Raw genomic sequence first — 99,919 nt, 5'->3', positions numbered from 1 at the left:
GGTCTTCGCCAGCTTCGCCGCCCTGCACCTGATCGAGATGAAGCAGATCGGCTTCAGCCTCGCGGTCGCGGTCCTCCTGGACGCCTTCGTGATCCGTATGCTGGTTCTGCCGTCCCTGATGCTCCTGCTGAGCGAGGCCAACTGGTGGCCCTCCCGCGGAGTACGCCGTGCCCGCCGCAGCACCGAACAGGCCCCCCGCTCTCTGGAATCGGTAGGCTGATCGGCTCGACCGTCGGCCCCTCAACTCCCGTACGAACGAGGTGAATCACCGGGACTCAGTGGCAGCAGCAGCCAGGCGACCGGCTCACCCCGGACCGTACCGGCAGCTCCAGCCCGGCCTCGACGACCTTCTCCAGCGCGATGTTGATGAGATCGGCCGGGCGGTTCTTCGACACCGCCTCGCTCCGCATCACCGCCTCGGCGATCTTCCGGGCTTTCGCCTTGTCGTACGACAAGCCCGTCCGCTGCCGTACGGCGGTACGCTGCCGTTCCGCCGTACGGTTCGCGGCCCTCGGCATTGTGCCCTCCGGCAGGTCCACCGCGCGGCGGTCGAAGTCGACCACCGTCTCCGGGATCTCATCCAGCTTCGGCAAGCACGCCATCCGCTGGTACGACTTCAGCGTGAGCAACTGGGCCAGGAGGTGCTCGTCGCAGTCGGTCCGGGCGGCAGCCCACTCGACCTCGTCACGGCTCGTCAGGGATGGGCGGACGGCCTCGACGGCCTCGCCCGCACCTCCGGAGTCGACGTCGAAGGGGCATGACCCAGATACGCCAGAAACCCGCCGCGGGATGATCTTGCGTTGTTGAGGGCCTTGCCCCGTCACCCGTACGGACCAGTGTCGTTGGTGGTGATGTTGGATTCCGTCAGGGGCGGGGTGGGTTGTGACCTCGATCGAGAGGACCGCGCATCCGCGGTTCAAGCGGCTGATCACCGCGCTTGAGCTGCATCTGTTCTTCGCGGCCGAGGGCCCGTAGCGCCATGCGAGTATGCCGTCGGCGGTGTGCCGATACAGCTCGGTGATGACCATGGCTCGGATATCCGGGTCGGTGGAAGGCTGGAAACCCGTCCTCGGCAACAGGCCATGGGGATGTGCGCCCAATACATCAATCCGGTACATGGACTACTCTTGGTACATGTCCATGAAGCGCACCAACGTCTACGCCGACCCCGAGGACCTGGCCATCATCAAGGAGGCTGCCAAGCGCCGAGGCATAAGCGAGGCCGAGATCATCCGCCAGGGCATCCACCTTGCGGCCATGGCGAACAGGGTCTGGGACGAGCCGCTGTTCTCGCGCACCTTCGAGGGGCCGGGGCGCACGCTGTCCAAGTCGGAGGTCCGCGACACGGTCGCCGAGGCCGCCCGGCGTGAGACCGGCTCGGGCTCCGGATCCGCCGCGTGATCATTGTCATTGCCGATACGTCCGGCCTTCTGGCAGCCCTGGACTCGGCTCATCCGGAACACCGGGCGGCGAACGAAGCGATCATGGCGGCGGGCCTGCTGGTCATGTCCCCGCTCCTGCTGGCCGAACTGGATCACGTGGCGACGCGTGAGCTCGGCAGGGAGGCTGCCCTCAGCGCGGTCGACGACCTGCGGCGCTGGATGAGCCGGGGTCGTGTCGTCATGCCGGAGATCAACGAGGACCACCTGGGCGCCGCCCAGTCCGTCCGTGTCCGCTACCGCGCGCTCGACCTCGACCTCGACCTCGCCGACGCGGTGAACGTGGCGCTTGCCGCCGACTACGACACGGACGCGATTCTCACCCTCGACCGACGAGACTTCCGGGCCGTACGTCCAATGGGCCGCTACAAGGCGTTCCGGGTACTCCCCGATGATCTCCCGCTCTGACGCAGGTCCCTCAGCGGTCAAGTGCCCACTCCCGCAAGCGGCTTGCGCACCGCCCATGACGAGTCACGTGCAGGAACACGGACGGTTCGGTTCCCTTCGGCCTCGGGACGGTGAGTCCAGCAGCCTACGAGGCTCGGGAGGTCAGTCGTCGGAGGGCAGCTCGGGCGTCTCATCGGAACTTAGGGCGCACCAAGGGCACGCCACACCCGAATTGGACTAGACAACAAACAACCCCCGGGTCAATGACCTGGGGGTTCGAAATGGAGCGGGTGACGAGAATCGAACTCGCGCTCTCAGCTTGGGAAGCTGATGTTCTACCATTAAACTACACCCGCGTAAGACGCCTTGTGGAGCTGGCGTCGTGATGCTCGCTCACTGTACCCCATGTCGGACCCCCGGTGTCGAAGCCGTCGGGTCCGGTGTTGTTTCGGGGGTGGATCGGCCTGCGGGGGGCCGGAGTTGGGGCGTACGGTGGGGGTTCGGCAGAGGGGTCGTGCGGGGTCGGAGTGCCCCCTGGAGACTCGTCCCTTTGTTCCCGTAATGTGGCTTTCATCGTCCGTCACGCCAGTGGGACGAAAGCTCTTGGGGAAGGGACTCTGAGGACTTGATGGAGCGCACCGTCGTCCGTTGTGCCGAGGGGCACGTGTTCACTACCGCTTCGTTCCCGATGCAGCAGGCCGGCCGTCTCGGGCCCGGTCGGCTCGTCCGGTGTCCGCGCTGTGCCCGGCTCCGCAGTGCGGTGCCGGTGACGCTGGAGAAGCAGTAGCGACATAGCGGTGCGGGCGCGCGGAGTCGTCACGATTGTGGTGGCTCCGCGCGCCTTGCGTATTCTCGGGGGGTGCTTCTCTCAGACAAGGACATCCGGACCGAGATCGACAAGGGGCGGGTCCGGATCGACCCGTTCGATCCGACCATGGTGCAGCCCTCGAGCATCGACGTGCGGCTCGACCGCTACTTCCGGGTGTTCGAGAACCACAAGTACCCCCACATCGACCCCTCCATCGAGCAGGCCGACCTCACGCGGCTCGTCGAGCCGGAGGGCGACGAGCCCTTCATCCTCCACCCCGGGGAGTTCGTCCTCGCCAGTACGTACGAGGTCATCACCCTGCCCGACGACCTCGCGTCGCGGCTGGAGGGGAAGAGTTCCCTCGGGCGGCTCGGGCTCGTCACGCACTCCACCGCCGGGTTCATCGACCCCGGCTTCTCCGGACACGTGACGCTCGAACTGTCCAATCTCGCGACCCTCCCCATCAAGCTCTGGCCGGGCATGAAGATCGGGCAGCTCTGCATGTTCCGGCTCAGCTCGCCGGCCGAGTACCCGTACGGCAGTGAGCGGTACGGTTCGCGCTACCAGGGGCAGCGTGGACCCACACCCTCCCGCTCCTTCCTCAACTTCCATCGGACCCAGGTGTGAGCGAGATCATGACGAACGACATACGAGAGAACCTCAGCTACGAGACGTTCGGGCGCGCCGTCCGCGAGCTGGCCCAGACCATCGCCGACGACGGCTTCGAGCCCGACATCGTGCTCAGCATCGCGCGTGGCGGAGTGTTCGTCGCGGGCGGTCTGGCGTACGCGCTGGACTGCAAGAACATCCACCTGGTGAACGTCGAGTTCTACACGGGTGTGGGCACCACGTTGGAGATGCCCGTCATGCTCGCGCCCGTCCCGAACGCGATCGACTTCACCGACAAGAAGGTGCTGATCGCCGACGACGTCGCGGACACCGGCAAGACGCTGAAGCTGGTGCACGACTTCTGCCTGGAGACCGTCGCCGAGGTCCGCTCCGCGGTGATCTACGAGAAGTCCCACTCGCTCGTGAAGTGCGAGTACGTCTGGAAGCGTACGGACGACTGGATCAACTTCCCCTGGAGCGTGGACGAGCCGGTCGTGAAGCGGGCCGGGCAGGTGCTCGACGCGTAGGTCCGCGAGCCGGGCCCAGCCGTCGTCGGTACGCGGGTCGGAGCGTCGAGGAGCGTGTGGCCGGGGCTGAGGCCCCGGCCCTGTCACGTTCCCGACGCCCTCTAGGGCCTGTCGTCACATTCCCGTCTGCCCCGCGGCGCCCGGCACGCACTCTCGCCGCACCGGACGAAAGCCCACGTACGTCCAGTACGAGGGCTTCCGCCCGGCACGCCGAGAGCACGCACCAGACGCCGCGGGGCCGCTCTGCGGGCGACGACGGGAATGTGACGACAGGCCCTAGAACGTGCCCAGCTTGATGATCGACAGGATCGCGATCAACTGGATCGCCGATGCGCCCAACGCCTTGGGCCACGGCAGATCATGGGACTTGGAGACCATCAGGGTCAGCAGCGCGCCGGCCGCCACCCACGTCGCCCAGCCCAGGAGTTGGACGAAGGCCGCGTCGCCGCCGAAGAACATCGCGACGAACAGGCGGGGCGCGTCCGTGAGGGACATGATCAGCATCGAGAGGCCGACCGTGGGCTGCCAGGCGCCGTCGCCGCCGAGCTGACGGGCCAGGGTGTGGGTCACCACGCCCAGGATGAACGAGCTGAGCGACATCGCCACGGCCGTCGTCAGCACGATGGGTATCGCGTTCGCCAGGGTGGCGTTGATCGCGTCCTCACGGGCGTTGTCGAAGCCGAAGACCGCGAGCAGGCCGTACAGGAACGTCACGATCAGGGCCGGGCCCCACATCGTGTAGTCCCGCATCTGCAGGAACGTGCGGTTCGGGGACGTCACGACGCCCGGCAGCAGCTCCTTCCAGTGCAGGCGCGGCCCGATCGGCGGAGCGGCGGCCTGGCCCGCGCGGTAGGTCTCGCCGTCGCTGTACGGGTCCTCGCCCAGGGCGAACGCCTGCGTGTGGCCAGGGTTGTTGGCCGCGTACGGGTCCGCGGGGTGTTGGTAGCCCGGATCGGCGTTGCCGAAGTACTCCGGCTCGCCGTGCCCCTGCGGCTCCTGCCACTGCGGCTGACCGCCGTAGGGCTGTGGTCCGCCGTTCTGCTGCTGCGGCGCGGCGGGGTAGCCGTACGAGGGGCCCTGAGGGGCCTGCTGTCCGTACGGAGGATGTTGCGGTCGCCCTTGAGGAGCACGGTCCGGCCGGCCGTGCCCGTTCCTGAATCCAGCCACGCCTTCGAACGTACCTGGTTCCGGAGGGTGACGTACCGGCCCGGGGCCGGGGGAGCGGCATTGCGGCCGAGCTGTGACATCCCCTAAGGGGCCCGAGGCCGAGAATCAGGGGGCGCTCGTGGCCTCTTGGGGTTTGGGGGCGGTGAGCGCGCGTACGGTCGCGTACGGGGCGGATCCGCCCCCTCCCGCTTGTGCCGTACGCGGCGGAGGCCGGAGTCGCGTGGTGCGACTCCGGCCTCCGGACTCTGTTCCGCTGTGCTGCGGGAACGTCGGCTACTTCACCGGCTCGGGCTCCGGCTCGCTCGACGTCTGCTCGTCGTCGCTCGGGTCGGCAGGCGTCCTGACGGAGTCGAGGAGCAACTGGGCGACGTCCACGACCTGGATGGACTCCTTGGCCTTGCCGTCGTTCTTCTTGCCATTGACCGAGTCGGTCAGCATGACGAGGCAGAACGGGCAGGCCGTCGAGACGATGTCGGGGTTGAGGGAGAGGGCCTCGTCGACGCGCTCGTCGTTGATGCGCTTGCCGATCCGCTCTTCCATCCACATCCGGGCGCCACCGGCGCCACAGCAGAAGCCGCGCTCCTTGTGGCGGTGCATCTCCTCGTTGCGCAGGCCCGGGACCTTGCCGATGATCTCGCGCGGGGGCGTGTAGATCTTGTTGTGGCGGCCCAGGTAGCACGGGTCGTGGTAGGTGATGATGCCCTCGACCGGCGTGACGGGGAGCAGCTTGCCCTCGTCCACGAGGTGCTGGAGCAACTGCGTGTGGTGGATGACCTCGTAGTCGCCGCCGAGCTGCGGGTACTCGTTGCCCAGGGTGTTGAGGCAGTGCGGGCAGGTCGCGACGATCTTCTTGGCCGACTTCGGCTTCTTCGTCGCCGGGTCGTCGTCGTCCTCGCCGAACGCCATGTTCAGCGCGGCGACGTTCTCCATGCCGAGCTCCTGGAACAGGGGCTCGTTGCCCAGGCGGCGGGCGGAGTCACCGGTGCACTTCTCGTCGCCGCCCATGATCGCGAACTTCACGCCCGCGATGTGCAGGAGTTCGGCGAACGCCTTCGTCGTCTTCTTGGCGCGGTCCTCCAGGGCACCGGCGCAGCCGACCCAGTACAGGTACTCGACCTCGGACAGGTCCTCGATGTCCTTGCCGACGACCGGGACGTCGAAGTCGACCTCCTTGGTCCACTCCAGGCGCTGCTTCTTGGCCAGGCCCCAGGGGTTGCCCTTCTTCTCCAGGTTCTTGAGCATCGTGCCCGCCTCGGACGGGAACGCGGACTCGATCATCACCTGGTAGCGGCGCATGTCGACGATGTGGTCGATGTGCTCGATGTCGACCGGGCACTGCTCGACACAGGCGCCGCAGGTGGTGCAGGACCACAGGACGTCCGGGTCGATGACGCCGTTCTCCTCGGCCGTGCCGATCAGCGGGCGCTCGGCCTCCGCGAGCGCGGCGGCGGGGACGTCGGCGAGGGCCTCGGCCGAGGCCTTCTCCTCGCCCTCCATGGTCTTGCCGCCACCGGCCAGCAGATACGGGGCCTTGGCGTGCGCGTGGTCGCGCAGCGACATGATCAGCAGCTTCGGGGAGAGCGGCTTGCCGGTGTTCCACGCCGGGCACTGCGACTGGCAGCGACCGCACTCCGTGCAGGTGGAGAAGTCCAGCAGGCCCTTCCAGGAGAAGTGCTCGATCTGGGAGACACCGAAGACGTCGTCCTCGCCGGGGTCGGTGAAGTCGATCGTCTTGCCGCCGGAGGTCATCGGCGGCAGGGCACCGAGGGCCGTACCGCCGTCGGCCTCGCGCTTGAACCAGATGTTGGGGAAGGCGAGGAAGCGGTGCCAGGCGACGCCCATGTCGGTCTTCAGGGCGACCGTGATCATCCAGATGAAGGAGGTCGCGATCTTCAGGCCGGCGAAGAAGTACGTGAGGTTCTGGAGCGTGGAGAGGTCCATGCCCTCGAGCCAGGAGACCACTGGGTACGAGAGGAAGAACGAGGCCTCGTAGCCGTCCACGTGGTGCTGGGCGCCTTCGAGGGCGTGCAGCATGAAGATGCAGACGCCGACGATGAGGATGACGCACTCGACGAAGTACGCCTGGCCGAAGTTGGAGCCGGCGAAGCGGGACTTGCGGCCCGGCTTGTTCGGCTTGCTGAGCTGGCGGATCACGATCAGGGCGAGGATGCCGATGATCGTCATCGTGCCGATGAACTCGACGTAGACGTTGTACGGGGCCCACTCACCGAGGATCGGCAGGATCCAGTCGGCCTGGAAGAGCTGGCCGATCGCGTTGACGATGGTCAGCAGGAGGGTGAAGAAGCCCACCGCCACGAACCAGTGCGCGACGCCGACGACGCCCCAGCGGTTCATCCGGGTGTGGCCGAGGAACTCCTTGACCACGGTGAGGGTGCGCTGCTTCGGATCGTCGGTGCGGGTCCCGGCGGGCACGGGCTGGCCGAGCCGCATATGGGCGACGATCTGTAGGACGGCGCGGCCGAACAGTGCCACGCCGACCACGATCAGTACCAGCGACACGATGATCGCGGCGAGTTGCATTGGGGCTCCTCGGGCCTGCGAGGGGGTTTCCTCCCTCCGATGTACGTCCTGTGTACCTCGAAGGGCAATTACTAAGCGGTAACTTATGCAGTCCGTCTGAGACTACCCATATCTCTGGCGCACTGTAATGCCGTGAGCGGTGATCTGCGTCGCTGTGGGAACCCTTGCCTCCCGGTCCGCCGGTCCGAGCCGCCCCTCCCGTCCGACCGAAACGAACGCGCCACGGGACGTCCCGGTTCGGAGCCTGCCCGTCGAGGCGGAACTCGTCCGTTCCGGCGTCCGTTGCTGTTGCTGTGTGGCGTCGAACATAAGTTGAGTCGGGCTGACTCAGGTCTGTTGACGCCGGGCCGGGGTGTCGTGCATCCTTGAGCCTGTTCCACTCAAGTCAGTTGGAGGAATCGAAATGGCACGTGCGGTCGGCATCGACCTGGGCACGACTAACTCCGTCGTCAGCGTTCTGGAAGGCGGCGAGCCCACCGTCATCACCAACGCCGAGGGCGCCAGGACCACGCCGTCCGTCGTCGCCTTCGCGAAGAACGGCGAGGTGCTCGTCGGCGAGGTGGCCAAGCGTCAGGCGGTCACCAACGTCGACCGGACCATCCGGTCCGTGAAGCGCCACATGGGCACCGACTGGAAGATCGAGCTGGACGGGAAGACCTTCAACCCGCAGCAGATGTCGGCCTTCATCCTCCAGAAGCTGAAGCGCGACGCCGAGGCCTACCTGGGCGAGAAGGTGACCGACGCGGTCATCACCGTCCCGGCCTACTTCAACGACTCCGAGCGTCAGGCGACGAAGGAGGCCGGCGAGATCGCGGGCCTGAACGTCCTGCGCATCGTCAACGAGCCGACCGCGGCGGCGCTGGCCTACGGCCTCGACAAGGACGAGCAGATCATCCTCGTCTTCGACCTCGGCGGCGGCACCTTCGACGTGTCCCTGCTGGAGATCGGCGACGGTGTCGTCGAGGTGAAGGCCACCAACGGTGACAACCACCTCGGTGGTGACGACTGGGACCAGCGCGTCGTCGACTACCTGGTGAAGCAGTTCCACTCCGGCCACGGCGTGGACCTCTCCAAGGACAAGATGGCCCTCCAGCGCCTGCGTGAGGCCGCGGAGAAGGCCAAGATCGAGCTGTCCTCGTCCACCGAGACCTCGATCAACCTGCCCTACATCACGGCCTCCGCCGAGGGCCCGCTGCACCTGGACGAGAAGCTCACCCGGGCGCAGTTCCAGCAGCTCACGGCGGACCTCCTGGAGCGCTGCAAGACGCCGTTCCACAACGTCATCAAGGACGCCGGCATCTCCCTCGGCGAGATCGACCACGTCGTCCTCGTCGGTGGCTCGACCCGTATGCCCGCCGTCGCCGAGCTCGTCAAGGAGCTGACCGGTGGCAAGGAGGCCAACAAGGGTGTGAACCCGGACGAGGTCGTCGCCATCGGCGCCTCGCTCCAGGCCGGTGTCCTCAAGGGTGAGGTCAAGGACGTCCTGCTCCTCGACGTGACCCCGCTGTCCCTCGGTATCGAGACCAAGGGCGGCATCATGACCAAGCTGATCGAGCGCAACACCACGATCCCGACCAAGCGGTCCGAGATCTTCACCACGGCCGAGGACAACCAGCCGTCCGTGCAGATCCAGGTCTACCAGGGCGAGCGCGAGATCGCGGCGTACAACAAGAAGCTCGGGATGTTCGAGCTGACCGGTCTGCCGCCGGCCCCGCGCGGTGTCCCGCAGATCGAGGTGTCCTTCGACATCGACGCCAACGGCATCATGCACGTCACGGCGAAGGACCTCGGCACGGGCAAGGAGCAGAAGATGACCGTCACCGGCGGCTCCTCGCTGCCGAAGGACGAGGTCGACCGGATGCGCCAGGAGGCCGAGCAGTACGCGGAGGAGGACCACCGTCGCCGCGAGGCCGCCGAGGTCCGCAACCAGGGCGAGCAGCTCGTCTACCAGACGGAGAAGTTCCTCAAGGACAACGAGGACAAGGTCCCGGCCGAGGTCAAGACCGAGGTGGAGACCGCCGTCGCCGAGCTGAAGGAGAAGCTCAAGGGCGAGGACACCGCCGAGATCCGCACGGCCACGGAGAAGGTCGCGGCCGTCTCGCAGAAGCTCGGCCAGGCCATGTACGCCGACGCCCAGGCCCAGCAGGCCGCGGGCGGTGCCGCCGCCGGTGGTGCCGGGGCCAAGGCGGACGACGACGTGGTCGACGCCGAGATCGTGGACGACGAGCGCAAGGACGGTGCCGCGTGACGGAGGAGACCCCGGGCTTCGAGGAGAAGCCCGACGTCCCCTCCGGCGCCACCCCTGAGGACGCCGAGCCGAAGGCCGCCTCCCCCTCTTCGGAGGAGGCGGCGGCCCCGGCGGGGGACGCACAGTCCGCCGGACTGGTCGCCGAGCTGGACCAGGCCCGTACCGCGCTGAACGAGCGCACCGCGGACCTCCAGCGGCTCCAGGCCGAGTACCAGAACTACCGGCGCCGCGTCGAGCGCGACCGGGCCGCGGTCAAGGAAATCGCCGTCGCGAATCTCCTGAACGAGCTGCTGCCCGTGCTCGACGACATCGGCCGCGCACGGGACCACAGCGAGCTGGTCGGCGGGTTCAAGTCCGTCGCCGAGTCGCTGGAGACCGTCGTGGCGAAGATGGGTCTCCAGCAGTTCGGCAAGGAGGGCGAGCCCTTCGACCCGACGATCCACGAGGCCCTGATGCACTCGTACGCGCCGGACGTGACGGAGACGACCTGCGTCGCGATCCTCCAGCCCGGGTACCGCTTCGGCGAGCGCACCATCCGCCCCGCGCGGGTGGCCGTCGCCGAGCCGCAGCCGGGGGCGCAGACGGTCAAGGCCGAGGAGACGGGCGAGGCGGCCGACGACAAGGAGAACGGTGGCCCGGACGAGGGCTGACGTAGTCACGCGGATCCACGGGGAGATCCCTTCGGAGCTCCACGCGGAAAGGAAGGAGGGGCGTCGGGGATGAGCACCAAGGACTTCATCGAGAAGGACTTCTACAAGGTCCTCGGCGTCCCCAAGGACGCCACCGAGGCCGAGATCAAGAAGGCGTACCGGAAGCTCGCCCGTGAGTTCCACCCGGACGCCAACAAGGGCAACGCCAAGGCGGAGGAACGTTTCAAGGAGATCTCCGAGGCGAACGACGTCCTCGCCGATCCCAAGAAGCGCAAGGAGTACGACGAGGCCCGCGCCCTCTTCGGCAACGGTGGCTTCCGCCCCGGACCCGGAGCGGGTGGTGGCTCGTTCAACTTCGACCTCGGCGATCTCTTCGGTGGTCAGGGCGGCGGCGCCGGAGGCAACTTCGGCGGCGGTATCGGCGACGTCTTCGGCGGCCTGTTCAACCGCGGCGGCGGCGCGGGCACGCGCACGCAGCCGCGGCGCGGCCAGGACGTGGAGTCCGAGGTCACGCTGAGCTTCATGGAGGCGGCGGACGGCGCGACGGTACCGCTGCGCATGTCCTCGCAGTCCCCGTGCAAGGCCTGTTCGGGCACCGGCGACAAGAACGGCACCCCCCGGGTGTGCCCGACCTGTGTCGGCACCGGACAGGTGGCGCGCGGCTCGGGCGGCGGCTTCTCGCTGACCGACCCGTGCCCGGACTGCAAGGGCCGCGGTCTGATCGCGGAGAACCCCTGCGACGTCTGCAAGGGCAGCGGCCGGGCGAAGTCGTCCCGGACGATGCAGGTCCGCATCCCGGCCGGGGTGTCCGACGGGCAGCGCATCCGCCTGCGCGGCAAGGGCGCACCCGGCGAGCGGGGCGGTCCGGCCGGTGACCTGTACGTCGTCGTCCATGTGAACGCGCACCCGGTCTTCGGTCGCAAGGGCGACAACCTCACGGTGACCGTGCCGGTGACGTTCGCGGAGGCGGCGCTCGGCGCCGAGATCCAGGTGCCCACCCTCGGTGGGCCCCCGGTGCGGCTGAAGCTGCCCGAGGGCACACCCAACGGGCGCACGATGCGCGCCCGCGGCAAGGGCGCGGCCCGTACGGACGGCACCCGCGGTGATCTGCTGGTCACCGTCGAGGTGAGTGTCCCGAAGGATCTGTCGGGGAAGGCTCGTGAGGCGCTGGAGGCGTATCGCGAGGCGACCGCGGGAGAGGATCCGCGCTCGGAGCTGTTCCAGGCCGCGAAGGGAGCATAAGGAGATGGACGGCCGTCGACGCAACCCGTACGAACTGACCGAGGAGACCCCGGTCTACGTCATTTCGGTGGCGGCCCAGCTCTCCGGTCTGCACCCGCAGACCCTGCGCCAGTACGACCGTCTGGGCCTGGTGTCCCCGGACCGTACGGCCGGCCGGGGCCGGCGCTACTCGGCCCGCGACATCGCCCTGCTGCGCCAGGTGCAGCAGTTGTCGCAGGACGAGGGCATCAACCTGGCCGGTATCAAGCGCATCATCGAACTGGAGAACCAGGTCACCGCACTTCAGTCCCGCGTCGCGGAGCTGGAGTCGGCGCTGGACGGCGCGGCGGCGACGATGCGGCAGCGCGAGGCCGCCGTCCACGCCTCCTACCGCCGCGACCTGGTGCCGTACCAGGAGGTGCAGCAGACCAGCGCGCTGGTGGTGTGGCGGCCCAAGCGGCAGCAGCATCCGTCGGAATGACGCGCTGAGACAGTCCGTACGAACGCCCGGCCGGGGATTCCCGGCCGGGCGTTCGGCGTCGGGAACGACGGTGCCGACGGCGAGTGTGACAGGAGTCATATCCCCCTCTCGGGAGGGGCGGCGGCCGTGAGCGGGCCGCGCGGAGCCGTCGGGCGCGCGCGTGCATGTGTGCCGGTGCGAATCCGCGACGCCGGGCGTGTGGCGTGAGACGTGCTGAACGACGTTGCGCCGTAAGGCAGTTGACGAGGTGCTGCGCGACGCGTCGGCCCAGGTCGGAGTGAAGTGCCCGGTGCGCGGGGGGAGGTGAAGGCCTCTCACGTGAAACTCCCTTGAATTTCACACTGCTTCCACGCCGTCCCTGTTGCCATCTCGTTAACCGGTACTCCTTGACGGTGCCCACCGTCGCCGCGTTGGCTTTCAGCCACCTGGGTCGCAATGCTGCTCCCCCGCCCGGAAGGCACCTGATGTGAACGCTCGTACCACTCGTAGGACCGCTGTGCGCCGTATCTGTACTGTCCTGGCAGCCTCCACGGCGGCCTTCTCCCTCACCGCGTGCGGTGTCTTCGGCGGCGGGGACGGCGACTCCGTGACGAAGAAGGGCAACGACATCACGGTGGGCCTCCTTCTGCCGGAGAAGGAGAACAAGCGCTACGAGAAGTTCGACTACCCGATCATCAAGAAGCAGGTCGCCTCGCTCACCGCGAACCAGGGCCGGGTCAGCTACGCCAACGCCGAGGCGGACGCGGCCAAGCAGAGCAGGCAGCTCGACCAGATGATCACCGACAAGGTGGACGTGGTGCTGCTGGACGCCGTGGACGCCCAGGCCATCGCGCCGAAGGTGAAGAAGGCCAAGGACGCGGGGATCCCGGTCATCGCCTACGACCGGCTCGCGCAGGGCCCGATCGACGCGTACATCTCCTTCGACAACGAACTCGTCGGCGAGGTGCAGGCCCGCGCGATCCTCGAGGCGCTCGGCGACAAGGTGGCGGGCAGCAAGGTCGTCATGATGAACGGCGCGGACACCGACCCCAACGCGGCGCAGTTCAAGAAGGGCGCGCTCAGCGAACTCCAGGGCAAGGTGAACATCGTCAAGTCCTACGACACCAAGGACTGGAAGCCGGAGAACGCCAAGGCGAACATGGTGCAGGCGATCCAGTCCGTGGGCGTCGGCGACATCGCCGCCGTCTACTCGGCGAACGACGGCATGGCGGGCGGTGTCATCGACGCGCTGAAGGCGGCGGGCGCGAGCAAGATGCCGCCGGTGACGGGGCAGGACGCCGACCTGGACGCGGTGCAGCGGATCGTCGCGGGCAGCCAGTACATGAGCGTGTACAAGTCGTACCGCGAGGAGGCGAACACCGCCGCGGAGATGGCGGTGGCCAAGGTCCAGGGCCGCTCCATCGAGTTCGACGCGCTGACCCGCGACAAGGTCGACAGCCCGACGCAGAAGCGGATCCCGGCGATGCTCGTGCCCGTCGTCGCCCTCAAGAAGGACACCATCAAGGAGACGGTCCTCCAGGACGGCGTCTACACCGTCGAGGACATCTGCACCGCTCCCTACCGTTCGGCCTGCGCGGCGATCGGTCTGAAGTAGCCTCCGGGCCTGTGCCGCCCGGTCGGCCCGCCGCAGCGTGACGGAAGGTTCTGCGGCGGGAAGATTCCCGGATGTTCCGTGCGGATTCCGGGCGTTGACGGGGCGGAGCCGTGTTGCGGAGGCGGGCGGGGCCGCGCATAGTTGCGCTGCGAAGGCGTGCGGGGCGCGACGGGAGCGCCGTACGGGTGCGTGTCAGGGACGGCACCGGCACGTCGCGTCGCGCAGACGCCGAAGCCAGGAACGGAGCCAGGGGTGGAAGATGGCCGGGCACGGGTCGGACACGCATCCGCACGGTGCTGACCGGCTCTGCGAGGCCGGACACGCCCTGTACTCCCGGGCGGTGAGCCGCGGCCGGGTGCCCCGCGCCGACGCCGCGGCGGTGCCCTGCCTGCTGGAGCTGGGGCTGCTGCACCCCGACCCCGACGACATGGACCGGCTGGTGCCGACCTCCCCGCAGGAGGTCATGACCCGGCTGCTGCGCGGCGTGCACAAGGAGGTGCGCGCGAGCCAAGCGCGGGTCGGGACGGCGGTCGCCGCGGTCGAGTGGTACGCCGGGCTCGGCGGCCGGGAGCAGGGTCCGGCGAAGGGCATGGCGATCCGCGTCCTGGACGGGCTGGCGCGGATCCGGGCCTCGATGGACGAGGCGACCGAGCGCTGCACGAGCGAGGTGCTGGCGGTGCAGCCGGGCGGGATCCGCCGCGAGGACGAACTCACCGAAGGGCTCCACCGGGCCCTGGAGATGCGCCGCCGGGGCGTGCGGATGCGCGACCTGTACACCCATGTGGCCCGGCACGGCCAGGGACTGCGCACCTATATGGAGCTGATGGGCGACGCGGCCCAGGCGCGCACCCTGGACGAGGTGCCCGAGCGGCTGATCCTCTTCGACCGCACGGTCGCCTTCATCCCGGCCAACACGGACCGTACGGTCGCCCTCGAACTGCGCCACCCGGCGCTGATCAACTACTTGGTGACGGTCTTCGAGCGGCTGTGGCAACTGGCGATCCCGCTGACGTCCCCGCTGCCGGAGACGGGGATCGACGGCATCAGCCTGCGGGAGCGCTCGATCGCGGCGCTGCTCGCGGAGGGCCACCAGGACGCGGTGATCGCCGAACGCCTGGGGATCAGTGTGCGGACCTGCCGCGCGCACATCGCCCGTCTCTCGGAGACGTTGGGCGCGGCGAGTCGTACGCAGTTGGGCGTCCGTATCGCCCAGGCGGGCCTGGACGGACCCCCGCGCCCGCGGCCCGTCCCGGCCCCTGGTGTTCCGGAGGGCCCGGCCGGTCTGTGAGCGCGCTCAGGAGTCCGGGTTCAGGATCCCCGACCGGGCGATGAGGAAGCCGAGTTGGGCGCGGCTGCCGCTGCCGAGGGCCGTGGCCAGCTTGGCGATATGGGCGCGGCAGGTGCGGACGTTCATGCCCAGGCGCCGCGCGATGGCCTCGTCCACATGGCCCTCCACCAGGAGTTTGGCGATGGAGTGCTGGATGTCGGTGATGCCGTCGGGGGCGGTCTTGTAGGGGGCGCCCGCGGTCAGCGGGACCGCGCGGTTCCACATGAACTCGAAGACCTTGATGAGGTAGCGGACGAGCCCGGGGTGGCGCAGCTCCAGTGCGACCTGCTGGTCGTCGCGGGTGGGGATGAAGGCGACGGTCTCGTCGCAGATGATGAGGCGCTCCACGAGTTCGTCGATGGTGCGGTACTCCACCTTGCCGTTGGTCAGCCGGGAGACATAGGCGAGTTGCCCGAAGTTGAACCGGACCGTGTGCTGATACAGCGTCTGGATGCGCACATCACGTTCGACCAGGGCCTTGTCGCGGTCGAGCCCCTGGAGGACGGTGCGTTCGGAGAAGCGGTTGCTCGGCTGGACGGTGAGCACCTTGCTCTGGCACTGCGTCGTGGCGAGGTCGAGCGCGGCGTTGATGCGGTCGCTGCCCTCCAGCACCGAGATCGAGTGGGTGTTGGCCGTGGTCTGGGCGCTGAGTGCCATGAACGGCTCGAAAGCTTCGGAGAGTTGGACGGACCGTCGCCGGTTCTCCGCTATCTCGCGCTCGATGGGGTTGAGGCGCTGCGCCAGGGCGACGGCCGGCGGGACGGGGCGCAGCCAGTCCGGGTCGTCGGGGTCGGGGTAGAGCAGGGCGAACTCGATGAGGCAGGGCGCCGGTTCCACGTCGCGGCGGGCGATGCGTCCTGAGCGCAGGGCGTCCGCATAAAGTCGGCCACCTGTGTCGCACAGTTCGGTTGCCGTATGGGGATGTGTCGCATTGGTCTGATTCGCTGGCAAATCTCCACCCCCCAGGGTCCTGAACATGCAGGAACATGATGCACCGATCGTGTGGCCATGACGTGCCCGAATGAGCCATCGTCGTATCGGACGGGGGAAAGGGGACTCTCAAGTGAGGACGAAGCTGACAATGGGAAAGAAAACGCTTCGCTCGGTACTTGTCGCCGCCTTCTCCGCCGCTGTGGCCTTTGGAGCACTTGGTGGCCTCTCTGCCGCGAAGAGTCATCTTCCGGCGGATACGAAGTGGCCGGTTTCGGCAGACAGCAAGTCGCCGGTTTCGCCCGTGGACACGAAGTGGCCTGGTGACACCAAGTGGCCAGTGGTGCAGGCGGACACCAAGTGGCCCGGTGACACGAAGTGGCCGGTGGTGCAGGCGGACACGAAGTGGCCCGGTGACACGAAGTGGCCTGTTTCGCCCGCCGGTGACACCAAGTGGCCGGTCGTGCCCGCGGACACGAAGTGGCCGGGAGACACCAAGTGGCCGGTGGCGCAGGCGGACACCAAGTGGCCGGTTTCGCCCACGGACACCAAGTGGCCGGTGATCCAGGCGGACACCAAGTGGCCCGGTGACACCAAGTGGCCCGTATCGCCCGCGGACACCAAGTGGCCTGTGTCGCCCGCCGGTGACACGAAGTGGCCGGTCGTGCAGGTGGACACGAAGTGGCCCGGTGACACCAAGTGGCCCGTGTCGCCCGCGGACACCAAGTGGCCGGTGAACGCATCCACGGCATCGGCAGACCAAGCCTGGAGCTGACGTGACCACCCCTCCCGACGATCGCTCGTTCCGGCGCGAGATGGCCACCGCCTACCGCTCCGGCTGGCACTTCATCGACCTGGCCACCGCGATACCTCACAGCGGTGACTCGTTGATGGTGACTGTGTTCGGGGAGCCGGTGGTGGTCACCCGCGACGAGGACGACGACGTACGGGCGTACCGGCTCATGCGGCGGCCTCGGGGGGCGCCGCGTCCCGTCCGGTGTGCCATACGGTACGGAATGATCTTTGTGAACCTCGACCAGCGCGACCATCGGCTGGCACAGTCCGAGACCCCGGACGTACGCACTCTCTCAGCTACCCCCCGCAGCGCCTGACGCGATCCCCCGTCGCAAAAATCGCTCAGGTGCTTCCCCCCGCAGCGGCGTCACCGTGACCTGAACACGGTGACGCCGCTGTCGTTTCCCCGCGTACACGACCCCGCGGTCACCCGCCCCGCCTCGCCGCTCGTACGGCAGCGGGGCGTTCGCCTGCCCGGGTCGGATCGGAACTCGAACCGATCCCCCTCCCTCCCCCCACCTTGAGTGGAATAGACTCAACTTTGTGCACGTTGCTCAAGTCATCGTGCGAGTGGAGACGGCTGAGCGCTGCCGGACGCAAGGAGGAGAACGCGAACGTGGACGCCGAGCTGACCAACAGGAGCCGGGACGCGATCAACGCGGCAACCAACCGTGCCGTGGCAGAGGGGCACCCGGACCTCACCCCCGCCCACCTGCTCCTCGCGCTGCTCGAGGGGCAGGACAACGAGAACATCATCGATCTGCTGGCCGCCGTGGACGCCGACCAGGCGTCCGTACGCGGCGGCGTCGAGCGCGTGCTGGCCGCGCTGCCGAGCGTGACCGGCTCGACCGTCGCGCCGCCCCAGCCGAACCGCGAGCTGCTCGCCGTGATCGCCGACGCGAGCAAGCGCGCCAAGGACCTCGGTGACGAGTACCTCTCCACCGAGCATCTGCTCATCGGGATCGCCGCGAAGGGCGGCGCCGCGGGCGACGTACTCTCCCAGCACGGCGCCGACGCGAGGAAGCTGTCGGACGCGTTCCAGAAGAGCAGGGGAGGACGCCGGGTGACGACCCCGGACCCGGAGGGCCAGTACAAGGCGCTCGAGAAGTTCGGCACCGACTTCACCGCCGCCGCGCGCGAGGGCAAGCTGGACCCGGTCATCGGCCGGGACCACGAGATCCGTCGCGTCGTCCAGGTGCTGTCCCGCCGCACGAAGAACAACCCGGTCCTCATCGGTGAGCCCGGCGTCGGCAAGACCGCCGTGGTCGAGGGGCTCGCCCAGCGGATCGTGAAGGGCGACGTGCCCGAATCCCTCAAGAACAAGCGGCTGGTCGCGCTCGACCTGGGCGCCATGGTCGCGGGCGCGAAGTACCGCGGTGAGTTCGAGGAGCGCCTGAAGACCGTCCTCGCCGAGATCAAGGACTCCGAGGGCCAGATCATCACCTTCATCGACGAGCTGCACACGGTCGTGGGCGCCGGTGCCGGAGGCGACTCCGCCATGGACGCCGGCAACATGCTCAAGCCGATGCTGGCCCGCGGTGAGCTGCGCATGGTCGGCGCCACGACCCTGGACGAGTACCGCGAGCGGATCGAGAAGGACCCGGCCCTGGAGCGGCGCTTCCAGCAGGTGCTGGTCGCCGAGCCGACCGTCGAGGACACCATCGCGATCCTGCGCGGGCTCAAGGGCCGCTACGAGGCCCACCACAAGGTCCAGATCGCGGACAGCGCGCTGGTGGCCGCGGCCACCCTCTCCGACCGCTACATCACCTCCCGCTTCCTGCCCGACAAGGCGATCGACCTGGTGGACGAGTCGGCGTCGCGGCTGCGGATGGAGATCGACTCCTCCCCGGTCGAGATCGACGAACTCCAGCGCTCTGTCGACCGGTTGAAGATGGAGGAGCTGGCGCTGAGCAAGGAGACCGACCAGGCCTCCAGGGAGCGCTTGGACAAGCTGCGCCGCGATCTCGCGGACAAGGAGGAGGAGCTGCGCGGCCTGACCGCCCGCTGGGAGAAGGAGAAGCAGTCCCTCAACCGCGTCGGTGAGCTGAAGGAGCGCCTGGACGATCTGCGCGGCCAGGCCGAACGCGCCCAGCGCGACGGTGACTTCGACAGTGCCTCCAAGCTGCTGTACGGCGAGATCCCCACCGTCGAGAAGGAGTTGGAGGCCGCCTCGCAGGCCGAGGAGGAGGCCGCCAAGGACACGATGGTCAAGGACGAGGTCGGCGCCGACGACATCGCCGACGTCGTCGCCTCCTGGACCGGCATCCCCGCCGGACGCCTCCTGGAGGGCGAGACACAGAAACTGCTGAGGATGGAGGAGGAGATCGGCAGGCGGCTCATCGGCCAGAGCGAGGCCGTCCGCGCGGTCTCGGACGCCGTACGCCGCAGCCGTGCCGGTATCGCCGACCCGGACCGCCCGACCGGCTCGTTCCTCTTCCTCGGCCCGACCGGTGTCGGCAAGACCGAACTGGCCAAGGCGCTCGCCGACTTCCTCTTCGACGACGAGCGGGCGATGGTCCGCATCGACATGTCGGAGTACAGCGAGAAGCACAGCGTCGCCCGGCTGGTCGGCGCCCCGCCCGGATACGTCGGCTACGAGGAGGGCGGCCAGCTCACCGAGGCGGTGCGCCGGCGCCCGTACAGCGTGGTCCTGCTGGACGAGGTGGAGAAGGCGCACCCCGAGGTCTTCGACATCCTGCTCCAGGTGCTGGACGACGGGCGGCTGACGGACGGCCAGGGGCGGACGGTCGACTTCCGCAACACCATCCTGATCCTCACCTCGAACCTGGGCAGCCAGTTCCTCGTCGACCCGCTCACGAGCGCCGCGGAGAAGAAGGAGCAGGTGCTGGAGGTCGTCCGGGTGTCCTTCAAGCCGGAGTTCCTCAACCGGCTGGACGACCTGGTGGTCTTCTCGGCCCTGGAGAAGGACGAACTCCAGCGGATCGCCCGGCTCCAGATCGACCGGCTCGCGGCGCGGCTGGCCGAGCGGCGGCTGACCCTGGAGATCACGCCCGAGGCGCTGGCCTGGCTCGCGGACGAGGGCAACGACCCGGCGTACGGCGCCCGCCCGCTGCGCCGCCTCGTCCAGACCGCCATCGGTGACCGTCTCGCCAGGGAAATCCTGAGCGGCGAGATCAAGGACGGCGACACGGTCCGGGTGGCCGCCTCCGGCGACGGCCTGACCGTGGGCCCGGCGACCGGGAAGACGCTGTAGGACCGCGGCGCGGGGGTACCCGCGCCTTGGCGGCCGGGTCGTGTCAGCCCTTGGCTGACACGACCCGGTCAGGTCTTGCCACCCCCCGCCCCGGATGAGGGAGGATGGCGGAATCCGTACGAAGGGAAGAACACGGTGAGCATCGACCCGTCCTCGATTCCGAATTTCGGGGGCCAGCCCGAACCGCAGCCGCAAGGACCGGCGGGCCCCGTCGTTCCGGATCAGGACCTTGTGAAGCAGCTCCTGGACCAGATGGAGCTCAAGCACGTTGTCGACGAAGAGGGTGACCTCGTCGCGCCGTGGGAGGAGTTCCGCACGTACTTCATGTTCCGCGGCGAGGGGGAGCAGCAGGTCTTCTCGGTGCGGACGTTCTACGACCGGCCGCACAAGATCGACGAGAAGCCGCAGTTGCTGGAGTCTCTCGACGACTGGAACCGGCGCACCCTGTGGCCCAAGGTCTACACCCACACGCATGACGACGGCACCGTCCGTCTCATCGGTGAGGCGCAGATGCTGATCGGCACGGGTGTCAGCCTGGAGCACTTCGTCTCCTCGACCGTGAGCTGGGTGCGGGCCGCCATCGAGTTCGACCGGTGGCTCGTGGAGCAGCTCGGCCTCGCCGAGGACGTCGACGGCACGAACGGCACGGACAGCCCCGAGGCCGACGAAGAGTAGGGGTCCCGAGGACCCCGGAGGAGAGCCCGGCCGGAGCGCGCGTCACCACGACGGCGTGCCCCGGCCGGGCTCTCGTCGTCCGCGTCCGCGCCGGGCGCCCGCGGCGGGCGCGAGGTTACCCACAGGCTGTGGACAGACCTCGCGCCCGGCAACCCCGTCAGTCCGCCGCCCGTCAGTCCGCCGGCGCCGTGAGCCGCTGGACCGCCTCCTCCAGGACCTCCGTGCGCTTGCAGAAGGCGAAGCGGACGAAGGGGGCGCCCGCCTCGCGGTGGTCGTAGAAGACCGCGTTCGGGATGGCGACGACCCCCGCGCGCTTCGGCAGGGCGCGGCAGAAGGCGAAGCCGTCGCTCTCGCCGAGGGGGCGGATGTCGGTGGTGACGAAGTACGTGCCCGCGGGCCGGAACACCGAGAAGCCGGCTCGGGCGAGCCCCGAGGCCAGCAGGTCCCGCTTGGCGCGCAGCTCCGCCCTGAGCGCCTCGTAGTAGCTGTCCGGGAGCGCGAGCGCCTCGGCGACGGCGTACTGGAACGGCCCGGACGACACGTACGTCAGGAACTGCTTGGCCGAGCGGACCGCGTTGACCAGCGCGGGCGCGCCCGTCACCCAGCCGACCTTCCAGCCGGTGAACGAGAAGCTCTTGCCGCCGGAGGAGAGGGTCACGGTGCGCTCGCGCATCCCGGGGAAGGACGCGAGGGGCAGGTGCTCGCCGTCGAAGACCAGATGCTCGTAGACCTCGTCGGTGACGACGAGCAGATCGCGCTCGACGGCGAGGTCCGCGATCGCCTGCAGCTCGTCCCGCGTGAGCACGGTGCCGGTGGGGTTGTGCGGGGTGTTGATCAGCAGCAGCCGGGTGCGGTCGGTGACAGCGTCCCGCAGTTCGTCGAGATCCAGCCGGAAGACGGCGTCCGGTCCGCCGTGCGGGCGCAGGGTGACCGGCACGCGCCGCCCGCCCGCCATCGCGATGCAGGCGGCGTACGAGTCGTAGTACGGCTCCAGGGCGATCACCTCGTCGCCGGGTTCGACCAGCGCCAGCAGGGTCGCGGCGATCGCCTCGGTCGCGCCCGCGGTGACCAGCACCTCGGTGTCGGGGTCGTAGGTGAGTCCGTACCACCGCTGCTGGTGCGCGGCGACGGCCGTCCGCAGTTCGGGGACGCCGGGGCCCGGCGGGTACTGGTTGCCGCGCCCGTCGCGCAGCGCCCGCACGGCGGCCTCACGGATCTCTTCCGGTCCGTCCGTGTCGGGGAATCCCTGTCCGAGGTTGATCGCCCCGGTGCTCAGGGCGAGGGCCGACATCTCGGCGAAGATCGTCGTCCCGAACTCGGCGAGCCGACGGTTGAGGAGGGGGCGCGCGCTGGAGGTCATGGGCGCCATCCTGCGCCCAAGCTCTGGAGTTCCTCAACTCTGCTTCGGCGGGTGGGACATGGGGCATTCCCTGGTCACGAAGGGATCCGCGACGGGTCGCTTCGGGGAAGCGAAGGCCGGGGGAGACGAAAGGGGGGACGGCGTCATGATCGTCCGTATCGGACTGGCGGTCGTCGGCATCGTGGTGGTGTTCCTGGTGGTCAGGAGCCGTAGGACCAAGCGGGTTCCGCAGCGGCCGGTGGGGCGCGGGACGTCCGCGCGCGGGTCGGTGCGCGGGTCGGCAGGGTCGGCGCGGGGCGGGAAGCGGCTGCGCGGCGGCAGCGGCAGCAGCGGCAGCAGCGGCGGCAGCGGCAGCAGTGGTGGCACCGGCGGCGACAGCGGGAGCTGGTGGGCGGGGTCCGACAACGATTCGTCGTCGGGCGGACATTCGGGTGGCCACTCGGGCGGACATTCGGGCGGCCACCACTCCTGCGGTGGCGGCGGCCACTCCTGCGGTGGAGGGTCCTCGTGCGGCGGGGGCGGAGGGTGCGGCGGCGGGAGCTGACACCGCCGGGAGCCGGACGCGTCACTCGTCCGGCCGGGCGCGGGAGCGCACGTCAGCGGTGTCACACACAGGGCGTGCGCCCGGCAGCGCGCGGGATCGGGGCGTACGCCACCCCGTCCCGCGCTTCGGGCGTACGCCTTGGCCGAGCGGGTGCGCTGGGGAGCCCTCAGTGAGATGAAAACCGTACGGACTTGGGTAAAAACGCTGTTGCGGCGGCGCAGTTCGTGGTTCGCTCTCACTCATCAACGCAGCCCCCGGAGGCCCTGCGGACCCCATGACCGCAGCGCTGCTCCGGACCGGGCCCACCCGGACGTTCCGCCCGGTCGGCAGAGTCAGAGTCGGCCGATCCCCGGTGCCCGACCGGGTGCGCTGGAACCCCTCCCCCTGTGTGTCCTAGCGGAGCCGATCCATGCTCACGACCCTGAACACCTCCTACACCGATACCCGCGCGGCCGACCTCGCCTGGGCCCTGGGCCGGGAGCCGCTGCCCGCGCTGGCCACGCTCGAACTCGAACTCTCCGGTGCGCAGCTCCAGTTGAGACTGCTCGGCGCGTCCCACCAGGTGCTCCTCAAGGAGGCGCGGGGCACCTGCTCGGAGACCGTGGCCTGCATCCCCGGCTCCAGCACGCCGCTGCCGCTGGGGGTCGCCGAGCGGGTCGGCGACTGGGAGTACGAATTCGCGGCCCGGGTCGAGGTCCTGTCCCCGCCCTCCTTCGAGGGCCGGGCCCAGGAACTGCTGGCCCTGGTCTCAGACCATCCCCACGGCCTGGCGGGTGTCTTCCCCGGCAGTCCGCACGCGTTCACGGCCATGGTGGCCCAGCGCCGCGAGGGCCAGGTCCAGTGGCGCACGTGGCACGCGTACCCGCAGGACAGCCAGTTGGTGGCGACGCGAACGCGGGTGGACGTTGAGGGGCGGGCGGAAGTCCACACCTGTGGGTGACAAGGTGCCTCACAAGTCCGACGTAGCGTTCCGAACGTGATCGAACCGCACGCGCCCGCACCACCCGGCGCCCCGGCCCCCTGGGGGGAGGGCGCCCTCGGTCAGGCGCGGCTGCCCGTACGCCCCGGCACCGGACGGTTCCTCGTCCTCGTCGGCGTGTTCGTCTGCGCGGCCTGCGGCCTGGTGTACGAACTCGAACTCGTCGCCCTCGCCTCGTACTTGATCGGCGACTCGGTCACGCAGGCCTCCATCGTGCTGTCCGTGATGGTCTTCGCGATGGGCATCGGCTCGCTGGCCGCGAAGCGGCTGCGCTGCCGGGCCGCGGCCGGGTTCGGCGCCCTGGAGGCGGCGCTGGCGCTCGTCGGCGGGTGCAGCGCGATGGCCCTGTACGCGGTCTTCGCCTGGGGCGGTGGCGGGCCGGGCGGCCCGCGCTGTCTGCTGGTCGTCTTCTCGCTCGCCATCGGGCTGCTCATCGGCGCCGAGGTGCCACTGCTGATGGAGCTGATCCAGCGCATCCGCCGCCAGGACGCGGGCGGCGCGGTCGCGGACCTGTTCGCGGCGGACTACGTGGGCGCGCTGGTCGGCGGTCTCGCGTTCCCCTTCCTGCTGCTGCCGTGGTTCGGCCAGTTGACGGGCGCCCTGCTCACGGGCGCGGTCAACGCGGTCGCGGGCGGCGCCCTCGCGCTCGGCCTGTTCCGGCGGGACCTGTCCCGCCGCGGCAGACGGCTGCTGCTGGTCACCAACGTCCTCGTGCTGGCCCTGCTCGCAGCGGCGGCCCTCCTGGTCGACGACTTCGAGCGGGCGGCCCGTCAGGCGATGTACGGCGGGCAGGTGCGGGTCGCGTTGCAGACCGGTGCCCAGGAGGTGGTGCTCACCGGCGGCGTCCGAGGCCGCCCCCTCGCTCTCTTCCTCGACGGCCGGTTGCGGGCGAGCAGCCGCGACGAGCGCCGCTACCACGAGGCGCTCGTGCTGCCCGCGCTGAGCGGCGGCCCCCACGCGCGCGTGCTCGTCCTCGGCGGCGGTGACGGCCTCGCGGCGCGCGAGGCGCTGCGGCATCCCGGCGTGCGCCGTGTCGACGTGGTCGAACCGGACCCGGCGCTGGTCCGGCTGGCCCGCAGCGACCGGGCCCTGGCCGCGCTCAACGGCCGCGCCTTCGCCGACCCGCGCGTCCGGGTGCGGACGGCGGACGCGTTCGGCTGGCTGAGGCAGACCCGGCGGACGTACGACGTGGTGATCGCGGACCTCCCGGAGCCCGGCGACACCTCCAGCACCAAGCTGTACGCACAGGAGTTCTACGGCCTGGCCCGGCGGGTCCTCGCCCCCGACGGCCGGCTGGTGGTGCACGCGGGCCCGGTGGCCTCGGCCCCGCGCGCCTACTGGACGGTCGAGACGACGATCCGCGCCGCGGGCCTGCGTACGGCCCCGTACCGCGTCGCCGGGCGCGCCCCGGAGCCCGAGCACGCACACGCGACGGGAGGCGACTGGGGTTTCGTCCTCGCCGCCCGAAGACGCCCGGCGCTCACCCTGGACCCGGGCGGGCCGCGCCCGCGCACGCTGACCCGGGCCGCCCTCGGGGAGGACGCGCGCGCGGTGGAGCGGACCCGGCTGCGCGGGCTGCCGGTGTCGACGCTGGTGCATCCGCGGTACGGCGGCTGAGCCGGGCGCCCCGTGGCGGGCGGATGCGCGGGCGGCGCTCGCGAATCCTGTGCTGCATGGGTGCGTGCCGGGCCAGGCTGGGTAGGCTCGGCTGACATGGAGCATGAGGTGTTCGTACCGGTTCCTGTCGAGCGGCTCGGCGAGGCGCTGGCCGACCCCGCCCGGGTGGCCCGCGCGATCCCCGGGTTCCAGCAGGACGCGGGCAAGGAGCCCGTCGCCGGACGGCTGAAGGTACGGATCGGGGGCCACACGATCACCTATCGCGGCGCCCTGCGGGTCACGGGCGACGGCGACGGCCCGTACACGCTGGAGGGCGAGGCGACGGAGGCGCGCGGCACCGGCACGGTGAAGCTGTCGCTGTCCGTACGCCTGCTCGCGGCCCCGGACGGCACGACGGTCGCCTTCACGGCCGCGGCCACGGCTGACGGCAGGATCGCGGAACTGCCCGGTGACACGGTGACCTCGGCGGCGGCGCGGCTGCTCGGGCGGTTCGCGCAGCGCCTCGGGGAGGGGGAGGCCACGGCGGCGTCCCCGAAGTCCGCCGAGCAGCGGGCGGAGCCTCCGGCGCCGTCGGTCTTCGAGACCGAGGTGCCCCCGTCCTCCCTCGATCCCTTCGCCGACGAGGACGACTCCGAGCGTCGGTCCGACCGCCGTTCCGCGCGGGGCTTCGCCGACGAGGACGAACCTCCCGCCGAGGCGGCGCACGCCCGGCGCACGATGATCGGCCGCAGCGCCGAGGAGGTCGATCACGCGCCCCCGCGCGGCCGTTACGCCCCCGTCCCCGCCCCGGAGACCGTCGCGTCCACCGCGACGCTGCGCTGGGCGGCCCCGGCGGCGGCCCTGCTCGTGGCCTCGGCGATCGTGGCGGGACGACTGCTGCGCCGGCGCCGCTGACGGGCCGCCACAGGTGCGCCGACGGGTCCCCGTAGGGCGCACCCATGCCCGTCGGCGCCCGCCCGTCGACGGGTCCCAGTAGGGTCGCCTCGTGAGCAACGACGAGATCACGTTGGCCGCGGGAGACGCGGAAGTGGTGCTGGCGCCGGGCAACGGCGGGCGCGTGACGAGCCTGCGCATCGGCGGTACGGAACTGCTGCGCCAGGGTGAGCGGTTCGGGTGCTTCCCGATGGTGCCCTGGTGCGGGCGGATCCGGGACGGCAGGTTCCGCGACGGCGGCGCGGTCCATCAGATGCCCCTCAACGCCCCGCCGCACGCCATCCACGGCACGGCGCGGGACGCCGCCTGGCGGGTGGCCCGCGCGGACCGGACGGAGGCCGTCCTCACCTGTGACCTGGCCGCCCCCTGGCCCCACACCGGCCATGTCACCCAGGTCGTGTCCCTCGGCGAGGACGCCCTCACGCTCACCATGTCCGTGGAGACGTTCGCGTCCTCGTTCCCGGCCCAGCTCGGCTGGCACCCCTGGTTCAACCGCAGCATCGGCGGCGCGGACGTACGCCTCGACTTCACCCCGGCCTGGCAGGAGGAGCGCGGCGAGGACCAGTTGCCCACCGGGCACCGCGTCGATCCGAAGCCGGGCCCCTGGGACGACTGCTTCGGCATGCCCGACGGCGTCGACGTCACGCTGACCTGGCCGGGGAAGCTGGAGCTGAACATCACCAGCCGCGAGGAGTGGGTGGTGGTGTACGACGAGCAGCCGGAGGCGGTGTGCGTGGAGCCGCAGACCGGGCCGCCCGACGGGCTCAACACCCTTCCCCGCCTGGTCACGCCCATCGAGCCGTTGGAGGCCTCGACGACCTGGCGCTGGCGCCGTCTGTGAGGTGCGGGGCGTCACGGGGTCCGGCGGCGCCCGTAAGCTGGCCCGTATGAGTGACGTTCGTGGCGCCCTTCTGCGGCAGATCAAGGACAAGGCCGTAGTGCACGGCAAGGTGACCCTCTCCTCGGGCCTGGAGGCCGATTACTACATCGACCTGCGCCGCATCACCCTCGACGGCGAGTCCGCGCCGCTGGTCGGCCAGGTGCTGCTGGACCTGACCGAGGAGCTGGAGTTCGACGCGGTCGGCGGCCTGACCATGGGCGCGGACCCGGTCGCGGCGGCCATGCTGCACGCGGCGGCGGCGCGCGGCCGCAAGCTGGACGCCTTCGTCGTCCGCAAGGCGGCCAAGGCGCACGGCCTGCAGCGGCGCGTGGAGGGCCCGGAGATCAAGGGTCGCCGGGTCCTAGTCGTCGAGGACACCTCCACCACGGGCGGCTCCCCGCTCACCGCCGTGGAGGCGGTACGGGAGGCGGGTGCCGAGGTCGTCGCCGTCGCGACGATCGTCGACCGGGCCACGGGCGCGGCCGAGAAGATCCAGGAAGGCGCCGGGGTGCCGTACCTCTTCGCGTACGGCAAGGACGAGCTGGGCCTGGACTGACGGCCGCAGGGCTGTCCACGGGCAGCCGCAGGGTTGTCCACAGGCCGGGACGTCCGGGCCTGGCAACGGGGCAAGTCTGGAAAGATGGGGACGGACGATGATGTCGCCCCCTAGGTCAGGGCCGTAAGAGCAGTACGCACCCCGCACATACAAGGAGCGGACAGATGCCCATCGCAACCCCCGAGGTCTACAACGAGATGCTCGACCGGGCGAAGGCAGGCAAGTTCGCCTACCCGGCCATCAACGTGACCTCCTCCCAGACCCTGCACGCTGCGCTGCGCGGCTTCGCGGAGGCCGAGAGCGACGGCATCGTCCAGATCTCCACGGGTGGCGCCGAGTTCCTGGGCGGCCAGTACAGCAAGGACATGGTCACCGGCGCCGTGGCGCTGGCCGAGTTCGCGCACATCGTCGCCGAGAAGTACCCGGTCAACATCGCGCTGCACACGGACCACTGCCCGAAGGACAAGCTCGACGGGTACGTCCGCCCGCTGCTGGCGCTCTCCGAGAAGCGCGTCGCCCGCGGTGAGAACCCGCTGTTCCAGTCCCACATGTGGGACGGCTCGGCGGAGACCCTCGCCGACAACCTCAAGATCGCCCAGGAGCTGCTGGAGCGCGCCCGCGCCGCGAAGATCATCCTGGAGGTAGAGATCACGCCGACCGGCGGTGAGGAGGACGGCGTCTCCCACGAGATCAACGACTCCCTCTACACCACGGTCGACGACGCGCTCCGCACCGCTGAGGCGCTGGGCCTGGGCGACAAGGGCCGCTATCTGCTGGCCGCCTCGTTCGGCAATGTGCACGGCGTGTACAAGCCGGGCAACGTGGTCCTGCGCCCCGATCTGCTGAAGGAGCTGAACGAGGGCGTCGCCGCCCGGTACGGGCAGCCCGCCGGCAGCCAGCCGTTCGACTTCGTCTTCCACGGCGGCTCCGGCTCCAGCGAGCAGGAGATCCTGACGGCGCTGGAGAACGGCGTGGTCAAGATGAACATCGACACCGACACGCAGTACGCCTTCACGCGTCCGGTCGCCGACCACATGTTCAAGAACTACGACGGCGTCCTGAAGGTCGACGGCGAGGTCGGCTCCAAGAAGACCTACGACCCGCGCACGTGGGGCAAGGCGGCCGAGGCGTCGATGGCCAAGCGCGTCGTCGAGGCCTGCGGCCACCTCCGCTCGGCCGGTACGCACGCGAAGTAACCCGCTCGACTCGACGAACGGTCGGCGGCCGGTGAGCGGCCGTCACGAGGAGCCCGGTGCCATCGCGGCGCCGGGCTTCTCGCCCTCTGGCCCCGCGCTCCTCGCCGCGGGATGATCGCGGCATGGCTGACGTCGCGCGGCAGGCCCCCGCCGTCAGGTTCGGCTCCCCGCAGGGGAGGTGGATCCTGCTGACGACCGTGCTCGGCTCCAGCATGGTGCTGCTGGACTCCACCGTCGTCAACGTCGCCCTGCCGCACATCGGCCGCGACCTCGACGCGAGCCTCGCCGCCCTGCAGTGGACCGTCAACGCCTATCTGGTCACCCTCGCCGGTCTGCTGCTCCTCGGCGGCGCCCTCGGCGACCGGTTCGGCCGCCGCCGGATCTTCGTCCTCGGGGTCGTCTGGTTCGCCGCCGCCTCGCTGCTGTGCGGCTTCGCCCCCGGCACCGGCATCCTCATCGCCGCCCGCACGCTCCAGGGCGTCGGCGGCGCCCTGCTCACGCCCGGCTCGCTCGCGCTCATCCAGGCCTCCTTCCACCCCGACGACCGCGCACGGGCGGTGGGCCTGTGGTCCGGGTTCGGCGGCATCGGCGCGGCCATCGGCCCGTTCCTCGGCGGCTGGCTGGTGGACGGCCCCGGCTGGCGCTGGGTGTTCCTGCTCAACATCCCGCTGGCGCTGGTCTGCGCGCCCATCGCCCTGCGGCATGTCCCCGAGTCCTCCGGCACCCGCACCCGCGGCCGGTTCGACGTCCTCGGCGCCGCCCTGGGCGCCCTGTCCCTCGCCCTGGTGACGTACGCGCTCATCGAGGCCCGCGGCGGCTCCCTGCCCGTGGCCGTCACGGCGCTCGCGGGGATCGCCGCGGGCGCCGCCTTCGTGTACGTCGAGAGGCACCGCGACGACCCGATGATGCCGCCCGCCGTCTTCGCCTCCCGCCAGTTCACCGCGGTCAACCTGGTGACCCTCTGCGTCTACGCGGCATTCGGCGGCTTCTTCTTCCTCACCGCGCTCCAGCTCCAGGTGGTGGCGGGCTACTCGGCTCTGGGGGCCGGTACGGCGCTGCTGCCCACGACCGTCCTCATGCTGCTCTTCTCGTCCCGCTCGGGCGCCCTCGCCGAACGCATCGGGCCGCGGGTCCCGCTCACCGTCGGCCCGCTGCTGTGCGCGGCCGGGCTGCTGCTGATGCTGCGCGTCGGCAAGGGCGCCGGGTACGTCGTGGACGTCCTGCCCGCGCTGCTGGTCATGGGCGCGGGCATGGTCACCCTGGTCGCGCCCCTGACGGCCACCGTGCTCGCCTCGGTGGACACCGGCCAGGCCGGTCTGGCCAGCGGCATCAACAACGCGGCGGCCCGCGCGGCCGGTCTGGTCGCGGTGGCCGCGCTGCCGCTGCTCGCCGGGATGGGCCCGGAGGCGTACCGCTCGGCGGACGCCTTCGACGCCGCGTTCCGGCGCGCGATGCCGATCTGCGCGGGGGTCCTGGTGGCCGGGGCGGTACTCGCCTTCGCGACGATCCGCCGTCCGGCACCGGACGGCCGCCGCCCCGAGTGCCGCGTCCACGGCTGCGTGACGACCCCGCCGCTGGAGCCACGCCGAGGACCGGGCGCGCCCGGCACGAAGCACTAGCCGGGGACCGAGAAGACCCGGCACGAGCACCAGCCGATGCGTGAATACGCCCGGCACGAAGCACTAGCCAGTGCCGACACCGTCGGTCACGGTCCCGGGAGGGTGCTCCACACTGGTCCCATGACTCTTCACGAGAACCTCCTCGGGGGCCCGCCCCCGACCCGTCTCCCCGACGACCCGGAACCGCGCGAGCTGCTCGCCAACGGGACCGCGCCCGCCGAGGTCGCCGCCCGCTACCCCGCCTCCTCGCTGGCCTGGGCGCAGTTGGCCGACGACGCCTTCGAGCGCGGCGCGGTCGTCGAGTCGTACGCCTACGCCCGAACGGGCTACCACCGCGGCCTGGACTCCCTGCGGCGGGGCGGCTGGAAGGGCCACGGCCCCGTGCCGTGGGAGCACGAGCCCAACCGCGGCTTCCTGCGCGCCCTGCACGCCCTCGCCCGCGCCGCGCAGGGCATCGGCGAGCAGGAGGAGTACGAACGCTGCACGCGGTTCCTCAAGGACTCCTCGCCGATGGCCGCCCAGACGCTGGGCTAGCCGGGCCGGCCCCGGATCGGGCCCGCCCGCTGCCGGGCGGGCCTTGCGGTACGCGGGTGTGTTGCGCAGGATGCCAGGTGGGGACCGGGGCCCCCGTGTCGGCATCGGCAGGGGCGGACCGCTACCCGAGCACACCCACAGGAGACAGCGATGTCCCAACCGGCTCACCAGTCCCACGCGGCTCAGGAAGCCGAGACCCCGCAGCTCGACTTCCGGGGTACGACGCCGTACGAGGACTATGTGAAGGCGGACGTCCTCACCCACCTCCAGCACACCCTCTCCGACGATCCCGGAGAGATGGTCTTCCTGGTCACCACCCAGGTCATGGAGCTGTGGTTCACCGTCCTCGTCCATGAGTGGGAGACCGCCGCGCGGGCCCTGAGCGAGGACCGGGTACCGGCGGCGATCGACGCGCTGAAGAGATCCGCGCGCGAGCTGGAGGCGCTGAACGCGTCCTGGCGGCCCCTGGCCCAGCTCACGCCCGCCCAGTTCAATGCCTACCGCTCGGCCCTCGGCGAGGGCTCCGGCTTCCAGTCCGCGATGTACCGCCGCCTGGAGTTCCTGCTCGGCGAGAAGTCCGCGTCCATGCTCGTCCCGCACCGGGGCGCGCCGCGTGCCCACGCCGACCTGGAGAAGTCGCTGCACGAGCCGTGCCTGTACGACGAGGTGCTGCGGCTGCTCGCGCGCCGCGGCCACGCGATCCCGGACGCCCTGCTCACCCGCGACGTCTCCCAGCGCTACGAGCCCTCGGAGCAGGTCGAGGCGGTCTGGGCCGAGATCTACCGCGGTGATCCGGAGGGCGAACTCGCCCGGCTCGGCGAGGCGTTGACCGACGTCGCCGAACTGGTGTGGCGCTGGCGCAACGACCATCTGCTGGCCACCCGGCGCGCGATGGGCGCCAAGCCCGGCACGGGCGGCTCCGCCGGGGTGGCGTGGCTGGAGAAGCGGGCGCAGAAGAGCGTGTTCCCCGAGCTGTGGACGGCGCGGTCCTATGTCTGAACTGACGGCGAAGGCACAGGAGTTGGACGCGGCCGACGAACTGGCCGGGCTGCGCGCGCAGTTTGTGCTCGACGACGCGGTCTACCTCGACGGGAACTCGCTGGGCGCGCTGCCCGCGGCCGTCCCCGGCAGGCTGGAGGACGTCGTCCGCAGACAGTGGGGATCGCTGCGGATCCGCTCCTGGGAGGAGAGCGGCTGGTGGACGGCGCCGGAACGCATCGGCGACCGGATCGCCCCGCTGGTCGGGGCGGCACCCGGGCAGATCGTGGTCGGCGACTCGACCAGCGTCAACGTCTTCAAGGCCCTGGTGGCGGCCGTCCGCATGGCCGCCGAGGACGGGGACGGGCGGGACGAGATCCTCGTCGACGCGACGACGTTCCCGACGGACGGCTACATCGCCGCCTCGGCGGCCCGGATGACGGGGTGCACGCTGCGCCCGGTGACCCCGGCGCAGGTGCCCGAGGCGCTGTCCGGGCGGACGGCGGCGGTCCTGCTGAACCACGTCGACTACCGCACCGGCCGGTTGCACGATCTGCCGTCCCTGACGGCCGCCGTGCACGCGGCGGGCGCGTACGCGGTCTGGGACCTGTGCCACAGCGCGGGCGCGCTGCCGGTGGGGCTGGACGAGCACGGGGTCGATCTGGCGGTCGGCTGCACCTACAAGTACCTGAACGGCGGGCCGGGTTCACCGGCGTACCTGTATGTGCGCCGGGAGGCGCAGGACCGCTTCGACTCCCCGCTGCCGGGCTGGAACTCGCACACGGACCCGTTCGGGATGAGCACCGACTACGCACCGGCGGCGGGCGCGCCGCGCGGCCGGGTCGGCACCCCGGACATCCTGTCGATGCTCGCGCTGGAGGCGGCGCTCGAGGTGTGGGACGACGTCTCGATCGAGGCCGTGCGCGCCAAGTCCCTCGCGCTCACGGACTTCTTCCTGGAGTGCGTGAGCGCGTACGTCCCCGAGGGCGCGGTCGAGTCGCTGACGCCCTCCGCGCACGCGGAGCGGGGCAGCCAGGTGGCGCTGCGCTGCGCCGACGCGGGCGAGGTGATGAAGCGGCTGATCGAGGGCGGTGTGGTCGGTGACTTCCGGCCGCCGGACGTGCTGCGGTTCGGCTTCACGCCGCTGTACGTGGGCTTCGCGGACGTGGAGCGGGCGGCCCGGATCCTGGCGAAGACGCTGCGCTGAGGCGCCTCGGCGGTGGTGGGCGGGGCGGCGAGAACGTCGTGCCCACCACCGCGGAACGTCGTGCCCGCCACCGCGGAACGTCGTGCCGCCACGGCTTCACCGTGCGTGAACGACCCCGTGGGAGCGCAGGTCATCGGCCTGGTACGGTCCCCGCGGGCGGCCGGTCGGATTCCGGCCACCGCGTACCGAATCCCGTTCCGTCGCTGAGAGGTTGGAGCATGCCGGACGCCGCCGCGCGCCATGATTCCGTAAGCCCGGACGGCGCGTTCGCCGATGCCGCCGCCGCGGAAGAGGCGTCCCTCTTCGCGCACCCGCCGGTGGAGCCCGACGCCACCGCCGCCTACGGCGACCACCCGGACCAGGTGATCGACTTCTATGCCCCGCGGCAGGGGGAGGAGGCCGGTGGGCCCGCCCCTCTCGTGGTCGTGCTGCACGGCGGCGCGTGGCGTGCGCCCTACGACCGTCGGCACATCAGCCCGTTCGCCGACTTCCTGGCCCGCCGCGGCTTCGCCGTGGCGAACGTCGAGTACCGCAGGGGCGGCCCCGCCGAGAGCGAGGGACCCGGAACGCCGCCGGTCGCGGGCCGCTGGCCGGAGACCTTCGACGACGTCGCGGCGGCGTTCGACGCGCTGCCGGACCTGGTCGGCGCGGCGCTGCCACAGGCCGATGCGCGCCGTACGGTGATCACCGGCCACTCGGCGGGCGGCCACCTCGCGCTGTGGGCCGCGGCCCGCCATGTCCTGCCACCGGACGCCCCCTGGCGTACGGACCGTCCGGCCCCGCTGCGCGGTGTCGTGGCGCTCGCTCCGATCGCGGACTTCCGCAGAGCCGAGGAGCTGGGCGTGTGCGGCGGTGCGGCGGGCCAACTGCTCGGCGGACAGGCCTCGTTCGCGCAGCGGCAGCCGTACGCGGACCCGGCCCTGCTGCTGCCCACCGGTATCGCCACGACCCTCGTCCAGGGCCGTACCGACAGCGTGGTCCCGCAGGCGGTCGCCGAGTCGTACGCGGACGCGGCGGCGCAGGCGGGCGAGGTCGTCGGCCTCACCCTCCTGGAGGACGTGGGCCACTTCCCCCTGATCGACCCGGCCGCGGACGCGTGCGCGGTGGTGGCGGAGGAGATCGCGCAGCTCGCGTGGTAGCCAGGCCGATCGCCAACACCCGTAAGGGCAGGGCGAGATGGGGTAGCCGACGGGCTGTTCCGTCATACCTGTCATACCTGAGAGCTACCCCTGAGATGAGTTCTCCGGCGTGATGCCGGTGACGCGTCGCGCTTCGTAACTTCCCGTCCTGGACAGGCCGTTGAGGCGGCCCGGCGGAAGGGGAGGGCGGCATGGGGCTGCGGGGGAGCGGATCGGCGGGGGCCGAGCACGGGAGGGCGACGCGCGGCTTCGGACGCCGGAAGGGCGCACGCCCCGGCCGCCTGGGGCGCGCGCTGCTCGCCGCCCTGGTCGTGGGCGCTGTCGTCGTACCCCTCTCCGCCGCCGGGCGCCCTCGGGTCCCGGCCCCGCCCCCGGCGACGCTTCCCCCGCTGTCGGCGGCCACGCTCCCCACGATCTACGCGGCCAACCGCGCGGACGCCGCCGAGGCCGCGCGGATGGCCACGGCCCACGGCGACCGCCGTCGCGCCACGGCGGACCGCGCCCTGGCCTCCACGTCCCGGAAGCTGCTGGCCTTCGACGGCCGGGGCACGGGACGCGCGACGGAGGTCTTCGGCGACCTGACCCGGGCGGAGCACATCGCGGTGCTGGTCCCCGGCTCCGACACGACCCTGGAGACCTACGGGCGCCTCCGCGCGGGCGCGCTCGCCCTGCACCACCGCACGGGCCCCCGTACCGCCGTCATCGCCTGGCTCGGCTACGACACGCCCCGCATGCTCAGCACCGACGCCCTCACGACGGGCCGGGCCGAGCAGGCGGCCCCCGGACTGACGCGCTTCCTGCGTCAACTGCGCGGCCTGGTGGGCCCGTCGGCCCGTATCTCGCTTCTCTGCCACTCCTACGGCACCGTCGTCTGCGCCCGCACCGCGCCCGCCGCCGAGGTGCGGGACATCGTCCTCGTCGGCAGCCCCGGGACCGGCGTGGACTCCGCCGCCGACCTGCACACCCGCGCCCGTGTCTGGGCGGCCCGCGGTGCCCGCGACTGGATCGCCGATGTGCCCCACACCCGGGTGACGGCGTTCGGCACGACCGTCGGCTTCGGCACCGACCCGGTGTCCGCGGCGTACGGCGCCCGGGTCTTCGACGCGGGCGACGGCGGCCACAGCGACTACTTCGCACCGGGCTCGGTCAGCGTGGCCAACCTCGCGCGGATCGTGCTCGGCCGGACACCGGAGGCGGACCATGCGTGACCGAGCGAACCACCACCGGCCGGTCCTCACCGCGAGGATCGCAACGGACCGCGCTCCCCTGGCCGTTGAGGCTCCCCGGCCGCTGCGCCCCGTAAGCATCCTCCGTACCGCGGCCCGTCGCGTGGACGCCGCCACCCCCGTGGAGCGGGACCGCGCGGTCGACGCCCTGCGGGCCTTCGCGATCCTCGGTGTCGTCCTGGGCCACTGGCTGGTGACCGCCCTGGTCGCCGACGGCGCCACCCTGCACACCGCGAGCCCGCTGCACTTCATGCCCTGGCTCACCCCGATCTCCTGGGTGTTCCAGACGCTCGCCGTGTTCTTCCTGGTGGGCGGCCAGGTGGCCACCAAGGGGTACGCGAGGGCACGCGCGCGCGGCGTCTCGTACGGGGCGTGGCTGCGCACCCGTACGGCCCGGCTGTTCCGGCCCGTCGCCGCGGTCCTGACGCTGTGGACGGTCGCGACGGTCTGTCTGCTGGTGTCCGGCGCGGACGGCGACACCGTCCACACCCTGGTGAAGCTCGCCCTGTCGCCGCTGTGGTTCCTGCTGGTCTTCGCCGCGCTGACGGCCGCGACACCGCTGCTGACCCGGCTGAGCCCGCTGTGGCCCCTGGCCGTCGTCCTCCACGTCGACCTGATCCGCTTCGCGCTCGGCGGGCCGTCCTGGCTCGGCTGGGCGAACCTCGCGGCGGGCTGGCTCGTGCCGTACACGCTGGGCGCGAGCTGGACGCGCGGCGAGCTGACCGGCCGCCGCGCGGGCTGGGTGCTGCTGTCGTGCGGCACGGCGGCCACCGCGGCGCTGGTGCTGTTCGCCGGTTACCCGGCGTCGATGGTCGGCGTCCCGGGCGACGCCGTCTCGAACCTCGACCCGCCGACCCTGGCCGCGATCACCTTCGGCCTCGCCCAGTGCGGACTGGCCCTGCTGCTGCGGGAACCGCTGCGCCGGGCGATGCGCCGGCCCCTGGCCTGGGCGGCGGTGGCGCTGGTGAACCTCTCCGCGATGACGATCTTCCTCTGGCATCAGACGGCCCTGATGGCGACCACCGCCACCGGCCTGCTCGTCGGGCGACTGCCGGGCCTGCACACCGCCCCCGACGGTCTGGGCTGGGTGGCCGCCCGGCTGGCCTGGCTGCCGGTGTTCGCCCTGGTCCTCGCCCTGTGCTGGTACACGTTCGGCATCCATGAACAGGGGCCGCGCCGGGCCCGACGCTCCCGCGTGGTGGCCGCCCGCCGGGCCGGGCGGCCGTAGTCAGGGGGATCGACAGCGCTAGGGTGGTTCGGATGGGGGAAGCGTTGGCGCGGCGAGAACCGGTGTCCCGGCCCGAGCAGGTGCCCAGGTCCGAGAAGCCGCGCCGTCTGCGGAGGCTGGCGCGGGTCATGCGGGACGATCTGGGGACGTTCGCCGCCGCCCCGTTGCCGCCGCTGTCGCGTCCGCGCGGCCTCGGCCTCGCGCCGCATGTCCTGGTCGGCCTGATCGCGCTGCTCCTGACGGTCTCCGCGCCGAAGGAACTGACCAGCGGCTACGGCCTGCCCGGCGGACTCGCCACGGCGATCGCGCTCGTCCAGGGCGGCGCCGTCGTGTTCGCCCTGTGGCGTCCGCTGCCCGCCTGGTGGCTGTCGCTGGCGGCGATGGTCGTGGCCAACCAGTTCGCCCGGCTGACCACCCCGTCCGTCCGGCCGCCCGAGTCCACCACGGTGCCCGCGCTCGTCGTACCGCGTCCGCTCCCCGGCGCCGCGCACCTGCCGCCGTGGCCCTGGACGGCGCAGTCCGTCCTCGCGTGTGCCGTCGTCCTGCTCCTGCTCGCTCTGCGGGCCCGTACCCGCGTCTGCGCCGAGGTCCTCGCGGTGACCGCCGCGGTGACCCTTCTCTCCGTGCCCGCCCCCGTGAGAACCATGCAGACCGCGCCGGCGGCGCTGGTCGTCTTCCTCCTCGTCGTCCTCGTCGGCGGCGTGCTGCGCGGCCGACGCGAGGCCCGCACGCAACTCGTCGAACTCAGCACCGTCACCGCCGAGGAGCGCGCCCGCCGCACCCTCCTGGAGGAGCGCAACCGCATCGCGCGCGAACTGCACGACGTCGTCGCCCATCACATGTCGGTCATTTCCATCCAGGCCCAGGTCGCCCCGCACCTGGTGAAGGACCCGCCCGACGAACTGCGGGAGAACCTGGACGGCATCCGCGCGAACGCACTGGAGGCCCTGACCGAACTGCGCCGCGTCCTCGGCGTCCTGCGCGCGGAGAACCCCGAGGACCCGTACGGCATCGGCAGTGGCACCGGCACGGCCCCCGACTCCCCGCAGCCCACCCTCGACCGGCTCGACGCCCTGGTGGAGAACACCCGTGCCGCGGGCCTGGAGGTCGAGGCCGAGACCACCGGCGAAGTGCGCCCGCTGCCCTCCGGCGTGGAACTCTCGGCCTACCGGATCGTCCAGGAAGCCCTCAGCAACGCCCTGCGACACGCGCCCGGTTCCACCGTCCGTGTCGAACTCGGCTACGTTCCACGGGGTGTGCGGGTGCAGGTCGTCAACTCCCGCCCCACGCACTCGGCTTCGCCGTCCCCGGGCGCGGGTCACGGTCTGCTCGGCATGCGGGAGCGTGCCGCGATGCTCGGGGGCACCCTCGTCGCGTCCGAGACGGCGAGCGGCGGATTCGCCGTGGACTGCTTCCTCCCCGGCCCGGCGGGCCCTCCACCGGGTGACGATCCCGAAGACGAGCAGGACTACGAGCCGAACTACGAGCCGGACGGCCCGACAGGAGAGATGAACCGATGACGAGCCCCGCCATCCGCGTCCTGATAGCCGACGACCAGATGATGGTCCGGCAGGGCTTCACGGTGCTGCTCGACGTGCAGCCCGACATCGAGGTCGTCGGGCAGGCCGTCGACGGCCGCGACGCGATCGAGCGGGCCGCCGAACTCGCCCCGGACGTCGTCCTGATGGACATCCGCATGCCCGAACTCAGCGGCATCGAGGCGACCCGCCGCATCACCGGGAAGACCCCGCACCCCAAGGTCCTGGTGCTCACCACCTTCGACCTCGACGAGTACGTGTACGACGCCCTGCGCGCCGGGGCCTCCGGCTTCCTGCTCAAGGACGCCTCCGCCGACCAACTGGCCGAAGCCGTACGGGTGGTGGCGGCGGGCGACGCCCTGCTGGCCCCCGGGATCACCCGGCGTCTGATCGCCGAGTTCTCCCGCCTCGACAGCACCCCCCGGGCCCCGCTCAAGGCACGGGTCGGAGATCTCACCGAGCGGGAGACGGAGGTCCTCGCCCTCATCGCGCAGGGCCTGTCGAACGCGGAGATCGCCGGGCGGCTCGTCGTGGCCGAGCAGACGGTGAAGACGCATGTGGGCCGCATCCTGGTGAAGTCGGGCCTGCGCGACCGTACCCAGGCCGCGGTGTTCGCTTACGAGTCGGGGCTGGTACGGCCGTCGGGTTACCGGGACTCTTGCTGAAAGCCCCGGCGTTCACGCCGGGGATGGGTGCATCTCAAGACTGTTCTGACGTATGCCTTGGAGCGGACGTTTTTGCTGCTCGATGTACTGGCGGACGATCGCCGGCGGTGCTCCGCCGCACGATGCGGAGAAGTACGAGGGCGACCATAGGTGTCCGTGCGGGATGGCGTGGTTGATCCGCCCGGTGAACTCCTGCCGTATCCGGCGAGCGGAGACGCCCTTGAGGCTGTTGACCAGCTTCGAGACGGCGACCTTGGGCGGGTGGTGCACCAGGAGGCGGACGTGATCGCGTTCGCCGTTGAACTCCTTCAACTCCGCCTGGAAGTTGTCACAGACCTTGCGCATGATCTCTTCGCAGCGTGTCGGCATCTCGTCGTTGAAGACTCCACGCCGGTCTTCGTCACGAAGACCATGTGCACATGCATCGCCGAACCAACGTGCCTGTCCCCGCCTGTAGTCGTTCTTCTCATCTCATGAGGCCAATTGTCGTAATGTCTTGGTCATGCGGCTCCGCTACAACTACCGGGCCTACCCGGATGCCACCCAGCGCCGTGCGCTGGCCCAGGCGTTCGGGTGCGCCCGCGTGGTGTGGAACGATTGCCTGCGCGACCGGAAACAAGCGCACGCGGCGGGACTGCCGTACGTGAAGTCGGCCGAGCTGTCCCGGCTTCGCATCACGCAGGCCAAGCGCACCGAAGAACGCGCCTGGCTCGCCGACGTGTCAGCGGTCGGCCTGCAACAGTCCCTGCGGGACCTGGATGCCGCCTACAAGAGTTTCTTCGACTCGATCAAGGGCAAACGGCAGGGGCGGAGGGTCGGGCCGCCTCGCTACAAGTCGAAGAAGGACACCCGGCAGTCGATCCGCCTCAACACCAACGCCTTCACTCTCCAGGACGACGGCACCGTGTACGTGGCCAAGGTCGGCGACCTCAAGGTCAAGTGGTCCCGCCGCCTTCCGGCGGCCCCGACGTCCCTGACCGTCACCAAGGACAGTGCGGGCCGGTACTTCCTCAGCTTCGTCGTGGACACCGACCCGGACATCCTCCCGGAGGTGGAGACCGACGCCGGTATCGACCTCGGCCTGTCCGCGTTCGCGGTCCTGTCCGACGGGACGAAGATCGACAGCCCGCGTTTCCTCCGCCGGGCGGAGAAGAAGCTCAAGCGTCTTCAGCGGGAGTTGTCCCGCAAGGTCAAGGGTTCAAAGAACCGGGCCAAGGCCCGCATCAAGGTCACGCGTCAGCACGCCAAGGTGGCCGACAGGCGCAGGGACTGGCACCACAAGACTTCCACACAGATCATTCGCGACAACCAAGCGGTGTATGTGGAAGACCTCGCGGTGTCCGGCCTCGGGCGCACCCGGCTCGCCAAGTCGGTGCACGACGCGGGATGGTCCGCGTTCGTCGGCATGCTGGAGTACAAGGCGGCTCTGCACGGCCGCACCTTCGCCAAGGTCGACCGCGCCTTCCCGTCCTCTCAGGTCTGCTCGGCCTGCGGCTTCCGGGACGGACCCAAGCCCCTGCACGTCCGCGCGTGGACGTGCGGCGAGTGCGGGACCGTGCACGACCGCGACCACAACGCAGCACGCAACGTCCTGTTCGAAGGACGCCGCATCGTCGCCGCCGGACGGGCGGAGACGCCAAACGCCTGTGGAGCGCCGGTCAGACGGGCACACGTGCCCGCACAGCGCGGTGAAGCAGGAAGCCCCCGGAAGGGTCAGACGACCCAGGCCGGAATCCCTGGACTTCAGGCCAGGGAGCACGTCAAGACACCCCGCTCCAGCTCTTCGAACGCTGGGTGCTGGACGAGATCGAGATCGACGGCACGGTGATCCCACGCGGCGCGGAGATCGCGATGCTCTTCGGCTCGGCGAACCACGACCCCGCGGTGTTCGACACCCCGGACCGCCTGGACCTGACCCGCGAGGACAACCCGCACATCTCCTTCAGCGCGGGCATCCACTACTGCATCGGCGCCCCCTTGGCCCGCATCGAACTGGCGGCGTCGATGCGGGCGTTGCTGAAGAGGGCCCCGACGCTGCGTCTCACGGCTCCCCCGGAGCGCAGGCCGAACTTCGTGATGAGGGGCCTGAAGGGGCTGAGCGTGGAGATCGGCTGATCACCCGTTCGGATGATCATGTTGGGAGCCGGGATGTCGGCCGTCAGCGGTTCGGCATGCTGGTGCATGCCTGCGAAGGGAGGCACCATGACGGTTATGGCAGAGCACGCGTCGTCTCAGATGTCAGTGGACACGTTCGAGCTGATCGCCGAATACGCCGCCCAGGTGGACGAGACCGTCAGGCTGGAGTTCATCGGCGGACGGATCGAGGTCAAGAAGGTGACGGACGGCAACCATGGTGAGATCGCGATGTGGTTGGCCTTCCGATGCAAGCAAGCACGGCCTGAGCTCACTCTCAACACGACGGCTCAAGGGCTGAAGGTCGAGGCCTACCGCAAGGGCCGGGTTCGGCCTGACGCCTTGCTCGCACCGGTCGGTCACTTCAGCGGCCAAGGCGACTGGGCCGAGCCCGCTGGTGTCCTGATGGCGGTCGAGATCACCTCGTACGACTCGGACACCCACAGCCGGGACCGCGTGGAGAAGCCCAAGGCCTATGCCGAGGCGGGCATCCCCGTCTACTTGCTGATCGACCGGGACAACTTCTCGGTCGTCGTGCACTGTGACCCCGTTCCGGAGGGCAAGTACCGGGATGTCCATGCGGTGGCGATCGGCAGCAAGGTCAGCCTCCCGGCCCCCGTCAACATCGATCTCGACACTGAGGAACTGAGGAAGTACGTCGACTGAAGGTCTCAGCCCGTCACATCCCGCCTCCGCACCCCCACCAGCCCCCCAGCCACCAGCGCCGCAGCGAGCACCGTCAGCGCGAGCACCGGTGTCCACTGCATTTCCCCGCCTGGCAGCTTCGGCAGGTGGCCGAAGGGTGACAGGTCCAGGACGAGTTGCGGGACGTTCAGCGCGGGGCCCACCCAGCCGATCAGCAGCGTCACCCCGGCCACCGCCCAGGCCGCCATCGCGCCTCGGGGCAGTACCCCGTAGAGCAGGACCGCGATTCCGCCGATCACCCATACCGCGGGGAGCTGGACCAGGCAGGCGCCCAGGATCGGGCCGGGCTTCCCGCCGAAGCCCACCATGAAGCCCAGGCTCGCCACCAGCATGATCAGGGTCGCGCCGCCGAACGCGATCACGAGATGACCGGCGGCCCAGCGCAGTCGGCCCACCGCGTTCGCCAGAACCGGTTCCGCGCGTCCCGAGGTCTCCTCGCCCGCGAGGCGCAGGACGGCCGACACGATGTACAGGGCCGCGACCAGGCCCATCATCCCCACCATCGCCGCGAGGAACGCGTCCGTGAGCGCGGCGTGGCCGCCCATGCGCTGGAAGATCTCGCGCGCCTTGGCGTTGTCGCCGACGAGGTCGGTCGCCCCGTCCGCCAGCCCGCCGTAGACGACGCCCGCGACGAAGAAGCCGATGCTCCAGCCCAGTACGCTCCCGCGCTGCAACCGCCAGGCGAGCGCGCCCGTCGAGCCCAGGCGTCCGGCGGCGGGGCCCGGCCGCGTGGGCAGGAAGCTCATGCCGACGTCACGGCGGCCCGCCAGGACGTAGGCCACCGCGCCCTGGGCCGCCGTCGCCGCCACGAACAGCAGCAGCACCCACCAGCGTTCGTCCGCGTACGGCCGTACGTTCTCCAGCCAGCCGAGTGGCGAGAGCCAGGTCAGCGCGGACGAGCCGTCGTCGGTCGACGCGTCGCCCGCCGCGCGCAGGACGAAGGCCGCGCCGAGCACCGCGCTCGTCAGCCCGCGTGCCAGCCGTGCGCTCTCGGTCAGTTGGACGACGATCGCCGTCATCGTGGCGAACACCATGCCCACCCCGGCGATCCCCAGCCCCGTCGCCAGCGCCCCGGCGCCGCCCTGGCCCGCGAGGCCCCCGGCGATCAGCAGCGCGAGTACGCCGTTCGCGACCGCCGCGGCCAGCAGCGCCGCCGTCAGCGGGGCGCGTCGTCCCACCCGCGCCGACGAGATCAGCTCCTGCCGTCCGCTCTCCTCCTCGTCCCGGGTGTGCCGTACGACGACGAGCAGGCTCGTCACCGCGGCGAGCAGCCCGGCGTAGACACCGGCGCGCCAGGCGGTGAGCGCGCCGATCGAGTCGCCGAAGAGCGGTCCGACCATGGCGCGCAGCGACGGGTTGGTGGCCAACTGGCCGACCAGGTCGGCGCGTGCGGCCGGGGTGTCGTACAGGCCCTTGAGGGTGCCCGGCATCGACAGGACCATCAGCGTGTTCACCGCGACCCAGACCGGGATCAGCACCCGGTCCCGGCGCAACGCGAACCTCAACAGCGTGCGGGTGCCGGTCAGTTGACCGGAGTGTGCGGCGCGTGCCGCGACCGCCGGTGCTGCGACGCTCATGACCGCACCGCCGCTGCCCGGACGTTCTCCTGGAGGTCCTCCTGGTAGTGGCGCAGGAACAGCTCCTCCAGCGTGGGCGGCGTCGAGGTCAGCGACCGTACGCCCGACTCGCTCAGTGACCGCAGGACCGCGTCCAGCTTGTCCGTGTCGACCTGGAGCCGGATGCGGAGCCCCTGGATGTCGAGGTCATGGACGCCGGGTAGCTGCGCGAGTCCGTTCGGCGGTCCGGCGAGTTCGGCGGTGACGCTCGTACGGGTCAGATGGCGCAGATCGGCGAGCGATCCGCTCTCGACCGTCCGGCCCTTGCGGATGATGCTCACCCGGTCGCAGAGTTCCTCGACCTCGCTCAGGATGTGGCTCGACAGCAGGACCGTCCGGCCGCGGTCGCGCTCCTCTTCCACGCAGCGCTGGAAGACCTCTTCCATCAGCGGGTCGAGGCCCGACGTCGGCTCGTCCAGGATCAGCAGATCGACGTCCGAGGCGAAGGCCGCGACGAGGGCGACCTTCTGGCGGTTGCCCTTGGAGTACGTCCGCCCCTTCTTCGTCGGGTCCAGTTCGAACCGCTCGATCAGCTCCGCCCGGCGCCGCTGGTCGAGTCCTCCGCGCAGCCGGCCGAACAGGTCGATGACCTCTCCGCCCGAGAGGTTGCGCCACAGGGTGACGTCGCCGGGGACGTACGCGACCCGGCGGTGGAGGTCCACGGCGTCCTTCCACGGGTCCTTGCCGAGCACTTGGGTCGCGCCGGAGTCGGCGCGCAGCAGGCCCAGCAGGACCCGGATGGTGGTGGACTTCCCGGCGCCGTTCGGGCCGAGGAAGCCGTGCACTTCGCCCGTCTCGACGGTCAGATCGAGCCCGTCCAGCGCGTGAGTCGTCCCGAATGCCTTGTGCAGTCCGGAGACGGTGATGGCCTTCGTCATGGTTCAGAACGTACGCTTCTTTCAGAAATTTGTGAAGTTAAGGAAGCGTATAAATCGAGCGGGATACACTGGGACATGGCGGCCGGACGGGGAGCGGGAGGATCAGAGATGGCGGAGTCGAGCGCGGTGGAGCGGGACCCGAAGGCGGTGTCGTCCTTCGTGGAGGGCTTCGCGGCGCAGCTCGTCGAGGCCGGGATGGCGCGGATGCCGTCGCGGGTCTTCGCGGCGCTGCTGTCCTCCGACTCCGGCGCGATGACCTCCGCCGAGCTGGGGGAGCTGCTCCAGGTCAGCCCGGCCGCCGTCTCCGGTGCGGTGCGCTATCTGGCTCAGCAGCACATGGTCCGGCGTGAGCGCGAGCCCGGCTCGCGGCGCGAGCGCTACCGGGTGCACAGCGACCAGTGGTACGAGGCGCTCACCAGCCGCGACGCGGTGCTCAAGCGCTGGGAACACGCGCTGCGCGAGGGCGTCGACAGCCTCGGGGCGGAGACCCCGGCGGGGCAGCGCATGGCGGAGACGGTCGCCTTCTTCGAGTTCATGGAGGGCGAGCTGGCACAGGTCATGGAACGCTGGCGAGCCCACCGCGAGGAACTCTTCGGCCAGGACTGACACCCCGGGCCAGGGGCCGCAGTGCCCCGGCACCAGGCCCCGCAAGGTCTCAGACCCCCTCGGCCCCCGCAAACCCGGCGGCAGGCAGGGTGAGCCCCCACGCCGCCTCTCTCACCACCCACGTCCGTGTCCGTACCGGTCCCGCGACCGCCGCGTCCGCTCGGTAGCGGAAGTCCGTTCCCGACACCGTCACCCTGCGGCCACTCATCCGCAGCGGCGTCCCCACCGGAGTCGGGCGGACCTCGACCTCGGCCAGGCCCGGACCTCCCGGTGTCACGGTCACGCCCTCCAGCGGCTGGTCCAGGTCGATCAGCATCACCCCGTCGACCTCGACCCGCAGCCGCGACGGCCCGGGAGAGGCCGTGCTTCGGGGCGGGCGCGGTGTCAGCGTGCGTACGAGGGACGTACGCATCCGCAGCCACGGCCGTACGGGCGCGGCGTCCCGGGCCGTCGGCACGGCACCGGGCCCGGCGGCGACGCCCGGTGCGGACGGGATCCGCAGGCCCCCGAGGACCACCCCGTCGCTGTCGTCCACCAGCAGGTCGAGGCGTCGCTCCACCCCGTCCAGCACGGCCCGCGCCGCCGCCACCGCCCCCGTCGGCACCCCCAGCGACCGCGCCAGCGACAGGCCCGTCCCGACCGGCACCAGGGACAGGCCCGTCGTGGCCAGCTCCCGCCTGCGGTGCAGCACGCCCACCGCGCGCAGCAGCGCACCGTCGTCGCCCACGACCACCGGCCGCCTGGACCCCCTGCGCGCCAGCGCGCGGGCGAATTCCTCCGGACTGTCCGGCAGGCACACCTTGGTCGTCGCACCCCCGCTGAGCACGTCTTTCGCGATTCGTACCGCCTCACCGTCACTGCGACGGGCGACCGGGTCGATGACCACGAGAAGCTGGTCGGAAGTCGCCACCTCGGTCCTGCCTCGCTTCCTCGGGTAGCATCTTTGTGCAAGAGCCCCTTGCGCTATTGCGCCAGGGGCTTCGTCTATTCCGGGGCATCCGGTCCGACGGTTGCGGCCAACGACGGTCGCGGTGCACGCGGCGGTGGACCCTCCGCGTACGCCCCCTGACCCTGGACATGCCCCGCCCGGAAGGGGTGTACGCGCGTGCCCGCACTTGTGCTGCTCGGTGCTCAGTGGGGTGACGAAGGCAAGGGAAAGGCCACCGACCTGCTCGGTGGGTCAGTGGACTATGTGGTGCGCTACCAGGGCGGCAACAACGCCGGCCACACGGTGGTCGTAGGTGACCAGAAGTATGCGCTCCACCTCCTCCCTTCCGGCATTCTGTCGCCCGGTTGTACGCCCGTCATCGGCAACGGCGTTGTCGTCGACCCGTCGGTCCTGCTCTCCGAGCTGAGCGGTCTGAACGAGCGTGGCGTCGACACGTCCAAGCTCCTGATCAGCGGAAACGCGCACATCATCACGTCGTACAACGTCACCGTCGACAAGGTGACGGAACGCTTCCTCGGAAAGCGCAAGATCGGTACGACGGGGCGCGGCATCGGCCCGACCTACGCGGACAAGATCAACCGCGTCGGTATCCGTGTGCAGGACCTCTACGACGAGTCCATCCTCACCCAGAAGGTGGAGGCGGCCCTCGACGTCAAGAACCAGCTCCTCACCAAGCTCTACAACCGGCGCGCCATCGCGGTCGGCCAGGTGGTCGAGGAGCTGCTGGGCTACGCGGAGCAGATCAAGCCGTACGTCGCCGACACGGTCCTGGTCCTCAACCAGGCGCTCGACGACGACAAGGTGGTCCTCTTCGAGGGCGGCCAGGGCACGCTGCTGGACATCGACCACGGCACGTATCCGTTCGTGACGTCGTCCAACCCGACGGCGGGCGGCGCCTGCACGGGTGCGGGCGTCGGCCCGACGAAGATCAGCCGCGTCATCGGCATCCTGAAGGCGTACACCACGCGCGTCGGCTCGGGTCCCTTCCCGACCGAGCTGCTCGACAAGGACGGCGAGGCGCTGCGCACCATCGGCGGCGAGCGCGGTGTCACCACCGGCCGGGACCGCCGCTGCGGCTGGTTCGACGCGGTGATCGCCCGGTACGCGACCCGCGTGAACGGTCTCACCGACTTCTTCCTGACCAAGCTCGACGTGCTCACGGGCTGGGAGCAGATCCCGGTCTGTGTCGCCTACGAGATCGACGGCCGCCGGGTCGAGGAACTGCCCTACTCCCAGACCGACTTCCACCACGCGAAGCCCGTCTACGAGTACCTGCCCGGCTGGCAGGAGGACATCACGAAGGCCAAGACGTTCTCCGACCTCCCGAAGAACGCCCAGGCCTACGTCAAGGCCCTGGAGGAGATGTCCGGCGCCCCGATCTCCGCGATCGGCGTGGGTCCGGGCCGGGACGAGACGATCGAGATCAACTCGTTCCTCTGACGGGTCGCTCCACGGGGAGCTTCGACACGACGGCCGGTGCGGTCCGCTGCACCGGCCGTCGCGGCTTCTCCGGCGGTGGCACGAGCACGGCTCGGTAGGATCCCGACGATCGACCGACGACTCAACTCGGTCCGTACGGGGGGACTTTCATGCGTCGCTTGCACACGCGCGTCCTTACAGCGGTGACTCTGGCCGCACTCACGGTCGGCGGGCTGTCCGCGTGCTCGGCCATCGGTCAGAAGACCTTCGAGGACGACGCCGAGGTGTCCCGGAAGGTCACCTCGATCCGGCTCGACAACGAGCACGGAGGTGTGAAGGTGGACGCTTCGGCCGACGTCTCCACGATCTCCGTGCATCGCAAGGTCGACTACCGCGGTGACAAGCCGAGCGGCACGTCCTTCCACGTCGACGACGGCGTCCTGACGCTCTCCGGCTGCGGCAAGGACTGCGGGATCGACTACACCGTCAAGGTGCCCGCCGGTCTTCCGGTGACGGGAGGCACCTCCGACGGGGGCCTCACGCTGACCGGCACCGGCGCGGTCGACGTGCACACGAGCAACGGCGAGATCGCGGTGACCGACGCGACGGGCCCCGTGAGGCTGCGCACGTCCAACGGCGGCGTCAGCGTCAAGGGCGGCAAGGGCGGCGACATCGACACACAGACGTCGAACGGCCGGGTGACGATCCGGACGGCCGTCCCGGAGAACATCAAGGCCCGCACGTCCAACGGCAGCCTCACGGTCACGGCCCCGCCCGCCGAGTACCGGATCTCGGCGGACACCTCCCACGGCGACAGGAACGTGGCCTTCGACAACGACCCGGCGGGCAAGTACCACCTCGACCTGTCGACGACGAACGGCGACCTGACGGTGAAGTCGACTTCGTAGTCCGGGCGGGCGCCCGGTGAGTTCAGCCGAAGACGATCATCGAGCCCTGCGCCAGGCTGCGTGTCGCCGCCGCGTGGAGGCCCAGCCAGACGTGCCGTTCGCGGGCGAAGGGGCTCGGGTCGTAGAGAGTTGTGGCGGCCGGTTCCTCCAACTCCGTGGGGGCGAGCGGGGGTTCGGGTGCGGCGGGTGGGTTGGCCGGGTCGATGCCGATCGCCGGGGCCACGAACTCCAGCTCCCGCAGCAGCGCCTGGCTGGATCCCAACGGGCCGCCGGACTCCAGGAGTTCGTCGTTGGAGAGCGGATGGGCGAAGTCGATCGGGAGATACGCGCCCGCGTGGTCGTAGTGCCACACCAGATGCGACTGCTGGGCCGTCGCCTCGAACATCTCCAGCAACTGCTCGTAGTCGCCGCCCAGTTGGTCGACCGGGGTGACGGCGAGGCCGGAGAGCTGGAGGAGATAGGCGCGGCGCAGGAAGTGCAGCGCCTCGTAGTCGAAGCCCGCGACCGGTGCCACCTCGCCGTTCAGTCCCGGCATGTACTGGTAGATCGGCACCGGAGGCAGTCCGACCTCCACCAGCGCCCGGTCGTAGAGGGCGAGTTCCTCGGCGAACGGGTTGTCGGGGGTGTGGCACAACACGTCGACAAGCGGGACCAGCCACAGGTCACAGGCCAACGGTAAGCTCCTCGGTTTATCGGTGTGGTGCAGGCAGCGTAGTCGGCGTGAGAGCCGCGGCTGTGCCAGGTCTCCTACCCACAGCGGGCCGACTCCGTCGCCGGGGCGCTCATTCGGCCGGTTGCCCGAGCAGTCCGAGGGAGTGCGCGTGGTAGTCCGTGACCACGGCGTGCGCCGCGACAGGGTCGTGGTGCACGAGGGCGTCCACGAGGCGGGGGTGTCCGGACCACAGCCGGTCCCCGAGGCCGGTCGACCCGCGTAGATGCTGGACCGCGCACACCCAGGACCGCACCCGCAACCGATGCAGGAAGTCGGCGAGGTAGGGGTTGCCGACCAGGGCGCTCACCTCGCGCCAGAAGCGCAGGTCGTAGCCGATGAGGATGTTCAGATCACCGGCGGTCGCGGCGCGGGCGGCCTCCTCGCCGCGGCGGCGTATCGGGCCGAGCGCGAGGCTGTGCCGGGGGGCCTCGCCGACGGCCTTGCCCTCGGCGTCGATGAGGCGGCGGAAGAGGCCGTCGGTGATGAGACCGCGGGCCTCGATCATGGCACGGTAGTCGCTCAGCGAGTAGGCGTGGACCTCGAAGCCGCGGTGCTGCACGGCGTCCAGCAGGCCCTGCGCCGACAGGTCGACCAGGGCCTCGCGGACGGGGGTGGCGGAGACGCCGTACTGCTCGGCTATCTCCTTCACCGTGAACTCCTGGCCCGGTTGGAGCCGGCCGGCCAGCACCTCGTCGCGCAGCGCGTCCGCGATCTGCTGCCGCAGGGTGCTTCGGGTAACGGCGCCAATGCCGGCCATGGTGGTCTGGGTCCCCCATCCGCGTACGAATACGTGTTCCTGTCGTGATGCTCGGAGCACGTCACCTTACGCGCTGGGGGGTCGGGGGACCGCCGTTCACTGCTCCGCGTACTTGTCGGCCACCGACAGCGCCGCGTCCAGGGCGGCGAGGCCTTCCTTGGCCTCCGCCTCGGTGATGGTGCAGGGCGGAACGACGTGCGTACGGTTCATGTTGACGAAGGGCCACAAGCCGTTCGCCTTCGCGGTGGCGGCGAAGGCGGCCATCGGCGCGTTGGCCTCACCGGCCGCGTTGTAGGGCACGAGCGGCTCGCGCGTCTCGCGGTTCTTCACCAACTCCAGGGCCCAGAACATGCCGACGCCGCGCACCTCGCCCACCGAGGCGTGCCGTGCGGCCAGTTCGCGCAGGCCCGGCTCGATGACCTGTGCGCCGACGACGGCGGCGTTCGCGACGACGCCCTCCTCGGCCATCACGTTGATCGTGGCGACGGCCGCGGCGCAGGCCAGGGGGTGCCCGGAGTAGGTCAGACCGCCCGGGTAGGGCCGCTTGGCGAAGGTCTCCGCGATCTTCCCGGAGATGGCGACGCCGCCGAGCGGCACATAGCCGGAGTTCACGCCCTTGGCGAAGGTCATCAGGTCGGGGGTCACCTCGAAGAGGTCCGCCGCGAACCACTCGCCGGTACGGCCGAACCCGGCCATCACCTCGTCGAGGACGAAGACGATCCCGTACTTGTCGCACAGGTCGCGCACGCCCGCGAGGTAGCCGCGCGGCGGGACCATGATCCCGGCGGTGCCCGGAATCGTCTCCAGGATCAGCGCGGCGATGGTGCCCGGCCCCTCGAAGGCGATGGTCGTCTCCAGGTGCTCCAGCGCCCGCTCGCACTCCTGCTGCTCGGTCTCGGCGTAGAAGCGCGAGCGGTACAGGTACGGCGCCCAGAAGTGGACGACGCCCGCCGTGCCGCTGTCGGAGGGCCAACGGCGCGGGTCCCCGGTGATGTTCACGGCCTGCTGGGTGCCGCCGTGGTACGAGCGGTATGCGGAGAGCACCTTGGAGCGGCCGGTGTGCAGCCGGGCCATGCGCACGGCGTGCTCGACCGCGTCGGCGCCGCCGTTGGTGAAGAAGATCTTGTCGAGGTCGCCGGGGGTGCGCTCGGCGATCAGCCGGGCCGCCTCCGACCGGGCCTCGATGGCGAAGGCGGGCGCGAACGTGGCCAGCTTGCCGGCCTGTTCCTGGAGCGCGGCGACGACCTTCGGGTGCTGGTAGCCGATGTTGGTGTAGACGAGCCCGCTGGCGAAGTCGAGGTAGCGGTTGCCGTCGTAGTCCCAGAAGTACGACCCTTCCGCCCCGGCGACGGCGAGCGGGTCGATGAGGTCCTGAGCTGACCAGGAGTGGAAGACATGCGCACGGTCCGCGGCCTTGACGGCGGCGCCGGCCTGGGGATCGGTCTGAGGCGTCATGGGCCCGAGGGTAGGTGGGCCGGCCGAGGACGTGACATGGGCGTCCTGTCTGCGGACGATGGGTTTCCGCGACAGGTTGTCGCGTGCCGACAGCCGCGGACGGGGCAGTCGACGGACACGGACAGGGCAGTCGACAGCCACGGACGGGGCAGTCGACGGACACGGACGGGGGAGTGGCGGGCCGTCACGGAACCGCGGGCGCCGCCCCGACCGACTCCTTCTACGACGGACAGCACGGTCCACCTACGACGGACAGCGTGGTCCACGGAGGGCACGGTCCGCGGGCAGCACTATCCTCTGGCTGTCGCCCACACAGGGGGGAAGGTGACGCGGCGATGGAGAAGCTTGCGGCGGGGGATCCACAGCGGATCGGGGCGTACCGGCTGCTCGCGCGGCTCGGTGCCGGAGGCATGGGGAGCGTGTATCTGGCCCGCTCCGACCGGGGCCGTACCGTCGCCGTCAAGCTCGTACGGCAGGAGCTGGCCGAGCAGGAGGAGTTCCGGGCCCGCTTCCGGCAGGAGGTGCGGGCCGCGCGGCGGGTCGGCGGCCACTGGACCGCGCCCGTCCTCGACGCGGACACCGAGGCCGCGATCCCCTGGGTCGCCACCGGATACGTGGCCGGACCCACCCTGCAGGCCGTGATCTCGCGCGACCACGGCCCCCTGCCGGAGCGCTCGGTGCGCATCCTGGCCGCCGGGCTCGCCCATGCCCTCCAGGACATCCACGCGGCCGGGCTCATCCACCGCGACCTCAAGCCGTCCAACGTCCTGGTGACCATCGACGGGCCGCGGGTCATCGACTTCGGCATCGCCCGCGCCCTGGAGCCCCTGACCGACGACGGGCTCACCCGGACCGGCGCGCTCGTCGGGTCACCCGGGTTCATGGCGCCCGAGCAGGTGCGCGGCGACCGCATCACGCCCGCGTGCGACGTCTTCTGCCTGGGGTCCGTCCTCGCGTACGCGGCCACGGGCGCCCTCCCCTTCGGCGCCGCGGGCAGCGGGGCGCACGCGCTGATGTTCCGTATCGCGCAGGAGGAGCCCGACCTCACGGACCTGCCCGAGGAACTCGCCGATCTCGTACGGGACTGTCTGCGCAAGAACCCGGCGGCACGGCCCACCCCGGCGCAGATCCTGGAGCGTACGGGCGCCGAGGACACGGTCTCCGGCGGGCGGAGCCGGGACCCCTGGCTGCCGGGCGCGCTGGTCGCCCAGCTCGGCCGCCAGGCGGTGCGGCTGCTGGACACGGAGGACCCGGAGGAGAACGCGGGGGCGAGCGGGGATGCCCCGGCCGTCCCGGCCTCCCCGGCCGTCCCGGCCTCCCCGGCCGTCCCGGCCTCCCCGGCTTCCCCTGTCGAGCTGGTCAAGCGGCCGGAGACGGCCCCGGCGGGCGGCGCGCCCGAGGCCTCCCCGGAGCACGCGCCCGCGGCCGACACCCCGAACGGCGCGGTCCCGCCGCTGCCCGGTCGGCCCGTCGACCTGGACCGGCTGCCCACCCAGGTCGTCGGCTCCGGCCACCCGGCCCCGCCGGGCGTCCCGCCCGTCGTACAACCGCCCGCCGCGCACCCGGCCTACGGCTTCCCGCAGCAGCACCCCCGGCCCCCGACGCCCGCGTACGGGCCCCCGCAGGGCGGCGGTTGGGGCGGCGCCCCGGCGCCGGGCTACGGGCCCGCCCTCGGCTCGACACCGCCCTACGGCCCGCCGCCGTACGGGGGGCACCCCTACGGCGACCCGAGACAAGGTGATCCGAGACAGACGGAGCCCCGACGCAGAAACAGCCGCTCCACCGTGGCGCTGCTCATCGCCGCCGTGGTGGTCGCGATCGGCGCGGGCGGCTCGGTGTACGCGCTGATGCGCGGCGACGGGAGCACCCGGGGCGGCGGCAGCCCGGCGGCCGGCCCCACGGTGGCCACGAGCCCCGGCCCGGCCACCTCCGAGGCCCCGACCCGGGGCACGACGCCGACCTCGACGCCGACCTCACGGACGCCCGAGGCGGGCCTCGTCCCCACGGCCTACCTCGGCACCTGGCAGACCTCGATCGACAACGCCAACGGGCACCACACCCGGCGGCTGGTCATCCAGCAGGGCGAGGTCGGGGACACCGTGCTCTCCCTGTCGGCGGACGGGCCCGCCGACAACGGCGCCCCGTACCACTGCCTCTTCCTGGCGAACCTGACCGAGCGCCCCAGCGGCGACGGCCCGGTGGAGATCGGTCCGTCCAGGGTCTCGGTCGGCCCGGCGTCGAACTGCACCCCGGGCGAACCGACGGAGCTGACCCTCCTGCCGGACGGCCGCCTCGAGCGCGTGAACACGACCACCGGGGCGACCCTGACGTTCACCAAGGCCGACTGACCCGGGACGGCAGGGCAACCCTCAGCGCGCTTCCGGGGGCCGCTGTCGCGGCATGTTCGGGCGGGCCCCTGTCGGCGGGACGAACCGGCCGGGCGCCGTGCCCTCCGGCCGGGGCGCGGACGCCCCCGCGCTCTGGATGCTCAGCGGTGCCGACCCCGTCCGGAACTCCGTCATCCAGTCCGCGGTCTCCGCCCGTACCAGCTCCACCATGTCCTCCGAGAACCGCCGCAGCACCACGAGGCAGCGCTCCGCCGCCTCTCCCGCGGTCCCCTCCGCCGGTCCGAGCACCTCGCGCACGCTCTCCGCCGCCCAGTCGAACTGGAGCGCCTGGAGCCGCCGTTGCACCGCCTGCGCGGTCGCCACGTCCCGCATCCAGCCGGACGTCACCCCGAAGAACCGGTCCGCGGCCACGCACGCCACCCCGAGCAGCAGCGACAGATACGCCCAGGGCGCGACGCCGGTCATCACCCCGCTCAGATCGAGCAGCGGCAGCGCGGCCCCGCAGACCGCGCCGAGCGCGGCGCCCCCGCGCAGCAGCAGCGCCCACCGCCGCTTCGCCACCCGGTCCGCGAGATACCAGGTGACCGTCTCCAGCGCCCGGTCCTCCACCCATCGGTACAGCTCGTCCAGGCGCGGCGCGGGCTCCCCCCAGTCGCCCTGCGGGAACGGCCGCCCCAGGAGGTCGCCCGGCCGCAGCCCCGCCGCACCATCGCCCCGCCCCCTCCGGGGCGGCCCCTCGGGCTGCATCTCCGGCTGACTCACCCGGCACTCCCTACGTACGGCTCCAACGTTCCGCGACGCACGCTCCGCGCGTTCCTGGTGACGCATGGTGCTGAAGCGCCGCATCCTTCCTACCTTCCACCGCGTGGTGAGGCTCCCGGTTTCACCGCATTTCCGCCCGGAAGTGGGGCTTGGGCAGGTATGAGGCCGCTCTCAAACTCACTCGAAAGAGTGCCGTGGCGGGGGCGGGGCAAGTCCGGACGGACTACCGCAGCGCGCGTTCCGGTGACCACGTAGGCTCGTGCCAGGCGGCACACTCCGCCCTGACAGCCGTGCGAAACCCTGACAGTCGTACCGTTCGAAACCAGGAGCTTCATCGTGATTCCCGGTGGTGGCCAGCCCAATATGCAGCAGTTGCTGCAGCAGGCCCAGAAGATGCAGCAGGACCTCGCCCAGGCCCAGGAGGAGCTGGCGCGGACCGAGGTCGACGGCCAGGCGGGCGGTGGCCTGGTGAAGGCCACGGTCACCGGCTCCGGCGAGCTGCGCGGCCTGGTGATCGACCCCAAGGCGGTGGACCCGGAGGACACCGAGACCCTCGCCGACCTGATCGTCGCGGCCGTCAAGGCGGCCAACGACAACGCGCAGGCGCTCCAGCAGCAGAAGCTCGGCCCGCTGGCCCAGGGCCTGGGCGGCGGCGGCATCCCCGGCCTGCCGTTCTGAGTCCACCGGCCCGTGCCCTTGTCCGGAGGCACGGGCCACCTCCCCGCGAACCGGGGAACGAGCCCGGCTACGTTGGTACCGAAGCTCTTTCGCGAAAGGCAGTCCGTTGTACGAAGGCGTGGTTCAGGACCTCATCGACGAACTGGGGCGACTGCCCGGCGTCGGTCCCAAGAGCGCGCAGCGGATCGCCTTCCACGTCCTGCAGGCCGAGCCGACCGACGTCCGTCGACTCGCCCAGGCGCTCCTCGAGGTCAAGGCGAAGGTCCGCTTCTGCGCGACCTGCGGCAATGTCGCGCAGGAGGAGCTGTGCGGCATCTGCCGTGACGCGCGCCGCGACCCGTCGGTGATCTGTGTGGTGGAGGAGCCGAAGGACGTCGTCGCGATCGAGCGCACCCGTGAGTTCCGCGGCCGGTACCACGTGCTGGGCGGCGCGATCAGCCCGATCGAGGGCGTGGGCCCGGACGACCTGCGGATCCGGGAACTGCTCGCGCGGCTGGCCGACGGCACGGTGACCGAGCTGATCCTGGCCACGGACCCGAATCTGGAAGGCGAGGCCACGGCCACGTACCTCGCCCGCATGATCAAGCCCATGGGCCTCAAGGTCACCCGGCTGGCCAGCGGCCTCCCGGTGGGCGGCGATCTGGAATACGCGGACGAGGTCACCCTCGGTCGCGCCTTCGAGGGGAGACGACTCCTAGATGTCTGACGCCACGCTGCACTCCACGACGCAGGACCCGGACGACTTCGCGGTGCAGATCGCCGACCAGATCGAGAGCTTCCTGGTCGCCGTCACGGAGGTCGCCAAGGGGGACGAGCCCGAATCGACGATCTCCTTCCTCCTGCTGGAGGTCTCGCAGTTGCTGCTGGCGGGCGGTCGTCTCGGCGCGCACGCGGACATCGTGCCCGAGGAGCGCTACGAGCCGGACCCCGGCCCGGAGCCCGACGCGGACGACCTGCGCGAGCACCTCGCCGCCATGCTGGAGCCGGTCGACGTCTACTCGGAGGTCTTCGACCCGTACGAGCCGCGCAAGGCCCCGGTCCCGGCCCGGATCTCCGACGACCTCGCGGACGTCATCACGGACCTGCGCCACGGCATGGTCCACTACCGCGCCGGCCGCACCACGGAGGCGCTGTGGTGGTGGCAGTTCTCGTACTTCTCCAACTGGGGCTCGACCGCGTCCGCGGCGCTGCGCGCCCTCCAGTCCGTGGTCGCGCATGTGCGGCTGAACCAGCCGCTGGAGGAGCTGGACGGCCTCGACACCGATCAGGGCCTCGGTGACGAGATCCTCGCGGAGGAGGCGGGCCGGGTCATGGCCCGGGAGATCGCCGGACCGCTCGGGCTGCGCTCGGTCACCTGACCTCGCCCGGGAACCCGACGGGCGTCAGTCGGCGGACTCCGCCAGGTTGTCGCCCTCGGGGACGCCTTCGGGGACCATCAGACGGAACCCGACGTCCCGTACGGACTCGATCGTGACCGCGCCCGCCAGCTTGTGGCGCAGCCGTGCCGCGCACACGTCCAACTCGCGCGCCGGGCCGTGCCAGTCCGTGCGCCAGACCTCCGTCAGGAGCCGGCGGCGGGTCCGCACCGTCCCGGGCGCATCGGCCAGGCACACGAGGAAGTCGTACTCCTTGAGCGAGAGCGCGACCTCCTCCCCGTCCACGTGGACACGCGCGGTCGCGCGGTCGATCGTCAGCCGGGTGCCATGGCGCTCCGGGCCGTCGCCGGGCTGCCGCAGCGCACGGGGCAGCCGCACCACCGCTCTGATCCGCGCGAGCACTTCGCTCACCTCGAACGGCTTCCACACGTAGTCGTCGGCGCCCAGTTGGTGGGCGAGCTGCCGGGCCGCGTGGTCGCCGCGTGCGCACAGCACGACGACCGGGGCCCCGCCGCGCCGCACCAGCTCCCTGAGCACGGCCGGGCCGTCGTCGTCCGGCAGGTCGAGATCGAGGAGTACGAGGTCGTACGGGCCGGGGTGGGCCAGCGCCGCAGCGCCCGTGGTGACCCGTTCCCCCGAGCCGCCCGGCACCGCCCGCAGGAGCGGTTCGGCAACGGTCTCGTCGTCTTCCACCAGGAGTAAGCGCACGGCCGCACTCTAATGCGCGAGCCCCGCCCCGGAGATTTCTTCTGTGACACAGGGCACGTTTTCGCGTACCGCGCCCGAGCCGGGGCAGACGCCGTGCGGAGCGGACGAAGTCCTTCGGCGGAACGGCGGTGAATCCGTCGTCCTTCCGGGGGCGGGCCCGAAGAATGCCGGGGTGGTGCGGAGTGAGGCGGAATATCTCACCATGCGGTATCCCGGAAGGGGAATTCGGTCGCTCGATAGACTGAGCCGACCGCACTGCACCGCACATGTGCAGGTGGCAGGTGCGGAAAGAGACGGACTGAGCGAGGAGCGCACGTGGGCCTGGTCGTGCAGAAGTACGGAGGTTCCTCCGTTGCCGATGCCGAGGGCATCAAGCGCGTCGCCAAACGGATCGTGGAAGCGAAGAAGAACGGCAACGATGTTGTCGTCGTCGTTTCCGCAATGGGCGACACGACGGATGAACTGATCGATCTCGCGGAGCAGGTTTCCCCGATCCCTGCCGGGCGTGAACTCGACATGCTGCTGACGGCCGGGGAGCGGATCTCGATGGCCCTCCTGGCCATGGCGATCAAGAACCTGGGGCACAAGGCACAGTCGTTCACGGGCAGCCAGGCGGGTGTCATCACCGACTCGGTCCACAACAAGGCCCGGATCATCGACGTGACGCCGGGCCGCATCCGGACCGCGCTGGACGAGGGCAACATCGCCATCGTCGCCGGGTTCCAGGGCGTCAGCCAGGACAAGAAGGACATCACCACGCTGGGGCGTGGCGGGTCGGACACCACGGCCGTCGCCCTCGCCGCCGCCCTCGACGCCGAGGTGTGCGAGATCTACACCGATGTCGACGGTGTGTTCACCGCCGACCCGCGGGTGGTGAAGAAGGCCCGTAAGATCGACTGGATCTCGTTCGAGGACATGCTCGAACTGGCCGCGTCCGGGTCCAAGGTGCTGCTCCACCGCTGTGTGGAGTACGCGCGCCGCTACAACATCCCGATCCACGTACGCTCCTCCTTCAGCGGGTTGCAGGGCACGTGGGTCAGCAGCGAGCCGATTCAGCAAGGGGACAAGAAGGTGGAGCAGGCCATCATCTCGGGTGTCGCTCACGACACCTCCGAGGCCAAGATCACGGTCGTCGGTGTGCCGGACAAGCCGGGCGAGGCCGCCTCGATCTTCCGGGCCATCGCCGATGCCGAGATCAACATCGACATGGTCGTGCAGAACGTGTCGGCCGCGGCGACCGGTCTGACGGACATCTCCTTCACGCTCCCGAAGACCGACGGGCGCAAGGCGATCAACGCGCTGAACAAGGCCGCGAACTCGATCGGCTTCGACTCGCTGCGCTACGACGACCAGATCGGCAAGATCTCGCTCGTCGGCGCGGGGATGAAGACGAACCCGGGTGTCACGGCGGCCTTCTTCGAGGCGCTGAGCGACGCGGGCGTGAACATCGAGCTGATCTCGACCTCCGAGATCCGTATCTCCGTGGTGACGCGCGCGGACGACGTCCCGGGAGCGGTCTGCGCGGTGCACACCGCGTTCGGCCTGGACTCCGACAGCGACGAGGCCGTCGTCTACGGGGGCACCGGTCGATGACCGCCCTCCCCCGCGGGGGCGATGTCGGGCAGGCCCTGACGGGGCGCCGATGACGGCGCGGGCCGACAAGCCGACGCTCGCCGTCGTGGGAGCGACCGGGGCCGTGGGCTCCGTCATGCTCCAGATCCTGTCCCAACACGCGGACATCTGGGGCGAGATCCGTCTGATCGCCTCGCCGCGCTCGGTCGGCCGCAAGCTGACCGTGCGCGGCGAGGAGGTCGAGGTCGTCGCGCTCGACGAGGAGGCGTTCTCCGGCGTCGACGTGGCGATGTTCGACGTCCCGGACGAGGTCGCGCGCCAGTGGGCGCCGGTCGCCGTCGCCAAGGGCGCGGTGGTGGTGGACAATTCGGGCGCGTTCCGGATGGACCCCGATGTGCCCCTGGTCGTTCCGGAGGTCAACCCGCATGCCGCGCGGGTGCGTTCACGCGGCATCATCGCCAGCCCGCACTGCACGACCCTCTCGATGATCGTGGCGCTCGGCGCGCTGCACGCCGAGTTCGGACTGCGCGAGCTGGTCGTCTCCTCGTACCAGGCCGCGAGCGGCGCGGGGCGCGCGGGCATCGACACGCTGCGACGGCAACTGTCGCTCGTCGCGGGTACGGAGCTGGGGACGAGCCCGGGTGATCTGCGGCGCGCGGTGGGCGAGCACACGGGGCCGTTCCCGGAGCCGGTCGCGCTGAACGTCGTGCCGTGGGCCGGGTCGCCGCGCGAGGACGGCTGGTCCTCCGAGGAGATGACGGTCCGCGACGAGTCCCGCAAGGTCCTGGGGCTGCCGGAGCTGCCCGTGGCCGTCACCTGTGTCCGGGTGCCGGTGGTCACGGCGCACTCCCTCACGGTCCACGCCCGCTTCGAGGGCGAGGTCACGGTCGACCGGGCCCGCGAGATCCTCGCGACCGCGCCCGGTGTCGTCCTCTTCGACAACCCGGCGGCGGGTGAATTCCCCACGCCCGCAGACGTGGTGGGCACGGACCCGACCTGGGTGGGCCGGGTGCGCCGGGCCCTCGACGACCCGACCGCGCTCGAACTGTTCGTCTGCGGCGACAACCTGCGCAAGGGCGCGGCGCTGAACACCGCGCAGATCGCGGAGTTGGTGGCCGCGGAGTTCCCGGCGCCGTAGCGGCCCCGCGGTTGCCGTTCCCCGTGCCGCGCGGGCTGGGCGGTGTCCGAGCGGAGCAGCCCGGAACCGTCTGCCCATGGGTCGAACCTTTGTAGGATCTGTGAACGTTCGACGGATCGATCAAGGACCCGGCCATGTGCCCGGGTTCCTGCGGGTGTTCGAGGAGGTGTCTCCATGTCGCTCTGCAACTGCGCGCGGGTGGGAGAGCGTCTTTGCCGTCACCCTCGGGGGTCGGACGCCACCGTACATGGGGCATAGGGGAAGAGCTGGTACGCATGAGGGCACTTGACGCACGGCCGGGTGCGCCGGGGGGCGCATGGCGGAATGTGCACGCGGGCATGCCGCCTGACGCGAACGTGATGCCAGTCGCGTACAACCCTGGCGGGGGGAGACGTGTCCAACTGGCGTGGCACAGGTACTCGAATTCACCACGGCGCGGCCGAGAGGCGCGGCCCTTCGGCCGCCCCGCCGCCCCCGCATGCCCGGCAGCACGTCCAGTGGCATGCCGGTGATCGCCCCCATGCCCGCAGCGCGGCCCGCCCGCATTCCGCATCAGCGCGACGGCGCTGACGAGACGATGGCCGCCGGTACCACGGTCGACCACCTCACCGAGACCTATCGCACGCACTACCGCTCTCTGCTGGGCCTCGCGGCCCTCCTCCTCGACGACACCGCCTCCTGCGAGGACGTCGTCCAGGAGGCGTTCATCCGCGTCCACTCGGCGCGCAAGCGCGTCCGCGACCCGGAGAAGACGCTGGCGTATCTCCGGCAGACCGTCGTCAACCTCTCGCGCTCGACGCTGCGGCGCCGCATCCTCGGCCTCAAGCTGCTGTCCAAGCCCATGCCGGACATGGCGAGCGCCGAGGAGGGCGCCTACGACCAGTTGGAGCGCGACTCCCTGATCGCGGCGATGAAGGGACTCCAGCGCCGCCAGCGCGAGGTCCTGGTGCTGCGGTACTTCGCCGATATGACCGAGGCTCAGGTGGCGGAGACGCTGGGGATATCGCTGGGGTCGGTGAAGGCGTACGGCTCGCGCGGTATAGCGGCGCTCCGCGTCGCCATGGGGGCGGCGGCATGAGCGGCAACGACGAGCGGCGCGGCTCCTCACGGGGCCGCTGCTTCCACGAACGACACGAACCCTACGCATGGCACGAGCCGACGAACCGGCCGGAGCCGTGCGAGGACGACGAGCAGCATGCTGGGAACGGAACTGTGAACCACCGCCCCGAGGACCAGGCCCGGCCCGAAGCCGGAGCGGACCACGCGGCTACCGCCGCCGACACCGACCTCCCCGGCGCGGGCGGTGAGGGCCTGACCGCGGGGCGGAACCGGCTGGCCGCCGTACTCGGGGGACCGGGCGCGGCCGGGCCGGAGCCCGGTGACGACGAGGACGCCGGGGCGGCGCCCGAAGGGCTCGGCTCGGACGAACTGGCGCTGCGGCGGATGCTCCACGACACGGTCGGCGGCATCGAGCCGCGCGAGGGCACCCTGGAGTATCTGCGGCGCGCGGTGCCCGCCCGGCGGGCCCGCAAGCGGCAGGCCGTGATCGGTATGGCAGCCGCCGCACTGTTCATCGGCACCGCGATTCCGGCCTTCGTCCATGTCTCGCACCGCGCGGGGGACGACGCGGACCCGTCCATCGCCGGTCATGCCACTCAGGCCCAGGAGCACAGCGGCAAGGGCAAGGGCGACTCGGACAGCGGCTCCAGCGGCTCGGCCGGCACCTCGGGGACGACCGCGGACAAGGAAGACAAGGACCACCCGAAGGGCAAGGACGAGAAGGACAAGGGCGAGAAGGGCGAGGCCGGTGGCGGCGCCGACCCGACCGCCTCCGCGCAGAGCGCGAGCGCGTGTACGGCGGGCCAGCTCGGCAACGGCGTCGCGAGCGAGGGCGGCCCGGACGCCGCGGGCACGGTCTACGGCACCTTCCGCGTCACCAACACCTCGACCACGAGCTGCACCGTCTCGAGCGCCGGCAGCGTCTTCGCGGTCGCCCAGGGCTCGGCGGACCCGTCCAGGATCAGCGTGCTGAACCATGTCTCCGGCGACGCGGCCTCCGCGCTGCCCGAGCCGTCCCGGAACCTCACCTCGCTGGTGCTTCCGCCGAAGGGCGCCTACGAGGTCAAGTTCGCCTGGGTCCCCTCGGAGGCCTGTTCCGCCACGGGCGGTACGGGCGGCGGTACGGGTGGTACGGGCGGTGAGGAAGGCGGCGGCGGCGTTCCGTCCCCGGACCCGACCCCCACGTCCAGCAGCAGCACGGGCGACGACACCGTCATCACGCAGACCGAGGGCATGTCGCCCCAGTTGATGCGGGAGGAGGGCGCGGCCGACGGCAGTGTGGTGGTCTCCCACACCCCGGCGACCGGCTCCGCGACCGCCCGCGCGACGATCCCCAACGCCTGCGCGGGGACGGTCTATCGCACGGGGATCCTCACGGCTGAGTGAGGCGGGTGAGCTGGGCGGGCCGAGTGAGCCGGGTGAGCCGGGTGAGCCCGTTGGGCTGAGGGAGCCGGGCGGGTGCCCAGCTCGTGCGACGCGCGAGTCCGTGAGGCGCCCGGCCGGGGCCCGGGCCGGGAGTGGTGCGGGTCAGGACGTGGTCCGCGACCGGCTCCCGGCGGCCTCGGTCTCCGGACGCTCGACCGCCGACTGCTCGGCCTTCGACTGATCCGCAGGCTCAGGCTCGGGCTTGGGCTTCGGCTGCTCGGCGGGGCCCGCGCCCCCGGAGGCCGCCGCGTCCTCCGTCACGAGGCCCAGTGCCGCGTCCCGCGCGTCCTCCGCCTCGCGTCGCAGCAGCCGGAACCACATGAAGAGCGTGAAGCCCGCGAAGACGAACCACTCGCCGGTGTAGCCGAGGTTCTGGAACGCCTTCAGATCCAGCCCGGCCCCCTCGGGGACGGTCGCCGGTACCGCCTTCATACCGCTGTCGGCCCGGTCGAGGGTGACCCACGCGTCGTACACGTCGTACGGCACCAGGTTCACCAGGGACGCCGAGCTGATCGCCCCGGTCTGACCCTTTGGCAGCCCGCCTTTACGCCCGCCGTCCGACCCCGGGTTCTCCGACGCCTGCAGAGCCCCGGTGACGGTGACCGTGCCGCTCGGCGCGGCCGGGACCTTCGCGGCGTCCGCGGCACCCGGCAGCCAGCCCCGCACGACCGGCACCGCCTTGCCCGCGTCGGTCCGCAGCAGGCTCAGCACATAGAACCCCTGCTTCCGGTCCAGCTCCCGGTCCGGAACGAGCAACTGCTCCCCGTACCGCCCGGTGGCCGTGACCTGCCTCCCGGTCGTCTCCGCGGTCACCGGAAGCAGCTCGTCCAGAGGCCGGGCCGGTTCCTTCCCGCCCTTGGTGACCTGCTCGTTCGCCATGCGGTGATCGTCCACCCGGACCTCGAACCGGCCCAACTGCCACGACCCCATGTAGACGCAGAAGGGGATCGCCAGCAGCACGAAGACGTTGATCGCCCACCAGCGGGGCGTCAGCAGAAACCGGTACACGCCTTCCACGGTACGGTGCCGCTCCCGTGATCCCGCCCGTGGGGCCCCGCAGAGGCGCCCACGGACGGGTCGTGTCCGCTGCACCAGGGCGGACGCCGCTCCTCTCAGTTCCGCAGATGCCGTTCGGCGAAGTCCAGTTCCAGCCGCACCTGCTTGATCCGCTCGTCGACCACCAGCGAGCCGTGCCCCGCGTCGTACCGGTACACCTCGTGCACCGCGTCCCGCGCCGCGAGCCGGTCCACGTAGTTCTCGACCTGGCGGATCGGGCACCGGGGGTCGTTCACGCCCGCCGAGATGTACACCGGGGCCTTCACCGCGTCGACGTATGTGAGCGGCGACGACGTCTCGAACCGTTCCGGAACCTCCTCGGGCGTGCCCCCGAGCAGCGTCCGGTCCATGGCCTTCAGCGCCTCCATCTCGTCGTGGTACGCCGTGACATAGTCCGCGACCGGGACCGCCGCGATCCCGACCGTCCACGCCTCCGGCTGCGTACCGAGCCCGAGGAGCGTCAGATAGCCGCCCCACGAACCGCCCGTCAGGACGAGCCGCTCCGGATCCGCGAGCCCGGACGAGACCGCCCACTCCCGTACCGCCGCGATGTCCTCCAGCTCGATCAGCCCGACCCGGTGCTTGAGCGCGTCCGTCCACTCGCGCCCGTACCCCGTCGAGCCCCGGTAGTTGACCCGCACCACCGCGTACCCGTGGTCCACCCAGGCCGCCGGGCCCGCCGCGAACGAGTCGCTGTCGTGCCAGGTCGGACCGCCGTGGATGTCGAAGACCGTCGGCAGCGGGCCGCTCGCCCCGGCGGGCTTCTGCACCAGCGCGTGGATGCGGCCACCCGGCCCGTCCACCCACACGTCCTCCACGGGCACCGACCCGGGCGCCCGCATGCCCGGCGGGTCCAGCACGATCTCGCCCGACGTCGACCGCACCACCGGCGGCTCGGCCGCCGAGGACCACAGGAACTCCACCGTCCCGTCGGGCCGGGCCGTCGCCCCGGACACCGTGCCCGGCGGCGTCGCCACCCGGACCAGATCGCGCGTCGCGAGGTCGTAGCGGAACAGCTCGCTGCGGGCCTCGAAGCTGTGCACGACCAGCAGCGCGGAGCCGTCCGGATACCACTCGGCGGCCACATCGCCCGGCAGCTCCAGCGCCAGGTCCGTCTCCTCGCCCGAGACGACGTCCCACACCATCGGCTCCCACCGGCCGCGCCGCTGGTGCCCGATCAGCAGCCGCGTGTCGCCGTCGACCGGGGCGAAGCCCAGCACCTCCAGGCCCAGCTCGACCGTGCCGCCCTTGGTGTCGTCCAGCTCCGCGACCGTCGTACCGTCCGGCCGCAGCACGCGCAGCGCCGAGTGCATCGCGTCGCCGTGCTCGGTGTGCTCGATCGCGATCAGCGAGCCGTCGTGCGCGAGGTCGCCGACCCCGGCCGACTCGCGGTGCCGGTAGATCTCCAGCGGGTCCTGACCGGCCCGCACCAGATGGATCGTCGACCCGTCCTGATCGGTGGAGCGGCCCACGACGGCCGTCCGCCCGTCCCGCCCGATCGCGAGTCCGGCCGGATAGGAGGGTTCGAGCCCGGGAGCGGCCGGCTGGTCGACACCGGAGGCATCCGCATCGGAGGCGTCCGCATCAGGGGCGTCCGCGCCGGGCGTGAACCGCTGGCGTCTCCAGATCCCGAACTCGTCCCCGTCCTTGTCGTCGAACCACCAGATCCACTCGCCGTCCGGCGAGAGGACGCCGTCCGTCGTGCCGTTCGGCCGGTCCGTGACCTGGCGCTGCTCGCCCGTCGTGCGGTCCCACGCGTACAGCTCGTACGTCCCCGTCGCGTTGGAGACGAACAGCGAGCGGTGCGGCGCGTCCTCCGCCCAGTCCGGCAGCGACACCCGCGGCGCCCGGAAGCGCTTCTCCCAGTCCGGCATGTCCCCGCCGCGCTCGGGCGAGGTGGACCCGTTGCTCTCAGTCATGGCCCCATAGTGCCTGGCCCGGCCGACATTCGTCGGCGGAGGTCACCAACCTGTGGACAACTCTCCTGGGCAACGCTGTGACCAGGACCGATGCTGGCGTCCGGAGTCTGCTCGGGCCCAGACTCTCAGGCCCAGACCTTCACGCCCTGCCCCTCACGCCCTGCCCCTCATGCCCTGCCCCTCATGCCCTGCCCCTCACGCCCCGGCCGTCTCCCGCTGCCTGCGGCCGAGGAGTTCGGCCAGGCCGCGGCGGGTCGCCGCCAGGACCACCCGGTCCTCGGGGCGCAGGACGTAGGTCGAGGGCAGGTCCCAGATCAGGCCCGAGGGCCGGTCGGCGGTGGTGGCCGTGTCCGGGTCGGGCGCCTGCCCCCGCTCGCCCGGCGCGGCGGTGTCCAGGGCGAGGACGCGCCACGCCCCCGCACGGAACGCCTCCGCGACCGTCCGCCCCTCCAGTTGGGGATGCCCGGCCACGTCCACGGCGGCGAACAGCAGGACCCGCCGCTCCACCGGGATCGCCCCGAGGATCTGCCGCCCCAGCATGGCCCCGGCGAACGCGGGCGCGGCCAGGTGCGACACGCTGCGGCTCCGCGTCAGGGCGTTCGGGTGCGCGGCGCGCAGGGTGCGGTAGACGGCGGTCGCGAAGTCGTCGTCGTACAGGCGCAGGACGACCGGGAGATCGGGGCGTACGGAGCGCGCGTACAGAACGGCCTCCAGGTTCGTGGTGTCCGCGCTGGTCAGCGCGAGCAGCGCATGCGCCCGGTGGATCTTGGCGGACTCCAGGACGCCCTCCTGCGTCACGTCGCCGAGTACGACGGGCACCCGCAGCCGCCGCGCGGTCGCGAGCCCCCGCGCCTCCGGATCCCCCTCCACGCACACCACGGGGATCTTCAGCTCCCGCAGCCGCGTCATGACGCGCGTGCCGATCTTGCCGACGCCGAGCAGCACCACATGGCCCGACAGCCCCCGCGGCGGTCTGCGCAGCGCGGTGCCGCTGCGGAACGTGCCGAGCGCCTCCAGTACGGCCGCCAGCAGGACCGGCAGCAGCAACAACCCGACCAGCCCGGACAGCAGTTGCAGAACCTGCCGTCCGAGGGGCTCGCCGATGGCCGGGTCGTCGATCGCGAACAGGTCGAGCAGCGTCAGATACGTGGCGTGGAGCGGGTCCTTGCCGGTGACGGCCATCGACGCGATCGCGAGCGCGATCACACAGCCCGCGAGCGTCGCGAACGACCAGAGCAGCCGCCGTGACAGCAGTGAGCCGAGCGGTATGACACGGCGCCCGGCCGACAGCGGGGGACCGGCGTACGAGACGGTCTCCAGGACGACGGTGCCGTGTCCGGTGGCCTGGGCCACCTCCCGTTCGTCGGGCAGGAGTCGAGGCCCGTGCTCGCCGCTGTCCTCGGCACCGTCGGCGCCGGCGGGGTCACCGGCCGTCGCGGACAGCAGCGCCAGGGTGCACAGACCGGGGTCGGCGACCTGGCCGGGGGCGGGCGGCGGCCGTTCCACGGCCCGCAGCATCAGCCCCTCCGTCTGAACGACCTTACTGGTACCGGCGACGGCGGTCGCGGCCAGCGCGGGCGCGGCCGTGTCGGCGTCGGAGAGCACGGTCGTCGACGCGTCGAACACCCCCTGTTCCCCGTCGGGTCCGCCGGAGGCCAACGCGGCTGCCTGGTCGAGGAGTTCCTCGATGTGCAGTCCCAACCGCCGGTTGTAGAGCCGCAGGACGAGCCGCAGCCGTGGGTTGAGGCGGCGGGCGGTGAGCGCGGCGCGGATGTTGGTCTCGTCGTCGTCATAGACGAGCGCCAGCGCCGCCGCCCGCTCCACACCGGCTGCGGCGAGAACGGCCTCGGACGCCTCGGCGGCCTCGATCACGCGTTCGGGGCCAGCGGGTTCGGCGGTACGGCCACCCGCGGCGGTGGTGCGCCCTTCCGCCAGGGCGGCGCTGCTCGTCGCGCGCGTGACGGCGGCGGAGACCCGGTCGAGCAGCCCCGAGGCCCGCGCCGCGCGGCCCACCACCGGCCGCCGTGCGCCCCGTTCGGCGGACGGGACGACGAGGGTCACCTGTTCGCCGTACACGCTGCGCAACTCGGCGGCCAGCCGGTGCGCGAGCCCGTCGTCCCCGCACACCACCATGTGCGCCTCGATGTCGCCTGATCCGTTCTGCTGCGGAAGCCCTGCCACGGTGGGAAAGACTGCCTGTCGGTGACGGTGGTTGCACAGGGGCCGGCCGCGGCCCTTCGGGGAACGCGCGCGAGAAGGGGGCGACCGGCGGTGAACGGGGTGCCGAGGGGCGGCGGTCGGCGATGAGCGGCGTGACGGTCCCTGGGCCATACTCGGTCGTGTGCCTCGGCCCGTGACGACGGAGAGGCCACCGCACGCGAACCGTCCCTGAGGGGGGCCAACATGCAGTCCCTGAGGGGGCCATCATGCCGGTGGAAGTTCCGCCCCTGATCAGACCCTCCCGGCTCGGACGCCGAGGGGGCCTGCTCGGTGAATGCCTCGCAGAGTTCCTCGGGACGCTGATCATCGTCGCCTTCGGCTGCGGCGTGGTGGCCATGGCGGTCGCCGCCCTGCCGGGGTCGGGCCGGACCGCGGGACCGACCACCTTCTTCCTCGGCGCGGGCGACTGGCTCCTGATCACCTGGGGCTGGGCCATGGCCGTGACCTTCGGCGTCTACGTCGCGGGCGGTGTCAGCGGCGCACACCTCAACCCGGCGATCACACTGGCGTTCGCGATCCGCCGCAAGTTCCCCTGGCCCAAGGTCCTTCCGTACATGGGTATGCAACTGGTCGGCGGGTTCGTCGGGGCCGCGTTGGTGTACGCCGTCTACCACGACGCGATCAACACCTTCGACCACGCCATGACCGGGCCGAAGACGAACGGCCACACGCTCGCCTCCTTCTCGATCTTCGGGACGTTCCCCGCGCCGTACTTCCACGGAAGTGTCTGGGGCCCCCTGGTGGACCAGATCGTCGGCACGGCGTTCCTGGTCATGTTCGTGGCGGCGGTCATCGACCTGCGCAACACGGCGGTGAAGGCCAACCTGGGCCCCCTGGTGATCGGCTTCGTGGTCGCCGCCATCGGCATGTCGTACGGGGCCAACGCCGGGTACGCCATCAACCCCGCCCGGGATCTGGGGCCACGCCTGTTCACCTGGCTGGCGGGATGGGGGTCCCTCGCGATGCCCGGCACCCAAGCGGGCAGCTTCAGCGCGTACTTCTGGATCCCCTTGGTCGGCCCGCTGATCGGCGGCGTGCTCGGGGTGCTGGCCTACGACCTGTTCATCGGCGACGTCCTGCACCTGCGAACCCTGGAGAAGGAAGCGCCGGAACCGGGCCTGACGCGACCGGTGACCACGGCGGACGAGGAGTGACGAGGCGCCGTCCACGGCACCCCACAGGCCGCGAGGACCTCTCGGGTGTTCGAGGTCAGCGCCTCCCGGCCCGGCTCAGTGCGGTCTCGGTCTGGCCGGCCAGGGCGCCGACCAGGTCGGCCGCGGACGGCAGGTCCTCGATGAGGTCGACGGCCTCCCCGGCCCACCGCGGCAGGGCGGGGATCTCACCCCGCGCGACCGCGTCCTCGTACGCCTGCCGGGCCTGAGGCGCGCCCGCGAGTTCGTCCTCCCGGCCCCGCCAGTCCTCGAGGAACGGGTGGCCGAGGGTGCGTGCCGTGTACCTCGTCGGCCAGGCCGAACCGCGGGCGATGTCCAGCACCCTGCTGCGCTCGGTGTCCTCCCCGCGCCCCTCGACGATCGCCCGGGCCGTCGCGGGGGCGACCAGGGCCTCGGTCGTGGCCTGGAAGCGGGTGCCGAGCAACGCTCCGGCGGCACCCAGCGCCAGGGCCGCCGCGACGCCGCGGCCGTCGGCGATCCCACCGGCCGCCAGCACCGGCACGGGCGCCGCGAGGTCCACCACGACCGGCACGAACGGCAGCGTGGAGCGCCCGTGCCGGGCGCCGTGCCCACCGGCCTCGGTGCCCTGCGCGACGATCACATCGGCGCCGAGATCCACCGCCCTGCGGGCCTCCTCCAGGGTGGTGACCTGCAAGATCAGCGTCGTACCCGTACTGCGCACACGCTCCACGTACGGACCGGGGTCGCCGAAGGACAACATCACGGCCGTGGGCCGGTGCTCCAACGCCCGCGCCACCGCGTCGACGTCGGTCGCCCACGTCAGGAAGCCGATGCCCCACGGCTTTCCGGCCCGTTCACCGGCCAGGACGGGCAACTCGCGCTCCAGCCACTCCCGGTCGCCGTTCCCGCTGCCCAACAGCCCGAGACCGCCGCCACGCGAGACCGCCGCGGCCAGGGCGCCCCCGGCCGAACCGCCCATCGGGGCCAGGGCGATCGGATGCTCCACACCGAGCAGTTCGGTGAACGCGGTGGACAACGCCATGGCTGTTCTCCTGTCGCTTCTCCTGTCGCTTCGGCTATCGCTTCAGCGCACGGCAGCGCCTCAGCAGGGCCGTGATCCGTGCCGGATCCGCCTCGCCGTTCAGCTCGACCAGCAGATCGTCGGGGCACAACTCGTAGAGATCGCCCCACCATCGACGTCCCTGGTTGTCCCAGACGCGATACCCACCGGGCACACCCCGGGCGACGTAACGTCTCCGGCCCACGTCCCCCTCTTCCTCGGTCTCTTCCCCGGCAGCCCATGCCGCCTCCGATGCCGTCCTCCGACCGCACTATGCCCGATGTCCGAGGCCATCGGTACCCTTGAGCGCATGTCTGATGCCCCGGTTCGTGTTCGTTTCGCCCCTTCCCCGACCGGCATGTTCCATGTCGGTGGCGCCCGGTCCGCTCTCTACAACTGGGCGGTGGCGCGACAGTCCGGCGGCACGTTCGTCCTGCGGATCGAGGACACGGACACGGCCCGCAACAAGCCCGAGTGGACCGACGGCATCATCAACGCGCTCGCGGCGATCGGCATCCATGGCGAGGACCCGGTCTTCGAAGGCCCGTACTTCCAGTCGCACAACGCCGACCGGCACCGCGAGGCGGCCCAGCAGCTCTTCGCGGCCGGCCGGGCGTACTACTGCGACTGCACCCGTGAGGAACTGAAGGAGCGCACGGGTTCGGAGCACCTCGGGTACGACGGGTTCTGCCGGGACCGGGGGCTGGCCTTCGAGACGGGGCGGGCGCTGCGGTTCCGTACGCCGGACGAGGGCGAGACCGTCGTGGTCGACCTGGTCCGCGGGGAGCCGGCGTTCCCGAACAGCGCGATCGAGGACTTCGTGATCGCCCGCGGTGACGGGTCCCCGGTCTTCCTGCTCGCCAACGTCGTGGACGACCTGGACGAGGGAGTCACGCAGGTCATCCGTGGTGAGGAGCATCTGTCGAACACGCCGAAGCAGCAGTTGCTGTGGGAGGCGCTCGGCGCCGAGCCGCCGATGTGGGCGCATCTGCCGGTGATCGTCAACGAGAAGCGGCAGAAGCTGTCCAAGCGCCGCGACAAGGTGGCGCTGGAGGACTACCTCGCCGAGGGCTTCCTGCCCGAGGCGATGGTGAACTACCTCATGCTCCTCGGCTGGGGCCCGGGCGGCGACCGGGAGATCATGCCGTACGAGGAGCTGGAGCGGTTCTTCCGGATCGAGGACGTGAACACCGCCCCGGCCTTCTTCGACGTGAAGAAGCTGACGGCGTTCAACGGCGACTACATCCGCGCCCTGTCGGCGGAGCAGTTCGCCACCGCCTGCGCACCATGGCTCGTCGCCCCGTACGCGCCGTGGCGCCCGGAGGCGTTCGACGCGTCGGTCTTCGAGGCGGTGGCACCGCTGGCCCAGACCCGCCTGACGCTGCTCTCCGAGATCACCGACTCCGTGGACTTCCTGTTCCTCGACGAGCCGGTCCAGGACGATGCGTCGTGGAACAAGGCGATGAAGCCGGGCGCCGACGGCATCCTGTCGGACGCCCGCGCGGAACTGGCCACCGTCGCCGACTGGAAGGCGGACGCCCTGAAGGCCGTCCTGCTCGCCGTCGGTGAGAAGCACGGCCTGAAGCTCGGCAAGGCCCAGGCCCCCGTCCGGGTAGCCCTCACCGGCCGAACGGTCGGCCTCCCCCTGTTCGAGTCCATGGAACTGCTCGGCAGGGACCGCGTCCTGACCCGCCTGGACGCCGCGACGAGGAAGCTGACGGCGCGGGCATAGCGGTTGGCCGGGCGGCGGGGCGCAGCTCACGCGTCGCCTGGCACGCCGGTGGGGGCGGCCGGCCTCACCACCAGCAGTCGATGTCGGCCGCTCCCCCGCGGATGACCGGATCGGTGATCGTGCCGCTGATGCGCAGACGGCCGCCGTCCCGCCCCCAGCCCAACTCGTATGTGCCTGCGTCGACGGGCCGGTAACCGTCGTCGACCGTCCAGGAGCCCGACGTACCCAGGGCCAGACCGGTGCGCCCCACCGCGTACGCCTCGCCGCTGCCGATGACGAGAAAGGACGTCTCCCGCACCACGGCCGTACAGCCGCCCGGCCCCGCAGGGTGCAGCACGTGGTACTTCGCGTCGTGGACCAGGTCGTCCACGGCTCCCCACGCGGTGCCGAGCACCGCCGCGACGATCAGCAGCTTGCTCCCCAGCCGAGTCCAGGTGCCTCCCTCCCGCAGAAGGACCGAGCGGAGAACGAGGGCCACGACAAGAAGAGCCGCACTCACCCCCCCAGCCGGGAACCACCCGCCCCCACACAACGAGCAGGGGACTGCCCCAACTCGCCACAGCGGCGAGAACCGGACTCCCGATGCCCGCTGCTGTGGAGACGGCGCTCGGCAGCGTCCACGTGCGCGGCTTGTCCCTCCGCTTCCGGCACACAGTCCGACCCGCGCCGGTGGGGCTTGATTCCAAAAGCCGTTCCGCGACCGGCTTCGCACTCTCACAGCTCATCGAGTGCGTCCCACCAGCGTCGGCCGGTGCTGCCGAGACCGCGCGACTCCATAGCATGGGCGTGCTTGCGCAGCATCTGCAGCAGCGAGCGCAGGGCAGGCGGCACGGGCCTGTCGGCCGCCCAGGCGAGGACCACGGCGCAGGGGGAGAGATCGGTTACGGCGACGTAGCGGACTGCGGGCCGAGGCATGAGCACCCTGACGCTGTCGGGGAAGAAGCGGATTCCGTGCCCCAGGCCGACCAGGGTGACGCACCTTTCCAAGTTGGTCACCTCATGGGGCGTATAACGCACTGCACTGCCATCGGGGCGCGGGTCTGCGGCCCAGAAGGCACGGTACTCAGCGTGTGCTTGGGGTGAGAAGCCGATGACGGGTAGGCCGGAAAGCTCGGCGAGGGTTACGGCGTCGCGGTCGGCCAGCGGGTGGGTGTCGGGCAAGCACACGTATCGCGACTCGGTCCCCAGACGAAGAGTACGCAACCCCGCGGCCACGGGCTCGAAGCACACGATGGCGTCCAACTGGCCTTCCAGGACGGCCCGGGAGTGATCGACGAGATCGATCTCGCGCCACTCCACTTCCGGGCCGGGCTGGCGCTCTGTTCTCATCGAGTCGAAGAGAACCCGCAGGGCGGGAAGACCGGATAAGTACGTGCCAAGCACGAGGCTGCCCGAGGACGAGGCGGCCTCTGCCTCGGCAGCCGCGTGAAGGCCCGTGAGGGCGTCGATGACGGCCCGTATCTGCGGCAGCAGCGCCCGGCCGGCCTTGGTGAGTTCGACCTGGCGGGTCGAGCGCTCCAAGAGAGCCACGCCCAGGTGTTCCTCGAGCGCGCGTATCTGACGGCTGAACGCGGGCTGGCTGATGAACGCACGCTTGGCCGCGCGACCGAAGTGCAACTCCTCGGCCAGTACGAGCAGCAGACGTAACTGATGCGTGCTGGGATCGAGTGTCAAGGTTCCCCCTTCAGGCGTGGCCCGACCGCGCCATGCATCAAAGGGTATCAATCGCACCCTGAGGCGCATCAGTGAACCCTTCCGGAGATACCTGTTCATCAGCCAGGATGACTAGCGACAACGGACCGTCGGGTCTGAATTGGTCGATTAGAGAGACGAAGATGTCACGAGTCAAGAGCCGTATTCTGGCTGCGGGAATTACTGCCGCACTGCTGTCCGGAGTCGGCATCGCCGCAGCGGGTTCAGCCAGTGCGGACTCACACGCGACGCTGACTTCTGCAATCGCCACGTCGAGTTCAGCTAGCAAGGCAACTTATTCGCAGTCGCAAGAAAGCATCGCGCAGGTGTCTTGGCATATGGTGCGCCGGGAACCCAGTTACAATTCCTGCGTGGCGTCCGGGAAATCCGCAGGCGTGCCATGGGATTGCGGATATTCGGGTTTCTCAAATTGTTCGTGGTACCTGTGGCTGTACTACTAGCCAGCAGACAGGGTTCTTTTCCCGCGGGCGTGACAAAATCCGACACAGCAACCGACAACTTGATTCGGCTCGCGAATAGAGCGGCCGGTGACTGGAGAGATGATGCTTAAGTCCAAGTTCGCCCGCGCGGCAGCAATGGCTTCAGGTGTCGCCGCGATGGTTGTCGCGACAGCGAGTCCAGCCTTTGCCACAAACAAGACCGTAGACATAGGTTACGGCTATGGGACTTTCATTGACGACGGAGACCTCTTCAAGGTCTGCGACACTCAGAAGGACGGCAAAGGCGTTTATGGTGCGGTTTTCTACAACTCGTATTTCACCACTAGTGGCTACAAAAGAGTGATGACGGTTTCCGACGGTGGCGACGCCGGGTGCGACCAAAAGGGTTACGATATCGGGAATTCTGGCACTTATACGTTCGTTGTTTGCTGGGGATTTTACCCGACTAGTCCGTTTATGACCGCCAGCATGGGCTATCCCTGTAGCCATACTGGCGAGTTCAACGAATAGTCGCCAGCTAGACCAGAGCCGGAAATTGTACTGCGCCTTGCGGCCACCGCAAGATCGTCAGGCTCCCAGGGCTGACGATCGGCGGTGGCCTTACCCGTCTCTCAGTCGCACGATCTACGCTGGAATATCCGACACGCATACGGCAGACCCGGAGGGCAACTCGCACTGCGTGGCCTGGGGGTGCAGTTCACCCCCTCAAAGCTGGAACGGGACACGCCCCCATCGCCACAACCGCCGACCACGAGGTTGGCCAGGGCTTCCCCCGTCTTGAAGGAGTAGGCCGCCACCGGGACGAGCGCACCGTGGTCACGCTGGCCTGTACAAGCCGACCGTGTCAGCAAGTAGGCGGACGCCGAAGACAGACACGACGAGACGGCGCCCAATCAGCTGCCAGCCGGGTAACGCCACTCGAAGGAAGCCAACGCTCGCGCCCTGGCCTTCACAACAGCCATACGAGCCTCCCGTTCAGCGGGATCAACGTGAGACGTCCGCCCAGTGGCTTGGCTCTCCCACTGAGCACGGCGCCGCGTTCGATCGGGCCGTTGTCCGGGTCGCCCGGGAAGCCGACGGTTGAGCCGTCGGGCAGGAAGTCCAGGACTCGGGAGGTCGTCCACCCGATGGCGGGGTCGGCCTCCAGTACCGCCAGGTCGCGGGCCAGCGTGCCCGGCGCAAGCTGGTCGTCGGCGTCAAGGATCTTGACGTACTCTCCCTCGGCGTGAGCCAGGGCGATCGTACGGGTCCCCCGGGGCCGCCCAGCCGACCCTGGCGGAAGGTAACCCGCTCGTCGTCGGGGACGTACGGGCGCACATCGTCCGTCTTCCCGTCCTCCTGGATCAGCCACTGCCACTCCCAGCCTTCTGGCAACTCCTGCTCGCAGAGGGACTTGTACGCCTCCGGCAGGAAGTGAGCCGAAGGGGCGTGGACAGCGGTGACAACGGTGATGCGCCCGCTCATGGCAGCACTCACCACCTTTCCAGGGAAGTGGTGAAGAGCAGCTCCGTGCGATCGCCGGGAAGCGTGACGTCGGGGATGTCCACGACGCGGTCGTTGATGTCGTACGAGGTCTTCCGGAGCAGGATCACCGACGTGCGGGCGGCAACTCCAGCTCTCGCGCCTCCTCAGGCGTTGGCGGACGCGCGGTGAACTGCTCCTCGATGCGGTCCACCTCGATGACCACGGTGTGCAGCTGGTTCTGCGTGCCTCCGGGCCACGGCTCGTTGGAGTCGTGCAGGAGGTCGGGGTTCGACGCGGCCATGTCGCGGACGAGGTAGGACGTCACCAGGTTGAACGGAGCCGTCTCCGCGGCGTACCGGGTCCGGTAGGTCCGCTCGACGAGCGTCGTTCCTTACTGGGCCCACTCCCGCCTACTGGCGGCGGTGCCGGAGGGGATGACCACTCGTCCTGAACCCCCGACCTCCCGGAGGAAGCCCCGATGAAGCTCGCGATCGGCGATGTCGTGCGCGACCAGCGCGACCTGGCATAGGCAGCGTGGTGGGCATCGCAGACCACACCGACGGACAGTTCGTGGCGTTCTGCGTGTCCGGCGACTCGGTTCGCGTCAGCGATCCCAACCGTCTGGACTTCGTGGCGCGCAGTTCTCAGCCGATGACCAAGGTACGGCGGCTCCTGATCCGCATCACCTTCGTCATCGCGGTATTCGTCGCGTATGTCAGCAGCCATGACGCCCACATCCTGGGTGCCGACTGGCCCCTCACCCTCATGTCCGGACTCGGCGGCTTCACCGCGGTGACCCTCGCCTTCACGTGGGCCGATCGCCTCGCCGGCTTCCTGGGGGGTCGCTGGATTTCTCTGGAGAGCTGTCTGGGGCTTGGGCCTGGGAGGCGGAGCAGACCTCACCGCTCGCGGGTGCGGGGACTCCCAGGGAGTGAGATTTCCATGATCTACTCCCCACTCACTCCCGAGACGCCCCCAAGAACACATCAGGCCCGGTTTCCATCCCTGGAAACCGGGCCTGACCTGGTGTTTCTCTGTCGGGGTGGCGGGATTTGAACCCACGACCTCTTCGTCCCGAACGAAGCGCGCTGCCAAGCTGCGCTACACCCCGATGTCGCTGCTTGTCGCGGCGACGACGTTTACTTTAGCCCACGGGTGGCTGGACGCGAAATCCGGTATTCGGGCGGCGGCGGACGGGGGCCGGGCGGAGGTGGTCGGTGACGATCATGAGGAGGGCCAGGCCGAAGAACGACAGGCCGAGCAGGAGCGCGTTGGCGAGGACGCTCTTGTAGCCGAGCTGGGCCGCGTCCAGGAACGGGTAGAGGTAGCGGTCCGGCGTGCCTGGTGGGAGCAGTTCTCCGCGGGCAAGGGAGAACGCCAGGTATGCCAGGGGGTACGGCAGCCACTTCGCCGCGTGCCGGAGGCCCAGGGGAGCCGGGTTCGTCAGGAGCAGCCAGTCGAGCAGGGCCGCGGCCGGTGTCAGAGTGTGCAGCAGGTGGTTGGTGAGCGCGGGCCAGCCCGTGAGCGCGCCGGTCCGGCCCGTCATCGAGAAGACGCCGGGCTCGTGCACCAGGACCACGTGGTAGACCAGGCCCGCGATCAGGGCGTAGAAGAGCGTACCGCCGGTCACCAGCGGTGACAGAGGGCGGCGGGCCGTCCACGCCCGCCAGGCCGACCGTGCGAAGACCACCGCGAGGAGCGCGTTGGCCTGGATCGTGAAGTAGCTCAGCACCCGGACCGGGCTGCCGAGGAGCAGGTCGGCGATCACCGCCGCCGCGGCCACCAGCGCTACCAGTAGGCGGCAGGTGGCCGCGACCGGGCGGTACGCGGGAGCCACCACGGCGGCGGTGGGGACGGCCGACGGCAGCAGCCTCGGTCCGCCCGGCACCGCGGGGAGATCAGGGATGTCCTTGGGTATCCGCACGATCATGCCCTCACGCTAAGCGGGGCGGGCAGAACGGGCGATGTGGGTGACCCTTGCGGGTTACGACCGCGGGTCGCGGGCCGCGTCTGGCTACTCCCGGCCCACCAGCGTCAGCAGCGTTGCCTCCGGCGGGCACGCGAACCGTACCGGCGTGTAGCGGTTCGTGCCGCAGCCCGCCGATACGTGCAGGTAGGACGTTTGCCCCTCGGCCGTGTGCCGGGACAGGCCCTTCACCCGGTCCGTGTCCAGGTCGCAGTTGGTGACCAGGGCGCCGTAGAAGGGGATGCAGAGCTGCCCGCCGTGGGTGTGGCCCGCCAGGATCAGCGGGTAGCCGTCCGCCGTGAACGCGTCCAGGCTGCGCAGATACGGGGCGTGGACCACGCCCATCGAGAAGTCCGCCGCGGCGGAGGGGCCGCCGGCCACGCGCGCGTACCGATCGCGCTTGATGTGCGGGTCGTCCAGGCCTGTCAGCTCGATCTCCAGGCCCTCGATCTTCAGCGTCCCCCGCGTGTTCGTCAGGTTCTGCCAGCCCGCCGCGTCGAAGCCGTCGCGCAGGTCCTCCCACGGGTTGTGGAGGGCGCCGACCACGGGTGCGTTGCCGTTCAGGCCGTGGTGGCCCCTCGCCTTCTCCACCAGGTAGCGGGCGGGGTTGCGGAGTTTGGGACCGTAGTAGTCGTTCGAACCGAAGACGTACGCCCCCGGGAAGGTCATCAGCGGACCCAGCGCGTCCAGCACCTCCGGCACGCCCTCCGGGTCGGAGAGGTTGTCCCCGGTGTTGATCACGAAGTCCGGGCGGAGCCCCGCCAGCGAGCGCAGCCACCGCTGCTTCTTGCGCTGGCCGCTCACCATGTGGATGTCGGAGACCTGGAGCACACGCAGAGGGCGTGTCCCCGGGGGCAGGACCGGGACCGTCACCCGGCGGAGCCGGAAGGAACGGGCCTCGAACCCGGCCGAGTACAGCAGTCCGGCGGCGGCAACCGCCGTGATTCCCAGGGGTACTCCGTATCGCGCGCGCATATGACCATCGTGGCAGAGTCGCAGGACATCGCGCGCACCCCTGTGGACAACCACGACCGGGCCGACGGGGCACACCTTGTGGACAACCCCTTGGGCGACTCTCCGGACAGCCGTTGGCCGACTCTCCGGACAGCCATCGGTGATGTGCTCCTGAGGACGCGAGGACCGCGCGATACGTGGGGAACCTTCCGCGAACCCCTGGAAATCAACGGGCGGTCGGCCCGCCGTACCTGCGACAATCGGCGTCATGACCACGCTCAAGTCGAAGCTGCACGCAGACCTCAACGCCGCGATCAAGGAGCGTGACGAGCTCCGCTCCTCAACGCTCCGGCTGACGCTCGCCGCGATCACCAAGGAGGAGGTCGCGGGCAAGGAGAAGCGCGAACTCTCCGACGAGGAGATCACCAAGGTGATCACCCGTGAGGCGAAGAAGCGCCGTGAAGCCGCCGAGGCCTTCGCGCAGGGCGGTCGCGCCGAGCAGGCCGAGCGGGAGAAGGCGGAGGGCGAGGTGCTCGCCGCGTACCTGCCCAAGCAACTGTCCGACGACGAGCTGCGGCAGATCGTCGCCCAGGCCGTGGAGGAGGCCAAGGCGGCCGGTGCCGAGGGTCCGCGCGCCATGGGCCAGGTCATGAAGATCGTGAACCCGAAGGTGGCGGGTCAGGCCGAGGGTGGACGGGTGGCCGCCCTCGTGAAGGAACTGCTCGCGTGAAGGAACTGCCGACGGGCTGACCCGGCCGTTCTCGTCGAAGTCGAAGCCGAAGTCGACGACGAAATCGAAGTCGAGAAGTCGTAGGCGAAGGTGAACACGGCCCGTCAAGTCCCGTCCGGACGCCGGAACTTCGATGCCGGAACGTCGACGCCGGGCGCAGCGACGTGAAGTGCTGCGCCCGGCGTGTATGACCGTCACCAGGTGTGAAACGCCCGAGGCACGGGCGTCAGCGTCGGCCTCCGGGGCCGTGGTTCTTGCCCTGGACGAATCCCTCGGGGATCGAAGGAGTCGGGAGCCCGCCCGTGCCCCCGGTGGTCAGACCTCCGATGAGACCGCCGCCGCCATCCGCGCCGCCGTCTCCACCGTGGCCGTCTCCGCGCCCGTCCCCGCCGCGGCCGCCCCTGTTGCCCCCGTCATCGGGCTTGCCCTTGTCGGCGTCCGGGATGTCGACGCGGTTGAACGACGGGGAGTCCTTGCCCGAGAGGGCGCCGGTCATGGCGTCGCGCCAGATCGGACCCGGTACGTCGGCTCCGTACACCTTGTCGTGCCAGACGCCGCCGATGCTGATGTTCACCATCTCGACCTGCTGAGTGGAACTGCCGACCCAGACGGCGCCGGAGAGGTTCGGCGTGTAGCCGACGAACCAGGCGTTCTTCCGCTCGTCCGTCGTACCGGTCTTACCGGCGTTGTCGCGGTCGCTGAGACCGGCCTGCTTGCCCGTACCGGAGTCGATCACGCCGCGCAGGAGCGCGTTGACGGTGTCCGCGGTCGTCTCGGACATGGCGCGTGAGCAGGTCGACTTCGGTACCGGCAGGGACTTCTGCCGACCGTCGGCCTTCTGCGTGATCGACTCGATGGCGATCGGGGTGCAGTAGGTGCCCCGGGAGGCGAAGGCGGCGTACGCGCTCGCCATGGTCAGCGGGGAGATGCCCTTCGAACCGAGGGCGATCGCGGGCACTTCGGGAAGCTTGGTTCCGTTGCCCTGCACCACATGCAGCTTGTCGATGACGTTCATCACCGGGCAGAGGCCGGTGTCGGCGATCATCTGCACGAAGTAGGTGTTGACCGACTTCGCCATCGCCTCCTTCATCCGGTACGGCCCGTGCTCCGACGTGTTCTCGTTCTCCACGGTGTAGCTGCCGCGCTCGTTGACCCAGGGCTTGCCGCTGCATGTCTGTACGGGGCTGGGGTAGGGCATCTGGTACGGCGACGAGTACTCCTGCGTGGCCGGTCGGCCCTGTTCCAGCGCGGCTGCCGCCACGAACGGCTTGAACGTCGAACCGGTGGGGAAGCCGAAGTTGGACCCGCCCATGCTGTGGTCGACCGAGTAGTTGTACTCGGTCTCGTTCTTGCCGGTGCCGTACTGCCGGGACTGGCCCATGGCGAGGATCTTGCCCGTGCCCGGCTCGACCAGGGTCGCCGCCGAGGCGACCGAGTCGGCCGCGTTCACGTGCGCCTTCATCGAGGCCTGTACGGAGTCCTGCGCCTGCGGGTCGAGCGTGGTGCGGATGGTGAGGCCGCCCTGGTTCCAGATCTTCTGCCGGTCGGCCCGGGTCTTGCCGAAGACCGGGTCGCTGAGGAAGGCCTGCTTGACGTAGTTGCAGAAGAACCCGGCGCCCCTGACCGCCGTGATGCAGCCGTTCTTGGGTCGGCTGACCTGCAGTCCGAGGTCGGTCGCCTTGGCCTTGTCGGCCTCCGCCTGGGATATCGCGTGCACTTGGGCCATGCGCTGGAGCACGACGTCGCGCCGCTTCTTGCCTTGCTTCGGGTCGCGTATGGGGTCGTACCGCGTGGGCGACTGGACGAGGCCCGCGAGCAACGCCGCCTGCGGGAGGCTGAGATCCTTGGCGTGCTTGGAGAAGTAGCGCTGCGAGGCGGCCTCGACGCCGTACGCCTGCTGGCCGAAGAACGTGATGTTCAGATAGTTCTCGAGGATCTTCTCCTTGCCGAGCTTCTCCTCGAGCCGGATCGCGTACTTCAGTTCGCGGACCTTGCGGCCGATGGTCTGCTGGGTGGCCTGGGCGACCTGGTCCGGGTCGTCTCCGGCCTCCTCCACGAAGTAGTTCTTCACCAACTGCTGGGTGAGCGTGGAGGCGCCCTGGGCCACTCCGCCGTTCTGCGCGTTCTGGTTGAGCGCGCGCAGCACGCCCTTCAGGTCGATCGCGCCGTGCTCGTAGAAGCGGGAGTCCTCGATCGCGACGAGGGCCTTCTGCATGTACGGCGAGATGTCCTTGATGCTCACCACCGTGCGGTCACGCGAGTAGACCGAGGCGATCTGGCCGCCCTGGCTGTCGAGGATGGTGGTGCGCTGGCTCAGCGGCGGGCTCTTCAGGTCGTCCGGGATGTCGTCGAACCCCTGGACCGATCCCTTGGCCGCGAGCCCGAGCGCACCGGCCGCGGGCATCGCGATGCCGGCCATCACCGCCCCGGCGAGGACACTCACTCCGAGGAACTTGGCGGCCTGCTGCACGGGGGACACTCCCGCGCCCGAGCGCTTCTTTGGCATGGGGGCAGCCTACGTTCTCGTTTGCCGGACACGCATAGATGCCTTGGCCTAAGCTGCTCTCGACTGTCACAGCAGTAGGGCCACGTTACCTGGACGTCCGGCGCCCCCGAATCGTTCCACTGTTCCCTGACTCTTCTGTTGGGCGCGTGCCCGAAATCGCCTTGTGCGTCAGTGAGTGCCCGTTGTGACCTAGCCGAACCGCCCTGATATGCCGGGAAAGACACGCTTGTCGTCAGCTCACTCCCCCGGGTGATCTGCCGCTTACCCATAGTCCGTTCGGGCCATTCAAGATTGGGCCCGAAGGGGGTGTTGCGCTGTGTCCACCTTCCGTAACGTCCTCAACTGGCGGCGGTGAATATGCCGCTGCCGCCGTGGGGGAGCCTCGATTCGGGAGAGGACGGCGCCGGTATGGGCTGGGTAACCGACTGGAGTGCGCAGGCTGCCTGCCGCACTACCGATCCGGATGAACTGTTCGTTCAAGGAGCAGCGCAGAACAGGGCCAAGGCGGTGTGCACCGGATGTCCGGTACGCACGGAGTGCCTGGCCGACGCGCTGGACAACCGCGTCGAGTTCGGCGTGTGGGGCGGGATGACGGAACGGGAGCGCCGCGCACTGCTGCGCAGGCGGCCGACCGTCACCTCGTGGCGGCGCCTGCTGGAGACCGCGCGTACGGAGTACGAGCGCGGAGCGGGCCTGCTTCCCCTGGACGAGGAAGAGGTCTACGAGAACTACGCGGCGGTGGGCTGAAGACGGTCCGCTGGTACCGGGTACGGCTGTTCGCCGCCGACGAGCGCGGCTGTCAGGGCGGCCGTCAGGACGGATGAGTCGTCCAGGCAGGCGACTTCACCCCACCCCTCACGCGTGCGCGTCGTACTCCTCGGCAGGCTCAGGCCAGTTGGCCGCGAGCCGGTCCCCGATGTCCCGCAGTCCCACGAGATCGTGGACGTCACCGGGCAGCGCTCCGACTTCCGCCACCGCCACCTCGGGGTGGAGCGCGGTGAAGCGGTCCCGGGTGCGCTGCTCACGGAAGAGCAGGCGCATGCGCTCGGCGTGCAGCCTCAACAGGCCCGCGGTGATGTGCCGGGCGCTTGGGTCCATGTCCGCGGCGGCGGGGGAGCCTTCGTCGGGAACGGACTCCGCGGGAACGGACTCTGCGGGAACGGACTCTGCGGGAACGGAATCCTCGGATGGTGACGATTCTGAACTGCCGTACGTGTCAGGAGAGTTACGAAGTCCAGCTTTCCCGCCCTCCTGATCCACAATGCGAGCCTCTTCAAGATTTTCCGCCGCCGCGAGCGCCCGCTCGGACGACAACTGGGCCGCGCCGCTGCTGTGCACCCGGTTGAGCACCAGACCGGCCAGCGGCATGTCCTCGGCGGCCAGGCGTTCCACGAAGTACGCGGCCTCGCGCAGCGCGTCCCGCTCCGGGGCCGCCACCACCAAGAACGCCGTACCGGGCGCCTGCAACAGCTTGTAGGTGGCGTCCGCGCGCGTACGGAAGCCGCCGAACATCGTGTCCATCGCGGCCACGAACGTCTGGACGTCCTTCAGGAGTTGGCCCCCGAGCAGCTTCCCGAGAGCGCCCGTCATCATCGACATCCCGACGTTCAGGAACTTCATCCCCGCGCGTCCGCCCACCTTCGCCGGGGCCATCAGGACGCGGATGAGCTTGCCGTCCAGGAAGGACCCGAGCCGCTTGGGGGCGTCGAGGAAGTCCAGCGCCGAGCGCGAGGGCGGTGTGTCGACGACGATGAGGTCCCACTCGTCCCGCGCGCGCAGTTGCCCGAGCTTCTCCATCGCCATGTACTCCTGCGTGCCCGCGAAGCCCGCCGAGAGCGACTGGTAGAAGGGGTTGCTCAGGATGGCCGCCGCGCGCTCGCGGTCCGCGTGCGCCTCGACGATCTCGTCGAACGTGCGCTTCATGTCGAGCATCATGGCGTGCAGTTCGCCGCCCGCCGTCTCCTCGATGCCCTTCACGCGCCGCGGGGTGTTGTCGAGCGCGTCGATGCCCATCGACTGGGCGAGCCGACGGGCCGGGTCGATCGTGAGGACGACCACCTTCCGGCCGCGCTCGGCCGCGCGCAGGCCGAGGGCCGCGGCGGTGGTCGTCTTGCCGACGCCGCCGGAGCCGCAGCACACGATGATGCGGGTCTTCGGGTCGTCGAGGAGGGGGTCGACCTCCAGGAGGCGTACGGGGGCCAACGCGTGCGGGGGCGCCGTGGCAGGGTGAGGGGTCGTATCGGGTGCGAAGGCCGTGTCGTCGTGCGTGGCGGCCGGGTCCGAGTTCATGAGATCCCTTGCTGACGCAGTTCCGTGGCCAGTTCGTACAGGCCCGCCAGGTCCATCCCCTCGGCGAGCAGCGGCAGTTCGTGCAGCGGAAGGTCCAACTCCGTGAGGACAGCACGCTGTTCGCGCTCCAGGGCGAACCGCTCCGCGTACTCGTCGGCCTGCCGCAGCAGCGGGGCCACCAGCCGCTCCGCGAGTTCGCCGCGGCCCGCGCCGCCGAGCCCGGCGCCCGACAGGGACGCGGCGATGGACGACGGGGGCGCGGTGTGCGCGAACTCCAGCTCCGCCTGGTCCAGGACCGTGGGACGCACCATGTTCACGATGACCCGACCCACCGGCAGCCCCGCGGAGCGCAGTTCGGCGATCCCGTCCACGGTCTCCTGAACGGGCATCTCCTCCAGGAGCGTCACCAGATGCACCGCCGTCGCCGGGGACTTGAGCACCCGCATCACGGCCTGCGCCTGATTGTGTATCGGGCCGATCTTGGCGAGTCCGGCGACCTCGTCGTTCACGTTCAGGAAGCGGGTGACGCGTCCGGTGGGGGGTGCGTCCATCACCACGTAGTCGTACGCGAACCGGCCGCTCTTGTCCTTCCTGCGGACGGCCTCGCACGCCTTGCCCGTGAGGAGCACGTCCCTGAGGCCCGGCGCGATGGTGGTGGCGAAGTCGATGGCGCCGAGCTTCTTCAGGGCCCGGCCCGCGGTGCCCAGCTTGTAGAACATCTGGAGGTAGTCCAGCAGGGCCAGCTCGGGGTCGATCGCCAGTGCGTAGACCTCGCCGCCTCCCGGAGCCACCGCGATCTTCCGCTCCTCGTACGGGAGCGCTTCCGTCTCGAAGAGTTGTGCGATTCCTTGTCTGCCCTCGACCTCGACCAGAAGAGTGCGCTTGCCCTCGGTCGCGAGGGCGAGCGCGAGTGCCGCGGCGACCGTGGTCTTTCCGGTCCCGCCCTTGCCGCTGACGACCTGGAGCCTGCTCACGCCTTCGAGCCTAACCAGTCCTCGCTCGGGTCACGCGGGAGGCTGTGGACAACTGCCTTCGCGGTCGGCCCCGGGCCCGTCGTACCGGCGGGCACGGTCGGCCGTACGACCCGTGCGCCGCAGGGGCTACAGTCGGCCCATGACCAAGTGGGAATACGCTACTGTGCCGCTGCTCGTCCATGCCACGAAGCAGATTCTGGACACCTGGGGCGAGGACGGCTGGGAGCTCGTCCAGGTCGTTCCCGGACCGAACAACCCCGAACAGCTGGTGGCTTACCTGAAGCGGGAGAAGCAGGCATGAGCGCCGTCGAGTCCCGCCTGGCCGAACTGGGCCTGACGCTCCCGGAGGTCGTCCCGCCCCTCGCCGCCTACCAGCCCGCCGTGCGGTCCGGAGCGTATGTGTACACCTCCGGCCAGCTGCCGATGGTGGACGGCAAGCTTTCGGCCATCGGCAAGGTGGGCGCCGAGGTCACCGCCGAGGAGGCCAAGGACCTGGCCCGTACCTGTGCCCTGAACGCGCTCGCCGCGGTGAAGTCGGTTGCGGGCGACCTGGATCGCATCGCGCGCGTGGTGAAGGTCGTGGGCTTCGTCGCGTCGGCCGCGGACTTCACGGGCCAGCCGGGTGTCATCAACGGCGCCAGCGAGCTGCTGGCCGAGGTCCTCGGTGACAAGGGCGTGCACGCCCGCAGCGCCGTCGGGGTGGCGGTGCTTCCGCTGGACGCGCCGGTCGAGGTCGAGATCCAGGTGGAGCTGACGGAGGCGTAGGGGCACGGTGCCTGCCGGGGCGCCGGCTCGCGATCTCGGCACGGGTGATCACCACCTCTCGAACATTCGCTCCCTACGGGATAGCCTCCGGCCATGGCGAATGGGCAGTGGTTTCCACCGGAGTGGCCAGAGCGGATCCGCGCGCTCGCGGAGGGCACGCTCGCCCCGGTCGCTCCGAAGCGCGCGGCCACCGTCATGCTCCTCAAGGACACCGACGGCGCCCCCGTCGTCCACATGCTGCGCAGACGCGCCTCCATGGCCTTCGCCGGAGGCGCGTACGCGTATCCGGGCGGTGGGGTGGACCCCCGTGACGACGACCTGACCATCGGCTGGGCGGGGCCCACGCGCGCGTGGTGGGCGCGGCGCCTCGGCGTCGACGAGAGGTCCGCGCAGGCCGTCGTCTGCGCCGCCGTCCGGGAGACGTACGAGGAGGCGGGCGTCCTGCTCGCGGGGCCCACCGCGCGGACGGTGGTCGGCGACACCACGGGCGACGACTGGGAGGCGGATCGCGCGGCGCTGGTCGCGCGCGACCTCTCCTTCGCCGAGTTCCTCGACCGCAGGGGGCTCGTGCTGCGCTCCGACCTGCTCGGCGCGTGGACACGCTGGATCACCCCGGAGTTCGAGAGCCGCCGTTACGACACCTGGTTCTTCGTGGCCGGCCTCCCCGAAGGGCAGCGCACGCGCAATGCCTCGACGGAGGCCGACCGTACGGTGTGGATCCGCCCGGCCGACGCCGCCGCCTCGTACGACCGGGGCGAGCTGCTGATGATGCCGCCCACCATCGCGACCCTGCGTCAGTTGATCCCGTACGGGAGCGCCGCCGACACGCTGAAGGCCGCGCCCGGCCGTGATCTGACCCCCGTTCTGGCCGAGGCCCGGCTGGAGAACGGCGAGATCGTGCTGTCCTGGCCCGGCCACGACGAGTTCACCAAGCACATCCCGACGGGTGGAGCGACCGCATGACCTACGCGACGGAAGGTGCCTTCGCATGACGGACGCCGCAGCCCTGCCCGGCCAGCCGCGCGGCGGGGTGCTCTCGGGTCCGGCGACCGCGCGCGCGGTCAACGTCCTCGCGCCCAACGCGTCGGCGATGACCCTCGACGGCACCAACACGTGGATCGTCTCCGAGCCCGGGTCCGAGACGGCGGTGGTGATCGACCCCGGCCCGCTCGACGAGGGACACCTGCGCCACGTCATCGGTACGGCGGAGAGGTCCGGCAAGCGGATCGCGCTCACCCTGCTCACGCACGGCCACGCCGACCACGCCGAGGGCGCCGCGCGGTTCGCCGAACTGACGCACACCAAGGTGCGCGCCCTCGACCCGGCGCTCCGGCTCGGCGACGAGGGGCTGGGCCACGGCGACGTCGTCACCGTCGGCGGTCTGGAGCTGCGCGTCGTACCGACGCCCGGCCACACCGCGGACTCCCTCTGCTTCCATCTCCCGGCCGACCAGGCCGTGCTGACGGGTGACACCGTCCTGGGCCGCGGTACGACCGTCGTGGCCCACCCGGACGGCCGCCTGGGGGACTATCTGGACTCCCTGCGCCGCCTCAGGTCGCTCATCGTCGACGACGGCGTCCACACCGTGCTCCCGGGCCACGGGCCCGTCCTGGAGGACGCCCAGGGCGCCATCGAGTACTACCTGGCCCATCGCGCCCATCGCCTCGCCCAGGTGGAGACGGCGGTCGAGAGCGGCCATCGCGCCCCGGACGAGGTCGTGGCCCATGTGTACGCGGACGTGGACCGCTCCCTGTGGCCGGCGGCCGAGCTGTCGGTGCGGGCGCAGTTGGAGTACCTGAGGGAACACGGGCTGGTCTGAGCCCGTGACGGCGCTCAGGGGCGCGGTGGCGTGACGGGACGCGGTGCCTTGACGCCGTGCACGCGCGCGTACTCGTCGGCGAGCCAGGGGCCCAGATCGTCGACGTACAACCACAGGACGGCAGGAGCGCCGTGCGGCTCACGGCCGAGGACCGCCGCCGCGCGCAACTGATCGGCTCGTCCGGGGTAGTACGCGGCGAACACCTCGGCCATCCTCGCCAGGTCGCTGGTCCAGCCGTTCCAGCGCGGCATGACAAGGGTGAAGCCCGTGCGGACGAGATGGTGGGAGAGGCCGCGTACGAGCACGCGACGGGCCTCCTCGGTGACCGCTTCGGGGATCCGTGTGCGCCACCGCGCCAGGTGCAGCGCGAGATCTCCGTTCGTCTCACGCGCGAGGCGGGAGTCGGGCCGGTAGCGCGGCAGACGCTCGGCGAGGTCCTCGCCCGCCAGCGGCGTGCACAGGCAGGCCACGAACCAGCCCAGGTCGTACGTCTCCAGCTCGCTCAGCAGCCGCGCCCGGCTGAACAGCAGCGTCCCCACGCCGTCGATCTGCCGGAACTCCGCGTCGAGCGCGTCCCCGAGGGCGCGGACGTCGTCGTGGTCCGTGTCGGTGGGCTCCTCGCGCAGGGCGACCAGCAGATCGAGGTCGCTGCGCCCCACGCGCGCGGTGCCGCGCGGAATCGATCCGTAGAGGTACGCGCTGCTCATCCGCGTCCCGAAGATGTCGGAGAGCCGCGTACGAGCAGCGTCGACGACGGGCCGGAAGGCGTCAGGGACGAGCCCGAGGGCGCCCTCGCGGCGGATGTACCCGTGGGGGTCGAGCCCCTTGTCCTGCCTGTGCCCGTCGTGCGGCGGCGCGCTGACCATGCGGCGACTGTGCCAGGGGATCGTGGCGGAGGCGAGGGGATATCGGCCCCCGTCGGGGGGACTCGGCCCGTCGCCCGTCCGGTGCTTCAGCGGGGACTCCGGTGCTTCAGCGGGGACGAATGGCAAAGGGCCCCGTCTCGCGGGGACGAACGGCAAAGGGCCCCGTCTCCTCGGAGAACGGGACCCGTCGTCGTGAGGCGCGGACCGCGCGTCAGCGCGAGCGCTTCGCCAGGCGCTCCACGTCCAGCAGGATCACGGCGCGCGCCTCCAGGCGCAGCCATCCGCGTCCGGCGAAGTCCGCCAGGGCCTTGTTGACCGTCTCGCGCGAGGCGCCGACGAGCTGGGCCAGCTCCTCCTGCGTGAGGTCGTGCACCACGTGGATACCTTCCTCGGACTGCACGCCGAACCGCCGCGAGAGGTCCAGCAGTGCGCGGGCCACACGGCCGGGCACGTCCGAGAAGACCAGGTCGGACATCTGGTCGTTGGTCTTGCGCAGGCGCCGGGCGACGGCGCGCAGCAGGGCGGCGGCCACCTCGGGCCGGGCGTTCAGCCACGGCTGGAGGTCGCCGTGGCCCAGGCCCAGCAGCTTGACCTCGGTCAGCGCGGTGGCCGTCGCCGTACGCGGGCCCGGGTCGAACAGCGACAGCTCGCCGATCAGCTCACCGGGGCCGAGCACCGCCAGCATGTTCTCGCGGCCATCGGGCGAGGCGCGATGCAGCTTGACCTTGCCGTCCATGACCACGTAGAGGCGGTCACCGGGGTCGCCCTCGTGGAACAGCGAGTCGCCGCGGGCGAGGGTCACCTCACTCATGGAGGCGCGCAGCTCCGCGGCCTGCTCGTCATCGAGCGCCGCGAACAGCGGGGCGCGCCGCAGAACGTCGTCCACGAGTTCTCTCCTTGTCGACCTGCTCAGGGGATCTTGCTCCCCCGTGTACCAGGGGTCCGTGTTCCCCATTTTGCCGGACGGTCCAAACAGTGTGATCTGTCACAAGGATGCCGCACGGGTGCGCCGCGGGATGCAGCAGGGGGCCAATTGGGGGCTGATCTTGCCGGTCCGGGGCGGATGTCGGCGCCGGGCCTTAGGCTGGCCGGGTGTCCAAATCGCCGGTGAGAGCACAGGCCAAGGGAGCTGGACGGGTGGTTGCACGTCGCGATTCCGCTGTGGGCGAACGAGGGCCTGACGGTGGTGGAAATCCGGCAAAGGGAACGAAAGCGGCTTCTGGGGAAGCGGTGACGAAGCGCCCTGCGAAGAGCCCCGCCAAGAAGGCTGCCGCCGAGAAGGTCGTCGCGAAGAAGGCTGCCTCCGAGAGGAGCGCGGCCCCCGCGAAGAAGGCCCCCGCGAAGAAGGCCCCCGCGAAGAAGGCCCCCGCGAAGAAGACCGCGGCGAAGAAGACCGTCGCGGAGAAGGCTGCGGCCAAGGCCACCGCGGCGAAGGGGACTGCGGCCACGAAGGGCGCCGCCAAGAAGGCCACGCCCACCGCCCCCAAGAAGGCCGCTGCGAAGAGAAGGCCCGCCTCCGTCGAGGCCGTCGCCACGGACGCCACGGTCACCGTCAAGGGCGCCGCTCCGGCGAAGACCGTCACGGTCAAGCCCCTCAGGGACGAGTCCCGTACCGCACTGGTCCGCCGAGCCCGCCGTATCAACCGCGAACTCGCCGAGCTGTACCCGTACGCCCACCCGGAGTTGGACTTCGAGAACCCCTTCGAGCTGATCGTCGCGACGGTCCTGTCCGCGCAGACGACCGACCTGCGGGTGAACCAGACCACTCCGGGCCTCTTCGCCCGGTACCCGACCCCCGAGGACCTCGCCGCGGCCAACCCGGAGGAGGTCGAGGAGATCCTGCGCCCGACCGGCTTCTTCCGGGCCAAGACCAGGTCGGTGATCGGGCTCTCCAAGGCCCTGGTGGAGCAGTTCGGCGGCGAGGTCCCCGGCCGTCTGGAGGACCTCGTCACGCTGCCCGGCGTCGGCCGCAAGACCGCCTTCGTGGTGCTCGGCAACGCCTTCGGCCGACCGGGACTCACCGTCGACACGCACTTCCAGCGCCTCGTCCGCCGCTGGCAGTGGACCGACGAGACCGACCCGGACAAGATCGAGGCGGCCGTCGGCGCGCTCTTCCCCAAGAGCGACTGGACGATGCTGTCGCATCATGTGATCTTCCATGGCCGCCGTATCTGCCACGCCCGCAAGCCGGCGTGCGGCGCCTGCCCGATCGCCCCGCTCTGCCCGGCGTACGGCGAGGGCGAGACGGACCCCGAGAAGGCGAAGAAGCTGCTGAAGTACGAGAAGGGCGGCTTCCCGGGCCAGCGCCTCAAGCCTCCGCGGGCCTACCTCGACGCGGGCGGCATCCCGGCCCGGCCGCTGGGGGCCGGGTGAGGCGGAGGCGGGGGACCGCGCGGCGTACGGGCGGACGCCTCCCGGCGGTGACGGGCAGCGGGCGAGGACACCCACACGAGGGACATTCGGAACGATCCGCGGTTCCGCGGGCGTTGGGATCGGCAGAACGGGGGTGGCGATGACGCACGCGAGCGATACGAACCACATGAGCGACCGGGGCAGCGGGCGGCTGCAGTTGAGCACGGAGGGCCTGCCCGGCTGGCTCGACCCGGTCGTACGGGTCGTGGCGGACGTGGAGCCGCTCCAGCTCAGCCGCTTCCTGCCGCCGGAGAACGGCTCGGGGCGTCAGTCGGCCGTGTTGATCCTGCTCGGTGAGGGCGACCGCGGCCCCGAGGTACTGCTGCTGGAGCGCGCCAGTTCGCTGCGCTCGCACGCCGGACAGCCCTCGTTCCCCGGCGGCGCCCTCGACCCCGAGGACGGCGACCCGATGGCCGGGGGGCCGCTGCGGGCGGCGCTGCGCGAGGCCGAGGAGGAGACCGGGCTCGACCCCGGCGGCGTCCAGCTCTTCGGCGTGCTTCCCAAGCTCTACATCCCGGTCAGCGGCTTCGTCGTGACGCCTGTCCTCGGCTGGTGGCGGGAGAAGAGCCCGATCGGCGTCGTCGATCCGAACGAGACGGCTAGGGTCTTCACGGTCCCCGTGGCGGATCTCACGAACCCCGCCAACCGCGTCACCGCCATCCACCCCAGAGGGCACCGAGGCCCGGCATTCCTGGTCGAATCGGCCCTCGTCTGGGGCTTCACCGCCGGCGTCATCGACCGACTGCTGCACTTCGCGGGCTGGGAGCGGCCCTGGGACCACGACAAGCAGGTCCCGCTCGACTGGCGGTCATGACAGGGTGACCTACCGTGCTGTGTTTTTCGGGGGACGCCGTGCCCCACGGCCGCCGTCCGCCGGGCCGGACCCCCGGCCCGGCGACGGCGACCGGAGAGTGACGAGGCGAGGCTTGACGCAGTGAACGTGCTGGACATCCTGTTGCTGGTCGCCGCCGTGTGGTTCGCGATCGTCGGCTATCGCCAGGGCTTCGTCGTGGGCATCCTGTCGGTCATCGGCTTCCTGGGCGGCGGCCTGGTCGCCGTCTATCTGCTCCCCTTCATCTGGGACAAGGCGACGGACGAGCGTGAGGTGAGTACGACCCTCGCGGTGATCGCGGTCGCCATCGTGATCGTCTGCGCGTCCGTCGGCCAGACCCTGACCACCCACCTCGGCAACAAGCTGCGCCGGTACATCACTTGGTCCCCGGCCCGCGCCCTGGACGCCACGGGCGGCGCCCTCGTCAACGTGGTCGCGATGCTCCTGGTCGCCTGGCTGATCGGCTCGGCCCTCGCCGGTACGACGCTGCCGACGCTGGGCAAGGAGGTCCGCGGCTCCAAGGTGCTCCTCGGCGTGTCCCGCGCCCTGCCCGAGCAGGCCGACATCTGGTTCGCGGACTTCTCCTCGGTCCTCGCGCAGAACGGCTTCCCCCAGGTCTTCAGCCCCTTCGCGAACGAACCCATCACCGACGTCCAGCCCCCCGACCCAGCCCTTGCGAAGAGCGCGGTCGCCACCCGCGCCCAGCACTCCATCGTCAAGGTCGTGGGTACGGCGCAGAGTTGCGGCAAGGTCCTCGAAGGCACGGGCTTCGTGTTCGACAACCGCCGGGTGATGACGAACGCGCATGTCGTCGGCGGGGTCGACGAGCCCACGGTGCAGATAGGCGGCGAGGGCAGGAAGTACGACGCGAAGGTCGTCCTCTACGACTGGCGGCGCGACATCGCGGTACTGGACGTACCGAATCTGAGCGCGCCCGCGCTGCGGTTCACCACCGCCGACGCGGCCGGCGGCAGCAACGCGATCGTCGCGGGCTTCCCGGAGAACGGCTCGTACAACGTCCAGCCCGCGCGTGTCCGCGGTCGCATCACGGCCAACGGCCCGGACATCTACCACCGCGGCACGGTCCACCGTGATGTGTACTCGCTGTACGCGACCGTCCGCCAGGGCAACTCCGGCGGCCCGCTGCTCACCCCCGACGGCAGGGTCTACGGGGTGGTCTTCGCGAAGTCCCTGGACGACGCCGACACCGGGTACGCCCTCACCTCGGACGAGATCCAGGAGGACATCCTCAAGGGGAGCACGGCGAACCAGCAGGTGAACAGCGACAGCTGCGCTCTGTGACGTACGTTCCGGGGAGAGGCAGCCGCTCCCGGGGACGGGTCAGCCGCGCGGGTGGCGCAGGCGGACCGAGACCCAGCGGGCCCGGCGGCGCAGAATGCGTGGGATGCCCACTCTCGGGTCCGTGTCCGGCATCTGCGGGGCGCCCCCCTGGCGGGTGCTCGGACCAGCGGTCGAGCGGCGGTTACGTGCTACGTCACGGTAGTCGTGCGTCCAGCTCATACCCCGACGTCTGCCCCTGCCCCAAGGTCGATAACCGCCTCGGGGGGCCCCAATCGGCTTATGCGCCGGGCATGTGTGGCCGTACGAGGAACAGCCGTTCGCGTCCGGATACCGGGCGCATGCGCGCCGTCACCGACGGGATGCGCGGTCATCCGGCTGCGTCATGTGCTCCCGGGATCGGGCAGCTCACCGATCGGGCTCGGGATCCTTCAGCCAGTTGATCAGCTCGGAGGAGAACGCGATCGGGTCCTCCTCGTGCGGGAAGTGCCCCAGTCCGTCGAACAGCCGCCAGCGGTACGGCGCCTCGACGTACTCGCCCGATCCCGCCGCGCTCCTGGTGCGCATCACGGGGTCCAGCGAACCGTGCAGATGCAGGGTGGGCACCCGTACGGGCCGCTTCATACGCCGGTTGAACTGGATGCCGTCGGGCCGGGCCAGGGAGCGCACCAGCCAGCGGTACGGCTCGATGGAGCAGTGTGCCGTGGAGGGGATGCACATGGCACGCCGATACGTCTCCACGGCCTCGTCGTCCGGCAGTCGCGGGCCCGACCAGTCCCGGAGCAGCCGTCCGACCAGGGCGGCGTCGTCGGCGGTGAGGCGTCGCTCGGGGATCCAGGGCCGCTGGAACCCCCAGATGTAGGAACCCGCGGTCGTCTGCTTGACGTCACGCGTCATCGCCGCCCGCCAGCGCCGCGGATGCGGCATCGAGGAGACCACGAGCCGCCGAACGAGCTTCGGACGCATCACGGCCGCCGTCCAGGCCAGGTATCCGCCCAGGTCATGCCCCACGAGCGCGGCGTCGGGCTCGCCCAGGGACCGTACGACGCCGGTGATGTCGAGCGCCAGGTTCGCGGGGTCGTAGCCACGCGGCGTGCGGTCGCTGCCGCCGACCCCGCGCAGATCCATCGCCACGGCCCGGAAGCCCGCGTCGGCGAGCGCGACCAGTTGGTGCCGCCAGGCCCACCAGAACTGCGGGAAGCCGTGCAACAGCAGGACCAGCGGGCCCTCGCCCATCTCCGCGATGTGGAAGCGCGCACCGTTGGCCGCGACATCGCGGTGGGTCACCTCCTTCCCGCCGGGTACGTCGAGCCGTACGACCGAGGTGGGTTGCGCCGAAGGGATGGCGGGGTCCGTCATGAAGACGAGCGTGCCACAGCCTCGAGCGCGGTGTCGGCCTGGTGCGGAAGGCGGGGGTGCGGCCTGGCGGCCTGGAGGACGCCCGCGGTCTCCTTCATCGACGCGGCGACCTTCTGCGGGCCCTGGCTCTTCTTGGCCTTCTTCGCGATGGCGGCCCCGATGAGCCCGAGCACCACGGCGACCACCACGTTCGCGCCGAACGACGTCAGGAAGCAGAGGGCCAGATTCCAGGCGGTCCAGGTCCGGATCCCGTACGCCAACGCGAAGCTCAGCATCGGCAAGGAGAACAGCAGCACGGCGCCCGCGGCCGAGAGCAGCAGTCCGCTCATCGCGCCGCGCTTGACGTCCCGCTTGAGCTGGGCCTTCGCCAGCGCGATCTCGTCGTGCACCAGCGCGGACATCTCGGTCGTCGCCGAGGCGAACAGTTGGCCGATGGTCTGTTCGGCGCCGACCGGGCTGCCATCGGGTGCGCTCATCGCGGTCTCCCTGCTCTCTGCGTGCCTGCTCCGCGGTGTCGCGGAGTTCCGTGGACGCCTCAGATCATGCCGGACGCCCCATCCCCGTGACTGCCCGCCCGGCCACTTCGGCGAAGCGTGCCGCCCGTCACACCGATCGGGCCGCCGCTTCTCGGTGGGCCGGCCGCCCGCTGCTCAGGGGCGGCCGTCGTCCGTCGCGTCGGCCGCAGGGCCGGTCGGCGTGTCGGCCGATGTGTCGTTCGAGGCGTCGCGCTCGGCGGACTTCAGCAGGGCGAGCCTGCGATGCTCGGTCGCCTTGCGCTCGTAGATCTCGGCCATGCGCAGGTGGTACGCGGGATCGTCCTGTTCGTAGACGTCCGGCACGCCGTCGAGGTCCTCGTCGCGCTCCTCGTCCTCGCACAGGGCGCGGTACTTGGCGTTGCGCACCTTCAGCAGTGCGGTCGCGAAGACAGCCGAGATCAGCGACCCGACGAGGACGGCGGCCTTGACCTCTTCCGTAAGCACCGCATGATCTTCGAAAGCCAGTTCACCTATCAGGAGCGAGACGGTGAAGCCGATGCCGGCGAGGGAGGCGACGGCGAACACATCGGGCCAGGCGAGGTCGTCGCTGAGCGAGGCCCGGGTGAAGCGCGCGGTCAGCCAGGTACCACCGAACACGCCGACTGTCTTGCCGACGACGAGACCGAGCATGACGCCGAGCGTCTCCGGCTTCGTGAACACGTCCACGAGGGCTCCGCCGGAGATCATGGCGCCCGCGCTGAACAGCGCGAACAGCGGCACCACAAGACCGGCCGACAGCGGTCGTACGAGGTGCTCGATGCGCTCGCCCGGGGACTGCTCCTCGCCCTCGTGGCGGTGGCAGCGCAGCATCAGGCCCATGGCCACACCGGCGATGGTGGCGTGGATGCCGCTGTTGTACATCAGCCCCCAGATGACCAGGGCGAGCGGGACGTATACGTACCAGCCGCGCACGCCCTTGCGTAGCAGCACCCAGAACACGGCGAGGCCGACGACGGCGCCGCCGAGCGCGGCGAAGTTCAGACCGTGCGGGAAGAAGATCGCGATGATCAGGATCGCGCCCAGGTCGTCGACCACGGCGAGGGTGAGCAGGAACGCGCGCAGGGAGGAAGGCAGGGAGGTGCCGATGACGGCGAGAACGGCGAGTGCGAAGGCGATGTCGGTGGCCGTGGGGACCGCCCAGCCGACGAGGGAACCGCCACCGGCTGCGCTGGTGAGGGTGTAGACGATCGCGGGGACGGCCATGCCGCAGAGCGCGGCCACCACGGGGAGCACGGCGGCGCGGGGATCCCGCAGCTCTCCCGCGACCAGTTCCCGCTTGAGCTCGATGCCGGCGACGAAGAAGAAGATTGCGAGGAGGCCGTCGGCGGCCCAGTGCCCGATGGACAGATGGAGCCCGAGGGAGGCGGGCCCGATGTGGAAGTCGCCGATGCTCTCGTAGCTGCTGCGCAGGGCGGGTGCGTTCGCCCAGATCAGCGCGGCGATCGCGGACACCAGGAGCAGCATGCCGCCGACGGTCTCGGTGCGCAGCGCATCCGCGACGAAGGTCCGCTCGGGGAGCGAGAGGCGTCCGAGGAACGAGCGGTTACGGGTGCGGGGCGCGGTCACAGCGGGGACCTCCGGAGTCGGTACGACAAGGAAGACCGCCGCGATACAACGCACGACGGGCTTGCCGACCAGACTTCCCGGCACACCTAGAAGGTTCTACTTTACCAAATCCTTGCTATCTGAGTGGTCCCTTGTGGATGGTTCCTTGAGTGGTTCCTGCTGATGGCTCCCTTGACGAGAGGGGCGCCCGCCGTGCGGTCGGGCGCCCCAGGGGCGGGTGATGCCCCTCAGTCCTCGCTCGGCGTCGCCGGCAGCTTCGTCTGGATCAGGTCCATCACGGAGGAGTCCGTCAGCGTCGTGACATCCCCGAGCTGGCGGTTCTCGGCGACATCTCGCAGCAGGCGTCGCATGATCTTCCCGGAACGCGTCTTGGGCAGCTCCGCCACCGGCAGGATCCGCTTCGGCTTGGCGATCGGCCCGAGCGTCGCACCGACGTGGTTGCGCAGCTCATCGGTGAGGTTGTCGTCCTCGGTCGCCGAACCCCGCAGGATCACGAACGCCACGATCGCCTGGCCCGTCGTCTCGTCCGCCGCGCCCACGACCGCCGCCTCGGCGACCGCCGGGTGCGACACCAGGGCCGACTCGACCTCCGTCGTCGAGATGTTGTGTCCGGAGACGAGCATCACGTCGTCGACGCGCCCGAGGAGCCAGATGTCCCCGTCGTCGTCCTTCTTCGCGCCGTCCCCGGCGAAGTACTTGCCCTCGAACCGGGACCAGTACGTGTCGAGGAACCGCTGGTCGTCCCCCCAGATGGTGCGCAGCATCGACGGCCACGGCTCGGTGAGCACGAGATAGCCGCCGCCTCCGTTCGCCACTTCGTTGCCCTCGTCGTCGACCACCGTGGCGGAGATGCCCGGCAACGGTCGCTGGGCCGACCCCGGCTTCGTCTCGGTCACGCCGGGCAGCGGCGAGATCATCATCGTGCCGGTCTCGGTCTGCCACCACGTGTCCACGATCGGCGTACGGTCCGCGCCGATGTGCTTGCGGTACCACATCCAGGCCTCGGGGTTGATCGGCTCACCGACGGACCCGAGCACCCGCAGCGACGACAGGTCGAACTTGGCGGGGATGTCGTCGCCCCACTTCATGAACGTACGGATGGCCGTGGGCGCCGTGTACAGGATCGTCACCCCGTACTTCTGCACGATCTCCCAGAAGCGGCCCTGGTGCGGCGTGTCGGGCGTGCCCTCGTACATGACCTGGGTCGCGCCGTTGGCCAGTGGCCCGTACACGATGTACGAGTGCCCGGTGACCCAGCCGACGTCCGCCGTGCACCAGAACACGTCCGTCTCCGGCTTGAGGTCGAAGACGGCGTGGTGGGTGTAGGACGCCTGAGTGAGATAGCCGCCCGAGGTGTGGAGAATGCCCTTCGGCTTACCCGTCGTACCGGACGTGTACAGGATGAACAGCGGGTGTTCGGCGTCGAACGCCTCGGGCGTGTGCTCGGCCGACTGCCGCGCGGTGATCTCGTGCCACCACACGTCCCGGCCCTCGGACCAGGCGACCTCCTGGCCCGTACGACGCACGACGAGGACATGCTCGACGTTGTCCACCCGGTCGATGGCGTCGTCGACGGCCGGCTTGAGGGCGGACGGCTTGCCGCGCCGGTAGCCCCCGTCCGCGGTGATGACGACCTTGGCGTCGGCGTCCTGGATACGGGTGGCCAGCGCGTCCGCCGAGAAGCCGCCGAAGACGACGGAGTGGGTGGCACCGATGCGGGCGCAGGCCAGCATCGCGATCGCGGTCTCGGGGATCATCGGCATATAGACGGCGACCCGGTCGCCCTTGCGGACCCCCAGCTCCAGCAGGGCGTTCGCGGCCTTGGAGACCTCGTCCTTGAGCTCGGCGTAGGTGATGGCGCGGCTGTCGCCCGGCTCGCCCTCGAAGTGCAGGGCGACGCGCTCGCCGTTCCCTGCCTCGACATGCCGGTCGACGCAGTTGTAGGCGACGTTGAGCGTGCCGTCCTTGAACCACTTGGCGAACGGCGGGTTCGACCAGTCCAGGGTCTCGGTCGGCGCCTTGGCCCAGGTCAGCCGCCGGGCCTGCTCGGCCCAGAAGCCGAGCCTGTCAGCCTTGGCCTGTTCGTACGCCTCTGCCGTGACGTTGGCGGCTGCGGCCAGGTCGGCGGGCGGCGCGAACCTGCGCTCTTCCTTGAGCAGATTGGCCAGGCTTTCGTTGCTCACGACATCTCCCTTTCCCGGGGTGTCCGTTGTGTCCCAGGCCACAGCTCATCAGACCTGGGGGCTCGGTGACAAGGGTCGACGGAAAATTGGTTTAGACCTGTTGGGGGTTCTGTCGGTGAACAGATTCCCCCTTCAGGTCACGTATGCTCCGCCGCCCTGGTTCATCTCGGGCGATGGTTCTCGCGCCCGCGCCTGAGGGCCTGTGACAAGGGTCCCCTGCTGTTCGCGCCTTCTCGGGAAGGCTGGTGCGCACCGGAATGCCGTTTCAAGGTCTTGCCTCGGAGTCGGACTCACGCCGGATTGCCCCTAAATGTTTATCAGCCCAAAGCGATGCAATCCAGGGTCAATTTCAAGATCTTCCGACGGGAGGCACGAGGCATTCCTCGAGCGATGTTCCCTTTCGGGAGCGGCGGTGCGCGGCGCCAGGCGTGTACCGCGCACTGCCGCGATGTCATGCCGGGCTGCGCAGCTCCCCGACCGCCCCCACCCGGTCGAAGACGGCGTCCTCCTCGGAGGCGGCGAGCAGATATGCCTGCGCCTCGCCCACGTGGAAGTACATCCCGTGGAGTTCGAGCCGGCTCTCGCTCAAGGCCCGGCCCACGGAATCGTGCGCCCGCAGATGCTCCAGTTGCTGCACCACATTGACCAGGCACAGTTGCTCGATCGCATCGGCCGACGCCCGCCCGGCGATCCGGGCCGCGGGTCTGCTCCCGTCGGACATGCGCTCCATGCTCGGCAGGCCGTGCCGCAGCCACCGTCTGAGCGGGGTCCGGGAATCGCCCGGTTCCGAGCCGAGCAGGGCCTGCATCGCCCCGCACCCGGAATGGCCGCAGACCGTGATCGACCGCACCAGCAAGACGTCCACCGCGTACTCGATCGCGGCGGCCACCGAGTCGTCCCCGCTCTCCATGCCGGGCAGCGGCACCAGGTTGCCGACATTGCGGACGACGAAGAGATCGCCGGGACCGCTGGAGGTGATCATCGATGTGACGAGCCTTGAGTCGGCGCAGGTCAGGAAGAGTTGTGAGGGTCGCTGCCCCTCGCGCGCGAGGCGAGCCAGCTCATCGCGCACCAGCGGCGCGGTGTTCCGTTGGAACGCGCTGATTCCGCGGGCGAGTTGATGCCCACTTGCTCGCGACCCCTCCGTGGGCTCGTCCGGCTGTCCGTCGGTCTGCGCGAATGTCGGGCGCTCGCACTGGTGGTTGCGCCAAGGGGTCCAGGGTCCGCACCGGCACGCGGACACGTCGGCCGCCTCGGCCGCCTCTGCGCCCTCCGCGAGCGTCGGAGCCTCTGGGGCCGCGATCGAGACATGGGTTCCGGCGCGGCCGGTGAGGTCGACCGTGCCGCCCCGCGCGCGATGCGTCTTCTGCCAGTCCTGGAGGGACTCGTACGCCGCGTGGTCCATGAACGATCCGTCCAGCTCCACCACGGCGTTCGCCCCCGTTGGCACCAGGTGCAGTGTCCGGCTCAGCCGAGGTACTGCGAGGAACGTCAACTGCCCTCGTACGCGTACGTGGTGGACTCCCGCCTTCTCCTGATGGGTGATGCGGGTATGGGCGAGGCGGTGCAGGGCGACAGCCACGGCCATGACGACGCCCAGGGCCACTCCTTGCAGCACGCCCAGGAAGACGACGCCGAGGGCGGTGACGGCGTACACCAGCACTTCTCGGTGACGAGTGACCGTGCGGATGTGGTGCAGGGACACCATCCGGATGCCGACGGCCATCACCAGCGCGGCGAGCGAAGCGAGGGGGATCAGCTCGAGCACCGGCACCATCAGCAGCGCGGCCACTACCAGCCAAACGCCGTGCAGCATCGTGGAGTTCCGGCTGATGGCGCCGGACTGCACGTTTGCCGAACTCCGGACGGCGACGCCCGCGATCGGCAGCCCGCCGAGCGAGCCCGAGACGACGTTCGCGGCACCCTGTCCCAGCAACTCGCGGTCGAGGTCGGAGCGACCGAGATGCGGATCGCGCCCGGCCGCCAGCTTGTCCACGGCGACGGCGCCGAGGAGTGACTGCACGCTGCACACCAGCGTGATGGTGAGAACAGCGGCGGCGATGCCGAGCACGGGTCCTTCGGGAAGCCCGGCCATCGCGTGGCTGCGCCA

At 70.6% G+C, this 99,919-nt stretch carries 90 protein-coding genes, 2 tRNA genes and 4 pseudogenes (1 of these 96 only partly in view); 57 read left to right on the top strand and 39 right to left on the bottom strand.

Annotated elements, in window-relative coordinates; all coding sequences use genetic code 11:
• Window positions 1-220, top strand: a 220-nt coding sequence (locus NGF19_RS13890; RefSeq protein ID WP_252425168.1) for an MMPL family transporter, incomplete at its 5' end; no start/stop codon positions are given.
• 55 nt (window positions 221-275) lie between these two features.
• On the opposite strand, the gene NGF19_RS13885 is transcribed toward NGF19_RS13890, so the two are convergent.
• The gene (locus NGF19_RS13885; protein ID WP_252425167.1) at window positions 276-824 is read right to left on the bottom strand and encodes a DUF4158 domain-containing protein; all 549 of its coding nucleotides are present in this window, start codon (window positions 822-824) and stop codon (window positions 276-278) included.
• Window positions 825-1,134: 310 nt separating this feature from the next.
• Between NGF19_RS13885 and NGF19_RS13880 the strand changes: the two genes are divergently transcribed.
• Both NGF19_RS13880 and NGF19_RS13875 read left to right on the top strand, forming a co-directional pair.
• A complete protein-coding gene (locus NGF19_RS13880; protein WP_252425166.1) occupies window positions 1,135-1,401 on the top strand; it encodes a ribbon-helix-helix domain-containing protein in 267 nt (88 codons plus the stop codon).
• Window positions 1,398-1,847, top strand: a complete 450-nt coding sequence (locus NGF19_RS13875; RefSeq protein WP_252425165.1) for a PIN domain-containing protein — start codon at window positions 1,398-1,400, stop codon at window positions 1,845-1,847. Before NGF19_RS13880 ends, NGF19_RS13875 begins: the two co-directional genes overlap by 4 nt.
• A 261-nt stretch (window positions 1,848-2,108) precedes the next feature.
• Here the strand turns inward: NGF19_RS13875 and NGF19_RS13870 are convergent.
• Window positions 2,109-2,182: transfer RNA gene (locus tag NGF19_RS13870), tRNA-Gly, on the bottom strand.
• A gap of 503 nt (window positions 2,183-2,685) precedes the next feature.
• Here NGF19_RS13870 and dcd point away from each other — a divergent pair.
• Both dcd and NGF19_RS13860 read left to right on the top strand, forming a co-directional pair.
• Window positions 2,686-3,261, top strand: coding sequence for a dCTP deaminase (dcd, locus tag NGF19_RS13865; protein WP_252425164.1), 576 nt, complete (start codon window positions 2,686-2,688; stop codon window positions 3,259-3,261).
• An 8-nt stretch (window positions 3,262-3,269) separates the two neighbouring features.
• Window positions 3,270-3,770: a phosphoribosyltransferase gene (locus NGF19_RS13860; protein WP_252425163.1), complete on the top strand. Its 501-nt coding sequence runs from the start codon at window positions 3,270-3,272 to the stop codon at window positions 3,768-3,770.
• A gap of 276 nt (window positions 3,771-4,046) precedes the next feature.
• On the opposite strand, the gene NGF19_RS30970 is transcribed toward NGF19_RS13860, so the two are convergent.
• Together NGF19_RS30970 and NGF19_RS13850 are read right to left on the bottom strand one after the other, a co-directional pair.
• Window positions 4,047-4,937: a YIP1 family protein gene (locus NGF19_RS30970; RefSeq protein WP_252425162.1), complete on the bottom strand. Its 891-nt coding sequence runs from the start codon at window positions 4,935-4,937 to the stop codon at window positions 4,047-4,049.
• Window positions 4,938-5,210: 273 nt separating this feature from the next.
• Window positions 5,211-7,478 carry a (Fe-S)-binding protein gene (locus NGF19_RS13850; RefSeq protein ID WP_252425161.1) on the bottom strand — a complete coding sequence of 756 codons (2,268 nt, stop codon included), beginning with the start codon at window positions 7,476-7,478 and terminating at the stop codon, window positions 5,211-5,213.
• A gap of 403 nt (window positions 7,479-7,881) precedes the next feature.
• Between NGF19_RS13850 and dnaK the strand changes: the two genes are divergently transcribed.
• The 6 genes from dnaK to NGF19_RS13820 all read left to right on the top strand — a co-directional run bounded on the left by dnaK (window position 7,882) and on the right by NGF19_RS13820 (window position 14,960).
• The gene (gene dnaK / locus NGF19_RS13845; protein ID WP_252425160.1) at window positions 7,882-9,726 is read left to right on the top strand and encodes a molecular chaperone DnaK; all 1,845 of its coding nucleotides are present in this window, start codon (window positions 7,882-7,884) and stop codon (window positions 9,724-9,726) included.
• Window positions 9,723-10,376: a nucleotide exchange factor GrpE gene (gene grpE, locus NGF19_RS13840; protein ID WP_252425159.1), complete on the top strand. Its 654-nt coding sequence runs from the start codon at window positions 9,723-9,725 to the stop codon at window positions 10,374-10,376. The genes dnaK and grpE overlap by 4 nt, the downstream gene beginning before the upstream one ends.
• 69 nt (window positions 10,377-10,445) lie before the next feature.
• Window positions 10,446-11,618 carry a molecular chaperone DnaJ gene (dnaJ, locus tag NGF19_RS13835; protein WP_252425158.1) on the top strand — a complete coding sequence of 391 codons (1,173 nt, stop codon included), beginning with the start codon at window positions 10,446-10,448 and terminating at the stop codon, window positions 11,616-11,618.
• A gap of 4 nt (window positions 11,619-11,622) precedes the next feature.
• Window positions 11,623-12,078 (top strand): heat shock protein transcriptional repressor HspR, encoded by a 456-nt coding sequence (locus NGF19_RS13830; protein ID WP_252425157.1) that lies wholly within the window; start codon window positions 11,623-11,625, stop codon window positions 12,076-12,078.
• A 466-nt stretch (window positions 12,079-12,544) separates the two neighbouring features.
• Window positions 12,545-13,672 (top strand): sugar ABC transporter substrate-binding protein, encoded by a 1,128-nt coding sequence (locus NGF19_RS13825; protein WP_252425156.1) that lies wholly within the window; start codon window positions 12,545-12,547, stop codon window positions 13,670-13,672.
• 259 nt (window positions 13,673-13,931) lie between these two features.
• On the top strand, window positions 13,932-14,960 hold the full coding sequence (locus NGF19_RS13820) for a helix-turn-helix transcriptional regulator (protein WP_252425155.1): 1,029 nt from the start codon (window positions 13,932-13,934) through the stop codon (window positions 14,958-14,960).
• A 6-nt stretch (window positions 14,961-14,966) separates the two neighbouring features.
• On the opposite strand, the gene NGF19_RS13815 is transcribed toward NGF19_RS13820, so the two are convergent.
• Window positions 14,967-15,977: a helix-turn-helix domain-containing protein gene (locus NGF19_RS13815; RefSeq protein WP_252425154.1), complete on the bottom strand. Its 1,011-nt coding sequence runs from the start codon at window positions 15,975-15,977 to the stop codon at window positions 14,967-14,969.
• A gap of 256 nt (window positions 15,978-16,233) precedes the next feature.
• On the opposite strand from NGF19_RS13815, the gene NGF19_RS13810 reads away from it, so the two are divergent.
• The 4 genes from NGF19_RS13810 to NGF19_RS13795 all read left to right on the top strand — a co-directional run bounded on the left by NGF19_RS13810 (window position 16,234) and on the right by NGF19_RS13795 (window position 20,613).
• Window positions 16,234-16,704 carry a hypothetical protein gene (locus tag NGF19_RS13810; RefSeq protein ID WP_252425153.1) on the top strand — a complete coding sequence of 157 codons (471 nt, stop codon included), beginning with the start codon at window positions 16,234-16,236 and terminating at the stop codon, window positions 16,702-16,704.
• A gap of 40 nt (window positions 16,705-16,744) precedes the next feature.
• Window positions 16,745-17,041 (top strand): Rieske (2Fe-2S) protein, encoded by a 297-nt coding sequence (locus NGF19_RS13805; protein WP_252425177.1) that lies wholly within the window; start codon window positions 16,745-16,747, stop codon window positions 17,039-17,041.
• Window positions 17,042-17,340: 299 nt separating this feature from the next.
• Window positions 17,341-19,938 carry an ATP-dependent chaperone ClpB gene (gene clpB, locus NGF19_RS13800; RefSeq protein WP_252425152.1) on the top strand — a complete coding sequence of 866 codons (2,598 nt, stop codon included), beginning with the start codon at window positions 17,341-17,343 and terminating at the stop codon, window positions 19,936-19,938.
• A 135-nt stretch (window positions 19,939-20,073) separates the two neighbouring features.
• The gene (locus tag NGF19_RS13795) at window positions 20,074-20,613 is read left to right on the top strand and encodes a type III secretion system chaperone family protein (RefSeq protein ID WP_252425151.1); all 540 of its coding nucleotides are present in this window, start codon (window positions 20,074-20,076) and stop codon (window positions 20,611-20,613) included.
• A 172-nt stretch (window positions 20,614-20,785) separates the two neighbouring features.
• Here the strand turns inward: NGF19_RS13795 and NGF19_RS13790 are convergent, their stop codons facing one another.
• Window positions 20,786-21,982 (bottom strand): pyridoxal phosphate-dependent aminotransferase, encoded by a 1,197-nt coding sequence (locus NGF19_RS13790; protein ID WP_252425150.1) that lies wholly within the window; start codon window positions 21,980-21,982, stop codon window positions 20,786-20,788.
• Window positions 21,983-22,006: 24 nt separating this feature from the next.
• Entirely contained in the window at window positions 22,007-22,378 is a 372-nt protein-coding gene (locus NGF19_RS13785; protein WP_252425149.1) for a hypothetical protein, read from the bottom strand.
• A 548-nt stretch (window positions 22,379-22,926) separates the two neighbouring features.
• On the opposite strand from NGF19_RS13785, the gene NGF19_RS13780 reads away from it, so the two are divergent.
• The 15 genes from NGF19_RS13780 (at window position 22,927) to NGF19_RS13710 (ending at window position 38,812) form a co-directional block, all read left to right on the top strand.
• A complete protein-coding gene (locus NGF19_RS13780; RefSeq protein ID WP_252425148.1) occupies window positions 22,927-23,457 on the top strand; it encodes a DUF2617 family protein in 531 nt (176 codons plus the stop codon).
• A gap of 36 nt (window positions 23,458-23,493) precedes the next feature.
• Entirely contained in the window at window positions 23,494-25,113 is a 1,620-nt protein-coding gene (locus tag NGF19_RS13775; protein WP_252425147.1) for a polyamine aminopropyltransferase, read from the top strand.
• A gap of 96 nt (window positions 25,114-25,209) precedes the next feature.
• Window positions 25,210-26,007 (top strand): SRPBCC domain-containing protein, encoded by a 798-nt coding sequence (locus NGF19_RS13770; RefSeq protein WP_252425146.1) that lies wholly within the window; start codon window positions 25,210-25,212, stop codon window positions 26,005-26,007.
• A 91-nt stretch (window positions 26,008-26,098) separates the two neighbouring features.
• Complete coding sequence (locus NGF19_RS13765; protein WP_252425145.1) at window positions 26,099-26,887, top strand: aldose epimerase family protein; 789 nt, start codon at window positions 26,099-26,101, stop codon at window positions 26,885-26,887.
• A 46-nt stretch (window positions 26,888-26,933) separates the two neighbouring features.
• Window positions 26,934-27,482, top strand: coding sequence for an orotate phosphoribosyltransferase (gene pyrE / locus NGF19_RS13760; RefSeq protein ID WP_252425144.1), 549 nt, complete (start codon window positions 26,934-26,936; stop codon window positions 27,480-27,482).
• A 164-nt stretch (window positions 27,483-27,646) separates the two neighbouring features.
• On the top strand, window positions 27,647-28,678 hold the full coding sequence (gene fbaA, locus NGF19_RS13755; RefSeq protein ID WP_252425143.1) for a class II fructose-bisphosphate aldolase: 1,032 nt from the start codon (window positions 27,647-27,649) through the stop codon (window positions 28,676-28,678).
• A gap of 122 nt (window positions 28,679-28,800) precedes the next feature.
• Window positions 28,801-30,297, top strand: a complete 1,497-nt coding sequence (locus tag NGF19_RS13750) for an MFS transporter (protein ID WP_252425142.1) — start codon at window positions 28,801-28,803, stop codon at window positions 30,295-30,297.
• A 120-nt stretch (window positions 30,298-30,417) separates the two neighbouring features.
• Window positions 30,418-30,831 carry a DUF3151 domain-containing protein gene (locus NGF19_RS13745; protein ID WP_252425141.1) on the top strand — a complete coding sequence of 138 codons (414 nt, stop codon included), beginning with the start codon at window positions 30,418-30,420 and terminating at the stop codon, window positions 30,829-30,831.
• Window positions 30,832-30,981: 150 nt separating this feature from the next.
• Window positions 30,982-31,830: a tryptophan 2,3-dioxygenase family protein gene (locus NGF19_RS13740; protein ID WP_252425140.1), complete on the top strand. Its 849-nt coding sequence runs from the start codon at window positions 30,982-30,984 to the stop codon at window positions 31,828-31,830.
• On the top strand, window positions 31,823-33,016 hold the full coding sequence (kynU, locus tag NGF19_RS13735) for a kynureninase (RefSeq protein ID WP_252425139.1): 1,194 nt from the start codon (window positions 31,823-31,825) through the stop codon (window positions 33,014-33,016). The genes NGF19_RS13740 and kynU overlap by 8 nt, the downstream gene beginning before the upstream one ends.
• A gap of 218 nt (window positions 33,017-33,234) precedes the next feature.
• Window positions 33,235-34,155 (top strand): alpha/beta hydrolase family protein, encoded by a 921-nt coding sequence (locus NGF19_RS13730; RefSeq protein ID WP_252425138.1) that lies wholly within the window; start codon window positions 33,235-33,237, stop codon window positions 34,153-34,155.
• 191 nt (window positions 34,156-34,346) lie between these two features.
• Window positions 34,347-35,363 carry an alpha/beta hydrolase gene (locus tag NGF19_RS13725; RefSeq protein ID WP_252425137.1) on the top strand — a complete coding sequence of 339 codons (1,017 nt, stop codon included), beginning with the start codon at window positions 34,347-34,349 and terminating at the stop codon, window positions 35,361-35,363.
• Window positions 35,356-36,609, top strand: coding sequence for an acyltransferase family protein (locus NGF19_RS13720; protein WP_252425136.1), 1,254 nt, complete (start codon window positions 35,356-35,358; stop codon window positions 36,607-36,609). The genes NGF19_RS13725 and NGF19_RS13720 overlap by 8 nt, the downstream gene beginning before the upstream one ends.
• A gap of 32 nt (window positions 36,610-36,641) precedes the next feature.
• Entirely contained in the window at window positions 36,642-38,129 is a 1,488-nt protein-coding gene (locus tag NGF19_RS13715) for a sensor histidine kinase (protein ID WP_252425135.1), read from the top strand.
• The gene (locus NGF19_RS13710) at window positions 38,126-38,812 is read left to right on the top strand and encodes a response regulator (protein WP_252425134.1); all 687 of its coding nucleotides are present in this window, start codon (window positions 38,126-38,128) and stop codon (window positions 38,810-38,812) included. The genes NGF19_RS13715 and NGF19_RS13710 overlap by 4 nt, the downstream gene beginning before the upstream one ends.
• A gap of 12 nt (window positions 38,813-38,824) precedes the next feature.
• On the opposite strand, the pseudogene tnpA reads toward NGF19_RS13710, so the two are convergent.
• A pseudogene (gene tnpA, locus NGF19_RS13705) lies at window positions 38,825-39,280 on the bottom strand (IS200/IS605 family transposase); the annotation flags it as partial.
• Between the two features lie 34 nt (window positions 39,281-39,314).
• On the opposite strand from tnpA, the gene NGF19_RS13700 reads away from it, so the two are divergent.
• The 3 genes and pseudogenes from NGF19_RS13700 (at window position 39,315) to NGF19_RS13690 (ending at window position 41,611) form a co-directional block, all read left to right on the top strand.
• A complete protein-coding gene (locus tag NGF19_RS13700; RefSeq protein WP_252425133.1) occupies window positions 39,315-40,640 on the top strand; it encodes an RNA-guided endonuclease InsQ/TnpB family protein in 1,326 nt (441 codons plus the stop codon).
• A pseudogene (locus NGF19_RS13695) lies at window positions 40,571-40,927 on the top strand (cytochrome P450); the annotation flags it as partial. The gene NGF19_RS13700 and the pseudogene NGF19_RS13695, both read left to right, overlap by 70 nt.
• Window positions 40,928-41,014: 87 nt before the next feature.
• Window positions 41,015-41,611, top strand: coding sequence for a Uma2 family endonuclease (locus tag NGF19_RS13690; protein ID WP_252425176.1), 597 nt, complete (start codon window positions 41,015-41,017; stop codon window positions 41,609-41,611).
• A 5-nt stretch (window positions 41,612-41,616) separates the two neighbouring features.
• On the opposite strand, the gene NGF19_RS13685 is transcribed toward NGF19_RS13690, so the two are convergent.
• Both NGF19_RS13685 and NGF19_RS13680 read right to left on the bottom strand, forming a co-directional pair.
• Complete coding sequence (locus NGF19_RS13685) at window positions 41,617-43,227, bottom strand: ABC transporter permease (RefSeq protein WP_252425132.1); 1,611 nt, start codon at window positions 43,225-43,227, stop codon at window positions 41,617-41,619.
• The gene (locus NGF19_RS13680; RefSeq protein ID WP_252425131.1) at window positions 43,224-44,144 is read right to left on the bottom strand and encodes an ABC transporter ATP-binding protein; all 921 of its coding nucleotides are present in this window, start codon (window positions 44,142-44,144) and stop codon (window positions 43,224-43,226) included. Before NGF19_RS13680 ends, NGF19_RS13685 begins: the two co-directional genes overlap by 4 nt.
• Window positions 44,145-44,252: 108 nt before the next feature.
• Here NGF19_RS13680 and NGF19_RS13675 point away from each other — a divergent pair, with 108 nt between their 5' ends.
• Window positions 44,253-44,750, top strand: coding sequence for a GbsR/MarR family transcriptional regulator (locus tag NGF19_RS13675; protein ID WP_252425130.1), 498 nt, complete (start codon window positions 44,253-44,255; stop codon window positions 44,748-44,750).
• 49 nt (window positions 44,751-44,799) lie between these two features.
• Here the strand turns inward: NGF19_RS13675 and NGF19_RS13670 are convergent, their stop codons facing one another.
• On the bottom strand, window positions 44,800-45,660 hold the full coding sequence (locus NGF19_RS13670) for a diacylglycerol kinase family protein (RefSeq protein ID WP_252425129.1): 861 nt from the start codon (window positions 45,658-45,660) through the stop codon (window positions 44,800-44,802).
• 195 nt (window positions 45,661-45,855) lie between these two features.
• Here NGF19_RS13670 and NGF19_RS13665 point away from each other — a divergent pair, with 195 nt between their 5' ends.
• Window positions 45,856-47,139 (top strand): adenylosuccinate synthase, encoded by a 1,284-nt coding sequence (locus NGF19_RS13665; protein ID WP_252425128.1) that lies wholly within the window; start codon window positions 45,856-45,858, stop codon window positions 47,137-47,139.
• Between the two features lie 182 nt (window positions 47,140-47,321).
• Window positions 47,322-48,026 carry a DUF4097 family beta strand repeat-containing protein gene (locus NGF19_RS13660; RefSeq protein WP_252425127.1) on the top strand — a complete coding sequence of 235 codons (705 nt, stop codon included), beginning with the start codon at window positions 47,322-47,324 and terminating at the stop codon, window positions 48,024-48,026.
• 22 nt (window positions 48,027-48,048) lie between these two features.
• Here the strand turns inward: NGF19_RS13660 and NGF19_RS13655 are convergent, their stop codons facing one another.
• From NGF19_RS13655 to NGF19_RS13645, 3 genes are all read right to left on the bottom strand, one after another.
• Window positions 48,049-48,699 carry a putative DNA-mimic protein gene (locus tag NGF19_RS13655; RefSeq protein WP_252425126.1) on the bottom strand — a complete coding sequence of 217 codons (651 nt, stop codon included), beginning with the start codon at window positions 48,697-48,699 and terminating at the stop codon, window positions 48,049-48,051.
• Window positions 48,700-48,808: 109 nt separating this feature from the next.
• Complete coding sequence (locus NGF19_RS13650) at window positions 48,809-49,495, bottom strand: GntR family transcriptional regulator (RefSeq protein ID WP_252425125.1); 687 nt, start codon at window positions 49,493-49,495, stop codon at window positions 48,809-48,811.
• A 96-nt stretch (window positions 49,496-49,591) separates the two neighbouring features.
• Complete coding sequence (locus NGF19_RS13645) at window positions 49,592-50,950, bottom strand: aspartate aminotransferase family protein (protein ID WP_252425124.1); 1,359 nt, start codon at window positions 50,948-50,950, stop codon at window positions 49,592-49,594.
• Window positions 50,951-51,285: 335 nt separating this feature from the next.
• On the opposite strand from NGF19_RS13645, the gene NGF19_RS13640 reads away from it, so the two are divergent.
• On the top strand, window positions 51,286-53,298 hold the full coding sequence (locus NGF19_RS13640) for a serine/threonine-protein kinase (protein ID WP_252425123.1): 2,013 nt from the start codon (window positions 51,286-51,288) through the stop codon (window positions 53,296-53,298).
• A gap of 21 nt (window positions 53,299-53,319) precedes the next feature.
• On the opposite strand, the gene NGF19_RS13635 is transcribed toward NGF19_RS13640, so the two are convergent.
• Window positions 53,320-54,060, bottom strand: a complete 741-nt coding sequence (locus NGF19_RS13635; RefSeq protein ID WP_252425122.1) for an SLATT domain-containing protein — start codon at window positions 54,058-54,060, stop codon at window positions 53,320-53,322.
• Between the two features lie 336 nt (window positions 54,061-54,396).
• Between NGF19_RS13635 and NGF19_RS13630 the strand changes: the two genes are divergently transcribed.
• The 3 genes from NGF19_RS13630 (at window position 54,397) to NGF19_RS13620 (ending at window position 56,096) form a co-directional block, all read left to right on the top strand.
• Complete coding sequence (locus tag NGF19_RS13630) at window positions 54,397-54,738, top strand: YbaB/EbfC family nucleoid-associated protein (protein ID WP_252425121.1); 342 nt, start codon at window positions 54,397-54,399, stop codon at window positions 54,736-54,738.
• A 106-nt stretch (window positions 54,739-54,844) separates the two neighbouring features.
• Window positions 54,845-55,444, top strand: coding sequence for a recombination mediator RecR (recR, locus tag NGF19_RS13625; protein ID WP_252425120.1), 600 nt, complete (start codon window positions 54,845-54,847; stop codon window positions 55,442-55,444).
• Window positions 55,437-56,096, top strand: coding sequence for a DUF5063 domain-containing protein (locus tag NGF19_RS13620; protein ID WP_252425119.1), 660 nt, complete (start codon window positions 55,437-55,439; stop codon window positions 56,094-56,096). The genes recR and NGF19_RS13620 overlap by 8 nt, the downstream gene beginning before the upstream one ends.
• Before the next feature lie 24 nt (window positions 56,097-56,120).
• On the opposite strand, the gene NGF19_RS13615 is transcribed toward NGF19_RS13620, so the two are convergent.
• Window positions 56,121-56,822 carry a response regulator transcription factor gene (locus NGF19_RS13615; RefSeq protein WP_252425118.1) on the bottom strand — a complete coding sequence of 234 codons (702 nt, stop codon included), beginning with the start codon at window positions 56,820-56,822 and terminating at the stop codon, window positions 56,121-56,123.
• A gap of 315 nt (window positions 56,823-57,137) precedes the next feature.
• Here NGF19_RS13615 and NGF19_RS13610 point away from each other — a divergent pair, with 315 nt between their 5' ends.
• From NGF19_RS13610 to NGF19_RS13595, 4 genes are all read left to right on the top strand, one after another.
• Entirely contained in the window at window positions 57,138-58,415 is a 1,278-nt protein-coding gene (locus tag NGF19_RS13610) for an aspartate kinase (RefSeq protein WP_252425117.1), read from the top strand.
• A 49-nt stretch (window positions 58,416-58,464) separates the two neighbouring features.
• Window positions 58,465-59,532 carry an aspartate-semialdehyde dehydrogenase gene (locus NGF19_RS13605; protein WP_252425116.1) on the top strand — a complete coding sequence of 356 codons (1,068 nt, stop codon included), beginning with the start codon at window positions 58,465-58,467 and terminating at the stop codon, window positions 59,530-59,532.
• 502 nt (window positions 59,533-60,034) lie between these two features.
• Entirely contained in the window at window positions 60,035-60,610 is a 576-nt protein-coding gene (locus NGF19_RS13600) for a SigE family RNA polymerase sigma factor (RefSeq protein WP_252425175.1), read from the top strand.
• Window positions 60,607-61,977: a hypothetical protein gene (locus NGF19_RS13595; RefSeq protein WP_252425115.1), complete on the top strand. Its 1,371-nt coding sequence runs from the start codon at window positions 60,607-60,609 to the stop codon at window positions 61,975-61,977. The genes NGF19_RS13600 and NGF19_RS13595 overlap by 4 nt, the downstream gene beginning before the upstream one ends.
• A gap of 141 nt (window positions 61,978-62,118) precedes the next feature.
• Here the strand turns inward: NGF19_RS13595 and NGF19_RS13590 are convergent, their stop codons facing one another.
• The 3 genes from NGF19_RS13590 to NGF19_RS13580 form a co-directional block, all read right to left on the bottom strand.
• Entirely contained in the window at window positions 62,119-63,024 is a 906-nt protein-coding gene (locus tag NGF19_RS13590; protein WP_252425114.1) for an SURF1 family protein, read from the bottom strand.
• Between the two features lie 104 nt (window positions 63,025-63,128).
• Window positions 63,129-64,991 (bottom strand): S9 family peptidase, encoded by a 1,863-nt coding sequence (locus NGF19_RS13585; RefSeq protein ID WP_252425113.1) that lies wholly within the window; start codon window positions 64,989-64,991, stop codon window positions 63,129-63,131.
• Between the two features lie 195 nt (window positions 64,992-65,186).
• On the bottom strand, window positions 65,187-67,124 hold the full coding sequence (locus NGF19_RS13580; protein ID WP_252425174.1) for a potassium channel family protein: 1,938 nt from the start codon (window positions 67,122-67,124) through the stop codon (window positions 65,187-65,189).
• A 293-nt stretch (window positions 67,125-67,417) separates the two neighbouring features.
• Between NGF19_RS13580 and NGF19_RS13575 the strand changes: the two genes are divergently transcribed.
• Window positions 67,418-68,365, top strand: a complete 948-nt coding sequence (locus tag NGF19_RS13575; protein WP_252425112.1) for an MIP/aquaporin family protein — start codon at window positions 67,418-67,420, stop codon at window positions 68,363-68,365.
• 55 nt (window positions 68,366-68,420) lie between these two features.
• Here the strand turns inward: NGF19_RS13575 and NGF19_RS13570 are convergent, their stop codons facing one another.
• Entirely contained in the window at window positions 68,421-69,386 is a 966-nt protein-coding gene (locus NGF19_RS13570) for an NAD(P)H-dependent flavin oxidoreductase (RefSeq protein WP_252425111.1), read from the bottom strand.
• Between the two features lie 34 nt (window positions 69,387-69,420).
• Window positions 69,421-69,609, bottom strand: a complete 189-nt coding sequence (locus tag NGF19_RS13565) for a hypothetical protein (RefSeq protein WP_252425110.1) — start codon at window positions 69,607-69,609, stop codon at window positions 69,421-69,423.
• A 153-nt stretch (window positions 69,610-69,762) separates the two neighbouring features.
• On the opposite strand from NGF19_RS13565, the gene gltX reads away from it, so the two are divergent.
• The gene (gltX, locus tag NGF19_RS13560) at window positions 69,763-71,136 is read left to right on the top strand and encodes a glutamate--tRNA ligase (protein ID WP_252425173.1); all 1,374 of its coding nucleotides are present in this window, start codon (window positions 69,763-69,765) and stop codon (window positions 71,134-71,136) included.
• 64 nt (window positions 71,137-71,200) lie between these two features.
• On the opposite strand, the gene NGF19_RS13555 is transcribed toward gltX, so the two are convergent.
• Together NGF19_RS13555 and NGF19_RS13550 are read right to left on the bottom strand one after the other, a co-directional pair.
• Window positions 71,201-71,614, bottom strand: coding sequence for a hypothetical protein (locus NGF19_RS13555; RefSeq protein WP_252425109.1), 414 nt, complete (start codon window positions 71,612-71,614; stop codon window positions 71,201-71,203).
• Window positions 71,615-71,850: 236 nt separating this feature from the next.
• Complete coding sequence (locus NGF19_RS13550) at window positions 71,851-72,810, bottom strand: LysR family transcriptional regulator (RefSeq protein WP_252425108.1); 960 nt, start codon at window positions 72,808-72,810, stop codon at window positions 71,851-71,853.
• A 566-nt stretch (window positions 72,811-73,376) separates the two neighbouring features.
• Between NGF19_RS13550 and NGF19_RS13545 the strand changes: the two genes are divergently transcribed.
• Window positions 73,377-73,799 carry a hypothetical protein gene (locus NGF19_RS13545; RefSeq protein WP_252425107.1) on the top strand — a complete coding sequence of 141 codons (423 nt, stop codon included), beginning with the start codon at window positions 73,377-73,379 and terminating at the stop codon, window positions 73,797-73,799.
• 383 nt (window positions 73,800-74,182) lie between these two features.
• Here the strand turns inward: NGF19_RS13545 and NGF19_RS13540 are convergent.
• Together NGF19_RS13540 and NGF19_RS13535 are read right to left on the bottom strand one after the other, a co-directional pair.
• Window positions 74,183-74,753 (bottom strand): annotated as a pseudogene (locus tag NGF19_RS13540) (glycosyltransferase family 2 protein).
• An 8-nt stretch (window positions 74,754-74,761) separates the two neighbouring features.
• Window positions 74,762-75,144 (bottom strand): annotated as a pseudogene (locus tag NGF19_RS13535) (UTRA domain-containing protein); the annotation flags it as partial.
• Between the two features lie 143 nt (window positions 75,145-75,287).
• Between NGF19_RS13535 and NGF19_RS13530 the strand changes: the two are divergent.
• Window positions 75,288-75,809, top strand: coding sequence for a hypothetical protein (locus NGF19_RS13530; protein ID WP_252425106.1), 522 nt, complete (start codon window positions 75,288-75,290; stop codon window positions 75,807-75,809).
• Here the strand turns inward: NGF19_RS13530 and NGF19_RS13525 are convergent.
• From NGF19_RS13525 to NGF19_RS13515, 3 genes are all read right to left on the bottom strand, one after another.
• Window positions 75,791-75,864, bottom strand: a tRNA-Pro gene (locus NGF19_RS13525). The genes NGF19_RS13530 and NGF19_RS13525 overlap by 19 nt on opposite strands.
• Window positions 75,865-75,897: 33 nt before the next feature.
• Window positions 75,898-76,683: a Pr6Pr family membrane protein gene (locus NGF19_RS13520; protein ID WP_252425105.1), complete on the bottom strand. Its 786-nt coding sequence runs from the start codon at window positions 76,681-76,683 to the stop codon at window positions 75,898-75,900.
• 84 nt (window positions 76,684-76,767) lie between these two features.
• On the bottom strand, window positions 76,768-77,694 hold the full coding sequence (locus NGF19_RS13515; RefSeq protein ID WP_252425104.1) for a metallophosphoesterase: 927 nt from the start codon (window positions 77,692-77,694) through the stop codon (window positions 76,768-76,770).
• 247 nt (window positions 77,695-77,941) lie between these two features.
• On the opposite strand from NGF19_RS13515, the gene NGF19_RS13510 reads away from it, so the two are divergent.
• Window positions 77,942-78,403 carry a GatB/YqeY domain-containing protein gene (locus NGF19_RS13510; protein ID WP_252425103.1) on the top strand — a complete coding sequence of 154 codons (462 nt, stop codon included), beginning with the start codon at window positions 77,942-77,944 and terminating at the stop codon, window positions 78,401-78,403.
• A 226-nt stretch (window positions 78,404-78,629) separates the two neighbouring features.
• Here the strand turns inward: NGF19_RS13510 and NGF19_RS13505 are convergent, their stop codons facing one another.
• Window positions 78,630-80,909 (bottom strand): transglycosylase domain-containing protein, encoded by a 2,280-nt coding sequence (locus NGF19_RS13505; protein ID WP_252425102.1) that lies wholly within the window; start codon window positions 80,907-80,909, stop codon window positions 78,630-78,632.
• A gap of 408 nt (window positions 80,910-81,317) precedes the next feature.
• Between NGF19_RS13505 and wblA the strand changes: the two genes are divergently transcribed.
• On the top strand, window positions 81,318-81,656 hold the full coding sequence (gene wblA / locus NGF19_RS13500) for a transcriptional regulator WblA (RefSeq protein WP_059133594.1): 339 nt from the start codon (window positions 81,318-81,320) through the stop codon (window positions 81,654-81,656).
• A 108-nt stretch (window positions 81,657-81,764) separates the two neighbouring features.
• Here wblA and bagB read toward each other — a convergent pair whose 3' ends face one another.
• Window positions 81,765-83,198: an ATPase BagB gene (gene bagB / locus NGF19_RS13495; protein ID WP_252425101.1), complete on the bottom strand. Its 1,434-nt coding sequence runs from the start codon at window positions 83,196-83,198 to the stop codon at window positions 81,765-81,767.
• Entirely contained in the window at window positions 83,195-84,172 is a 978-nt protein-coding gene (gene bagA, locus NGF19_RS13490; RefSeq protein ID WP_252425100.1) for an ATPase BagA, read from the bottom strand. Before bagA ends, bagB begins: the two co-directional genes overlap by 4 nt.
• 139 nt (window positions 84,173-84,311) lie before the next feature.
• Between bagA and sp36 the strand changes: the two genes are divergently transcribed.
• The 4 genes from sp36 to NGF19_RS13470 all read left to right on the top strand — a co-directional run bounded on the left by sp36 (window position 84,312) and on the right by NGF19_RS13470 (window position 86,756).
• Window positions 84,312-84,473: a Sp36 family protein gene (sp36, locus tag NGF19_RS13485; protein WP_003975360.1), complete on the top strand. Its 162-nt coding sequence runs from the start codon at window positions 84,312-84,314 to the stop codon at window positions 84,471-84,473.
• Window positions 84,470-84,937, top strand: coding sequence for a RidA family protein (locus NGF19_RS13480; RefSeq protein ID WP_252425099.1), 468 nt, complete (start codon window positions 84,470-84,472; stop codon window positions 84,935-84,937). The genes sp36 and NGF19_RS13480 overlap by 4 nt, the downstream gene beginning before the upstream one ends.
• A 93-nt stretch (window positions 84,938-85,030) precedes the next feature.
• Window positions 85,031-85,900: an NUDIX hydrolase gene (locus tag NGF19_RS13475; protein ID WP_252425098.1), complete on the top strand. Its 870-nt coding sequence runs from the start codon at window positions 85,031-85,033 to the stop codon at window positions 85,898-85,900.
• Window positions 85,901-85,925: 25 nt separating this feature from the next.
• Complete coding sequence (locus NGF19_RS13470; RefSeq protein ID WP_252425097.1) at window positions 85,926-86,756, top strand: MBL fold metallo-hydrolase; 831 nt, start codon at window positions 85,926-85,928, stop codon at window positions 86,754-86,756.
• Between the two features lie 14 nt (window positions 86,757-86,770).
• Here NGF19_RS13470 and NGF19_RS13465 read toward each other — a convergent pair whose 3' ends face one another.
• Window positions 86,771-87,622 carry a nucleotidyltransferase domain-containing protein gene (locus NGF19_RS13465; RefSeq protein ID WP_252425096.1) on the bottom strand — a complete coding sequence of 284 codons (852 nt, stop codon included), beginning with the start codon at window positions 87,620-87,622 and terminating at the stop codon, window positions 86,771-86,773.
• A 211-nt stretch (window positions 87,623-87,833) separates the two neighbouring features.
• The gene (locus tag NGF19_RS13460; protein ID WP_071367581.1) at window positions 87,834-88,508 is read right to left on the bottom strand and encodes a Crp/Fnr family transcriptional regulator; all 675 of its coding nucleotides are present in this window, start codon (window positions 88,506-88,508) and stop codon (window positions 87,834-87,836) included.
• A gap of 344 nt (window positions 88,509-88,852) precedes the next feature.
• Between NGF19_RS13460 and nth the strand changes: the two genes are divergently transcribed.
• The 3 genes from nth to NGF19_RS13445 all read left to right on the top strand — a co-directional run bounded on the left by nth (window position 88,853) and on the right by NGF19_RS13445 (window position 92,168).
• Entirely contained in the window at window positions 88,853-89,995 is a 1,143-nt protein-coding gene (gene nth, locus NGF19_RS13455; protein ID WP_252425095.1) for an endonuclease III, read from the top strand.
• Between the two features lie 139 nt (window positions 89,996-90,134).
• A complete protein-coding gene (locus tag NGF19_RS13450; RefSeq protein ID WP_252425094.1) occupies window positions 90,135-90,848 on the top strand; it encodes an NUDIX hydrolase in 714 nt (237 codons plus the stop codon).
• Between the two features lie 120 nt (window positions 90,849-90,968).
• Window positions 90,969-92,168 carry a MarP family serine protease gene (locus NGF19_RS13445; protein ID WP_252425093.1) on the top strand — a complete coding sequence of 400 codons (1,200 nt, stop codon included), beginning with the start codon at window positions 90,969-90,971 and terminating at the stop codon, window positions 92,166-92,168.
• A 39-nt stretch (window positions 92,169-92,207) separates the two neighbouring features.
• On the opposite strand, the gene NGF19_RS13440 is transcribed toward NGF19_RS13445, so the two are convergent.
• From NGF19_RS13440 to NGF19_RS13415, 6 genes are all read right to left on the bottom strand, one after another.
• On the bottom strand, window positions 92,208-92,387 hold the full coding sequence (locus tag NGF19_RS13440) for a hypothetical protein (protein WP_252425092.1): 180 nt from the start codon (window positions 92,385-92,387) through the stop codon (window positions 92,208-92,210).
• 186 nt (window positions 92,388-92,573) lie between these two features.
• A complete protein-coding gene (locus NGF19_RS13435; RefSeq protein ID WP_252425091.1) occupies window positions 92,574-93,524 on the bottom strand; it encodes an alpha/beta fold hydrolase in 951 nt (316 codons plus the stop codon).
• Window positions 93,521-94,000 carry a phage holin family protein gene (locus NGF19_RS13430; RefSeq protein ID WP_252425090.1) on the bottom strand — a complete coding sequence of 160 codons (480 nt, stop codon included), beginning with the start codon at window positions 93,998-94,000 and terminating at the stop codon, window positions 93,521-93,523. Before NGF19_RS13430 ends, NGF19_RS13435 begins: the two co-directional genes overlap by 4 nt.
• A gap of 174 nt (window positions 94,001-94,174) precedes the next feature.
• Window positions 94,175-95,626, bottom strand: a complete 1,452-nt coding sequence (nhaA, locus tag NGF19_RS13425; protein ID WP_252425089.1) for a Na+/H+ antiporter NhaA — start codon at window positions 95,624-95,626, stop codon at window positions 94,175-94,177.
• A 227-nt stretch (window positions 95,627-95,853) separates the two neighbouring features.
• On the bottom strand, window positions 95,854-97,851 hold the full coding sequence (gene acs, locus NGF19_RS13420; protein WP_252425088.1) for an acetate--CoA ligase: 1,998 nt from the start codon (window positions 97,849-97,851) through the stop codon (window positions 95,854-95,856).
• A gap of 409 nt (window positions 97,852-98,260) precedes the next feature.
• Window positions 98,261-99,919, bottom strand: the 3' portion of a protein-coding gene (locus NGF19_RS13415) for a bifunctional SulP family inorganic anion transporter/carbonic anhydrase (RefSeq protein WP_252425087.1). 732 nt of this gene lie beyond the right edge of the window; only the last 1,659 of its 2,391 coding nucleotides appear in the window; its start codon lies off the right edge, out of view — the gene reads right to left on this strand; it ends in the stop codon at window positions 98,261-98,263.

The organism is Streptomyces macrolidinus (genome assembly GCF_023887685.1).
GTDB lineage: Bacteria > Actinomycetota > Actinomycetes > Streptomycetales > Streptomycetaceae > Streptomyces > Streptomyces macrolidinus.
This window is presented reverse-complemented; position numbering and strand designations above follow the sequence as displayed.

Bases quoted from the DNA above. Each gene is read 5' to 3' on its own strand.
- NGF19_RS13805 (WP_252425177.1), top strand. From the start codon at position 16,745: ATGGCCACCGCCTACCGCTCCGGCTGGCACTTCATCGACCTGGCCACC.
- gltX (WP_252425173.1), top strand. From the start codon at position 69,763: ATGTTCCATGTCGGTGGCGCCCGGTCCGCTCTCTACAACTGGGCGGTG.
- NGF19_RS13880 (WP_252425166.1), top strand. From the start codon at position 1,135: ATGTCCATGAAGCGCACCAACGTCTACGCCGACCCCGAGGACCTGGCC.
- pyrE (WP_252425144.1), top strand. From the start codon at position 26,934: ATGAGTGACGTTCGTGGCGCCCTTCTGCGGCAGATCAAGGACAAGGCC.
- NGF19_RS13515 (WP_252425104.1), bottom strand. From the start codon at position 77,694: ATGCGCGCGCGATACGGAGTACCCCTGGGAATCACGGCGGTTGCCGCC.
- dnaJ (WP_252425158.1), top strand. From the start codon at position 10,446: ATGAGCACCAAGGACTTCATCGAGAAGGACTTCTACAAGGTCCTCGGC.
- NGF19_RS13645 (WP_252425124.1), bottom strand. From the start codon at position 50,950: ATGACGCCTCAGACCGATCCCCAGGCCGGCGCCGCCGTCAAGGCCGCG.
- NGF19_RS13770 (WP_252425146.1), top strand. From the start codon at position 25,210: ATGGAGCATGAGGTGTTCGTACCGGTTCCTGTCGAGCGGCTCGGCGAG.
- NGF19_RS13450 (WP_252425094.1), top strand. From the start codon at position 90,135: ATGACGCACGCGAGCGATACGAACCACATGAGCGACCGGGGCAGCGGG.
- NGF19_RS13595 (WP_252425115.1), top strand. From the start codon at position 60,607: ATGAGCGGCAACGACGAGCGGCGCGGCTCCTCACGGGGCCGCTGCTTC.
- NGF19_RS13730 (WP_252425138.1), top strand. From the start codon at position 33,235: ATGCCGGACGCCGCCGCGCGCCATGATTCCGTAAGCCCGGACGGCGCG.
- NGF19_RS13710 (WP_252425134.1), top strand. From the start codon at position 38,126: ATGACGAGCCCCGCCATCCGCGTCCTGATAGCCGACGACCAGATGATG.
- NGF19_RS13605 (WP_252425116.1), top strand. From the start codon at position 58,465: ATGACGGCGCGGGCCGACAAGCCGACGCTCGCCGTCGTGGGAGCGACC.
- NGF19_RS13600 (WP_252425175.1), top strand. From the start codon at position 60,035: ATGCCGGTGATCGCCCCCATGCCCGCAGCGCGGCCCGCCCGCATTCCG.
- NGF19_RS13715 (WP_252425135.1), top strand. From the start codon at position 36,642: ATGGGGGAAGCGTTGGCGCGGCGAGAACCGGTGTCCCGGCCCGAGCAG.
- NGF19_RS13850 (WP_252425161.1), bottom strand. From the start codon at position 7,478: ATGCAACTCGCCGCGATCATCGTGTCGCTGGTACTGATCGTGGTCGGC.
- NGF19_RS13720 (WP_252425136.1), top strand. From the start codon at position 35,356: ATGCGTGACCGAGCGAACCACCACCGGCCGGTCCTCACCGCGAGGATC.
- NGF19_RS13815 (WP_252425154.1), bottom strand. From the start codon at position 15,977: ATGTTCAGGACCCTGGGGGGTGGAGATTTGCCAGCGAATCAGACCAAT.
- NGF19_RS13575 (WP_252425112.1), top strand. From the start codon at position 67,418: ATGCCGGTGGAAGTTCCGCCCCTGATCAGACCCTCCCGGCTCGGACGC.
- NGF19_RS13520 (WP_252425105.1), bottom strand. From the start codon at position 76,683: ATGATCGTGCGGATACCCAAGGACATCCCTGATCTCCCCGCGGTGCCG.
- sp36 (WP_003975360.1), top strand. From the start codon at position 84,312: ATGACCAAGTGGGAATACGCTACTGTGCCGCTGCTCGTCCATGCCACG.
- NGF19_RS13585 (WP_252425113.1), bottom strand. From the start codon at position 64,991: ATGACTGAGAGCAACGGGTCCACCTCGCCCGAGCGCGGCGGGGACATG.
- NGF19_RS13620 (WP_252425119.1), top strand. From the start codon at position 55,437: ATGTCTGACGCCACGCTGCACTCCACGACGCAGGACCCGGACGACTTC.
- kynU (WP_252425139.1), top strand. From the start codon at position 31,823: ATGTCTGAACTGACGGCGAAGGCACAGGAGTTGGACGCGGCCGACGAA.
- NGF19_RS13745 (WP_252425141.1), top strand. From the start codon at position 30,418: ATGACTCTTCACGAGAACCTCCTCGGGGGCCCGCCCCCGACCCGTCTC.
- NGF19_RS13675 (WP_252425130.1), top strand. From the start codon at position 44,253: ATGGCGGAGTCGAGCGCGGTGGAGCGGGACCCGAAGGCGGTGTCGTCC.
- NGF19_RS13690 (WP_252425176.1), top strand. From the start codon at position 41,015: ATGACGGTTATGGCAGAGCACGCGTCGTCTCAGATGTCAGTGGACACG.
- NGF19_RS13830 (WP_252425157.1), top strand. From the start codon at position 11,623: ATGGACGGCCGTCGACGCAACCCGTACGAACTGACCGAGGAGACCCCG.
- NGF19_RS13470 (WP_252425097.1), top strand. From the start codon at position 85,926: ATGACGGACGCCGCAGCCCTGCCCGGCCAGCCGCGCGGCGGGGTGCTC.
- NGF19_RS13860 (WP_252425163.1), top strand. From the start codon at position 3,270: ATGACGAACGACATACGAGAGAACCTCAGCTACGAGACGTTCGGGCGC.
- NGF19_RS13700 (WP_252425133.1), top strand. From the start codon at position 39,315: ATGCGGCTCCGCTACAACTACCGGGCCTACCCGGATGCCACCCAGCGC.
- bagB (WP_252425101.1), bottom strand. From the start codon at position 83,198: ATGAACTCGGACCCGGCCGCCACGCACGACGACACGGCCTTCGCACCC.
- NGF19_RS13725 (WP_252425137.1), top strand. From the start codon at position 34,347: ATGGGGCTGCGGGGGAGCGGATCGGCGGGGGCCGAGCACGGGAGGGCG.
- NGF19_RS13570 (WP_252425111.1), bottom strand. From the start codon at position 69,386: ATGGCGTTGTCCACCGCGTTCACCGAACTGCTCGGTGTGGAGCATCCG.
- NGF19_RS13580 (WP_252425174.1), bottom strand. From the start codon at position 67,124: ATGGTGGTGTGCGGGGACGACGGGCTCGCGCACCGGCTGGCCGCCGAG.
- NGF19_RS13505 (WP_252425102.1), bottom strand. From the start codon at position 80,909: ATGCCAAAGAAGCGCTCGGGCGCGGGAGTGTCCCCCGTGCAGCAGGCC.
- NGF19_RS13510 (WP_252425103.1), top strand. From the start codon at position 77,942: ATGACCACGCTCAAGTCGAAGCTGCACGCAGACCTCAACGCCGCGATC.
- dnaK (WP_252425160.1), top strand. From the start codon at position 7,882: ATGGCACGTGCGGTCGGCATCGACCTGGGCACGACTAACTCCGTCGTC.
- wblA (WP_059133594.1), top strand. From the start codon at position 81,318: ATGGGCTGGGTAACCGACTGGAGTGCGCAGGCTGCCTGCCGCACTACC.
- NGF19_RS13780 (WP_252425148.1), top strand. From the start codon at position 22,927: ATGCTCACGACCCTGAACACCTCCTACACCGATACCCGCGCGGCCGAC.
- NGF19_RS13740 (WP_252425140.1), top strand. From the start codon at position 30,982: ATGTCCCAACCGGCTCACCAGTCCCACGCGGCTCAGGAAGCCGAGACC.
- NGF19_RS13435 (WP_252425091.1), bottom strand. From the start codon at position 93,524: ATGACGGACCCCGCCATCCCTTCGGCGCAACCCACCTCGGTCGTACGG.
- NGF19_RS13820 (WP_252425155.1), top strand. From the start codon at position 13,932: ATGGCCGGGCACGGGTCGGACACGCATCCGCACGGTGCTGACCGGCTC.
- NGF19_RS13440 (WP_252425092.1), bottom strand. From the start codon at position 92,387: ATGAGCTGGACGCACGACTACCGTGACGTAGCACGTAACCGCCGCTCG.
- NGF19_RS13465 (WP_252425096.1), bottom strand. From the start codon at position 87,622: ATGGTCAGCGCGCCGCCGCACGACGGGCACAGGCAGGACAAGGGGCTC.
- NGF19_RS13685 (WP_252425132.1), bottom strand. From the start codon at position 43,227: ATGAGCGTCGCAGCACCGGCGGTCGCGGCACGCGCCGCACACTCCGGT.
- NGF19_RS13790 (WP_252425150.1), bottom strand. From the start codon at position 21,982: ATGGCGCCCATGACCTCCAGCGCGCGCCCCCTCCTCAACCGTCGGCTC.
- NGF19_RS13750 (WP_252425142.1), top strand. From the start codon at position 28,801: ATGGCTGACGTCGCGCGGCAGGCCCCCGCCGTCAGGTTCGGCTCCCCG.
- NGF19_RS13640 (WP_252425123.1), top strand. From the start codon at position 51,286: ATGGAGAAGCTTGCGGCGGGGGATCCACAGCGGATCGGGGCGTACCGG.
- NGF19_RS13475 (WP_252425098.1), top strand. From the start codon at position 85,031: ATGGCGAATGGGCAGTGGTTTCCACCGGAGTGGCCAGAGCGGATCCGC.
- NGF19_RS13680 (WP_252425131.1), bottom strand. From the start codon at position 44,144: ATGACGAAGGCCATCACCGTCTCCGGACTGCACAAGGCATTCGGGACG.
- NGF19_RS13480 (WP_252425099.1), top strand. From the start codon at position 84,470: ATGAGCGCCGTCGAGTCCCGCCTGGCCGAACTGGGCCTGACGCTCCCG.
- NGF19_RS13650 (WP_252425125.1), bottom strand. From the start codon at position 49,495: ATGGCCGGCATTGGCGCCGTTACCCGAAGCACCCTGCGGCAGCAGATC.
- NGF19_RS13430 (WP_252425090.1), bottom strand. From the start codon at position 94,000: ATGAGCGCACCCGATGGCAGCCCGGTCGGCGCCGAACAGACCATCGGC.
- fbaA (WP_252425143.1), top strand. From the start codon at position 27,647: ATGCCCATCGCAACCCCCGAGGTCTACAACGAGATGCTCGACCGGGCG.